The organism is Actinoplanes cyaneus (genome assembly GCF_016862095.1).
Classification (GTDB): domain Bacteria; phylum Actinomycetota; class Actinomycetes; order Mycobacteriales; family Micromonosporaceae; genus Actinoplanes; species Actinoplanes cyaneus.
The window spans coordinates 1-114383 of record NZ_BOMH01000059.1 but is presented as its reverse complement, the minus strand read 5'-3'; the positions used below and the strand labels follow the sequence as shown (position 1 = coordinate 114383).

Genomic DNA, 114383 nt, shown 5'->3' with positions numbered 1-114383 from the left:
GAGGCCGTGGCGGTCAGCACCGCGTGCTCGGCCATCACGACACCTGGTTGCCGGGGCGCCTCGAAGGAGAGAACCACCCGCGGGTCACGCTCGATGTTGCGCACCTTCAGGTAGCGGCCGAGGTGGCCGCTGACCACGTCGTCACCGTCGAGACCGATCCAGATCACCGAGACCTGGGGGCTGCCGTCCTCGTTGATCGTCGTCAGATGGGCGAGCGGACCCGACCGGATCAGGTCACGCAGCTCGGAGGAAAGCTTCACGCTCATGGCGCTCACCCTAGTCGGGCACGGCGCGACGGGGGCGCCTGCCACGAACGTACGGGAAAGGCGGTGGAAACGCTTGCCGCGGCCGTGCGCGGCGCTCCACAGTATGCAGGTGACTAGCACAATCGGTGGGCCTGGGCGGGTGCTCGACGACGCGGACGTGCGGGCGTGGGTCCGGGAGCAGGCCGCCGCGCAGGATCTGGACGGCAAGCGCGTGTGTGTGATCGTGCCGGACGCCACCCGCAGTTGCCCGCTGCCGATGCTGATGGGCGCTCTCCACGAGGCCCTGCACGGCCGGGCCGCCGCGGTGACCGTGCTGATCGCGCTCGGCACGCACGCGCCCATGACCGAGGATCAGTTGCGCCACCATCTCGGCGGACCGTATCCGGGTGTCACCGTGCGCAACCACGATCAGGATTCGCTGGTGTCGGTCGGCGTGATCCCGGCGGCGCGGGTGAAGGAGCTTTCCGACGGCCGGATGAGCCAGGACGTCGACGTGGTGCTGAATCGGGCGGTGGTGGAGCACGACGTCTGCCTGGTGGTCGGCCCGGTGTTCCCGCACGAGGTGGTCGGCTTCTCGGGCGGTAACAAGTACTTCGTCCCGGGGGTCGCCGGCGCGGAGATCATCGACTTCTCGCACTGGCTCGGGGCGCTGATCACCAGTGCCGAGATCATCGGGACGCGCGGGATCACACCGGTCCGGGCGCTGATCGACCAGGCCGCCGCGATGATCCCGTCGCGACGGCTGGCGCTGTGCCTGGTGGTCCAGTCCGGGACGGGCGCGCTGCACGCGGCGTCGTTCGGGCCGCCGGAGCAGGCGTGGGCCGCGTGTGCCGAGGTGTCCGCGCAGACGCACGTGCGGTACCTGGACGCGCCCGTACCGAAGGTGATCTCGGTGATTCCGGAGAAGTACGACGACATGTGGACCGGCGCGAAGGGTTTCTACAAGGTCGAGCCGGTGGTCGCCGACGGCGGCCGGGTGATTCTCTACGCCCCGCACATCACCAGGATCGCCGCGATGCACCCGGAGATCGAGGAGATCGGCTACCACTGCCGGGACTACTTCCTGAAGCAGTGGGATCGGTTCTCGCACCACCATTGGGGGGTGCTCGCGCACTCCACCCACCTGCGCGGCGCCGGCACGTTCGACACTGTGAACGGGGAGCGGCTGCGGGTGACGGTCACCCTGGCCACCAGCATCCCGGAGGATGTCGTGCGCCGCGCGAACCTCGACCACCTGGACCCGGCGGCGGTCGATCTCGCCGACCCGGACGCGTTCGTGGTGCCGAACGCCGGCGAGGTCCTGTTCCGGTTGCGGCAAGAGGTCGGAGTCTCCGCGGAGGGAATCCGATGACTGCTGAACGCCTGCGCGACCTGCTGACCGGAATCGATCGGCTCGGCGTGGCGTTCTCCGGTGGCGTCGACTCGTCGGTGCTGCTCGCGCCGGCCGCCCGAGTGCTCGGCCCGGGTCGTGGCGCTGCTCGGCGTCTCCCCCAGCCTTCGCCGCCGACGAGCGGGCCGGCGCCCACGCGATCGCCGGTCCGGCCGGATGTTGATCATGGAGGCCACCGGGTTCGTTGACATCCTCCTCGCCCTAAAGGACGAGGATTCCCTCCACGCTGCGCGGGGAACACGCAACGTCCGGGTGGGTTACCGCTTCTCTGCGCGCCGCCGGGACACTGCTCGGACCGTGGCAGCCCTCCCAGCGCGGGCCTTCACCCCCGGCCTGAAGGCCGGAGCACTGGCCCGCATTTCGGTAGCATGCCCGCATGATGCGGTCGCGGCGGGTGGCGCTGGCGCTGGGCTCCGGCGGGGCGCGCGGCTTCGCGCACATCGGCGCCGTCCAGGTGCTCGAGGAGCGCGGCTTCGAGATCGCGGCCATCGCCGGGTCGTCGATGGGCGCGCTCGTCGGCGGGGTCTTCGCGGCCGGGCAGTTGAAGCAGTTCGCCGACTGGGCGTCCACGCTCAAGCAGCGTGACGTGCTCCGGCTCGTCGACCCGAAGTGGTCCTCGCCCGGCGCGATGGCCGCGGATCGGCTGATCGGGCGCCTGGGCAGCTTCCTCACCGAGGTCGACATCGAGGAGCTGCCGATCCCGTACACGGCGGTCGCCACCGACATCGCGGCCCGCCGGGAGGTCTGGTTCCAGAAGGGGCCGCTGCGGGCGGCGGTGCGCGCGTCGATCGCGATCCCGGGAGTGATCACCCCGGTGGTGATCAACGGGCGGCTCCTGGCCGACGGCGGCATGCTGAACCCGGTGCCGATCGAGCCCACCGCGGCGTCCGGGGCGGACCTGACGATCGCGGTGTCCCTGCAGGCGCCGCGCCCGCTGCAGGAGTCCGCCGCGCCGGTGCGGGCCACGGCGGAGCCGCAGTGGTTCGAGGATTGGCGGGTCCGGCTGCGGCAGGTGTTCCGGCTCAGCGGGCGCGACCCGGCGGCCGATCCGGCCGAGATCCCGAACATTCCCGAGGCGCTCCCCGCCGACCTGCGGATCGCCGACGTGCTGTCGCTGTCACTGGACGCGATGCAGGATCTTATCTCCCGGTACCGGATGGCCGGGCTGCCGCCGGACGTCCAGGTCGCGATCCCGGTCAACGCCTGCCGCGTGCTCGATTTCCACCGCGCGGCCGAGATGATCGAGCTCGGCCGGGGCCTGACCGAGAAGGCGCTGGACGACGCGGGTTACTGACGCCCGGCCGGTTCTGATCCGCCTGGTAACCGGCCGGCGAGATGGTCGACGACGAAGCGGGCGTCGTCCTCGATGCCGTTGAGGAACGTGGAGCGGCGGCGGCGCAGCAGTGGCAGGCCGAGCGCGTAGAGCCCGGGACTGTCGGCGACGACGCCGCCCTCGTGGCGCAGCCGGCCCTTCTCGTCGAGCACCGGCACGCCGAGCCAGCGGTAGTCCGGCCGGAAACCGGTCGCCCAGATGATCGTGCCGATCTCGCCGCTGCTGAGGTCCAGCTTCAGCCGGGTGCGCGCGGGGACCCGGGTCGGCGCGATCTCCTCCGCCGGTGAGGTGATCCCGGCCCACTGGTTGAAACCGGTCAGCAGCCGGTTCATCTTCAGGTCGGCGAGGGCGCACACGTTGCGCAGGCCACCCGAGAAAAGAGCCGATTCTTGGCGTACGGCGGCCCACCGCCCCACCAGCTCGACCCCGAGCTCGGTGAGCGCGTTGAGGTCGAGCGTCTCGCGTTTTGGGCCGCCCACGAGCTGCGGGGACGGGAGCCGGCGCGCCCGGGTGAGGTCGTCGACCTCGTCGTAGCGCTGGTCCCACACCCCGGACGCGTCCATCCACCACAGCACGTCGCGGTCGCGGTGCAGCCGGGGCAGCCGCACGTGCTCGCCGGTCGACAGGATCACCTGCCGCCCGGATCGTTGCAGCTCGGCGGCGATCTGCACACCGGTCGCCGAGGCGCCGACGACGAGCACCCCGCCTGCCGGGACCTGGCCGGGGTTGCGGTAGGTGAATGGGGTCAGCTGCCGCACCGGCGACGGGACGGCCGCGGCGAACGCCGGGGTGACCGGCACGTTGCACGCCCCGCTCGCGAGCACGACCGACCGGGCGTGGATCTCTCCGGCGCCGGTCACGAGGTGGTAGCCGTCGTCCGTACGGGAAAGGGAGGTCAGCTCTGTTCCGGTTCTGACCGGTGCCCGGTTGACGGCGGCGAAGTGCTCGACGAGGCTGACAACCTCGCCGCTCGTCAGGTAACCGTCCGGGTCCGGGCCGGTGTAGGGCAGGCCCGGCAGCCGGTTCAGCCAGTTCGGCGTCAGCAGCCGCAGCGAGTCCCAGCGTTCGCGCCGCCACGAGTTGGCCACCTCGCCGCGCTCCAGGACGACGTGGTCGATCGACCGTCCGGTGAGGAACCGGCTCGCCGCGAGGCCGGCGTGACCGGCGCCGACGACGACAGTGGTGACGCGTTCGGCGGACAACTCAGGCGACCTCGACGGTCACGTCGGTCGGGTTGGTGAGCGCGTCGAAGACCGCCGAGCGCTTCTGGGACTGCGCGACGAGGGCCTCGATCTCCTCCTTCGACGCGTCGGCGTCGATGTGGAAGGTCACCTTGATGTCGTTGTAGCCGTTGCGGACGTCGCTGTCGGCGCCCAGGATGCCCCGGATGTCGTGGTTGCCCTCGACAGTCGCCTCGACCGAGCGCAGCTGGATGCCGCGGTTCTGCGCGACCGACGCGACGCCGGCGGTGAGGCAGCCGGCCAGGCCGACCAGCAGGTACTCGATCGGGGTGATGCCGTTGTCCTCGGCGGCGAACACGGCCGGGTGATCCGAGGCGAACTCGGTCTCGTTCTTGTGGGTCTGCTCCTGGCCGAGACCGAAGAACTTCTCGATCGTGGTGGTGCTGTGCACGCCCTTGGTCCACTTGCTGTTCGCGCGCCAGGTGAACTGCGCGGCCTCCGGGGCACCCTTGAGGACTTCCCGCGCGTCGAGCAGCGCCTGGACGTTGACGCCGTTATCAATAGTGGTCATGGCCTGGGATCCTTCCCTGTCCACCGCCTGTTCTACAAGACCCATCAAGCTACTAGACAATGATCAAGGCCTGGCATAACTTCGGATAGTTATGAGCCCCGGATCCGTCGGCACCGTCGCAACCCAGCACCTGGATCTACCGGGATCACTGCCCCTGGACTGCGGCCGTTCGCTGCGCCGGGTCCGGGTCGCCTACGAGACGTACGGGACCCTCTCCCCCGCCCGGGACAACGTGATCCTGGTCTGCCACGCCCTCAGCGGCGACGCGCACGCGGCCGGGCTCTCGCCGGACCCGCCGCCGGAAGGCACCCGGGACGGCTTCGCGGCCGCCGCGAGCCCGAAAGGGATCGGCTGGTGGGACGGCATGATCGGGCCCGGCAAGGCGTTCGACACCGACCGCTTCTTCGTCGTCTCGACGAACCTGCTCGGCGGCTGCCGCGGCACCACCGGGCCGTCCTCGACCGACCCGGACACCGGCCGCCCCTACGGCTCGGCGTTCCCGGTGATCACGGTGGCCGACATGGTGCGGTGCGAACGGGCGTTCCTGGCCGAGCTGCGGATCGACCGGCTGGCGGCGGTGGCCGGCGGCTCGCTCGGCGGGATGCAGGCCCTGGAGTGGGCGACGAGCTACCCCGATCAGGTGAACAACATCGTCGTCATCGCCTCGACGCATGCGCTGCAGCCGCAGGGTGTCGCCTGGAACGCGATCGCCCGCGAGTCGATCATGCGGGATCCGGCGTGGCAGGGCGGCGACTACTACGGGACGGGACGCGCGCCGGACGCCGGGATGGGGGTGGCCCGGATGGTCGGGCACATCACCTACCTGTCGGCGCCGTCGCTGGCGGAGAAGTTCGGCCGACGGCTGCAGAGCGGCGGCGACCTCCGCTACACCTTGCACGAGCCGGAGTTCGAGGTGGAAAGTTACCTACGGCATCAGGCGTCCTCGTTCGTGCGGCGGTTCGACGCCAACACGTACCTGCATCTGTCGCGGGCCCTGACCTACTTCCAGCTCGACCTCCCGGCCGCCGCCGAGACGATCATGGCGCGCACGCTGCTGATCGCGTTCAGCTCCGACTGGCTCTACCCGCCGTCGGCCTCGGAGGAGATCTTCGACGCGCTGCGCAAGAGCGGCAAGGAGGCCGAGTTCCACCTGATCGACGCGCCCTACGGCCACGACTGCTTCCTGCTGGAAGAAGCGCGGCAGACCCCCATCGTCCGCGATTTCCTCACCGAAGGCCGAGCATGAGCGACGACCACGAGTTCGGGTTCGAGACCCGCCAGTTGCACGCCGGGCAACGCCCCGACCCGAACACCGGCGCCCGAGCGGTGCCGATCTTCCAGACCACGAGTTACGTCTTCGAGGACCCGGAGTCCGCGGCGGCCTACTTCAACCTGCAGGAGTACGGCAACACGTACTCCCGGATCATGAACCCGACCGTGGCGGTGTTCGAGGAGCGGGTCGCGAGCCTCGAGGGCGGCGCCGGGGCGGTAGCGTTCGCCAGCGGGATCGCGGCCCAGGCGGCGGCGCTCTTCACCCTCCTGCAGCCCGGCGACCACGTGGTGTCCTCGCAGGCGCTCTACGGCGGCACCGTCAACCAGCTCAAACACCTGTTCGGCAAACTGAACGTGGACCTGACCTGGGTCGACCCGGACGACCCGGAGGCCTGGCGCAAGGCGGTCCGGCCCACGACGAAGGCCTTCTTCGCCGAGACGATCGGCAACCCCGGCGGCAACGTCCTGGACATCGCGACGGTGGCGGCGATCGCGCACGAGCACGAGCTGCCGCTGATCGTGGACAACACGTTCGCCACGCCGTACCTGTGCCGGCCGATCGAGTGGGGCGCCGACATCGTGATCCACTCCGCCACGAAGTTCCTCGGCGGGCACGGCACCAGCATCGGCGGCGTGGTCGTCGAGGCGGGCACGTTCGACTGGTCGAACGGGCGTTTCCCGGTGATCGCGGAGCCGTCGCCCGCCTATCACGGGCTGAAGTTCCACGAGACCTTCGGGACGTACGGCTACCTGATGAAGCTGCGCGCCGAGACCCTGCGCGACCTCGGCGGGGCGTTGTCGCCGTTCAACGCGTTTCTGTTCCTGCAGGGGCTGGAGACGCTGTCGCTGCGGATGGAACGGCACGTCACCAACGCGCGGCGGGTCGCGGAGTTCCTCGACCGGCACCCGCGGGCGTCGAACATCACGTACGCGGGGCTGCCCGGAAGCCGCTATCGGCAACTCGTCGGAAAGTATCTTCCGCTCGGACCGGGAGCGGTCTTCTCCTTCGACTGCGCGGGCGGGCGCGACGGCGGCCAGGATCTCATCCGCGGCGTCACGCTCTGGTCGCACCTGGCCAACGTCGGCGACGCGAAAAGCCTGATCATCCACCCCGCCAGCACCACGCACCGGCAGCTCAGCGACGACGAGCTGCGCGCGGCCGGGGTCGGGCCGGGCACGATCCGGCTGTCGGTGGGGCTCGAATCCGTCGACGACCTGATCTGGGACCTCGACCAGGCCCTGAACGGGCTCTCGGAGGGCCGGCTCTCGGAGGGGCAGCCTTCAGAGGAGCAGCTTTCAGAGGGGCAGCTTTCAGAGGGGCAGCGATGACTGATCTGGCTCGGTATCAGGACGTGACCGCGATCCAGCGGCTGCTGCACACGACGAAAACCGTCGCCATCGTCGGGCTCTCCGGCAACGAGCTACGGGCCAGCTACTTCGTCGGCTACTACCTGAAGCGCCACGGCTACCAGGTGATCCCGGTCAACCCGCGCGAGTCGGAGATCCTCGGCGAGCGCAGTTACGCGAGCCTGGCCGAGATCCCCGGTCACGTCGACATCGTGAACGTCTTCCGGGCCCCGAGCGCGCTGCCGGGCATCGCGCAGGAGGCCGTGGCGATCGGCGCGGGCGCGCTCTGGTGCCAGTTCGGGGTGATCAACGAGGAGGGCAACCGGATCGCGGCCGACGCCGGGCTGACCGTGGTGGCCGACCGCTGCCTGAAGATCGAGCACGCCCGGTACGCGGGCCGCATGCACTGGCTCGGCTTCAACACCCACCGCATCACCTCGGTCCGCACCGGCCTGCAGTAACCCTCAAGCCCTGTCCGCGGACCCGGCAGTAAACCCTGCGCCGCCGCCCGTCCCCGGGCCGGGCAGTGGCCCTGGATCGAACGCCGCGAGGCCTGTCCGCGGGTCCGGGCCCTGGCGCGACGCGCGGTTCCCGGCTGGTGCTCATGGTCGTTATGAGGCACGAATAACGACCATGAGCACCAGCCGGGAGGGTGAGCGCGTCGCTGCGGTGACCCATCGCCGATATCGCGGACTCCGGCGGGCAGGACCTCCCGGCAGACGGAAGTCGTGGACGGGGTTGGTGTTTTGAGCGGGACCACCCGCGGACGTCGCCCTTGCGGGCTGAGCGTTCTGGGCGCGCCAGCGCCCTGCTCGGCCCGGAAGGGTCCCCGCGGGAGCGACGGTCCGGACCACAGCGGAGAGGGGACATCCGGATCTTGGATTTCCTGGTCTTCGAGGGTCTCCGCCGGGCCGGGCAGCGCTGAGGCTTGCGTCGCAGTGGGCGGCGTAACGCTCAGCTACCAGCGTTGTCGGACGATTCAGTGCCCGTGCGGCGAGAGAGCGTGTGGTTCTGGTGGGTGGCGGCCGGTGTGGCCGTCATCGCGGGCTGCTATTTCCTGGACGCCGACGGTCTCGCGTTCAACCTGGTCTACAACGGGATCGGCCTGATCTCCGCGCTGAGCATCCTGGTCGGTGTCCGGTTGCACCGGCCGCGGCAGGCGGCGGCGTGGTACTGGTTCAGCGCCGGCCAGGCGACCTCGGTCGTCGGCGACCTGATCTGGGAGTACTACCGCTACGGCCTGGACCAGGAGCCCTACCCGTCCGTCGCCGACGCGTTCTACCTGGCCGCCTATCCGATGCTGGCGGCCGGGCTGTGGCTGCTGCTGCGCGCCCGGCGCGACGGTTCCGCGGTGACTCCGGCGGTGATGTCCGGGATCGGTCTCGGGCTGGTCTTCTGGATCCTGGTGCTGCACCCGATCGCCGCCGAGTCCGCCACCTCCGCGTTCACCTGGTTCATCAGCACCGCCTACCCGGCCGCGGACGCGTTGCTGCTGACCATGCTCGTCCGGCTCGGCACCATGCGCGGCGGCTCGCCGAGCACCTGGCTGCTCGGGCTGGCGACGGCGCTGCTGCTCTTCGCCGACTGCGGGTATTCGGTGGTCAGCCTGCACGGCGACACCGACGGCTGGCAGTTCAACGCCGGCTGGCTGCTCTCGTACGTGTTGTGGGCCGCCGCGGCGCTGCACCCGTCGATGGCCGTGGAGAAGCCGCGCGCCGGGTCGGCCTCCGATGATCTCAGCCGGGCGCAGCGGATCTTCCTGACCGCGTGCACGCTGCTTCCCCCGGCGATGCTGTTCATCCCGGGCGCCGGGGACGGCATGCTCGACCGGATCGTGATCGGGGTGGCCTCCGGCGCGCTGTTCCTGCTGGCCGCCATCCGGATGACCGGGCTGACCCGGCAGGTGCGGGTGAAGGCGGCGGAGCTGCGCGAAATCGCGATGCACGACGACCTGACCGGGCTGCCGAACCGGCGGCATTTCGAGGAGTCGCTGGCGCACCGGGCCCGTACCGGCGAACTGCGGGTCCTGTTCCTGGGTCTCGACGGTTTCAAGAACGTCAACGACGAGCTGGGCCGGCCGGTCGGCGACCAGGTTCTCACTGAGCTGGCCGCGCGGATCGTGGCGGCGGCGCCGGGCACGCCGGTGGCGCGGCTCGGCGGGGACGAGTTCGCGCTGCTGCTGCCCGACGCGGAGTCCGCCGGCCACATCACGGAACGGCTGGTCACGGCGCTGGCAGCGCCGGTCGAGGCGGGCGGGCACGAGCTGCTGGTCGGTGCGAGCATCGGGTTGGCGGAGGCGGGCGGGCCGGTCGAGGCGCTGCGGCGCGCGGAGGCGGCGATGCACGCCGCGAAGGAGACCGGCGAACCGTACCGGCACTGGTCGCCGGCGCTCGACGAGCGGGCCGGCGAGCACGCCCGGCTCGGCGCGGAGATGCGGGCCGCGCTGCTCGCCGGTGACTTCCGGGTCGTCTACCAGCCGATCGTCGCCATGCCGGAGGGCCGGGTCACCGCCGTCGAGGCGCTGGTCCGCTGGCAGCACCCGCAGCGCGGCCTGATCAGCCCGGCACAGTTCGTGCCGGTCGCCGAGCGTAACGGGCTGATCGTGGACCTGGGCGCGTGGATCCTGCGGACCGCGTGCGAGCAGCTCGTCGCGTGGCGGGCCGCGCTCGGCCCGGACGCGCCGGACCGGGTCAGCGTGAACGTGTCGGCGCGCCAGCTGGCCCGGCCGCAGTTCCCGGCGACGGTCGCGGACATCCTGATCAGCACCGGGCTGCCGGCGCGCTGCCTGACCGTCGAGGTCACCGAGACGGCGGTGTTCGGCGGCGGCCAGGCCGTGACCGCGCTGCACGCGTTGCGGGCGCTCGGCGTGCGGATCGCGCTGGACGACTTCGGGACCGGGCACTCCTCGCTGGGGCTGCTGCACACGGTGCCGGTCGACGTGCTGAAGGTGGACAAGTCCTTCGTCGACCGGGTCACCGAAGCCGGGCGCCACGCCGTCATCGCCCGCGCGCTGATCCAGGTCAGTGACGGTCTGGGGCTGACCGCGGTGGCCGAGGGAGTGGAGACGCGGGAGCAGGTGGAGGCGTTGTACGCGCTCGGCTATCGGCTGCTGCAGGGCTACCACTTCGGTCGGCCGGAAGCGGCACCGGACTTCCGGCCACGGGTCCACGCCGTGGAGGCGTGACGCGCAGCCAGGTCAGGACGGCTGCTCCGGCGACGACGGCGAGCACCGCGCTGACCAGGAAGATCCGATCGAGGCCCTGCGCGTACGCGTCGGCCGCCGCCCCGCCCGCAGCCGACACGTCCCGCACCCGGCCGGTGAGCAGGACGGCCAGGACCGGCAGCGCCAGCGCGTAGCCGAGCTGCCGGAACGTGTTGGCTGCCCCGTTCGCCATCCCGATCCGTGCGGCCGGCACCACGCCGAGGACCGCGGACGCCAGCACGGGGGTGCTCAGCCCCACCCCGACGCCCACCACGCACAGCCCGGGCACCAGCGCCCGCCACCCGGAGTCCGCGTCGACGAGCAGGTACAGCGCGTTGTCGGCCCCGAACAGCTCTACGACTACCTGGCGGCGGGCGTCGGCTCCCTCGACGGCATCTCGCACGCCGACACGTCGCCGGTCGTCCGTCGCGTCAAGGCCGCCGGCCCGCGCTGACCGGCCGGTCTCACCGAGGGCTCTCCTTCGGGAGCTTGGCTCGCCGGGCGTACCGGACGACGGCGGCGATGACCACCAGCAAGCCGGCGGCGAAAAGAATCTTCAGGATCAGGCCGCCCGGGCCGGTGCCGTCAGCGGCGGGCACCGCAGCGGGCCCGGCCGAGGCGGGCGGTACCGCGGCGGGCCCGGCCGAGGCGGGCGGCACGGCGGCGGGCAGCGCCGGGTCGGCGACGGTGAACGTGTACGACCCCTGCACCGTGTGCCCGTCCGTCGACACGACCCGGTAGGCGACCGTGTAGCCGCCGTTGCCCAGCGCCCGGCCGAGAGTGATCGTGCCCGCTCCCCCGTCGACGGCCGGTCGCGCGGCCGGGACCGGTTGTCGCGCGGTGTCGCTGACGACGATCGTGGTGAAGTCCGGGTTGAGCCGCTCGCTGAAGCGCAGCGTCACCGTGGCCGGTGCGCTGGTCAGCACCGCGTCCTTGGCCGGGTCGGCGCCGAGCAGCTGGGTGTGTGCCCGGGCCGGCGAGGCCGGGACGAGGACGGCCAGCAGCAGGCCGGTCAGGACAGCAACTGCTCGCCGATCCAGCCGCCGGGGGCGCAGCCGGGCGGGACGGCGAAGACGGCGGAGCCGATCGGGGTGATCCATTCGTTCAGCAGGTCCTTGTCGGCTAGGCGTTGCTGGATGGGGACGTACTGCCGGGCGATGTCCCGCTGGTAGGACGCGAAGATCAGGCCCGCGTCGGGGTTTCCGGCCGCGTCCGGTGCGGCGTCGTAGTTGTACGGCCGCCGCAGGATCTTCAGCGCGGGATCGGTGACGTGCGCCCGGGTGACGTGCGCGAAGTCCGGCATCGCCGGCAGCCCGGAGGCGTCCAGCGTGGTGAAGTCCGGTTCGTCGTGCTCGGCGGCGCCGCTCAGCGGGGCGCCGGACATCATCCGGCGGCCGACCGCGTTCTCCTTGTCGGTCACCGAGAGGATGTCCCACTTCTCGATCTCGGCACGGATCCGGCGGACGACCAGGGTGGTCGAGCCGTCCGGGTTCCACACCGCGGTGTCGATCAGGGAGCCGCGCGGGTTGGCGGTGCCGTCGAGCTGGCCCAGCACGTTGCGCTGGGTGTGGTCGCTCGCCTGGACGCCCGGGCTGCGGCGGAACCCCTGCTGGACCCAGCGGACCGCGGCGAAGGGCCGCGCGTCCTTGATCAGCATCCGCTGGGTGTGCGCGACCGTCAGCGGGTCGTCGGCGCAGATCTGGAGCAGCAGGTCACCGCCGGACCAGCGCTTCTCCAGCCGGTCGATGGTGAACGCGGGCAGGTCGGCGACCGGGCTGGGCAGGCCCGCCGCCGCGTAGAGCCCGGGCCCGAACCCGGCCGTCACCGTCAGCCGGGCGGGCAGCGCGGCCAGCGGCGCGTCGGTGTCGCCGAGCGCCGGGACCCCCTGGGTGAGCCGGGCGGCGTCGTCGGTGAGCAGGCGCAGCATCCGGGCCAGGGCGGCCCGGTCGGTGCCCGGCGCCAGGGTGAACGCGGCGAAAGCGGCGTGCGCGGGCGGGTCCTCGGCGACGCCGGCCTGGCGCGGGCCGTGGAACGCGACAGTCGCCGTGCCGACGTCGGCGGTGCCGGCACCGGGAAGCGTCGCCGGCTCGGCTCCGGCGGCGACCGCCCCGGCACCGGCGACCGCGCCGAGCCCCGCGACGGCGCCTCCGGTGAGGAGGCGCCGCCTGCTGAGAATGGTCACGACTGCCCCGCGGACGGCATCATCATGTCCGGGGCGTAGCTTTCCCCCGCTCCGACGAACGGCTTGGCGATGGCGGTGAAATCCACCGTCGTGCCGTCGGACAGTTTCAGTGCGAAGGTGACCTGGTCACCGGCCTTGATGTCCTGCGCCGGCTTCATCAGCATCAGGTGGTCGCCGCCGGGTGACAGCTCATGGGTGCCCTTCGCCGGGATCACGAAGCCGCCCTCCTTCGGCTGCATGACCATCTTGCCGTCCTTCATGGTCATCTCGTGGAGCTCCATCGGCGACGCCGGAGACTCGGCCGCGGTGACCGTGACGGCGGCGCCGGTGTCGTTGACCAGCACGCCGAACGCGGCGGTCATGGTGCCGGCGTCGGCGGCCTTCACCCAGGGGTCCTTGATCGTCAGGGTCGTCGCCGGGGCTTTGGGGGCCGGGGCCCCGGGAGCCGCCGGGGCCGCCTCGTTGGTGCCGCAACCGGTCAGGCCTAGGGCGAGCGCTGCCGCCACGATGAGGAACTTTCGCATGCTCTACAGGTCGCGATCCGCGCGCGTTCGGTTCCCGCTCAAACCAGGATTTTCAGGATTTTCCGGTACGGGCGGACGCCTCGGCCAGAAACGCGTTGTACCTGGCGAGGTCGTCCTCGTCGCCGGACGCCTCGGCCCGGTCCGCGGCACGGTCCAGCCGAGCCTGTTCCCGCTCGTCGGACCGGATCCACCGGCGCACCAGCAGCAGCATGATCACCACGGCCGGGAGCTCGCCGAACGCCCACGCCAGCCCGGCGCCGAGCCGCTGATCGGCCAGCAGCGACGACGCCCAGACCGGGTGCACCGACGTGTACCAGCCCGCGGCGATCACCGTCGTCGACTGCAGCAGCACGAACCCGAAGAACGCGTGCGCCGCCATCGCCAGGAAATGCACGACGGTCAGCATCGCCGGGTGGACCCGCCGCCGGCCCGGATCCACGCCGATCAGCACCCAGAACAGCAGGTACCCGGCGAGCACGAAGTGCACCAGCATCGCCAGGTGTCCCAGGTGGTACCGCATGAGCGTGGCCAGCAGGTCCCCCAGGTAGAGGCCGTACAGGCTGACCACGTAGATGCCGAGCGCCACGAGCGGGTGAGCAAGCAGCCGGACCACGCGGCTGTGCAGGATCAGCAGCAGCCACTCGCGGGCGCCGCGCACCTGCGGGTCCGCGGGCCGGTGCAGGGTCCGCAGGGCGAGGGTGACCGGGGCACCGCCGACGAGCAGGATCGGCACCACCATCGACAGCACCATGTGCTGGACCATGTGCACGCTGAACAGCACGTACGCGTACTTGGCGACGCCCAGCAGGGTGAATGCGCCGAGGACGAGAAGGCCGGCGATCCACGACACCGTGCGGCTCGGCGGCCAGTCGTGACCGGCGCGCCGCATCCGTCGGACCCCCGCCAGGTAGACGCCGATGCCGGCGACCACCGCGGCGACGAAGAAGAAGTCCGGAAGAAAATCACCGACCATCCGTACGGCGGTGGGGGCCGGCGGCGGGCTGAAACCGAGCAGCTCGACGAGGGGGTCCGGGGCGTCTTCCTCGCCGGCCGGGGCCGCGGTGCGCGACAGCCCGACGGCCAGACCGATCGCGGCGCCGAGCACCACGAGCTCGCCCATGGCCAGCCGCACGAAGCTTTCCGCCCACAACGCCCGGCGACGGTGAACGGCTCCGATCACGCCGACGACCACCAGGGCAAGAACCTTCAGGAGCACCAGTACGCCGTAACGTGAGTTCCCCAGAGCACCCCAGTCCCCGAGGCGGACGACGGCACTGGCAACGCCGCTGATCGCCGTGGCCATGAAACAGCCCAGCGCGAGCCGGCTGTAGCGTCCCGCCGTGTCCGCGAACCGCCGGTGCCGCCGGACCAGCAGCAGACCGGCCAGCCCGCCGACCCACAGCGCGGCGGCGAGAACATGGACGGCCAGGCTGGTGACGGCGAGCTGGTGATCACCGGCGCCGGCCGCGTGCCCGGTGAACGCGGGCGGCAGGACGGCGACCATCGCGATGACGGCGGCCACCGCGGCCAGGCCGCGCGACGTACCGGCCCGGCTCAGCACGGCGACGGTGAGCGCCAGCCCGGTCTGCAGCAGCAGCGCCTGCCCCTGCGAGATGTCGGACGCGAAACTGACCACGGCCGGCCGGCTGAGCTGCCCGATCGGGACGGCCAGGACGTCGGAGACGGTGAAGACGATCAGGGTCGCCGAGGTGAGAGCCCAGGCCAGCGCCAGCCAGGTCGTGCGCCGCAGGAGCCACCACCCCCGGGCCGCGACGCTGGCCCCGTCCCCCGGCAGCAGGAACGCGGCGGTGACGGTGAGCCCGACGGTGAGCACGCCCAGCAGGTTCGCCAGCAGGGTGACGGCGGGAAGGCCCCATGCGGTGGTCGCGCCCGGGCTGGGGATTCCGGGCAGGACACTGTCGTCGACCGCTCCGCCGAACTTCAACGCCCCGATGAGGACGGCGATGGCTGCTGCTATGGGCGCTGTCCGCACTACTCGCACGCCCGTCAGTCGGTCCGTCCCGCCGTTTGGTTCCCTGGATGATCCACATCTCGGCCGGCCGCCCCGGGATCGAGCACGGTCAGCCAGGCAGGTCGTTGACGTCGGTGGCGGCGGCGATACGGCGCGCGGCCTGGGTACACGGCGCAGGCGGAGGGTGGCGGCGGGGGTCCCTGACGTGTCGGCCGGCACGCTGGTCAGGAACGGTGGGGGTCTCCCTACGGCGCCGATCAGGAACGGTCCGGGAGCGCTGGTCGGGGACGGTCCGGGAGCGGCGCTTCTCGATCAGGGCGCAGACCGCGGCGATGATCATGCCGAGCGCCACGCCGAACGCGGCGCCGAGCAACGGGTGCCGGGTGAAGGTGGCGCCACCGACCCGGCCGAGACCTAGTGCGTAGACCGCCCATGCAACGGCGGCGATCGCACTGAACAGCCGGAACCTGCCCGCCGGGAACGTCATCGAACCCGCGGTGACAGTCGTCGCGGTCCGCCCGTACGGGATGAATCGCCCCACCAGGATGGCCGTCCCGCCGTACCGCTGAAGCGCCTTCTCGCCCTTCTCGCGTGCCTCGGCGACCCGGCGGCCGGTCAGGCGGCCCGCCCGGCGCCCGATCCGGTAGGAGATCTGATCGCCTGCGATGCCCCCGGCGGCGATCGTGGCGAGCAGCGCGACGACGTTCGGTGCGCCGGTCGCGGAGAAGGCGAACAGGCCGATCACGAGGGTCTCGGACGGCATCACCGGGAAGAATCCGTCGATCGCGACGGCCAGGAAGACGACCACGTAGAGCCACGGCGAGCTGATCAGTGGCATCAGGTGGTGCAACATCCAGGTCCTCCCTCGATCCGATGTCACCGACGCTACGGAGGAGGGAGGCACCGCTGCGATGGTGCAGACCCGCCGATCCGGGTAGGGGCAACACCACCATGGGAAGGCGACCCGCGGGTTTCGGCGGAATGCCGCGAGGTTGACGGTTCAGGGCTGTCAGGAGCCGGGGGTGTACGGCGGCGCCACTCCCCAGCCCCAGTGCGGCACCGGTGCCTCGGCGGGCGGGGTGGCTCCGGGCTGCGAGTTCGCTCGGGCCAGGCGCGTGCCCCACTCGAGGTAGCCCATGAACGCGGCCCGGAACTCCGGGTCGTCCGGCAGTCCGACCTCGTCCGCGGCGTCGGCCAGCAGATCGATCCAGCGGCGGCGCTGCGGTTCGGTGATCGCGCGTCCCAGGTGGTGGCTCAGCATGTGGGCGTAGCCGCCACGCTCGGTGCTGTAGCGGGCCGGGCCGCCGAAGACCTCGGCGAGCCACATCGCCACGTAGCGCGGATGGTCCGCGTCCATGTGCGCGAACAGCGGGCCGACGACGTCGTCGGCGAGAACTTTCTGGTAGAACCGCTCGGTCAGCCGCTCGAATGCCTCGGCGCCGCCGGCCCATTGGTACAGGGTGGGTACATCCGTCATGCGTCTACCATAGAGGATGCAACGGTGTAAGCATGTAATCAATTGGCGGCGGGCACGCCGCGGCGCGGGCCGCTGCCGTCGTTACGATCGCGGCCCGCCCGCCGTCACGTCATCCGATCGGCTCGCCGTCGGCCGCCGCGACCTCCGCTGTCGCACGGCCGCTCACCTCCTGAGTGCCGGAGACCGCCAGCGTCATCCGATCGGCTCGCCGTCGGCCGCCGCGACCTCCGCTGTCGCACGGCCGCTCACCTCCTGAGCGCCGGAGACCGCCAGCATCATCCGGCTGCGCGGCAGCGCCGGGATGCGCCGCAGGGAGATCGTCAGATCCTGCTCCGGTACGGTGAAGTCCAGGCGCGCCAGGCGCACCGCGAGCGTGGCCAGGATCGCGAGGGTGACGTCCTCGCCCGGGCACCGGTGCCCGGCCCGCGGGTCGCCGCCACCCTGCGCGATCAGCTCGTCCCGCCCCGGTTCACGGCCGAGGAACCGGTCCGGGTCGAAGCGATACGGTTCCGGCCACAGCCGCTCGTCGTGGTTCTGCCCGTAGATGTCGAGCAGCACCATCGCGCCCTTCGGGATCCGCTCGTCCTGGAAGAAACTCTCCTGCACCGCGACACCGCCCACGAACGGCGCGAACGGATAGAAGCGCCGCAGCTCGTGGGCGAACGCGACCGCGTACGCCAGGTCCCCGTCGCGCAGCCGGTCGCGCACCTCGGGCCACCGGTGCAGGGCATGCCCGGCGAACGTCACGAACCACGACACGGCAACGGTCGGCCGGATGATGTTGAGAAGTTCCACCGCGGCGCGCTTCGGCTCCAGGCGCCGCCCGTCGGTCTCGGTCAGCGAGGCCACCTGGCTCAGCACCGAGTCGTCCGGGCTCCGGCGGGCCTGCTCGATCAGGCCGGTCAGCCACCGCTCGAGACGCCCGCGCGCCTTCCGCGCCCGCCAGTGCCGCCGCCCGGCCGTCGCGAACCCGTCGACCAGCGCGGTGAGGTCCGCCGCGGTCCCGGCCACGTCGGTGACCGGGACTCCGGCCCACTCGCAGACGGCTTTCGTGATGACCCGCGCGGATTCGTCGAAGAGCACGATCGACGGCTGCCCGGCCCACTCCGGGACCGCGTCGTCCCACGCCCGGCCGACCCGCTCGGCGAGCTGCCCGACCTGACGGGCGTCCTTGAGCACCGACACGAACATCATCTTGCGGTTACGGTGATCGATGCCGTCGAGCGTGTGGATCGCCCCGTGCCCGAACAGCGTCCCCTGCACCGGTTCCGGGATCGCCCCGTGCCGCCGCACGTGGTCCTCGTCGTAGAAGAAATTCACCGCCGCCGGGCCGCGCAGTCCCACCGCGCGTTTGCCCATCAGCCGGGTGTGCAGCACATCCGGGTTCGCGGAGCGCCGCCACCTTCCGGGGAACCAGGAGTAGCCCTGCGCGGCCAGGCCCAAGCTGTCATCCAGTAGAGGCATGGGGCCGGTATGCCCCGGCTGCGCCGGAGAAAACGCCGCCGTCATCCGAGCGTGCCGCACCGCTGAGGAATCGGGCCCGCTGGGCAAGAATGGTCAGCATGAGATGGGTCGTCAGCATCGGCGTGGCGCTGCTGGCGGCGTGGGCGGCTCTGGTCCTCGCGTTGCTGCTGGTCAAACCGGACAAGGTGCGGCTGCGGGAAGCGCTGCGCCTGCTGCCCGACCTGATCCGGCTCCTGCGCCGACTGGCCGCGGACGGCACCCTGCCACGCGGCGTGCGGATCCGGCTCGGGCTGCTCCTCGCCTATCTCGCGATCCCGTTCGACCTGATCCCGGACTTCATCCCGGTCCTCGGTTACGCCGACGACGCCATCATCGTCACCGTCGTCCTGCGGTCCACGGTCCGGCGTGCCGGCCTCGACGCCGTCCGCCGGCACTGGCCCGGCACCGACGACGGTTTCGCCGCGCTGACCCGTCTCACCGGCCTCGGATGACCACAGTGCAGCCCCGTACGGCTGCATGGCTCCACGCCTCGGCATAGGCCCGTCGACGAGTGGCGGATCGCGTTACAGCACGGCGCCGCGGGGCGCGACCTCGATCGCGGCGACGCCCCGGCCGTACAGCACGACGAGCCGGTCGCCGTGCTTGCCGTGCAGCGCTCCGGCGTCCTCCGACAACGTCGCGATCACATGCTCGATCAATTCGTCCTCGCCGGAGACGTCCGGCCGCTCGTAGGTGATGTCCATCCGGTCGCCGCCGATGAGGCGGACGCGGAGCACTGTGCTGGCCATGCCGTCGAACCTATCCGGGAACGGGACCGGCCGCTCGGCCGGCGGTCACCGGGTGATGATTCTTGCGGCCAGGCCGGGTTCGGTCGTGATGGCGTAGGCGACGTCGGTCAGTTTGCGGTTCTGCTCCCGGGCGTAGCGGCGGATCGCGGTGAACGCCTCGCCGACCGTGACGCCGCAGGCCTGGGCGACAGCACCTTTGGATTGTTCGATGACGATCCGGCTGTGGAGCGCGCTCTGCAGCTGTTCGGTCAGGACCTCGCTCTGGCGGATGGTGCGTGCCTGCAGCAGGCCGATGGCGGCGACGTCGGTGAGGGCCTGCATGACCGACACGTCCGCCGCGGCGAAATCGCCGCTTCCGGTGGCGCCGAAGACGTTCATCACGCCGATCACCTGCCGGCGCACCTGGAGTGGGAAGGCATGCGCAGACCGATAGCCGGCCGAGGCGGCCCGTGGCGCGAAGCGGGGCCAGCGTCCGGCGGCGGTCCCGAGGTCGACATTGACGACGGGCCGCCCGGTGGTGAACGCGTCCAGGCCGGGGCCCTCGTCGTTCTGCAGCTGTAACAACTCCAGCAGCTTCGCGTTCTCGTCGGAGGCGGCCATGTACCGCAGCAGGCCCCGCGGGTCCGCCATGAGCAGCCCGGTGGCGGCGGCCCCGACCAGGTTCGTGGCCCGGTCGGTGAGCGTGTGCAGGAAGTCCACCAGGTCGAAGTCGTCGACGAGGGTGCCGGCGACCTCGCGGAAGATCGACGCGAGGCGCTCGGCAGAAACGGTGGTCATGGCTGGCGGTCTCCGGCATTCCCCGCGTGGTCACGGTCGATCATGGGCGGCTTCCTGGTGCGGCGACCGCGACGCGAGGACCCGCTGCCGCAGGCGCGGGTCGGTGATGATGCCGTTGGCGACCTCGGTCAGCTTGCGGTTGTTCCGGCGGGCGTAGTCGCGAATGGCCTTGAACGCGTCGTCGACACCGATCCCGTGCGCCTGCGCCACCGCCCCTTTGGCCTGCTCGATGATGACCCGGCTGTTCAAAGCGCTCTGGAGCTGTTCGGAGAGCAGGTCGCCGCGGGCGACGGCGCGCTCCTGCAGCAGACCGATCGTGGCCGCATCGGCCAGGGCCTGCAGGAGCGCGGTGTCGTCGTCGCCGAAGTCGCTGCCGGGGTTGGCGCCGAAAACGTTCAGCGCTCCGATCACCTGCCGGCGCAGCCGCATCGGGAAAGCGTGCACCGACCGATAGCCGGCCTCGGCGGCGAGCTGTGCGAATCGCGGCCAGCGGGCAGCGGCGACGCCGAGGTCGGCGTTCACGACAGGTTCGCCCGTCCGGAACGCGTCCAGGCAGGGGCCCTCCCCGTTCTGCACCACGAAGAGCTCCACCAGAGTGACGTTCTCGTCCGTGCCGGCGACGAACTCCAACCGGCCGCTCTGATCGGCCAGCAGCATGCCGACCGCCGGCGCCCCGGTGAGCCCGGCGACCCGTTCAGTGATCATGTGCATGTAGTCGAGCACGTCGAACTCGTCGACCAGCGTGTCGGCGATCTCGACGAAGATCTTCGCCAGCTGCTGCACCGATGCGGTAATCATGCCTGCCTCCCGGCCTGCCCGGCGGTCACGTGCATGGTCATGAACGATCGCGCCCGAAGTCGAGCCGGCGGGCGACCACGTCGCGGGCCACCTCGTCGAGGCGGCGGCCGTGCGCAAACGCGTACGCCCTCATCCTGACCATCGCCTCAGCGATCGGCACCCCCAGCTGCACCATGACCATGCCTTGTGCCTGGAACACCTCGGCGCGGTGCTCCCCCGCGTCGAGGAGGCCGTCGGCGGCGCCCGTCCCGGCTTCCTCGTGCTGGTCCAGCAACGCCGTCATGGTCACCTCGGCGAAAGCGAGCGCGGTGGCCAATTCCTCACCGGCCAGCGAACCGGTCCGCCGGCGGAACACGTCGAGCACGCCCAAGCGCATGGCGCCCATCTGCAGCGGGAACGAGAAAACCGCCCGGATGCCGCTGTCCCAGGCGGCCGGACGGTACATCGGCCAGCGGTCGGGCGATTCGCCGTCGAGATCGGGCACCAGCACCGGCCGCCGCAGGGTGAACGCGTCCCAGCAAGGCCCCTCACCGAGAACGAACTGCATCTCCTCCATACGCTCGGTCAGCGGATCCGACGCGGCGTACACCCCCCGCTCCCCCGACTCGGTCATCACGCTGACCCCGGCGCCCGACGCGGCCAGCGCGCCGGTGGCAGCGGCGACCACCCGGTGCAGCAGCCCGGTGCCCGGCGAGGACGGCACGGCCTGGATCGAGTCGCGGATCATCGCAAGGCGATCATCCATGGCGGTCACCCGGCGTCATGCCTCGCCGACACCGCGACCTGTTGCCGGAAAACCGCTGCTCACCAAGTAACACGGCTGCACCTCCACGCCGAAGGCTCCGCAAGGATCCGGGAAAGTAGGGACTGACAGTCCGACCTTACCGGCGGCCCGGTCGCCCGGACCCACTGCCTTCTGCATCCGCACGACGCGACGTGCCGGATCCGACGGGCGTGCTCATCGTGCACATCACCTGGTCCGGCGTCCGCGTCCGCTGAATCTGTCACTCGCCCGGACGGCTTTCCTCTTCGGTCGAGTGGTCTACCCTGCAAGGACCAGTCACGTGTCCAATGACCGTCTGTCGCTCCACACCTCGGCGACCCCGCTCTGTCGATCAATCTTGGAGCCCTGATGCCCCCCTCTCCCCGTGGACCAGTCGTGCAGCAGTCACCGCCGGCCCTTACCGACTGTGCCGAATGCCGGGCGGCATGCGTCGACGACCATCTCAGGTCGCTGATGGACCCGATCTCGCGCGGAGACCGGGACGCCTTCGTGACGCTCTTCGATCACACCCGCGCTGCGGTGCGCGCCACGATCGACGAAGAGCTCCAGGACCCGCAATGCGCGGCGGCGGTCTTCGCGGCCACATACGTCGAGGTGTGGTGGCTCGCGGGCTGCCACATCGGTTCCGGCACGGATGTCGTCGGGTGGATCAACCGCATCGCCGAGCGGCGCAGCGCGGAAGAGCAGCCGTGCCCGGCGTCGGCATCCTCCGCACCGGAGCCGGCGATCGGTGACGCCGTCGACGCCCAACATCTGCGGGCCCTGCTGGAGCTGACCTCGCTGCTGGGCCGACCGCTGGAGCCGCTGACGAAGCTCGATCTGGGACGGTGCTGACCCCCGGCCGGGTCTCCCCCGCGAGATCGCCGTCACTACGAAACACCGCCTAACGGCGCCAGGCCTCTCTGATGTTGACGAGCAGCACCAGGATCGCGGCCAGGAAGAAGATGGAAGTCACCACGTAGCGGCCGTCGAGCCAGAGCACCACCAAAATCCCGATCGCCACGCAGCACAACAGCAGCCGCAGCAGCACCGCCAGGAACTTCCCGCGCACCGCACCCTCGACGGTGAGCAGCACCAGCAGCATGACCAGGGCGGTCTCTGACCCGGCGACACCGCGCGGGTTCACCACCGCACCGAGCGCCAGCAGGATCAGCGGGGTGCTCAGTACCGCCCACCACGACCGGGCCCGGCCGAGCAGCCCGGCCTGCGGTTGCATCGGGAGCCGCCGGTGCAGCAGGTGCGCGTGCGGGTCGTGGGCGAGCGGCTCCGCCGTGGCTGCCCGTTGTTGTTCATCGGCGAGGCGGGTGCGTTCCATCCGCAGGCCGCGCAGGCGCTGCTCCTCGGCGAGCAGACCGCGGACCTCGGGCCCGGCGACGGGCAGGCCGGCCGCGGCGACCGCGAGGTCGTGGCGCAGAGTGCCGATCTCCCGGTCGAGGGCGGCCAGCCGGTCGCTGTTCTGCCGGGTGCGGATCTCGATGAGCTGCCGCTCCGCCTGCGGGTTGGGAACAACCTTGGCCAGCCCGGCCCAGCCGACCGGGTCGGCCCAGGCCTGCCGGACGGTGCCGTTGCGGCTGTAGCGGGGGCCGGCCGGTCCACGTTCGCCGCCGAGCCGGTCCCGGGTGTCCCGGCCCCAGAGCCCCCGGAAGTCGCGCACCCACGGGGTGTCGTCGCCGATCAGGACCGGGTTCCAGTTCTCGCCCTGTCCGGGACCGATCATGCGGCCGTCGCCGCGGGCATAGTCGACGTACGGGATGCCGAGGGTCTGCCGGTCCTCCGCCGACCACGGGGCCACCAGTCGGGCCGAGCCCCGGAGCGCGCCGACCAGTCCGCGAAGCTTCGGCGGCCGTACCGTGATCAGATAGTCGCCCGGAAGGTAAGCGCCGGAGTGTGAGCCGGCGCCGACGAAAACCACCGGATGGCGACCGCCGTGGACGGTCAGGTCGGGATCGTCCCACCGCCGGCGGAGATCGTCGCCGGTCTCGTCGTGGGCGGAGAAGACCACCCACCGCGCGGGCGGCAGGCCGTCCGGCCCGGTCACACCGGTGCCGTCGAGATAGACAGTGACCTGTTCCCAGTCCGCCTCGTGCTCGTTGACGCCGCCGAACGCCGAGCGCCAGTTGTTGAAGGAATAGAACATCCAGTACTGGCAGACGATCCACGGGTCGTCGCGCAGCACCCGCCCGTAGTAGGTGGGCTGCTCGGGGCGCAGGTGGTCCCGCTGGAGCAGGAAGGAGCGGGCCGCGCTGCCACCGGGCACGCTGCCGCGGAACAGCAGTGAGAACCGGTTCATCGCGTCGACCAGGCGCGCGGTCAGGCCGACCGAGGCGAGGCGGCTGGCGCGGGCCAGGTGTGGCGGGCGCTCCCGCAGTGGGATGTGCGCGAGGTGCTTCTCCGTGCCGCCGATGCCGGAGAGCGAGTAGTTCAGGCCCTGCTCGGCGCCACCGACCTTGGCCAGCGTCTCCACGGTCAAGCCGCCCGGCGGCACCACCTGGGCGGGGCTGCTGCCGGGCTCGACCCGCCACAGGCTCGCCCGGTCGACGTACCGCTGCACGGAGACCGGGTAGAACCATTCGCCTTCGGTGAACTTGGCGACCGGCTCGAACGCGCGCAGCAGTGCCAGGTCTTCCTCGATGCCCACGCCGATCCGTCCCCTTCGCGCTCGCCACCCGAGGTTATCCACCGGCCGGTCACGCCCGGCAGGCAGGAGGGCGGCACGGGGAGGTGAACGACGAACGAACGTTTCCGTATGACCTGTTCGGTATGGATGCCGGGGTGATCAGATCACTGAGACTTATATAGCTGTCTATACAACCTTGGCGAACGGAGCAGCCCCGTGCCCGTACCGAAACGCGTGTTCGCGTTCTCCTTCCCCGCCCTCCTCGGCCTCCTCGCGCTCCTGTTCACGCTCGCCTCGGCCCCCGCCGCGGCCGCCACCACGCTCACCGTCGCCCAGGCGATCAGCAGCCAGACCGGGTCGTCCGGCACCGTCGCCGGCTACGTCGTCGGCGAGCCGACGGCGACCAGCACCGTCCGGTTCAGCGACTTCACCGGCGACACCGCCCTGGCGATCGCCGACAGCAAGTCGGAAACCAGCACCACCAAGATGCTGTACGTCCAGATCACGGCCTCGTACCGGGCATCGTTCGGCCTGCTCAGCAACCCGTCGCTGATCGGCAAGCAGGTGACCGTCACCGGAACGCTGACCGCCTACTTCTCGCACGCCGGCCTCAAGTCGCCGACCGCGATGGCGCTCGGCGCCTCGCCGACCACCAGCCCGACCGCGACCGCCACCGTCACGCCGACCGCCTCCAGCGGCACCGACGCCTACTACGCAGCCGCCTCCGGCAAGTCCGGAGCCGCGCTCAAGGCCGCCCTGCACACGATCATCTCCACCGGGGTGACGAAGATTTCCTACGACGCCGTCTGGAACGCGTTGAAGGTCACCGACCAGGATCCGGCGAACTCCGCCAACGTGATCCTGATCTACTCCGGCGTCAGCCGCGCCAAGACCCTCAACGGCGGCGACTCCGGCGACTGGAACCGCGAGCACGTCTGGGCCAAGTCCCACGGCGACTTCGGCACCGCCACCGGCCCCGGCACCGACCTGCACCACCTGCGGCCCGAGGACGTGGCGGTCAACGCGCTGCGCAACAACAAGGACTTCGACACCGGCGGCAGCGCGGCCACCGGTGCTCCGGGCAACTACACCGACGCCGACTCGTGGGAGCCGCGCAACGCGGTCAAGGGCGACGTCGCCCGCATGATCTTCTACATGGCGGTGCGCTACGAGGGCGGCGACTCCTGGCCGGACCTCGAGGTCAACAACTCGGTCAGCAACGGCGCCAACCCGTACATCGGGAAGCTCTCGGTCCTCAAGCAGTGGAGCGCCCAGGACCCGCCGGACGCCTTCGAGAAGAACCGGAACCAGGTCATCTACGCGACCTACCAGCACAACCGCAACCCGTTCATCGACCACCCGGAGTGGGTCTCGTCCATCTTCTGACGGGATTCCTGGTTCCGGTCAGAACCTTTCCTCCGGTACGGCCATGGAGTTCCCGCGCGCCCGGCACCGTCGGCATGGTGCCGGGCGCGCGTACCCGCGGACGTGATTCCGGGCGCGCGTAATCGACGCCGTGGTTGCGGGCGCGGAGTCACGCCGCGGCGATTCCGGGCGCGCGTATGTCCGCCGTCCGCGCCCGCTGACCCTTGCCTCAGTTACGCCCGTCCCGGTGATTTCTTCCCCGGTGCTCGCCCCGGCTCAGCGGGGCCGGCGCCTGCCCCCTGCCCGGCGGACCGCTGGGCAGGGACGGGCAGGCCGCTGCTTGCGGATCGTGCGATCGCAAGCGAGCGACCTGCCCACGGCGAATCGGTCAGCCCAGGCGGACCTTCAGGGTGGAGAGAGCCGGTTGGATGCCGACGACGGTGCCGGCCGGGTAGCGGAGGGTGTGGTCGCGTTCGGTGGAAACAATCACCACGCCGATCCGGTGGCCGGGTGCGAAGACGTGGTCGGTGCTCTGCAAGGTCCACGTGAACGTGTACGGACGGCCGGGTACCACCGGGGTCGTCCGCGAAGGTGACGTGCGGTTACGGACGTCGAGCCAGCCACGGGTGACGATCTCGTACGGGGTCGTGGCGGTCATGTACTCACGCCGGTTGAAGCATCCCGGGTCGCCCTCGATGCCGGGACCGACGCAGTCCTGCTCGGTGAGCGTCCGCACGCCCGCGAAGCGCTCGGCCGGACCGTAGTCGACCAGGAGCGCCGTCAGGTACGGCGAAGCACCGTTGACATCCGCGCGGACGGTGATCTCCGGCGTACCGGAGATGCGGGTCTCTCTGGTGAGCGGCCGGAACTGATAGACGAGGCGGTTCGGGTCAGTCGTCTCCGGAGTCGCGGTCAGCTCCTCGGCGGTCCGCGCCGGATTGTCGACGAAGGTCTCCCGGGTGCCCGGGCCGAGGCGTAGCGACACCGGGCGGGTCGACGGGACCGGCCAGGTGGACGCCGTGCGCCACTGGTTCGGCGCCACTTCGACGTCGGCCATCGGCTCGCGCATGATGCCGGTGTCGATCCGGTACAACCAGTAGTCGAACCACTTGTTCAGCGTCGACAGCCACACGTCCCGGCGGATGTTGAACGGGTCGGTGTGCGCGGCCTGGTGCAACCAGATCTTGCGCGGGACGTGCCGCGCGGCCAGCCCGTCCCACCACTGACCTGCTTGAAGGGTACGGACGTTCTCGTCGTGCAGGCCGTGCACCAGGAACACGCTGGCGCGCACCTTGTTCACGTCACGGGTGTAGTCGCGCTCGGCCCAGAACGCGCTGTAGTCGCCGGTCTCGCGATCCTGCGCGCGTTCGATGGCGTCCATCACGCCCGCGCAGACTTCCGGATTCGCCCTGGTGAGCACGGCTCTCGCCAGTACGTCCAGATCCTCGCCCTGGAAGCCGCCCGGCGCCACCACCCCGCCGTTGGCGCGGTAGTAGTCGTACCAGCTGGAGATGCCGGCGATGGGGACGATCGTCTCCAGGCCCTCGACGCCGGTCGACGCCACGGCGTTCGGCAGCGTGCCGTTGTAGGAGACGCCGATCATCCCGGTGCGCCCGGTCGACCAGTCCGCGCGTACGCGGTTGCCGCCGGCGTCGAAGGCCTTCGCGCGCCCGTTCAGCCAGTCGACGACGGCCTTCATCCCGAGCGTCTCGTTGCGGCCGCCGGAGGTCGGGCAACCGGTCGAACCGCCGGCGCCGAGACTGTCGGCGAAAACCACCGCGTATCCACGCGGCACGAAGTAGTTGTCCAGGTAGCCGGCGAAGGTGATGCTTTCCGCCCGGTCGGCGGCGGAGCCTTTCGCGAGGCCGGCGGCGCCGCTCCGGTCGATGTCGTCATGATTGGGTACGTCGTTGAGCCCGGCGTAATACGGACTCGCCTGGAAGATGACAGGAACTTTCTTGCTCGCCGCCGGGCGGATGATCCGCACGGCGACCCGGTCGGGCTGCCCGTCGAAGTCGCTGTCCACGCCGGTCTGCACCCAGACCTGCTCGCGGATGGCCTGCGTGTAGTCGTAGGTCGGCTGGGTTCCCGGTGGTGTGGCCGCCGGCTGCGCGGACGCGGCGGCCGACGGCGTGAGTAGGACGGCAATCACAGCAATCGATGCGGCAAGTCGCATCGCGTCACCATATCGCCGTTCATCTATTCAGCGCGATACACGGAACGGCGGGCATGGATCGGGAGGACGGGCGGCCTCGCGGACGGGCGGCGTGACGGACCGGCGGCGTGACAGACCGGCGGCGTGACGGACCGGTCACCTGAGGCTGGGCGGAGGTTCTCCGGCCGTACGGGAAACGAGATCTTGATTGTCCTCTCGCCACGCCGGCGGGGGGACGGTGTCCGGTCGCAGGCAGCCGATCACCAGGAACAATCCGAGGATGTTGGCGGTGAAGACAATTACCGTCACGATCAGCGGCACCGGACTGTCCCATCCGCGTTGCAGCGGCGCCTGCGCGGCAGCGGCGAGTGCCACGACGGTCGTCACCGCGGCGCCTGTGAGGTAGGCGCGTCTCGTGCGGACCGCGCCGACCAGGACGGCGGCGGCCGGGCACACCAGGGCCAGAAGCGCCATGACGGCGAGGGTGGCGACGGCGATCCGGAACCGGAAGGACCCGGGTTGCCCGTCCATGAAGAAGGCGAACGTCGGCAGAACTGCGGCAATGGCCGTGAGCAGGGCGACAACCGCGTCGACAAGGATGATCACCGCGGCGGCGACAGCGGCTTTCGGGGCGCGAGCGTGGTCCATGGGGGAAACCTATGGCCTGCGATGTACCGCGGGGCGTCGCGTCCGCCGTTCTGCACGCAATCTTCACACCAGTCCGATCCGGTCAGGATCGGCGTCCGGGGCTGCGGGAATCCGTCTGTCAGGGGGCGATCTCGCCGGAACCACGAGGGATCAGCGAGGCAGGGATCACCACGGTCTCGGGCGGGCCGGAGTGACCGCTGATCCGGGCGAACGCCAACCGCGCCGCCTCGCGGCCGAGGGCGACCATGTCGTGGGCGACCACCGTGGTGCCGACCACGTCGGCCAGCTCGAAGTCGTCGAAACCGACCAGCGCCGGCGGCCGGGATCGGCGGGCGAGGATCCGCAGAGCTCCGGTGGTGAGCCGGTTGTTGGTGGTGAAAATTGCCGTCGGTGGCTCGTCCAGGTCGAGCAGTGCGCTTATCGTGCGCTCCGCGGTGGCCGCGTCGTGGATGTCGGTGCGCAGGTATCGGTCCCAGTCCGGGTTGCCGGCCCGGCGCATCGCGGCGGCGAAGCCGTCGATGCGAGCGCGCTGCGACGCCGTCCGGGCCAGGTCGGCGACCAGCGCGATCCGGCGGTGACCACCGGCGAGCAGGTGCTCGGCGGCCGCGCGGGCGCCGCCCTCGTTGTCGATCAGGACACTGTCCGCGGCGAGGCCCTGCGGCGGACGGTCCAGGAACACCACCGGCACACCGCCGATGTCGTCGCGGGCCAGGTATTCCTGACCGCCGCCGCTGGGCACGATCAGGAGCGCGCGGACCCGGCGTTCCAGGAAGACGTCGACCAGGTTCCGCTCCTGGCTGACGTTCTCGTCGTTGTTGGCGGTCACCAGCAGCAGCCCGTGCCGGCGCAGCTCCCGCTCGGCACCGCTCGCGACCGCGGAGTAGAAAGGATTCGCCAGGTCGCCGCTGATCAAGCCGACCATGGCGGACGTGCCGCCGCGCCGGAGCTCGCGGGCCAGGCCGTTGAGGCGGTAACCGAGCTGCTCGGCGGCGGCTCGGACCCGCTGGCCGGTCTCCTCGGCGACGTTGGGCTCACTGTTGAGCGCCCGGGAGGCGGTTTTCAGGCTGACACCGGCCAGCGCCGCGACCTGGCTCAGGGTCGGCAGCCGGACGGCCGGATCATCGGCGGGCATGTCACTCCGGGTGCGCGGTCGGCGAGGGCCCCAGTATGTCATCCCGGCCCGCCACCGCCGCATCACCGCAGCGTGCGCCGAAAAGAACCTACCTCACCACGGCATCCGGCGCCTGACGGCGGGAACGCGGCAACGTTCGCCAGACCGCGGTGAGGAGCAGAGCCCCCGCCGCCGCCCCGAGGGCCGGAGTCACGGCCAGGAGAACGACGACTCCCAGGACCAGGGCCGACCAGACGACAGCCCGCAGCACGGTGTCGAGGCCGGGCACGCCGGTCGGGCGCTCCGTGCTCCACCGGGGCAGCCAGGCGACGGCCGCGGCCACCGCCAGGGCGCCGAGGATCCCGGCCGCCGTGCGCGCCACCGGCGGCCATCCGAAGCGATCGCTTGCGGCGAAGGCGGCGGCCACCACGCACACCGCCCACACCTTGCCCAGCAGCCACCGCGCCGCGCGGCCCGTGCGTCCGTTCCCGCTCTCACCGTTCACGCGCGCGGCGTACCCCGGAATCGGCACTTTCATGCATATCAACGTGTGCTGATTCCGGGGAGCGCCGAGGATGGTGGGAACTACCGCCGGAGGGCGCGGCGAGCGAGGAAGTTACCGAGGAACTGCCCGGCCTGGACGATCACGATGATCGTGGCGACCGTGATGTAGACGACCGTCCAGTTGTAGCGCTGGGAACCATAGGTGACCGCGAAGTCGCCGAGCCCACCGCCGCCGACCAGGCCGGCCTGCGCGGACATGTCCACCACGGCCACGAAGATGAACGTGTAGCCGAGGATGACCGGGCCGAGCGCCTCCGGCAGTACCACGGTGAACAGGATGCTCAACGGGCGCGCGCCGGCCGCCCGGGCCGCCTCGATGACCCCCGGATCGACAGCGATCAGGGTCTGTTCGATGATCCGGCTGACCGCGAACGCCGCCCCGAGAGTCAAGCCGAACGTGACCGCGTCCGCGCCGATGGTCGTCCCGATCGTGGCCAGCATGACCGGTTGCAGCGCCAGGAGGAAGATGACGAACGGGATCGGCCGGACGATGTTGACCAGGATGTTCACGACGATGAACACCGGCCGGTTGGAGAGCAGGTTGCCCGGCCGGGTGGCGTAGAGCACCAGGCCCAGGAGCAGGCCGAGCAGTCCGCCGAGGACGACCGAGATGCCGACGATGTAGAACGTGGTCCCGATCGCCTCGCGGAAGATCGGCAGGTTGCTGAGGAACTCGTCCACGTCAGTCGTTCTCCTCGGTCACGTCGATGCCACCGGCGCGCAGCTCGGCGAGCGCCGCGTCGATGCCGTCGGCCGGGCCGGTCAGCTCGAAGGTGAGGCTGCCCACGGCACGTTCCTGCAGCTCACTGATGCCGCCGAAGACCAGGTCGGCGGTGACGCCGTGCGCGAAGAAGGTTTTCGCCAATCCGGTCCGTGCGCGGACCGCGACCGTGACCAGACGCCCGGGATGGGTCCGGCGCAGCCGGGCGAGAACTTCCGGCGACGGGCGGTCGCGCAGCGCGTCGCGAACGAAATCGGCCGCGACGTCGCTCGCCGGGTTGGCGAAGACGTCGTAGACCGGGCCCGCCTCGGCGATCCGCCCACTGTCCATGACCGCGACCCGGTCGGCCACGGTCCGGATCACGTCGAGCTCGTGCGTGATCAGCAGGATGGTGACGCCGAGCTCCTTGTTGACCCGCCCCAGCAGCGCCAGCACCTCGGCCGTGGTCTTCGGGTCGAGCGCGCTGGTCGCCTCGTCGGCGAGCAGCAGCGACGGCTCCGTAGCGAGGGCCCGGGCGATGCCGACGCGCTGCTTCTGGCCGCCGGAGAGCTGCTCGGGGTGGTCGTGGGCGCGGTCGAGCAGGCCGACGAAGTCGAGCAGCCGGGCCACCCGCCGGTCGCGTTCGGCCCGGTCGACGCCGGCGACCTTCAGCGGGTACGCCACGTTGCCGGCGATCGTGCGCGACCGGAACAGGTTGAACTGCTGGAAGATCATGCCGATGTCACGGCGTACCGCGCGCTGATCCTTCTCGGCCAGCGCGGTGATCTCGTGGTCGCCGACCCACACCTCGCCAGTGGTGGGCGTCTCCAGGCCGTTGATCAGCCGGATGAGGGTGCTCTTGCCGGCGCCGGAGTGACCGATGACGCCGAACACCTCGCCCTTGGCGACTTCCAGGCTGACGTCGTCCAGGGCGACCACCCGGGACCCGTCACGGCCCCGGGTGAACGTCTTGGAGACATTCTTCAGACGTACGTGCGTCACGGATCTACTTACCCGCCGCGACAGCCTGGTCCTGAACCTTCTTGAGCAGCGCCTGCAGGTCGGCGGCGGAAACCGTCCGCAGCACCGCGGTGCCGCCGTTCTCCTCCTGCACTCCCTTCTCCACGGACGGGTCGTGGTAGAGATCGGCGAGCTTCAGGTACGTCGGGTTGTCCTTGTCCGCGGCGCGGGCGGTGAAGATGTTCACGTAGGGTGCGGCACTCTCGCCGGCCGGGTCGTCCTGGAAGATCGCCGCGTCACGGGGCAGCTTCGCGCTGGTGGCGTAGTTGTTGTTGACGATGGCGCCGACCACCGAGCCGCTCTGCAGCGCGCCCGCGGTCTGCGACGCGTCGAGGGTGACCACCTCGACCTTCTTGGTCTGCACGTCGGCGGTGCTGGAGAACGCGCTGCCGCCGTCCTTCAGCGTGACCAGGCCGGCCGCCTGCAGGACGAGCAGCCCGCGCGCCTGGTTGATGGCGTCGTTGGGGATGGCGATCTTGGCGTCCGCCGGGAAGTCCGTGGCCTGCTTGTACTTCAGCGAGTAGAGCGGCAGCGGGTAGACGGCGGTGGACCCGATCGGCTGCAGGTCGTCCTTGGCGGTGACGTTGTAGTTCGCCAGGTACTGGATGTGCTGGAACTGGTTGAGCTCCAGCTGCTTCTGCTTCAGCGCCGGGTTGGGCTGGCTGTAGTCGCTGAAGTTGACCAGCTCGACGGTCACGTTCAGCTTCTGCTTCGCCAGATCGGTGTAGGTCTTCCAGTACGGCGCGGACGCGTCGGCGACGCCGATCCGCACGGTCTGCGCCTTCGTGGCGCCGTCGGCGTCGTCATCCTGGCCGGCGACGACGGCGACGACCACGCCGGCCGCCACCACGACGGCGGCCGCGGCGGCGAGCCAGGGCCAGCGGCTCCGCTTACGGGTGGGCAGAACCGGCTGGTCGGACTGGTCTGACATCTGTGACTCCGAACAATGATCGATTAACTCGGTGGAGCCACAATAACCTACCTAGCCGATAGGAAAAATGTGGGGTGCGTCTATGCGGACGGAGGAACTTTTCTGCGTCACGCCGGGGTTGCCCAGCACCGCAATTCAGGACGAAGGTTTTCTTCTACGACGCAACAGGGGCGCGCCGCACCGGATGCGGCGGAATCCGAATCCGGGCGACAGGGTGGGCACTGCGGCGGTGGGCACTGCGGCGCTCACCGAGTCACCGAGATCGGTGCCGGCCGCGCCCCGACGGGCGGCCGGTCAGTCGTCGACACGCAGGTCAGAGTGGCGGCCTACCTGCCAGTCGTCGACACGCAGGCCGGAGTGGCCGGCGACCGGTCAGTGGTCGAGGCGTCAGGTCAGGGTGGCGGGCGGCCGGTCAGTCGTCGAGGCGCAGGTCGGGGTGGCGGCCGGCGATCGTGCGCATCCGCCAGCGGTGCGGGAACACCGCCAGCAGCGCCCCGTCGCGCACCCGCGTCATCACCTCGACGTTCGACTCGGTCCGCAGGATCTCGCGGCCGGCCTCGTCGGTGCGCGCCGCCACCTCGTACGGCAAATGGTTGAGGTTGACCTTGACGCCGAACTCGGCCTCGAGGCGATGGGTGGCGACCTCGAACTGCATCGGGCCCACCGCGGCGAACACCGGCACGCCGTCGCCGCGCTGCTCCGAGCGCAGGACCTGGACCACGCCCTCGCCGTCGAGCTGCTCGATGCCGCGGCGGAACCGCTTGTACGTCGAGGTGTCGGTGGCGGTCACCGCCGCGAAGTGCTCCGGCGGGAACGACGGCAGCGGCGGGTACTGCACCGGCGCGCCGACGTAAAGGGTGTCGCCGATGCCGAGGGTCGTGGCGTTGACCAGGCCGATCACGTCGCCCGGGTACGCCTCGTCGATCGTCTCGCGGCCCTGGCCGAAGATCTGCTGCGCGTACTTGGTGGCGAACGGCTTGCCGGTGCCGGCGTGCGTCACGATCATGCCGCGCTCGAACTTGCCGGAGTTGATCCGGACAAAGGCGAGCTGGTCACGGTGGGTGCGGTTCATGTTCGCCTGGATCTTGAACACGAACCCGGAGAAGGCGCCGTCGACCGGGTGGTCGTCGCCGGCAACGGTCGGCCGGGCCGAGGCCGGGGGCGCCAGCTCGACAAGAATGTTCAGGAGCTGACGCACGCCGAGGTTCGCCACCGCCGCGCCGAAAAGCACCGGTGTGCTCTTCGCGGCAAGAAACTCCTTGTCGTCGAAGTCGGCGCCGGTCATCTCCAGCAGCTCGAGCTCCTCGTTCGCGGTTGTCCAGTCCGCGCCGAACCGCTCGGCGGCCTCCTCGGCGCTCATCTCCTCCTCGATGGCGAGGTCGGCGCCGCCGGGCGAGCGTTCCATCCGGATGAACTGGCCGGTGCGCCTGTCGATGACACCGCGGAAGTGCCCGGCGATGCCGACCGGCCAGGTCAGCGGGGTGGGCTTGAGCCCGATCCGCTGCTCGATCTCGTCCATCAGCGCGAGCGCGTCGAGGCCCGGCCGGTCCCACTTGTTGATGAACGTCATGACCGGGATGTTGCGCTGCCGGCACACCTCGAACAGTTTGAGCGTCTGCGGCTCCAGGCCCTTCGCGGCGTCGAGCAGCATCACCGCGCTGTCGACCGCGGTCAGCACCCGGTACGTGTCCTCGGAGAAGTCCGCGTGACCGGGCGTGTCCAGCAGGTTGATCACGGTGTCGTGGTACGAGAACTGCAGCGCGGCCGAGGTGACCGAGATGCCGCGCTCCTGCTCCATCGCCATCCAGTCGGAGACCACACCCTTGCGGTCGCCCTTGCCGTGGACCGCGCCGGCCTGCCCGATCACCCGCGCGTGCAGCGCCAGGGCCTCGGTCATCGTCGACTTACCGGCGTCCGGGTGCGAAATCACCGCGAAAGTCCGCCTCCGGCCCGCTTCCACGGCGACATTTTCCGCCGACGCCGGCACGTTCTGACTCACGATCCGCTCCCCCAACTGCCACATCCTCGACCTGAAACCGTATCCCGTCGACCGTGATCACCGGCGGTAAGGGGTGGTGATGGCTCTCACCCGACGCGGCGGCCACCTGGTGCGCGGTCGGCCCGTGACCGAGGGTGAGGCTCCACAGTGGCCTGGACCACAGTTTAGTTCAATCAGTTGCTTTAAAAGTTGCTCTTGGGTTGGCTCTCCGTACCGGACGAACCTTGCGAAAGGCCCCACCATGCCGCCCACGCCCCACCGCTACCGGCCCGACGAACTCGAGGCCCTGCGCGCCCGGTACCGAGCGGAGCGTGACCGTCGCATCCGCCCGGAGGGCACCGCCCAGTACCGGCGCGCCGCCGGCGAGTTCGGCTACTACGCCAAGGACCCCTACACCGCGTGGATCGAGCGCGAGCCGGTGCACGACCGCGTCGAGGTGGTGGTGGTCGGCGCCGGGTTCGGCGGGCTGCTGACCGGCGCGCGGCTGCGGCAGGCCGGGGTCGAGAGCATCCGGATGATCGACGAGGCGGGCGACGTCGGCGGCACGTGGTACTGGAACCGGTACCCCGGCATCCACTGCGACATCGAGGCAACGGTCTACATGCCGCTCCTCGAGGAGGTCGGGTACGTCCCGAAGTGGCGGTACGCGCCCGGCGAAGAGATCCGCCAGCACTGCGTCGCCATCGCGAAGCAATTCGACCTGTACGCCGACACCATGTTCCAGACGCGCGTCACCGAGCTGCGCTGGGACGAGGACGCGGCCGAGTGGCACGTGCAGACCGACCGCGGCGACAGTTTCCGCGCCCGGTACGTCGTCGTCGGCTCCGGCACCCTCACCCAGCCGAAACTCCCCGGTATCCCGGGCATCGAGACGTTCCGCGGCCACACGTTCCACACCAGCCGGTGGGATCACGGTTACGACCTGTCCGGCAAGCGCGTCGCCGTGATCGGCACCGGCGCCACCGGCGTGCAGGTGATCCCGTCGATCGCGCCCGAGGCCGGGCACCTCTACGTCTTCCAGCGCACCCCGTCGTCGGTGGACGTGCGCGGCAACCGGCCGACCGACCCGGAGTGGGCGGCGTCGCTGGAGCCGGGCTGGCAGCGCGAGCGGATGGAGAACTTTCTTGCCGTGGTGACCGGCGGTCACGTCGAGCAGGACCTGATCGACGACGGGTGGACCAGCACCGCCCGTCTGCAGCGGCAGATGCTGACCGGCACCGTCGACACGTCCATCTCCGCCGAGGAACGCGAGTACCTCGACGAGCTCGCCGACTTCCGCAAGATGGACGAGATCCGCGCCCGGGTCGACGAGATCGTCACGGACCCGGCCACCGCCGAGGCGCTCAAGCCCTGGTACCGGTACATGTGCAAGCGGCCCACGTTCAGCGATTTCTACCTGCAGACGTTCAACCGGCCGAACGTCACGCTCGTCGACACCGCCGGCCACGGCGGGATCACCGCGATGACGGAGACGTCGCTCGTCGTCGGTGACGACGAATACGAGGTCGACTGCGTCATCTTCGCGACCGGCTTCGAGGTCGGCATCTCCGGCGTCATCTCGGGGACCCTTCCCGTGTACGGCCGTGGTGGGCTCCCGCTGCTCGGGCACTGGCGCAACGGGCCCCGCACGCTGCACGGCTTCTACAGCCACGGCTTCCCGAACCTGTTCCACCTGGGTTCGTTGCAGAACGCCGCGGCGGTGAACTTCGTCCACGTCCTGCAGGAGCAGGCCACCCACATCGCGGCCGTGATCGGCGAGGCCGCGCGACGCGACGTGAAGTGGGTGGAGCCGAGCACCGAGGCCGAGGACCGGTGGATCGCCACGATCCGGGAGACCGCGCCGGACAACTACAAGTTCCTGGCCGAGTGCACGCCGGGCTACTACAACGGCGAGGGCAAGCCGCGGCCGGTCAACAACTCGTTCGGCCCAGGCCCGGTCGTCTTCCACGACCTGCTGCGCCACTGGCGGTCCTCCGGAGGCCTGAACGAGGTCCTTCACGAGGGTTGATTCACGTCTCGCCACGGCGGAGGTTTTCTGCGCCGCCCGGTCGACCCACGCCGCCGCAAGAAATGTGCTGCCGGCGGGCCTCAGCAACCGCGCCGCAGGATCTCCTCTACGCGGACCGACCGGCTTCGCGCCGCCTCGGAAGCTGCCATGGACAGGCCTCGGAAGCTGCCGTGGTCGGAAGGAACGACTTCGCGCCGCTGCGGGAGGTGCGGTGCGAAGGGTGACCGGCTTTGGGTCGCTACGCGGGTCCAACGGGGTCGCGTTCGGGCCGGACGGCCGTCGGAACGGCGCGCCGCCACGGTGATTTCCTGCGAAGGTGGATCGATGAACTCCGAGTTCGTCCCCGCGACGCGACCGATTCTGCCCGGCTTCCATCCCGATCCGAGCGTGTGCCGTGTCGGCGACACGTACTGGATGGTGTGCTCGAGTTTCGAATACGCGCCCGGCGTCCCGCTGTTCCGCTCGGACGACCTGATCACTTGGGAGCAGGCCGGGAACGTGCTCGCCCGGCCGTCCCAGCTCGACGTCAAGGGCTCGGCCCCGTCGGGCGGGATCTACGCGCCGACCCTGCGGCACCACGACGGGCGCTTCTGGATGATCACCACGAACTGGTCGGACCGGCAGGGGCAGATTCTGACCTGGACCGATGATCCGGCCGGGGAATGGGCCGACCCCGTACGGCTGCCGGAGGTGAAGGGAATCGACCCCGATCTGGCCTGGGATGCGGACGGGACCTGCTATCTCACCTTCTCCGGGTGGGTCGAGGGCGGAACGTCCCGCATCGTGCAGCAGGTGATCGATCCGTCGACCGGTGCGATCCTTTCCGGTCAGACCGAACTCTGGAGCGGAACCGGCGGGAAGTGGCCCGAAGCTCCGCACCTGTACCGGATCGGCGACTTCTGGTACCTGCTGATCGCGGAGGGCGGCACCGAGCGCGGCCACGCCGTGACGATCGCGCGCGGCCCGTCGCCGAGCGGGCCGTTCACACCGTGCCCGGACAATCCGCTGCTCACGGCACGCGGGACGGACCGCGCCGCGCAGAGCACCGGCCACGCCGACCTCGTCCGGCGCCCGGACGGCAGCTGGGCGATCGTCTACCACGGGACACGGCCGCGCGGCGCGACGCCCGAGTGGCACGTGCTCGGCCGGGAGACGTTCGCGAGCAACGTCGCGTGGGCCGGTGGATGGCCGGAACTGACCACCCCGATCGAACCGACCGGCGCCGCGGCGGTGACGATCGACGAGCTCGGGGACACGCTGCCGCCGTCCTGGGCGGGCGCGAGCCGCTTCGCCGGGGAGGTGCTCCGCCGTACCGCGCAGGGGTGGTGCCTGGCCGGTCCCGCCTTCACCGGCCGGCGCCATCAGCACCACGACGTGCGCGTCACCGCGACCATCGACGCCCGGCACGGCACCGGCGGTCTCGAGATCCGCATCGACCCGCGGCACCGGCTGACGATCGAGGTCAACGGCTCGGGGGTACGGGCCGTCGCGCAGATCGGCGACCTGGTCAGCACTCTGGGCCGGGCCGATGTGGCCGATCCCGGCAGCGTGCACGTCGAGTTGCGCGCGACGACGGAAAGCACCTTCACCGGCCCGGACCAGCTCGTCGCCGTCGTCGTCGGCGGGGTGGAGCTGGGCCGCATGGACGGCCGTTACCTGTCGACCGAGGTCGCGGGCGGCTTCACCGGTCGCATGATCGGCGTCCGGGCGGACAGCGGCGAGCTGGGCGTCACCGCGTTCACGTACCACGGATCCACATCCAGCGATGGACCGTTGTAGAGTCCGGGCACATGGGCTGGGAGTTCATCGTTCCGTAACGTCCGCGACATGACTCCCCGCCGACTCTGGCCGGCCCGCTCAGCCGCGATACTCCTTGTCGCGTTGCTCGCCGCCGCCCTCGCCGTCACCACGTTCACCCCCGCGAACGCCGCCGCCACGCTCACCCCGGTCGGCTCCTTCGGCAGCAACCCCGGCGCGCTGAAGATGTACGCCTACGTCCCGGACGGCCTGCCCGCCGGCCGTCCGCTGGTCGTGGCGCTGCACGGCTGCACGCAGAGCGCCTCCGACTACTACTCGCACTCCGGCTGGCCCAAGTACGCCGACCTCTATAGGGCGGCAGTTGTCTTCCCCGAGCAGACCAGCGGCAACAACGCCCTCTCCTGCTTCAACTGGTTCACGGCCGGGGACATCGCCCGCGGCCAGGGTGAGGCGCTGTCGATCAAGCAGATGGTGGACAAAGCCGTCTCCGCGTACGGATCGGATCCCGCCCGCGTCTACGTGACGGGACTTTCCGCCGGTGGCGCGATGACGGCGGTGATGCTTTCCGCCTATCCCGATGTCTTCGCCGGTGGCGCCGTCGTCGCCGGGCTGCCCTACAACTGCGGCACCGTCTGCCAGTACCAGGCGCAGAGCAAGACCCCCGCGCAGTGGGGAACCCTGGTCCGCAACGCGAATCCCGGTTACGCCGGGCCGTGGCCGAAGGTCGGCATCTGGTACGGCACCGCGGACACCACCGTCGTCCCGGCGAACGCCACCGAGCTGCGTGACCAGTGGACGAACGTGCACGGCGTCGCGCAGACCCCGACCTCGACGGAGGCGCTGCCCGGCTCGACGACCGTGGAGCACTACGGCAGCGCGGTGACGCTCTACAAGGTCCAGGGCATCGCCCACGGGACACCGGTCGCGCCCGGCAGCGCGGAGAACCAGTGCGGGACGACCGGCACGTACTACCTCAACTCGATCTGCTCGTCGTACTACATCGCGCGGTCCTGGGGTCTGACCGGTGGAGGCGGGACGACGCCGCCGAGCACCAGCCCCACGCCGTCGGTCTCACCCACCGCGCAGCCCTGCTTCACGGCCAGCAACTACGCGCACACCACCGCCGGACGCGCCCACCAGTCGGGCGGCAACACCTACGCCAACGGCTCCGACCAGGCGATGGGGCTGTGGAACACGTTCACCACCCACACCCTGCGGCAGACCGGACCGAACCATTACGTGGTCGCCGACGGCCAGTGTTAACCCACGGCGGGCGGCCGCTTCCCTTCACGGCCGCCCGCCGTTGCCGTACGCAAGAAAGATTCATTCCTCGTGGAACGAAGGAATCTCCTCCGCGCGGCGGTAGCCGCCCCCGCTGTCCCGCTCGCCGCGACCGTCCTGGGCGCCGAGCCGGCCACGGCCTCGTCAGCGAAGTTCGACACGCACGACCCGCGGTTCGCGCTCGCCGTCCTGCCCGACACGCAGTACCTGTTCGACGCGGACAGCGCCGACCCGGCGCCGCTGCGGGCAACCTTCAAGTACCTGCTGGAGCAGCGCGCCGAGGACAACGTCGCCTTCCTCACCCACCTGGGCGACGTCACCGAGCACGGCACCGAGCAGGAGATCAGCCTGGCCGGGACGACGTTCAAGGCCATCGACGGGCGTCTTCCGTACAGCGTGCTCGCCGGCAATCACGACGTCAGCTCCGGCACCGACGACCAGCGCGGCGACACGCCGTACCGCAAAGTCTTCGGTCCTGATCGTTTCCGGCGCTCGGCGACCTTCCTCGGATCGTCGGCGGACGGCTACAACAGCGCCCACCGGATCGCGGCGGCCGGCCGGGAGTGGCTGATCCTGGCGCTCGACTGGCGCATTTCGGACGCGGGAATCGCGTGGGCCCGGACGGTCCTGAAGCAGAACCCGACGCTGCCGGCGATCGTGACGACCCACGACCTGGCGTACGCCGATGACGCCGGTCAGGCGTACCTGTCCGGAAACGGTCAGCGGATGTGGGACAAGCTGATCAAGGACAACGACCAGATCTTCCTGACCCTCAACGGTCACTACTGGCCGCCCGGGCGGACCGTGCTGAAGAACGCCGCCGGTCACGACGTGCACGTCCACATCACCAACTACCAGGACCGGTACTACGGCGGCGCCGGGATGATCCGGCTCTACCACTTCGACCTGGTGCGCGGGCGCATCGACGTGGAGACGTTCGCGCCGTGGTTCCTCAACCGCGACGCCGGGAAGCGGACCCCGCTGGAGGCCGAGACGATCGAGCTGACCAGCGACGTCGACCGGTTCAGCCTGGCCATCGACTTCACGTCGCGCTTCGCCGGCTTCGCGCCGCCGGTGCTGCCCGCGCCGCGCCCGGCCGCCCAGGTCGTCGACCGGCACACGGCCGCCTACTGGCGCTTCGAGGGCGACGTCGAGAAGGTGAAGGACCTTTCCGGCAGGGGCAACGACCTGACGGTACGGCGTCTGACCGCGAACGATCGCCTCACCGTCTCCACCGAGCACCATGCCGGCGCGCCTGCTCACTCCAGTGTCCGCTTCGACGGCGGTTCCGGCCGCGGCGCGCTGCTGCAGACCGCCGCGAACGCCCCGCTGAACAGCATGACCTTCCTCGACGGCTACACGTTCGAGACGTTCATCAAGCTGCCCGAGCCGTTCGAGGGCAAGCACGACTGGATGGGCATCTTCAGCTGGGAGGGGCGCAGCGGCGACGCCGGCAAGCACAGCGGCTGGTCCGACCTGGAGCCGACATGCAGCCTGAACCTGTCGCCGGAAAGGTTCCTCCAGTACGTGCTCTACACCGCCGACGGTGACCACAACCCGACGTCGTGGAGCCACGCGCTTCCGGTCGGGGTCTGGCACCACGTGGCGGTCGTCAACGACGGCAAGCGCAGCGTCGTGTGGGTCAACGGCTCGAAGATCGCCCGGAATCCCACCCAGCCGTCACACGGAGTCGCCACGACCGGCCGGCCGTTCACGCTCGGCGGCACGTCGTTCGACCTGCGGTACGACCAGAGTTTCTACGGCTGGATCGGTGACACCCGGATCACTGCGCGCGCGCTGCGCCCCGAGCAGTTCCTCCCGGCCGGCCACTTCCGCTAGGCCGGCCACCGGGGCGGCCCGCCGGCGCACGGCGCGGCCGCCCCCGGCCCTCACTCCCCCTCGGCCCACTGTTCGCTGTGGCGATGACGATTCAGGCCCGCCGCGGCATACTCGTCGATCGCGTCGCCGCGGCGCACGCCCAGCCATCGCAGCAGCGCGTTCGCGGCCATGCCGTCGCGGTGGTCCACGACCACGTAGTGCTTGTCGCCCTCGCCCGGCATGTTCGCGGTGAACCGCGGGCCCCACGCGACCTCGCCGTCCCGCCAGGCGATCGCCGCGTGGAAACCGCCACCGCCGAAGAACTCCGAGTGCAGGTAGGCCACCGTCCCGCGCCGGGACAACTCGCGCGCCCGTTCCGCGATCCCGGTGGTCAGGTCGTAGAAGCCCGCCACCCGTTCGTCATCTCCGAGTTCGCCGGTCAACGGGAGCAGGGCCAGGCCACTCCCCGCTGCCAGGGGCACCGCTCCGGGGATCTCCTGCTCGGTGGATCTGAACAACAGCACGCGCAAGGTTCCGGCCACGCCGACAGTTGTACAACCCATCGGCGACCGGGCTGGAGCGTCGCGCACCTCGTCATCCTGCGCGGCGTCCAGCCGGCGGGCTTGCCTCTCACGTGCGGGGCAGGGGTTAGCGTCGGCGCCCCGCAGACAGCGAACGCCGGAGGAACCTTTCATGCGCGAGATCCGGGTGGCATCCCCGACCGAACTGATCGTCGCCGAGACGCCGATGCCGGTGCCCGGGCCGGGCGAGGTGCTCGTCCGCAACCGGTACTTCACCGTGGTCGCGGCGCTGCGAACCCTGCTCGCCGGTGGCGTGCCGGGCGCGCCGATGCCGGCGCTGCGGACCGGCGACGTCCCGTCCGGCCCGGCGATCGGCGAGATCGTGGACGGCCCGGGCACCGGGAGACTGGTCCGGCACCTGCGCGGCTGGCGGGAGTACGCGACCGTCCCGCTGGCCGAGACCGATCCGGTCGACGAGACGTTGCCCGACCCGGTCGCCCACTTCGCGAACGGCGCCGCCGCCTACGGCGCGCTGACCCGCGCGGTGACGATCGCCCCGGGTGACACCGTGCTCGTCACCGGCGGCGCCGGCTCGGTCGGCACGATGGCCGGCCAGATCGCCCGGCTCCTCGGCGCCGGGCGGGTGGTCGGCAGCACCGGCTCCGCGGGCAAGGCCGACCGGATGCTCGCGCTCGGCTACGACGCGGTCGTCACCCGCCCGATCGGCGACCAGCTGGCGAAGGCCGCCCCGGACGGCGTCGACGTCATCTTCGACACCGTAGGCGGCGACGACCTGCGGGCCGCGCTCGGCGCCGCGAACCGACGGGCCCGGGTGGCGCTGATCGGCTCGCTCGCCGGCCAGCTCGGCGCGCACGGCACCGGCACCACCGGCCCGGTCGAGATCGACACGTACCAGCTGATCCTGAAACAGATCACGATGACCGGCCACGTCGGCGGGAACCCGGAGATCAGCGCCGAATGGGACGCGCGCTACGCGGCCTGGCTGCGCGCTGGCAGAATCGAGTTCCCGCATGTCCTCGTCGACGGCATCGAGCAGGCGCCGCAGGCGTTGCGGGACGTGTGGCGGGGACGCCACCTGGGCACGGTGGTCGTCAGGCTCGCATAGGGGGCGCGCATGCGGATCGGGGATGCGGCGGCAGCGGCCGGCGCCACGCCACGGGCACTGCGCTTCTATGAGGAGAACGGCCTGCTCCCACCGCCCCGGCGCACCGCCACGGGCCAGCGCGTCTACGGTCCCCGCGAGGTGGAGCGCGTGCGGTTGATCCGTCAACTGCTCAGTTTGGGCCTGACGATCGCCGACGTCCGGGCCTGCGCCGACCGTCTCGACGTCCTCAGACAGGACCAGCTTCCGCCGTACGGCGGTGCCGGCGCCTGCACCCGGCCACCGGACGTGGTCACCGACCGGATCGCCGCCATGGATGCGGAGATCGCCCGATTGAGCGCGCTGCGCGATCAACTGGCGTCCACCATCCGGCCCTCGTAACGCATTTGTCCTGGCCGATATGGTCCTTGCGTGACCAAGGCACTGTCGGTGTTGCTGTTCATCCCGTTCCTGGTCGTCACGGTGCTGGCGTTCGCCGCGGTGATCCGGCGCCTGCTCGGGGTGCGGGTCGGCCCGGGGCGCACGCTGCTCGCCGCGATCCTGGCGACCGTGGTCACCTCGCCGGTGCTGGCCGCGCTGGCGCCGCCCGACCCGGCGAGCGTGAGCGCCGCCGAGGGCATGCTGCTGATCCTCGCCGCGGCCAGCGTCTCCGCGCTGATCGCGATGGTGGTCGTGGTCGTCCTGGAGGTGCTGCTCCCGGCCGGGACGCTGCCCGGGCCGGTGGAGGCGTGGCGCGGCACGCGGCGGCGCGTCGACCGGGCCCGGCGGTACTCGGCGATCGTCCGGATTGCGCTGCGCCACGGCCTCGGCCGTTTCCTGCGCGGTCAGGGCCGGGGGCCGACGTCCGCGGCGGCCCGGCGGCGGCTGGCCCGGTCCCTGCGGGACGCGCTCGACGAGGGCGGGGTCACGTTCGTCAAGGTCGGGCAGCTGCTGTCGACCCGCCGTGACCTGCTGCCGGCCGAATTCGTCGAGGAGCTGACCGCCTTGCAGGACCGGGCCGCGCCGGTGCCCTGGTCCGAGCTCACCCTCGACACGTCGGCCTTCGCCGAGGTCGACCGCGAGCCCCTCGCGGCAGCGTCGGTGGCCCAGGTCCACGCCGCACGCCTGACCGACGGCACGCCTGTCGTGGTCAAGGTGCGCCGGCCCGGCATCGCGACGGTCGTCGAGCGGGACCTGGACATCCTGCTGCGGCTTGCGGACGTCCTGGAGGCGCGCACGTCGTGGGGGCGCTCGTTCGGGGTGCGTGCGCTCGCCCTCGGCTTCGCCGACGCGCTGCGCGAGGAACTCGACTTCACCGTGGAACGCGACAACCTGCAGACGATGGCGGCGGCCCTGGCGAGCTCGCCGCGGCGCGGGGTCGAGGTCCCCTACGCGTACGCGGAACTCAGCACCGACCGGGTCCTGGTGATGCGGCGGTTGGCCGGCACCCCGCTCGGTGCGGCGTCACCGGTCCTGGACGGCCTCGGTGACGCGCGGCGCCAGGAGATCGCGGCCGGACTGCTCGACAGCCTGCTCGACCAGGTCCTGGTGCACGGCATCTTCCACGCCGACCTGCACCCGGGAAACCTGCTGGTCGCGACGGACGGCTCGCTCGGCATGCTCGACCTCGGCTCGGTCGGGCGCCTCGACGCGGTGACCCGGTCCGCGGTCGGGCGCCTGCTCGCCGCGGTCGGCCAGGGTGACGCGGTCGGCGCCTGTGACGCGCTGCTCGACCTGTCCGACCGCAGCGGCGAGGTCGACGAGCGGGACCTGCAGCGGGCGCTGGGCATGCTGCTGGTCCGATACGCCGCGCCGGGCAGCAGCGCCGGGGTGGCCGCCGTCTCCGCACTGCTGCGGACCTTCACCTCGTACGGGCTGGGGCTGCCCGCCCCGGTCGCCGCCGTCTTCCGGGCCTTCGCCACCCTCGAGGGCACGCTCGGCCTGCTGCGCCCCGGCTTCGACCTGCTGGCCGCCGCCCGCGACTCCGGCCATCGGCGGCTCACCGAGACGTTCGCGCCGCGCGTGCTGGAGCAGGAACTGCTCGCGCTGCTCCCGATGATGCGCGGGCTGCCCCGCCGCCTGGACCGCCTCGGCGACGCGGCCGAGAACGGGCGGCTGCGCCTCAACGTCCGCCTGTTCTCCGACGACCAGGACCGGCGCCTGGTCACCGGCCTGGTCCACCAGGCGCTGCTCACGGTCATCGGCGCGGCCGCCGGGGTGATGGCGGCCATGCTGCTGGGCAGTGGCGACGGGCCGCGGGTGACGACGACCATCGGCCTGTTCCCGATCCTCGGTTACGGCCTGCTGATCATCTCGGTCGTCCTGATCCTGCGCGTCCTGGTCATCGTCCTGCGCCGCGACTAGGCATAAGCCATCAACCGAGGGGGTGCGGCTTGCCCAGCCGCGGTCACCCGCCATGATCCCCGCCGACCCCGCTCCGGTGCCGGGCTGGTCACGGCGCGCAGGCGATCGCGAACGGTAGCCCTGACATCCTGATGGGATGCGCAGGCTCAGTGACGAGGAGTTCAAGGCCACCCACGTCCCGGAGCCGGAGCCTGTCGATCTGGACATGGCGCCGCCGTTCGACTTCTGGGAGTACTTCGAGGCCATTCCTCCGGAACACTTCGGCGGGCATGACTTCTCGGAGGGACGGGTGCCCCACGCCTGGAACATGCCCGGGACGGCGCTCCAGCACGTGCTCGTGGAATGCGAGACACCCAACGTGTTCCTCGTGCTGGTCCTCGACGTGCCGGGCGGTTCAGTGGCCGGGCATCATCTCCTCGACCTGAATCGGCTTTATGGCCTTACGTGAGACGGGCATCAGTAAGTTGTTCCGCTGAGCGCCCGATCGACCCCTGATAGCCCCGGTCCGTCAGCCGCGGGGTTGCACCATGCCAAGCCGCGGTCGCCGTGATACCCGTGGTGGCCCGCCAAGCCTCCGCCAGCTCCGCTCCGGCGCCGGCCAGGGCGCGGCTCACGCCTGCCGGCTGGCTCACCGTGGCTACCGACGGAGCAACACCAGGGTGACGACCAGTCTGCGGCTCACGGCTGGTTTCCACGGTGGTCATCGCGGCGGATCACCACGGTCGGAACCAGCGCGCTTCCGGCTGGCGTTCACCGTGGTCGTGTGGCCGCCGCGGCAACCACGGTGACGACCAGCCAGAACCCTCGCGCCGCCGTAACGTCGGGTGAGGAGCGGAGGTTGAACGACAGACTGAGAGCGCGTGCCGTTGGTTCCACCGCGTGGAAGGCCGGGGTCAGTCCATCCGGGCCGGGTCCGGCGGCTGCCAGAACGGGTCGTTGCTGTCGCCGGTCATCCTGGCCCGGGCCGCCAGCGCACGCCGGTGTGCCAGGCGGCGGCTGAGCGCCCCCGCCGGGCCGGGCAGCAGGAACGCCAGCACGACCAGCGCGGCCAGTACGGCTCCGGCCCAGATCAGCACCGTGCTCAGCGTTCTGAGCCCGCTGGACGGCGTCGTCCAGGTCGCATTCGCGGGTGTCCCGGAGGTCACCGCCGCAGCCGGGTTGACGACACCGTCGACGGCCGTGGCCCGCACCTGCCGGGCGGCGTCGGCGGCGTGCAGTCCGGGGTGGGCGGAGCGGACCAGTGCGACGGTGCCCGCCACGAACGCCGCGGCGTAGTCGGTTCCGATGCCCGCGCCGTCTCCGGCGGGGTCGGCCGCGCCGGGCGCCGCCACCTCGGGCGGCGTGCCGGTGTCCGCGCCGGCGAGGAGCAGGCCGTCCACCGGTTCCAGCGGCACGGTCGCGGGCACGACGACGACCACGTCGTGGGCGATCGCGTCGCGGATCGCGGTCACCACCGCCGTGTCGTCGGCGTCCACCTGACCACCGATGAGCAGCACCTGGGCGCCCGACTCGGCGGCGACGCCGATGGCTCTCACCGCCGTACCGGAAACGATGTTGTCGCCGCCGGTCTTGAGCGGCAGGATCCGGGCCTGCGGCGCGATGCCGGAGTGCTCGCGGTCGCCGGCGACGATCCCGGCCAGGGTGGTGGCCGTGCCCTCGCAGCTCAGGTCGCCACGGCCGGTGCCCGCGGCCATGTCGGCGCCCGGGGTGACCCGGCCGGCCAGCCCGTGAGCCGCGCCGTCCACCCCGGAGCCGAGGATCGCGACCGTGATGCCCGTGCCGTCCGCCCGGGACCAGGCCTCGCTCAGCGGCGGCCGGAGTTGTGTCCGGTCCGCCGGGGCGGCAGCGCCCGCCTGCTTGGCACAGGTCGAGTCGGCGGTCTCCTCCGGGATCTTGCCGTACCGCAGTTCGGCGCCGGCGGCGTCCCACGGCAGGCGCAGGATCCAGCCCTCGTGCAGCCGGCTCGCGTCGGTGAGCCGCTCGTCGTCCCACTGGATGCGGCCGGCGTTGAGGCGCAGGATCTCGCCGGCCCGGTTGCCGTCGCCGAGGAAGCGTTCCGCGATCTCGCGGAGGTTCTCGGGTTTGTCCTGGTAGGCGCCGGTGACCGTGTAGGACACCTCGGTGCTGGTCGCGGCCGCGGCGGGCACCGCGCTCACGCCGGTCACCGCTGCCACCAGGACGGCGACCGTTGCCGTGCGGACCGTCGTCCGGTTCGTCATCGGGAGGACTCCGGGTTCTTGGTGAGGGCCCATTCGTGGTCGTCGCCGGCCATGCACGGGACGAGCGCCAGCCGTACGCCGGCACCGCCGTTTCCCGCGCCGGGAACGTCGATGCACATGTCGGTGGCCGTGTTGTGCAGCCAGTAGTACTGCCGGCCGTCGTCGACGAGCCGCTTCTCCAGCCGGAACAGCTGGTTGTCGTCCTCGGCGCAGCCGGTCTCGCTCAGCACGCTGCTCGACGGGTAGGTCCCGGCGCCGGGCGGGTCGACGCAGAGCTTGTCCGAGACGTTCCGGATCCAGTAGAGCTCGTCGTCGGTCCTCTTGTCGGTCCCGCGCGGCTCGAACGTCCACTGCTCGGTGGAGCCGGCAGCCGCGGAGCAGGCGGACTGGTTCACGCTGCCGCCGTCGACCATGGCGTCGTGCCGGGACCGGTCGATGCAGTCGCGGGTGGTGAGGTTCTGCAGGAAGTACGGGCCGTAAGGGCCGCCCGAGCCACCGTCCGCGCCCTTGAGGGGCGGCTGGTCGTCGTCGACCGCCTGGGCCGGCGCTGCTTGAGCCGGCGCCGTCCGGGCCGGTGCCGCCGAGGTGGGGGTGACCGGCCGCAGCGTCTCGACCGGACCGGTGGTCTTGCCGGCAAGGCGGGTGTCCGCCGTGTACTCGCTCTGCGCCCGGGTCACGGCGGCGAGCAGCGTGGCGGTCGTGGCGCCGGTGCCGTACGTGAACGCGGCGAGCGCGGCGTCGTACTTCCCGCCACCCTGTTTCACCAGCTTGCACATGGTGGCGCCGAGCGCCGGGATGGCCACGGCCGGGTCCCACGGCGACTTCTGCGCGGCGCCGCTCACGGTCGCCGTCCACACCTGGGGCAGGAACCCGGCGACGCCCTGCTCGCCGGCCGGGCCGAGCCGGTCGGCGTCGAATCCGGACGTCGCCATGATCTGCGCCGCGATCCGGGCCGGCGGCATCTCCGGGCAGATGCTGCCCGCGGCGACGACCGCGGCCACGTCCTGGTCCGGGACGGCGACGATCTCGCCCGTCGCGGGGGTGGACGGTGCCGCGCCGCCGGTGGCCAGCGCGGGTTGTGCCGCATACCAGGCGGCGTAGCCCTCGACGGTCCGCACGTAGTCGCCGGCGGCGTCCGGGATGCGGCCCGCGGCGGCGACCTGGTCCATGCCGACCTGATAGGCGGCGAGCGCCAGGTGCCACGGGTCGTCGCCGGAGCGGACCGCGCGGGCCTGGCCGATCTGCCGGCACATCAGGTGGGCGAGCGCGGTGATCGCGGCCTCACGGTCGGTGGGAGAGGCTTCCGGGCTGGGCTGGTTGCGCTGCCACTGGTCGGCGGTCAGCGCCGCCACCCCGGTACGGCCGCCGGTGCGCATCTCCGGGACCGGCTGGTCACCGAAGTACGACGCGGCCATGACCTGCCCGGCGAGCCGGGCGGGGGTCAGCGCGGGGCAGGACGACGCCGCGTTCACGACGATCCGCACGTCCGGTGCGGAGAGCCGCGCGCCGGCCCGGGGTTGCGCGGCGCCGGCTGCCTGCCGGGCCACGAATCCTCCGCCGGCGAGCACGGCGGCGAGCGCCAGCAGGGCGCCCAGCGTCACCGGGCGGCTCAGCCTCGGCGTACGGGACACGGGGTTTCCTTTCATCGGGCGAGCAACTCGTCCTCGGTCGGGACGTCGACCCGGTCGGACCAGCGCAGGGTGCTGACGACCATGTCGAAGAGCAGGACGATCGCCTGCACCGGTTCGGCGTCGGCGTCACCGTCGGTGAGGACGGTGAACGTCAGCAGGCCCCACACGCCGGGTGCGCCGGGCGCTGCGATGTAGTAGCTCACGCGTACGGCGGGAGAAGTGCGCTTGATCTTGTCGGCGTCGACGAGCCGGCTGATCCGGACTGCCGGGCAGCCGCCGATGTCCAGGGCCGACCCGTCGGCGCCGGCGTCGGCGAGGAGCCCGTCGAGCACCTGCCGCGGGTCCGGGATGTCGCCGTCGTCCTCGATGATCGACAGCACCAGCGTGCCGGGCAGGCGCATGCCGTGCATCTCGGTGGTCGGCATGACCACGGCCCGGGCGCCCTGCCGTTCGGCCTCGTCGGTGGCCTGGGTGAGCTCGGCGTGCAGCATCCGCCGCCACGGGCCGGCCTTGTCGCGCGGCAACGTGTCGGGCAGCGCCTGGCGCACGATCCCGTCGATGGTCCGCTTCCGCAGCCGGGCCAGGCCGGGCGTGGTGGGCAGGTACACCCAGCCACTGGGCAGGATCAAATCGACATCGATCACGGTACGTCCGTCCCGGCGGTGATCAGGCGCAGCTCCGGCGACTGGTCGGCGATCATGGTCAGCAGCGCGTCCATCCCGTCGCCGATCACCGCGAGCCGGCCGAGGTCGTCGGCGCGGGTGGTCAGCAGGACGTCGAGGTCACCGGCAGGCCGTTCCAGGCGCAGGGCGGCGTCGACCCGGCCGTGGACGCTGCCGTCCCCGGACCGGGTCAGGGCCAGCACCCGGATCGCGTCACCGTGCGCCGTGCTCAGGTATTCGACGTCCGGTTCGCGGACGTCGTCCTCGAAGCCCTCCGCGCCGACGGCGCCCATCAGGTACGCGGAGTCGCCGGGCATCGGCTGCCGGAATTCGACGATCGCGACCAGGGGCAGCCAGCGGACCCATTCACCGAGGAAGCCCGCGCCCCACATCAGGCGGCGGTTCGGGGCCAGGCCGGCGGCGTGCGCCAGCAGGTCACCGGCCATCGCCGCGCCCACGGTGGCGCCGGTCCAGCCGTCGACCAGGGCGGCCACGGACTCGGGCCACCCGGTGGCGTCGCTGTCGGCGGCCGGCACCCAGTCCCAGAACCAGGACACGGACGGGATCTGCCCGGTCATCGGTTGGTGACCACGGGGTTCTGCTGCACCTGGATGGTGCCGAGGATCAGGCCGACGCCGGTGCTGAACATGCCGTTCAGGATGTCGACCGCTCCGGCGCCCGCCCCGAAGATCTTCGGCACGGGTGGTTGGCGAATACCGGACGGGGCGCCGGTGGGAACGGTTTCGCCGGGCCGCCCGGGGCGCGGCCGCAGCCCGGACGACCACGACGATCCGGAGGGATCGCCGACGCCGATCGGCCGGCCTCCCTTGGGCGGCGGTTTGATCCCGACCGGCGGCACCTTCTTGGAGAGCAGCTTCTTGTAGTCGTCGAGCGCCTTGGTGCCCTTGGTGAGCCGCGCCGCCAGGCCGCCGATGCCGAGGCCGACCGCGTCGAGCGCGACACTGAGCGCGCTGCCCTCGCCACCGATCAGCAGTGCGGTGTCGGAGATCAGCAGGACGGCGCCGACGACGAACGCGGCCATCGCGATCCCGTTCAGGCCGGGTATCAGGAACGCGAGCGCGGTCAGGACCAGGGCGATGACGGCGAAGATGTCACTGATCTTCTTCAGTACGGCCATGATCTTGTCTTTGAGCGAGTCGGTCAGCCCGTCGTCGTAGTTCTTGCAGTTCACCGCGTCGCCGAAGCGCTTGCCGGCGACGTCGAGGGCGTCGAGCGCTGCCTCCAGGCGGTTCTTGGCCGCGGTGACCCGGCTCTGGGCCTCCTCCTGGGCGCGCGTCTTGTCGGCGGCCTTCTGCTGTTCCTCCGGCGCGACGGTGCCGTCCGGTCCCTTCTGCGGATCGGGCATCGCGGCCGCGCTTTTCACCGCCGCCGTGCCGTCGTCCTGCTCGTTCTCGGCGGCCGTCACCTCGTCGATCGCGTGCTGCAGCTCCGGTTCGTACCGGTCGATCTCGGTGGCGACGTCGTGGTAGCGCACGGCGGCCTTGCTCAGGCTGTCGTGGATGGAGGTCGCGTCCTTCCGGAGCGGTTCCACCCACTGCCCCACCAGCGTGTCGCTGCCGGTGTCGATGATCTTCTGCAGCTTCGCCACCGCGTCGTCGATGGTCTCCGAGATGTGCTGGTAGCGCTTCTGCACCGTGTCGATCTCGGCGGGGTCAGCGCGCTTGAGCGTCTTGATCCGGCCGTCGCTCACTTCTGCTCCATGCTGTCGGTCAACTGCTTCTCCGCCTCGGTCCAGGCCTCGTCGAGCTCCTTGACCTTGTCGCGGAACTTCTTCATCGCGTCGACCATCTTGTTGCGGTGCACGGTCCAGTTGTCCGCGAAGTCACCCATGGACAGGTTCGCGTTGTTCTGGCCCCACTGCCCCTTCTCGTCGTTCTGCAGGTCGAGCGCGTCCTCGAACTGGCTGATCAGCTCGTTCAGGTCGCTGACCAGCCCGTCCAGGTCCTTGACCACGAGGTCGGCCATCACATCACCGCTTTCGCTGTCGGTTCCAGCAGAGGGATCTGGACGGTGCGCAGCGTGCCGTCCCCCAGGTGCACCCGGGCCACGCCGGGCACGACCCGTTCGGTGAGGTTCGCCCGCGACAACCGGACGCCGATCAGGTCGCCGGCGCTCATCGCCGGCGGGGAGAGCAGCGCGCCACGCCGGTTCTTCTTCACCTCGACCTGCCACCCGGAGAAGCCGGCGGCCACCGCGGACACCTCCCCGGCGATGATCACGGCCCGGTTCGTCCCGGACGCCTGCCGGATCAGCTGGCGCAGCCAGTCGCGGGCGGCGCAGTCGCGCCAGCCCTCGGCGTCGTCGATCAGCAGGGCCACCGGTCCGGCGCCGGGATCCACCAGCGCGGCGAGCGTGTCGGCGGACGGGTTGTCGTCGGTCACGATTCCCCGTACGCCGGGGCGACCGGCCAGCTCCCGCAACGGTGAGCGCAGCGGGGCGCCGACGACCAGCTCCGTCCCGCCGCGCAGCAGCGACTCGGCCATCACGGCGAGCGCGGTGCTGCGCCCCGAGCGGGACGGCCCGGCGATCAGGAACGTCGGCTGGTCGGCGATCAGGTCCGTGCCGACCGGCTCCAGCTCGTCGCCGCCGACCCCGATCAGCGCCCAGCCGGGGCGCGCCTCGGTGACGGCTTCCCACGCCTGGTCGTACGTCAGTTGCGTGGGCATCGCCGCGATCTTGCCGGGCCGCAGCGCTCTGGCGACGTGCGCCTCCCGGTCGGTGAGCCGGGCCGCGACGGCGTGCATGGCGGCGACCTGCGCCGGGCCGGACGGGTCCGCGGCCACGAGGGCGACCTGCGCCTCGATGGCGCTGACGGCGCGATACCCGCGGCCCGGCGGCAGGTTCTCCGGGATCTTGCGCGGGTTCAGCCCGGCCATCGTGGCGTCGGTCCGGTCGGCGAGGCGCAGCACGAACTTCTCCTCGCACAGGGAGCTGATGCGGCCGCTGAGCAGCGCGTGGTCACCGGCGATGAGGACGTGAACCCCGGCGCTCGCGCCCTCCCGGAGCAGGGTGTGGACGATCTCGGTGAGCGCGCCGCCGTCGTGCTCGCCGAGCGTTCCCACGAACCCTTCCCAGCGGTCGAGCAGCAGCAGGATGTGCGGCAGCCGCTCGCCGGCCGGGGCGGCGGCGCGCTGTTCGCTCAGGTCGGCGAACCCGCCCTCGCCGAGCAGCCGCTGGCGGCGCTGCACCTCCTGGTGCAGCCGGGTGAGCAGGCGCGTGGCCCGTTCGGTGTCCGAGCGCTGCACGACCGCGCCGCAGTGCGGGAACCGGCTGATCGGCAGCAGCGCGCCGTTGCCGCAGTCGAGCCCGAACAGGTGCAGGTCGGCCACGCTCGCCGCGGCCGCCGCCGCGGTGGCGATCGTGCGCAGCGCCTGCGACCGGCCGGAGCGTGGCGCGCCGGCGATGTGCAGGTGGCCGAACGTGGCCAGGTCGATCGTCAGCGGCTCCTGCCGCTGGCTGCGCGGCAGGTCCTGCACGGCCCAGGCGAACGACGGCTCGCCGGCGCCCGGCTCGGTCGCGAGGTCGACGACCGTCGCCGACGGCAGCGCCGGCAGCCACGGGCGGCGCTGCGCCGCGATGCCGAGCCCGTCGTTGGCCTTGCGGATCGCCGCGACCAGCACCGACAGGTCGGTGGCCTCGTCGGTCCCGGCGGCCGCCCGCGGTGGCTGCGGCACCGGGCGGCCCCAGTCACCCCAGTTCACCGAGTTCAGGAACGGGGCGGCCGGCGCACGGCCGGCGGCGGTGTCCGGCCGGCGGCCGCCGACCCGGCCGGTCTGGAACGGGATCAGCGAGCTGTGGCCGAGCCTCGCGTAGGCGCGACCCGGATGCGCGGCGGAGATGCTGGCCGCCTCCCGGGCGTCGATGACGTCGGTGCTCTCCCCCGCGTCGGTCACCCGCAGCGCCACCCGCAGGTTCGTGTTCGCCCGGATCTCGGCCGACACCACCCCGGACGGACGCTGGGTCGCCAGGATCAGGTGGATGCCCAGCGAGCGGCCCCGCTGCGCGATGTTGACCAGGCCGGTGACGAAGTCGGGCAGCTCGCGGGCCATCGACGCGAACTCGTCGATGACGATGAGCAGGCGCGGGATCGGCTCGGGCACCGGGCGCCGGGTGGCGTAGTCGAGGTAGTCCTCCAGGTCCTTGGCGCCGACCGCGGCGAGCAGGTGCTCGCGGTGGGTCAGCTCTGCCCCCAGCGAGGTCAGCGCGCGTTCCACCAGATGGGTGTCCAGGTCGGTGACCATGCCGACGGTGTGCGGCAGGTCGACGCAGTCCTTGAACGCCGCGCCGCCCTTGTAGTCGACCAGCACGAAGTTCATGGCGTCCGGGCGGTTGGCGACGGCCAGGGACGCGACCACGGTCTGCAGGAACTCGGACTTGCCGGAGCCGGTGGTGCCGGCGACCAGGCCGTGCGGTCCGTGCTGGACGAGGTCCAGGGCGAACGGGCCGTCCATCGTGTAGCCGACGATCGCCCGGGTGCCGCGCGGCGAACCGTTCCACCGGCCGGCGATCAGGGCCGGTGCGGGGTCCTCCAGGTTCAGCACCTCGAGCAGGCGCGCGGACGCCGGGAGCGCGGCCTCACCGTGGCTGTCGCTCACGTCGCGGACCGGGGCGAGCCGCCGGCCGGTGACCGCGAACCAGTCGTCGATCACCTGGTCGACGCGGACGTCGTCGATCTGCTCCGCCCGTTGCCGGCGCACCGTGGTGGGCAGTCCCGCGCCGCCGGTCACCACGGTCGTGCACTCCTCCGGCAGGGTGCGCTCGTCGGTGTCGACGCAGATGAAGTAGACGCCGACGGCGGGGCCGGCCAGCAGGACGGAGACCACGCCGGGCAGCGCGCGCAGCCGGCGGGCGCCGTCGAGCACGACCACCACGTCCGGGTCGGTGAAGACCGTCCGCGAGCCGGCGGCGGCCCGGGCCTGCTGGCGCACGGTGACCAGTTCGATCAGCTCGGCGATGCGGTGGGCGGTCGTCTCGGCGTCCGTGCCGAGCAGGCTCAGCGACTGCTGCCCGAGCGACGGCCGGGTGTGCGGCAGCCAGCCGGCCCAGGCCCACAGCGGCTCGGCGGACGAGTCGGTCAGCACGTACAGCTGCACGTCGCGGGGGCTCTGCACGACCGCGAGCTGCCCCAGCATCCACCGGGCCACGTGCCGCGGCCAGTCGTCACGCCCGGCCACGCCCACGACACCCGCCTCCGGCAGGGAGATCGCCACCGGGACGTCGTGCAGCCGGCGTGGCTCGGCGCGGCGCTCGACCACCCCGGCCTCCTCGACGGTGATCTTGCTGGGCAGGTCCGCGGTGCCGACCCGGACGACCAGGTGGTCGGGGTCGGCGCGGCGGCGTTCCCACAGCCGGGCCCGCGGGCCGGTCGCGACCACCAGCAGCTCGGCCGGGTCGGGCGCGTCGACCCGGCGGTCGAGCCGTTCCAGCACGAGGGCCTCGGCGATCTCGGCCTCCACCGCCTCGACCCGCCGCCGGTAGCCGGCCAGCTGGTCGCGATGGCTACGGCTGCCCTGGCGGCGGCTGGTGAACCAGTTGGCGACCACCATCAGCGGCGTCATCGCCGCGAACATCAGATAGAGCGGGTTGTGCAGCACGAACGCCAGCACGCCGCCGAACGCCGCCGGCATGGCCGCGGCCAGCCACGGCAGCGCGGTGGCGGACGGCGCTTTCGGCTCGTCGGGCATCCGGAACTTGCCGGGACGCACGGGCGGCAGCAGCCGGGGCGGACGGTTGTAGTCGAGGTACTCGCGTTCCGGCGACGGTTCGACGACCGCGTCGGGGAGCAGCACCGGGTGCGCCTCGAGGACCGTCCCGCCCGCGCCGAGCTGGGCGCCGGCCCGCCAGACCCGTTCGTCACCGGTCAGGTTCTCCTGGTCCAGCCGCAGGTCACCGTCGAGACCGCGGACGTGGACGGTGGCGTCGAACGCGACCCGGACGACCGCCGCCACCGGCGCGAGGTCGCCGGTCAGCCGCACCCGGCACCCGGGCGCCGACCCGATGCGGTGCTCGCCCGGCCCGAGTGACCAGATCCGCCCCGCGCCGGCCCCGGTGACGGCTCGCACCGTCACCAGGCCGCGGATGGTGGAGTAGGGCGCCGGGCCCGGACCCCCGACCCACAGCGTCGAGCCGTCCCGCAGGCCGCTGTCGGCGAGCGACAGGTCCGGGTCGAGCGGGCGGTCGTCGTGGTGCACCCCGCCGCTGTCGAGGGTGTTCCCGTGCGCGAGCGGCGGATCGAGATCGTGGAGAAGGTTCTTGACGACGTCCCGCAGGGGTGTGGCAGGGTCGGCGTCCACGATCACGTCGGCCGACCACGCCTGCGGCGACGCCAGGGTGATCAGCATGCGCACGGAAGTTCCCTTCGTTACTTGCTCAGCGAGCCGGCGAGCTCGGTGTCCATGTCACGCATCGCCTCGACGGCCTTGTTGAGCCACTCGGAGAGCTGGGTGAGCGTCTCCATGACCTGGCTCGCGGAGGTGTTGAACTCCGAGTGGACCTCGTCGAACCTGCCGGACGCCTGGTCGGTGACGAAGCCGGACGTGGTCAGGTTGTCCACGATCGTCTTGCACTCGGTGAGCCGGCTGTCGATCTCCTCCTTGTTGGAGCTCATGCGCTTCGCGCTGTCCTCCATGTCGGAGTACGTGATGCTGAGGTTCGCCATCGGGTCGTCCCTTCGTGTGCTCCGGGCCGTACTGCGCTCAGCCCGAAGATGATCAACCGGCGACCACGCTAGGAACGGCGCCCGCCGGGGTCCAGAGCGGCGGGCGCGGACGTGGGCCCCTGGGCCCAGGGCCCGCGTTGACAGGCCAGGTCCGGGCCACTGACGATTTCTGTCGCCCTGTTCGCGGGCGCTGTCGTCAAGGGGTGAGCAATGAACGTGGTGCCCGCAGCCGCACCGGATGCCCGGCGGTCCGGCGCCTGGATCGTGGACCACGCGATCCGGGCGCTCGCCACCGGACGCGCCGCACAGGGCGAACCGTTCCCGCAGGTCGGAGCCGTTGTCCTGGGTTCCGGCGCGGTGTCACTGCGGCTGACCACCCCCGCAGCCGCACCACCACCGGGCTGGGACGCCGAGCACGACGGCCGCACCTGGCGGGCGCCGCTGCACCGGCTGGAGACCGCGGCGGTCGACACCCGGCTGCCGGCACCCCTGCCACTGCTGGTCTCGCTCGGTGACACCGGCGAGGGGCGGGTGCTGCTCAACCTGGCCGCGGCGGACGGCATCATCGGCCTGGAGGGCGACAGCGTCCTGGCGCCGCGACTGGCCGAGCAGTGGTCACGGCAGCTGACCCGCGGCCCGTGGGCGGGCCAGGCCACGGTGATCAGGGTCGGTTTCGGGCCCGGCCCCGGCTTCACCGGCGTGGACGTCGACCAGCTGGCACAGGCGGCACCCCTGCTGAGCCGCGAGGCCGGGACGGTGCTGTTCGCCGGGCGGCCCGATCCGTACGACCTGCGCGAGGCCGTCCAGCTGGTCACCGGGCCGGAGCGGCGCTGGGCCGTGGTGGCGGTCGGCGTCGACGACGCCACGTGGCGCCTGCGGGTGGACATCTCCGGCACCGTCGACACCGGACTTCTCGACGGTCCGGTACGTCCGGCCTGGTGACGAGCCGTGTGAAGCGGATCTGAAGGGTCCGGGCCCGGGCGGCGCCGACACTGGCCGTCATGACCGTTCCTGCCGAACCTGGCGGCCGGGTGCGTATCGCTATCGCCAGCCCGGAGATCCTCGCCCACATCCGTCAGCAGTTCACCGACAAGGGCTGGGACGTACGGATCGACGGCCTGCCGACGGTCGAGGTGCTGGTCACTCCGGGATCCGGGCCGGCCCCGGGGGCGAACGCGCTCGCCGGCGCCCTCAACGGGCTGGCCGGTCCACAAGCCCGGCACCGGCATCCGGCCACCGCCCGATACCGGCTCGCGCTGGTGCCACGCGGCCCCGCGTCCGGGCGGCGCGCCGAGGAGAACGGGCCGCCCCGCGCGGGTGGCGGGTCGCTGTCACCGCGGGAGGCCGAGGTGATGGACGCGATCAGCCGCGGCCTGCCCAACGCGGACATCGCCGCCCTGCTGGAGGTCCGGCACAAGACGGTGAAGAACCACGTCAACCGCATCTTCGCCAAGCTCGGAGCTCGCAGCCGGGTGGAGGCCGTACTGATCTGGCAGCGCACCCGCGGCTCGGAAGGCCGGCAACAACCCTGATTTCACGCCAAGGCTGTCTTCAGGCTTTCGAGAGGCCGCACGCCGCAGCTCAGGAGTCACTTGGTAGCTGGCGCCGACCGGTTGAGGGTTAGGCGGGTCGCGGTCGCCGGTGCATCAATGCGTCTTGTACGGCGTTTCGCAGTTCCGAGGGCTGGAACGGTTTGCGCACGATGCGGTCGCCGTCCTGGAGCGTTTCGGCGGCTTGTTCGGGCGTGACGGAGCCGGTGGCCATGACGACGGGAATGTGTGCCGTATCAGGCGTCGTGAGTAGCTCGGCGCGTGCTTGCAGGCCGGTCATCCCTGGCATTTCGTTGTCGGTCACGACGGCGTCCGGATGCTGGGCCCGAACTTCAGCGACCAGCTCGCGGCCGTCGCTGCACAAGTCGACCGTATGGCCGGCCCGCGTCAGGACTCTTTCCACCACGCTGCGGGCGCTGGGGTCATCGTCTGCCGCCACAACATGACTCATGGTGTGCCTGCCTTCTGCGTTGTTCTGTTGCGGGTGCCGTGAGGTAACGCTGGGTGCTTGTCATGAGCTGTCGCATGGCCGGATCGCGGGAGCCTTACAGGAAACGCCGGTCATAGCCGAACGTGGGACGGGCTTCTTTCGCGCGTCGCTGCGAGCTTGTGGAGCAGGTCGGCGGCGGTGAAGGGTTTCTCGAGGAATGCGATGTCCTCGTCGAGGATGTGGGTGGTGCCGAGTAGGCCGTTGCTGTAGCCGGACATGTACAGCACTGGAAGTCCTGGCTGGCGTTCGTGCAGCAGCTCGGCCAGACGACGTCCGGAGATCCCCGGCATGATCACGTCGGTGAGCAAGGTGTCGCAGCCGTGTTGTTCGTACAGGTCGAGCGCTTCGGAGGCGTCGGCCGCGGTGAGCACGTGGTAGCCGGCGTTGGTCAGAATGCGGGTGACTACGCGGGCGAGCGCTGGTTCGTCCTCGACGACCAGCACGGTGCTGCCGTCTCCGCGCGGCGGCGTCGTACGGGGTGCCGGCGGTGAGGTAGCTGTGTCGGCCGTAGTGGTCGCCAGCGGAAGGTAGATCCGGAAGGTCGTGCCGATGCCCCGCTCCGAGTACACGTTGATACTGCCTGCGGCTTCGGTCACGATGCCGTAGACGGTGGCCAGCCCGAGTCCGGTGCCGCGGCCCTGGGGCTTGGTGGTGTAGAACGGCTCGAAGATCCGTGCTGCGGTTTCCGGTGACATGCCCTCGCCGGTGTCGCTGACCAGCAGGCGGGCGTAGGTGCCGGCGGGCAGGGGTGGTTGCATGTTGACCTCGTCGCCGTCCAGCGCGGCGGTGTTGGCCTCCATGACCAGGGTGCCGCCCTCGGGCATCGCGTCGCGGGCGTTGATGGCCAGGTTCAGCAGTACTTGCTGGAGTTGGCCTGGGTCGGCGTGCACGGTCAGCGGTTGCGGGGAGGGCACGGCTATCAGATTGATGTGCTCGCCGATGGTGCGCTCCAACATCATCTGTACTTCGGTGACTGCCGCGTTGAGGTCCACGTCTTGCGGCTGGGTGGCCTCTGCGCGGGTGAAGGTCAGCAGCTGCCGGGTCAGGTTGGTCGCCCGCTCCACTGCCGTACGTACCTGGGCCAGGTCGGCTTGCACGTCCGGTTGGTCAGCGGTCTCCTCTGCCACGAACTCGGTGTAGTTGGCGATGATCGCCAGGATGTTGTTGAAGTCGTGCGCGACACCGCCGGCCAGTTTGCCGAGACTTTCCAGGCGCTGCGCCTGGTTGCTGCGTTCCTCGATGGCACGCCGACGCTCGGCGGCTTCCTTGGCCGCGGTGATGTCACGGGCGACGGCCGAGGCGCCGATGACGGTGCCGGTCTGGTCCGTGATCGGTGTGATCGTCAGTGAGACGTCGACGACTGTTCCGTCCTTACGCAGCCGGCGCGTCTCGTAGGCCATGCCACGCTCGCCCTGCCTGATGCGGGCGAGCACGTCCGCCTGCTCGTCCGAGCCTGTGTCGTCGGCCAGCATGGTGGCGGGCTGTCCGAGAACTTCCTCGGCGGTGTACGCGAACAGGCGTTCCGCGCCGCCGTTCCACGCTGTGATGATCCCTTCCGGGGTGACTCCGATAACGGCGTCGTCGGTGTGTTCGACCACGGTCGCCAGGGTTGCCCGCTGCGCCTCGGCGACATCGCGGGCGGCGCGTTCGCGAGCATCCGCTTCGTCCAGTCGGTGCTGGCCCCACGGGTCCACGTAGATGGCGCCTTTGCCGAGCAGAACGCCATAGTTGCGGCGTAGCGTCCAGTAGTAGAGGCCCACAGCGGCGGTGAGCAGGTCCCACATAGCCGAGGTCCACGGCCACCCGGAAGCGTCCATGTGCAGCTGGCGGCCTGCTGGGACCTGTATGACGGTGCGGTAGGCCATCACCGCGTGCAGGCCGTGACCGACCGCGCAACTGAAGAAGATCATCGCGGTGGCGGTGGCGAGCCGGTTGGTGCGTAGCTGTCCGGCGCGGGCGACCGGTACCACGATCGCCACCATGATCGCCGCATAGGCAACCATGATCACCAGGTTGCCCATCAAGAAGATCTGGTCCGGCATGCCCCTCCGTTCGGACAACCGTCCTGCAACCTGAGCGAGGCCCAGGTCACACGGGCGCCTGGTCTTCCGGCCACGGGGCAGGAGCGGTCGCGGGCCGGGCAGCGGGACCTGGGGCCATGAACGCGACCGGGGTGAGATCAGTCAGGCGTGTGAACAGCAGCGCTTAGCGTAGGCAGTACGCCTGTCATGGCCAGGACACGGTGAACCTGACGGGTGGCGTTGGCGACGGTGAATGAGGCCGACAACAACTCCACCCCGAGTTCACTGCCGGGATCCACCGGTGGTGGCTCAGCACCCGGCTCGCTGGTCATGGCGCGCACGGTACACCCATACCCGAACAGGCTCCCGCGATCACAACCGGGACGCATGCCTCCCTGCCTCCAACAGATGGGCAGATGGACGAGAGCCAGGGGCATTAACGGCGCTAAGCGTTCGGCGGTTCATGCCGAAAAGAACCGAGGAATGCCCTGACGCCGGACCTTCGAGCCTGCTCGCAGCGCCCCGGCGCCCGCAGTGAAGGAAGCCCGATGACAACCACATCATCCTCAGGCGCAGCCCCTGCCGCGCCACGGCGGGGTTTCGCCGACCTCAGCGTCAAGGTCAAGATCCTCGCGGCGGTCGGTCTTGCGGTCGCCGCAACGATCGTTGTCGGGATGATCGGGTTGAGCGCGCTCAGCAGCACCAGTGCCTCCGCGCAATTGATCTACAAGAGCAACGTGGCCAGCATCAAGGGTGTCGGAGAGCTGGAGACGGTGATTCGTCAGGCCCGGCTGGATCTGGCCAGCCATGCGATCTCTCAGGATTCGGCCACGATGGCGAAATATCTCGAGGCCTTTGAAGCCGACAAGGAGGCGTTCGACGCCGGAATGGCTGCCTACCGCGGCAGCATGCCGGCCGGTGACCCGGCGGTGATCGACGCGTTGCAGACGAACTGGGAAGCCTACGTCCAGCTCGCCCGGGACAAGCTGATCAAGCTGGGTGCCGCCAACGACATAGCCGGGTGGCAGAAGGTCAGAGACGCCGAAGCAATACCGATCCTGACCGAGATCAAGAAAGCCACCGACACCCTCGATGAGACCGAGGTAGCCGACGCGGCTAAGAACGCCGCCTCCGCCGAGTCCGTCTACGACACCGGCCGGCACACCTCCCTGATCGCGATGGGCGCCGGCAGCCTGCTCGCACTGGCGCTGGGCTTCTGGGTAGCACGGATGATCGTCCGGGCACTGACCAAGGTCAAAGACGTCTGTGTCGGTCTGGCCGACGGTGATCTGACCCGCACCACCGGACTGCACACCCGCGACGAACCCGGCCAGATGGGCCAGGCCCTGGACAAAGCCATGAACCAGCTTCGGCACACCGTGGCCACGATCAACGACTCGGCGACGTCGCTGGCCGCTGCTTCCGAAGAACTGTCCGCCACCGCCGGCCAGATCGCCGCTTCCGCCGAAGCGACGTCCGTGCAGGCGCAAGCCGTGTCGACCGCTACCGAGGAAATCTCCCGCAGCGTCGACAGCGTCTCGGCCGGCAGCGAAGAGATGGGTGCCGCGATCCGGGAGATCTCCGTCAACGCCAGCGAGGCCGCCCAGGTCGCCAGTCAAGCCGTCATGGTCACCGCCGCCACCTCCGAGACGATGGCGAAACTCGGCCAGTCCTCCGTCGAGATCGGCAACGTCGTCAAAGCCATCACCGCGATCGCCGAGCAGACGAACCTGCTCGCTCTCAATGCCACCATCGAAGCCGCCCGGGCCGGGGAACTAGGCAAGGGCTTCGCGGTCGTCGCCTCCGAGGTCAAGGATCTGGCCCAGGAGACAGCCCGGGCCACCGAGGACATCTCTCGCCGGGTCGAGGTCATCCAGACCGACACCACCGGCGCGGTCGCCGCGATCGAGGAGATCACTCAGGTGATCGCCCGGATCAGCGACTTCCAGACCACCATCGCCTCAGCCGTGGAGGAGCAGACCGCGACCACCGGCGAGATGAACCGCAGCGTCGCCGAAGCAGCGAGCGGAACCGGCGAGATCGCGCAGAACATCACCGGAGTCGCTGAAGCGGCCCGCCTCACCAGCGCGGGCGTTACGCAGGCGCAACACGCCACCAGCGAACTCGCGCGCATGTCCACCGAGCTCAACGCCCTGGTCACACAATTCCGTTACTGACCGCCGCAGCCAGTCTGGTTGCCGTTCCAAGGATCGATCCGGCCCGCCATGCCATCAACACCCGCGCCCACCGGTCACTACGACGGTCAAGACCTCATCAACGAGCTGCTCGCCGCCGCCCTGCACACCCGTGCCACCATCGCCGGCGTGCTGCACGCGGCGGCCGTCAGCCGCGCTGTCCAGCCTCAAGCAGCAGCCGCCCTCACCGACGCCGCGGCAGCCCTCACCCATATCCACGACAATCTGATCCGCGCCGCCGGCCCCGGCGAAAACGACCGGTCCGGACAAACACGAAACCCTGATTGAAAACCAGGCAGGAAATTGAACAGCGGTCCGGATAGCAGTGACCCTCCCCGGCTAGGAAACAGTCAGCGGCATTCCGATACGATCCGCGCCCAGCACCGAAATGAGACCCGTCAGAGTCACTCGACCTCGCCGAAGTCTCCTCAAACCTTAGGCAGCAACGCCACTGCCAATAACGCTCATCGTCACTACAGCTGCATACCCCACCCATTTGCATCGTTGGAATATCCGCACGGCCGGATTAGCAGGTCAGAATTCCAGCAGGGCTCACGGTGAGCCGCAAGTACCGCCGACGCACTGATCTGCCGCCGCGCGGGCGTTGTCGGCACTGGCTTCCGCCGGGTTACCCCTCGATCGGTTAAGGAACCCGAGTCAGATCGAGCACGCGCACCCCTGCAGCCGGTAATGAGCCGCCGGCCCCAGCGGCGGTGCCGCCGCATGGTTCGGCGCGGGACTCTCGCGGAGGCCGCCTTGGTGTACCGATCGCTGCAGCGGGCTTCTCTGCCGAGTCCGAGCCGCGCTGGTCGGCTGACCGTTCAGTGGGAGCCCGGGATGGCCGATAGGTCGGTTGAACCGGCTGACAGGGGAACCTTCCATGATGCGGACCGCCGAACTGACCATCACCGACGTGCTGGCCCACCGGCTGGTGCACCCGGTCTACCAGCCAATTGTCGACCTGACCGGCGGTGGCGTGGTGGGGCTGGAGGCACTCGCGCGGGGACCGGCCGGAACCGCGCTGGAGTTCCCGGACCGGCTCTTCGCCGCGGCCCGGGACGCCGCCCGGCTCGGCGACCTCGACCTGCTCTGCTGCGAGCGGGCCATCGAGGGCGCGGTCGCGGCGGCGGCCACCCCGCCGTTGCTGTTCGTGAACGCCGAGCCGGGCGTGCTCGACCAGCCGCTCTCCCCGCGCCTGCTCGAGTTGCTGGCGGCGGGGCCGCCGTTCCGCATGGTGCTGGAGTTCACCGAACGGGCGTTGCCCGCCGTACCGGGAAGCCTGTTGCGGATCGCCGGAATGGTGCAGGAGTGGGGCAACGCCCTGGCGCTCGACGACGTCGGTGTCGACCCGATGTCACTGGCGTTCCTGCCGGTCATCGAACCCGAGGTGATCAAGCTGGACATGAGCCTGGTCCGCAACCCGGACACGGCGCACACCCGCTCGGTGGCCGCGCTGGTGCGATCCGAAGCGCGGCGCACCGGGGCGACGATCATCGCCGAGGGCATCGAGACCGAGGCCGAGCTGCGCGCAGCCCGGGAGCTCGGCGCGCACTGGGTCAGGGTTGGCTGTTCGGCCGTCCGACCGGCATCGACCAGGCGATCCACGACTACCGCCCGGAGGCCGCGGCGGTCCTGCGCCGCCCTCGGCCCGGCTTCCACCTGCCGTTCGAGATCGCGGCAGCCCACCCATCGGCGACCGGCCCGGACGCGCCGGCCGACCTGGTCGCGGCCGACGGCGCCCTGGTCGTCGTCGCTGGCGACACCGGCGACCTGCGCGAGCTGACCGATCGGTCGCGCAGCGTCATCACCGTCGACCCGGTGCCGGGTGAGGCCACCGTGGTCGTCATGGCCGACGGCCGCAGCGCCGTGACCAGAGCCCGGGGCGGGCACCGGGTGACCTCCGACCATCTGCCGACAGCCGCCGCCTGCGCCCGGGTCCTGCTCCACCGCTCCCGCTGACGTCCTTCACCACGCTCACGGGCGAAGTCAGGCCGCGGCCGGGCTCCGGCGCACGGGCTCGATCCCCGGGCCGGCCAGGAAGGCGCGCACCTCGGCCGCCCCACCGGGGTCGAGCTCGGCGAGGCGGGCCAGGGCCTGACGCGCCGGCCCGGTCCCCGGCTCCCTGCATCGGGCCAGGCCGAACAGGGCGCGGCCCTCGTGGAGGTGGTCACCGGCGTCCCGGCTGATCCGCCGGGCCGCGGCGAACGCCTCGCGGGCTGCCGCGCGCTGCGCGAGGCCGAGCCGGACCCGCCCGACGGTGACGAGCAGCGCCGCTTCCAGGGTGCGACGGCGTGCCGCGCGGGCGTGCGCCAGGCCGGTCAGCGCGTTCCGGACCGCCTCGGGCCGGCGCCCGCGGGCCAGGTCGAGTTCGGCCCGGTTCCGCAGCGCGGCCGCCAGGTGCTCATCGGTTCCGGCGGCGCCCGCGAGCGTCAGCGCCTCCGCGGCCGGACCGCGGGCGGCGTCGTGGGCCCGCATCTCCCGCAGCGCTGTGGTCAGGCTGCAGAGCAATCCGATCCGGTACGACGGGTGATCCGTCCCCGCGAGCAGTTCGAGGCCTCTGGTCAGCTGGCGCACCGCGACGTCGTGACGGCCGAGCCGGGTGTACGCGATGCCGCTGTGGTGCAGCAGGACCGCCCGGGCCGCCCGGTCACCGGTCGCCTCCGCGGAGCGCATCGCCACCCGCAGCAGGTCCAGCCATTCCAGGGGCCGGCCCGTCGCGCGGAAGTGGTCGCCCAGCCCCGCGGTCAGCTCCGCGGCGGCGGTGTGCTGCCCGGCCTGCCCGGCCGCGTGGATCAGCGCGACGAGGTCCGCCCGGTGCTCGGCGCACCATCGCAGCCGGTCGCGGTCACCGGTGACAGCCAGTGTGGCGCGGTACCAGGAGAGGATCCGGGACAGTGCGGCCTGCCGTTGCGGCGTCCCGAGGTCGCGGGACAGCTCGGCGGCGTACGCCCGGCTCAGTTCGGGCATGGTGAACCGGTCACCGTCCTGCTCCAGCAGGCTGCTGGCGCTCAGCGTGTCGAGCAGTGATCCGGCCTGCTCGGTGGTGGTGCCGAACAGCGCCGCGGCGGTGTGCCGGGTGACGCTCGTGCCGGGCAGGACGCCGAGCAGCCGGAACGCGCGGGCCGGGCCGGTGCCGAGCGCCGTGACGGACCAGGAGAGCACGTCGCGTACCGAGGAGCGGGGGTCGTCGTCGAGGCGCAGCGTGTCGAGCCGGCACCGGGGATCCTCGAGCCGGGCGACGAGCGCGTCGAGGCAGGGGCCGGTGGCCGGCGCGATCCGTTCGGCGGCGATCCGGATCGCGAGCGGCGAGTGGTCGCACAGCGCCGTGAGCCGGCGGGCGGCCTCGGGTTCGGCGGCGACCCGGCCGGCCCCGGCGGCCGTGCCGAGCAGGTGCAGTGACTCGTCCGGGTGCAGCGCGCCGAGCGGGACCCGGGTCGCGTCGTGCCGGACGGCCAGCCGGGACAGGCGGTCGCGGCTGGTGACGATCACCAGTCCGCCGCCGGGCAGCAGGTCCTCGACCTGGTCGGCGGAGCGGGCGTTGTCGAGAATGATGAGCATCCGCTTGCCGGCCGTCAGGTCGCGCCACAGCGCCGCGCGCCGGTCCTGCCCGGCGGGGATGTGCCGCGCGCCGGCCGACACCAGCAGCTCGTGCAGCGCGGCGTCCGGGGTCAGGGCGGTCCGCGACGGATCGTATCCGCGCAGGTCGAGGTGGATCTGCCCGTCGGGGCAGCTGTCGCGCAGCAGGTGCCCGGCGCGTACGGCCAGCGCCGTCTTGCCGATGCCGGGGGCGCCGGCGATCAGGACGATGCGCCGCCGGCCGGCTGCCCCGGCGCCGGGGCGCACGATGCTCAGCAGCTCGGCCGAGCGGCCCACGAAGCTCTCCCGGTCCGGCGGCAGCTGCGCGGGCCGCACGGGCACGGCGTCCGCCGGCTGCCGCGCCGCGTCGCCGTCCTCGGCCAGGATGGCCGCGTACGCGGCCTGCGTGCCGGGTGACGGACTGATCCCGAGGCCGGTCGCCAGCCGGTGGCGCAGATCCTCGAACTGAGTGAGAGCCTCGGCGGTGCGGCCGGCGCGGTGCAGCGCGATCATCGTGGCGGTGCGCAGCCGCTCGTCGAGCGGGTGGGCGGGGATCTCGGCGAGCAGCCGGGCGGTCAGGGCGGGGTCGGGCGCGGCGACGCCGGCGAGTTCCACGAGCAGTTGCACGCGCAGGGTGCCGAGTCGCTGCCGCGCCTGGGCGGCGAACGGGCCGGGCACGCCGGCGAGGATCGTTCCGCCCGTCCAGGTGCGCAGCGCCCGCTCGTAGGCGCCGGCGTCCCGGGTCGCTCGCGCGTGTTCCGCCTCGTCCTCGGCGCGGGTCACGTCGACGTGCTCCCGGCCGAGCCGCAGGGTGTACCCGGCCCGGTCGCTGACCAGCAGTTCCTGCACCGGTCCGAGCGCGCGGCGCAGCCCGGAGACGTAGGTGTGCAGGCTCCCGGCCGCCGTCGCCGGCACCGTCTCGCCCCACACCCGGTCGATCAGCTCGGCCCGCGACACCGTCGTGCCGGCGCTCAGGGCCAGCGCGGCGAACGTCGCACGCTGTTTCGGCGGCCCGAGCTCGATCTCCTCGTCGCCGACGAACGCGCGCAGCGGCCCCAGCCCCCGCACCCGCAGCGGAGCCGGACCGTTCGTCAGCACGGGGCCCGCCGCGCCGGCGCCGACGTTCCGGCACCCGCGGGACCAATGCCAACATCCAAGTCAAAGGATTTGCGCGTATGGCGATGAGCCGCCCGCAACTCCGGCGACGGGTGCGTGACGGCCTCGCCGGGGTGCCGGCGCCGGGTCTGCTGTCGCTGCATGCCGTTCCTTCTCCTGCGGGTGCGGAAGGTGGCTACGTAATCAAGGCGCGGGCGCCGCTCGTCGGGCGACGCGTTGCCACCGGTCGGGTGTCGTGCGCCACACGACGGCTGCCGGTCATCGGGCCGCGCGGCGGCGCGGCGGCCAGGCGACGAGGGTGGCCGCCAGGCCCAGCACCCCGAGGACGGCGCCCGCGGTCAGCACGACGGCGGGGCTCCACCGGCCGCCGAGTTCCTGGACCAGGACGGGGAAGGAGAACCCGAGGTAGGTCAGGGCGTAGAAGACCGCGACGAGGGTGGCGATGTCGTCGCGGCGGGCCAGGGCCTCCATCAGTTGCAGACCGCTGACCAGCAGGAATCCGTAGGCCGAACCGAGCAGCACGGTGCTGACCAGCAGGAGGGCCGGTGCGGCGGTGGCGGCGGTCGCCGCGGCGGCGAGCATGCCGGCGATCACCGCCGTGACACCCACCCGGAACGGCGCGGCGGTGGAGCGACGCGTGAGGCGACGTGCCCACGGCTGCACCGCGATGCCGGTCCCCAGGGTGATCGCCGCGGCCACGCCGCTGCCGATCGGGCCGTAGTGACCCAGCGGCACCAGCACCGGGAGGGCGGCCAGGGCAACGGTCGCCGCCCCGAAGACCCAGGGTGCGGTCGGCACCACTGCTGTCAGGAAGATCCGGCTGGTCAGGACCTGCCGGACGGAACCGCGGGCCGGCTCGGCGGGATCGCCGGCGCCGCGCGTGGTCTCCGGTTCGGGGGCCTTGGCGACGAACGGCAGCACCGCGGCCACCAGGACCAGGTGGATCAGGTAGGAGGTGATCTGCGGCGACGGCAGCCACTGCACGACGGCGCCGGAGAGCAGCGGCCCGGCGGCGAAACCGGCGGTCAGCGCGACCGCCGCTCGCCGTGGCCCCTCACCGGCCGGCCCGGTGGCGTCGGACAGCTCCTTGATCCACGCGGTGGCGGGCCCGAACGCCGCGCCGGCGCTGATCCCGACGATGATGCGCCCGGCCAGGATCACCGCGAACGCGCCGTGCGCGAGGAGGATCGTCGCGGAGCCGAGCGCGGCGAGCAGCAGGGCGGTCAGCAGCACCCGCCGGCGCCCGAGCCGGTCGGACAACCGGGCCATGATCAGCAGTGCCGGGATGAGGCCCACCGCGTACGCCCCGAACAGGCCGAGCACCTGCACCTCGCTGAGGTCCGCGCGGTAGGTCTGCAACAGCGCGGCGAACATGTTGGCGCCCCAGGCGACCACGAAGGCTCCCGCGGCCGGTCGCTGCCAGGAGCGGCGGGTGAGCGCCGGGAGATCCCGGGGCGAGTCGGCACCGCGTACGGCGAAGGCGTTCTGCGTCATGATCGCAACCCTAGTTGTGCAGTAGACCGGTCGTCTAGTGACGTCGCCGGGTGGCCGCTGTGCCCCAGGACACCCGACGTGCGGCAGCCACGCGACCGACGAGCGACATCTCGGCGGTGGTTCAGTCGTTGCGGCCCGGTATCCCGGGACCGAAACTGAGCAGGATAGAGACCAAGATGTCGGCTGGAAGAAAGACCGTCCTCACCGCCGCCGCCACGGCTGTCGTCGCGGCCGGCGCCCTCAGCGTCTTCGCCGTCACGGCGGCCGACGCGCATCCGGGCGGGCACCCGGCGAAGAAGCCGACGATCGTGCTCGTGCACGGCGCGTTCGCCGACAGCAGCGGCTTCAACGCGGTCACGCAGCGCCTGGTCGCCGACGGCTACCCGGTGGTGGCCGCCGCGAACCCGCTGCGCGGAGTGGCCTCCGACGCGGCCCAGGTCCGGGCGCTGCTGGACAGCATCGACGGGCCGATCGTGCTGGTCGGTCACTCGTACGGCGGCAACGTCATCTCCGAGGCGGCCACCGGTGACAGCGACGTCACCGCGCTGGTCTACCTCGCCGGGTACGTCCCGGAGACCGGGGAGACCGCTGCCGCGCTGACCGACAAGTTCCCCGGCAGCACGGTGGGCCAGTCGCTCAAGGCGGTGCCGCTGCCCGGCGGGCAGACCGATCTGTCCATCGACCCGGCCGTGTTCCACGAGCGGTTCGCCGGCGACGTGCCGGCCAAGGACGCCGCGCTCTACGCCGTCGCCCAGCGACCGGTCACTCAGGCGGCGCTCAACGAGCCGGCCGCCGCGAACCCGGCCTGGCACACCATTCCCTCCTACGACCTGATCAGCGGCGCCGACAAGATCATCCCGCCGGCGGCCCAGCGGTTCATGGCCGAGCGTGCGCACGCCAAGACCGAGGTGGTCAAGGGCGCCTCGCACCTGGTGTTCGTCTCTCACCCCGGCACCACGGCCGCCTTCATCGAGAAGGCGGCACGCGAGACCGCTCGCTGACCCCGGGGCACCGCACCACGACGAGGGCTGCCTTCTCCACGAAGGCAGCCCTCGTCGCCGCATCGGCCGCACGGGGCGCCCGAGCCGGGTCATCCCCAGACGCGCCGGGCGGTCTCCACCACCAGGTCCAGCTTGCGGCGCTGGTCGTCCCAGCTCAGCGGGTTGCCGTGGACCTCGGAGGCGAAACCGCACTGCGGGCTGAGCGCCAGGTCGTCCAGCGCGTGATATCGGCTCGCCTCGTCGATGCGGCGCGCCAGGTCGCCGGCGTCCTCCAGCTGCCCGGTCTTGGTGGTGACCAGGCCGAGCACGACGGTCGTACCGTCCGGAACGTGCCGGATCGGGGCCAGGCCACCGGCGCGGTCGGTGTCGTACTCCAGCAGCCAGTGATCGACCGGGATCTGCCCGAAGACGTCCTCGGCGATCCCGTCGTACGTGCCCTCGTTGAACCACTGCCCCCGGTAGTTGCCGCGGCAGATGTGCATGCCGACGGTGACGCCGCGCTCGCGCAGCCCGGCGACGATACCGGCGTCGGCCTCGATGCAGCGCCGCAGCAGCTCGCGGTGGTCGAGCCCCTCGGCCTCGAAGACGGGGATCAGCTTCTCGTTGACGAAGCTGGTGTAGCAGGGCGCGTCGATCTGGATGTGCCGCACCCCGTCGCGGACCAGCGCGTCGGCCTCGGTTCGCACGACCTCGGCGAGGTCCTCGATGAGGTCCGCCCGGGTGGGGTAGGTGCCGTCGCTCACGCCGGCCTGCCAGTTGGCGACGACGAAGTTCGTCACCTCCGGGAGGGTGATCTTGAACGGGCCGGGTGCGTGCCGGGTGAGGAAGCCGGCCTCCCGGTCGGTGAACCGTTCCCGGTGCAGCAGTTTGCCGCCGATCAGGTTGAGAATCGCGTCGTCGGACTGCTGCTCCTGCCCGGAGTTCCAGTCCAGCACTGGCGCCTGCCCGACGAAGCCGGCGGTGTGGTCGGTCAGCTGGCTCATGAAGTCGTTGCGGCGGTACTCCCCGTCGGTGAAGGGCCCGATGCCGCTGTCCCGCTGCACGCCCAGCACCGTCTCGATCGCGGTGTCCTCGGCCGCGTGCAGCTCGTCGGCGCCGATCCGGCCGGCCGCGTGCTCGGCGCGTGCCCGCAGCAGCGCGGGAGGACGCAGAAGGCTGCCGACGTGTGTCGCCCGTGGTACGGACATGACTCTCTCCCTGGTTCGGTGTTCCGGTGTGCTCGGCCCGGCCACCGTGCGCAGCAGGGCGCGACGGTGTCGCCGGGCGTGCGTTCGCGTCCTTCGAGCCGGGTTCGTGGCCCGGCCCGGTCACTCGGTGATGCCGAAGAAGTGCCGCCGGTACCTGGGGTTCATCCGCTCCACTGACAGCAGGACGTAGAAGGTGGCGACCCCGGACTCGACGTCGTACGCCGGTTCGCCGCAGATCCACGATCCGAGCCGCAGATAGCCGCGCAGCAGCGGCGGGACGGTGGCCGGTGGGGTCTGCTCGTGGCCCGGCCGCAGAGCGGGATGCCGTGGCTCGACCCGGAATCCGGCCGGCGAGAGGTGTTTGTCGCGGACCGCGGCCCAGATGCCGGCGGCGCTGTCCGGCGCGACCCAGGCGCATCCGCCGAGCCACTGGTATCCGGTCAGCCGCAGGTACTGCGCGATGCCGGCCCACATCAACCCGACGACAGCCCCGTTGCGGTGCTCGGCGTGGACCGCGGCGCGGCCGGTCTCCACCAGGCCGGCGTCGAGCCCGCGCAGTTCGCTCAGGTCGAAGGTGCGCTCGCCGTACCGCCCGCCCACCTGGGCCGCGCAGTCCGCGGTCATCATCCGGTAGGTGCCGACGACGGTGTCACTGGCATCGTGACGGACGACGAGGTGGTCGCTGCAGGCGTCGTACGCGTCCGCGTCCAGGCCGTTCGCGAACGTCGGCAGCCCGGTGCCGTACTCCGCGGCGAACGCGTCGTGGCGCAGCCGCTGGGCCTGCTCGACCAGGCGCCCGTCGGCGACGGACACGCTGTAACCGCCCGCTTCGATGTGCAGGCCGGCCAGCGGCGCGGCCCTCCCGGCGTCCTGGAACGGCGCGTGATGTCGTTGCGTCACTGGGTTTCCCTGCCCCGGCGCCTGGGCGCCGGCGGTGATCGGCTGCTGTGGACCCGGGTGACTCAACCAGGCCGGCGCGATCGTTCGTCGGGCGAACGGCTGGCATCCGTCGGGCGACGATTCTGGCCGGTACGGCGACGACGGAGCCGCGAGGTGTTTCTCGCAGCTCCGTCGTCGCCGGGTGGGGTCAGCTGTTGAGGAACTCGATCAGGGCCTGGTTGAACTCGGCCGGGTGGCTGGCGTTGATGCCGTGCGGCCCGTCCTTGATCACGACCAGCTTCGCGCCGGGGATCGACTCGGCCGTCCGCGCGCCGCTGACCTCGATCGGCACGATCGCGTCGCTGTCACCGTGGATGACCAGCACCGGCACGTCGATCTTGGCCAGGTCCGGGCGGAAGTCTGTGTAGCTGAACGCCCCGATGCAGTCCAGGGTGCCCTTGGCCGACGCCACGTGCGCGAGTTCCTGCGCGTAGCGGACCTGGGCGTCGCTGACCTTCGACGTACCGCCGGCGGTGAAGAAGTTGGCGGCGAACCCGTCGACGAACGCGATCCGGTCGGCGATCACACCGTCCTGGAAGCTCTTGATCGTGGCGTCGTCGAGACCGCCGCCGGGGTTGTCCTCGGTCTTGTACAGGTACGGCGGCACCGCACCGGCGAAGACCGCCCGCGCCACCCGGGCACTGCCGTAGGCGCCGAGGTAGCGGGCCACCTCACCGCCGCCCATCGAGAAGCCGACCAGCGTCACGTTCGTCAGCTCGAGCGCGGTCAGCAGCGCGTCCAGGTCGGCGGCGAACGTGTCGTAGTCGTAGCCGTCCCACGGCTGGCTGCTCTGGCCGAACCCGCGCCGGTCGTACGTGATGACGCGTTTACCGGCCTCGACCAGCGGCGCGATCTGCGCCTCCCAGCTACGCCCGGACAGCGGCCAGCCGTGGATCAGGACGACCGGGTCACCGGACCCGAAGTCCTCGTAGTGCAGCTCGACGCCGGCGGCGGCGGTGATGAAAGGCATGGCTGTTCCTCTTCCCTGGCGGTGTGACGTGGCCTCGCCTGTCGCTCGGCCACGACCAGAACACTAGACGACCGGTCTACTAAAGATCAAGTTCCGGTAACGTGACTCGCGTCGCTCACGGTAGCCACGTCGTCGTCCCCCAGACCGAAACACCCCGGCATCTCGTCTGGTCGGGCGGATGGTTGACGCCCGTCGGGTGGCGGGCGTCACCACCGCTCGGTCACGCCGGCAGGAAAGCCCGATAGAAGTCGGCGGGATCACCGGCGAGCGAGGCCTTGACGCCCGCGCTCCACTTGTCGAACACGACCTCGAAGCTGCCCTGCTCGATCCCGTCGAGAGCGGCCCGGACGACATCTGCCGGGTCCGCCTTCTCCACGTCGAAGCCCGCCATCATGTCGGTGTCCGCGGCACCGAGATGCACCGCTGTCACCAGGGTCTTCTGGGAGGCCAGCTCGAGACGTACGCCGTTGGTCAGGTTCCATTCGGCGGCCTTCGCGACGCCGTACGCGCCGGCGCCGTCGGCGTTGAACCAGGACAGCGCCGAGAGCACGTTGAGGATCGCTCCCCCGCCCAGCCGCGGCGCGAACGCGCGGATCATGCCGAGCGTGCCCCAGAAGTGGGTGTCCAGCTCCAGCCGGATCTTGTCGAGATCCCCGGTGACCAGCTTCGCGTACGTCGACACCCCGGCATTGTTGACCAGCAGGGTGACGTCCGTGGCGATCTCGGCGGCCGCGGCGATCGAGGACGGGTCGGTGATGTCCAGGCGCAACGTCTCCACGCCCGGGATGTCGATCAGCTCGGGGCGCCGGGCGGTGGCGTACACCTTGGCCGCGCCGCGCTCGAGCAACTGCTGGGTGAACTGACGGCCGAGACCGCGATTCGCCCCGGTGACCAGGGCGACTGCTCCGTTGATCTGCATGCGCCCACGCTAGATCTTGACGTTGACGTGAGATTCAAGTTCCGTGATCGGGATCACGCGACGCCCATGGTGGCGACCGAGTCACCTCATCTCAGGCCTTTGTTAGCGTGCGCGCATGACGGCAGGTGCGATCGGCAAGCGCGCCGGTGGACTCGCGTTCGCGGCGGTCGTGGGGGCTCTGGCCGGTGCCGCGATCGCCGGGCGGCGGGGCACCCGCGCGGCGGTGGCCGGCGGACTGGCCGGCGCGGCCACGCTTGCCGTGACCGAGGCCGTGGCGCGGGCCCGGCAGCGGCCCGGCGAAATCCCGGCCTGGTGGTCACGCGTGGTGATGAGCGGCGCGCTCGCGGCCCCGATCGGCTGGCTCGGTGGCCGGCTCACCGGTGCCGGGCCGGTGCCGGTCGGCCTGGCGGCGGGCTCGTTCGCCGGCGCACTCGGGCTGCGCCCGCGGAAGGTGATGCTCGGCCCCGCGGCCGGCGCCGTCGTGGGAGCGCTGTGGCGCTCGGCGGCCGGCCGTGATGCCCCGGCGGCGGCCGTGGCGGTGAGCGCCGTGATCGGCTACCGGGCGCTGGCCGCCGCCTTGTTCCGTGACCCGCAGGTGAGCCTGCTCGCCGAGCGGGTGCGGGCCGAGGACCTGCCCTTCGTGGTTCCCCTCGAGGCGACCACCGGGTATGTCGGCACCGGCTATGTGCGCCGGCTGGCTGAGATGCTCGGCGGGACGTACCGGGCCGACGCCGACGACGTGGGGATCGTCGCCTCGCTCGACGACCTCGCCGGGCCGCAGTTCGACCCCGCCGGAGTCGACCCGCTGGTGCGCGAGTTCTACGAGCACACCACCCGTTTCCGGCTCGACATCGTGCCCGAGTGGCGGCTCTGGGTACGCCCGGGTTACCTGCTCTACCGCACGCTCGTGGCCCGGCCGCTGGGCCAGGCCAACGTGCCGATGAACCAGCGCGAAACCGTCCGCGGCGTCCGCAGCCGCATCGACACCATCACCCCCGACGGCACCGACCTCATCGGCGTACGTGGCTGGATCCGCTCGTTCGCCGACACCGACGAGCCGATCTACGTAGGCATCTACACGACATACCGGCATGACGGCCGCGGCTACGTCAGCGTCGGGTTCCCGGTGCCGCAGGCCAACTTCACGGCCACCCTGCTGCCACTGCCCCGTACGGACGGCGGACTCGTCCTCACCAGCCGCAGCGAACTCGCCCACCCCGGCCACTACCTGACCTACATCGACACCGGAACGCGCGAACTCACCACCCTGGCCGTCCCCGGCTTCGCCGAGCAGCTGGACGTCTTCACCGAGCACGGCGAGCCGCGGGCGGAGCACGCCTTCACCCTGTACGGCCTGCCGTTCCTGGTGCTGCACTACAAGATCCACCGCAAGCTCCACTGAGCCACGGGTTGCCGGTTCGACGTCGCCTGCCTGAGCCGCCTGACGGCATCGAAACGTCGACCTACGCATGACGAGTGCGCAGGTCAGGAAAGGCCCGGGCGGCGGCCGGCCAGCAGGAACATCGTCGCCACGTGCGGGCCGGTGTCATAATTCGGCGCGTGGCAGCGGGCGTTACCTTCGGCGTTCTGGGCCCGGTCGAGGCCTGGGCCGACGGGCACCGGCTGCCGCTCGGCACTCCGCAACAGCGCACGATCCTCGCCGTGATCCTGCTCAACGAGGGTTCGGTGACGTCGACCGGCGAACTGGCCGCGGCCCTGTGGGCGGAGGATCCTCCGGCCGGCGCGGTGAAGACGATCCGCACGTACGTGTCCCGCCTGCGAGCCGTGCTGGAGCCCGGCGGCGAGACCATCGAGTCGGTGGCGCGGGGCTACCTCCTGAGGCCGGGCGCGGACCGCTTCGACCTGGCGAGACTTCGCTCACTGACCGCCGGGCTGGACTCCCGCGTCCCGGCCCCGGACAGGGCGGACCGCGCGCGGGAGGCACTCGCGATCTTCCGGGGCGAACCGCTCGCCGGGCTCAACGGGTCGTGGGCCGACATCCATCGGGCGCGGCTCTCCGACCTTCGCGCGGCGACCTACGAGACGCTGTTCGCTGCCGAGCTGGAGATCGGCCTGCACGCCGGGGTCATCGCCGAGATCCCCGCCGTCATCAGCCAGTTCCCCTTCCGGGAGAAGCTCCGCGAACTGCAGATCCTCGCGCTGCACCGGGCCGGCCTGCGCGCCGCCGCCCTGTCCGCGTACCGCGAGGTGCACCAGTTGCTCGATCAGGAGCTCGGCGTCGAGCCCATGGCCGCCCTGCAGGACCTGCACCAGCGCATCCTGCGCAACGACCCCGAGCTTCTCCCCCAGCCCGAGACCGCTCCGGAACCCGTACAACCGGATGTCCCGGAGTCCTCCAGGCCGGCCACGCCTGCCCCTCGCGAAAGAACCGCCCCGCGGTCCCGGCCCGCACAGCTCCCGGCGGCGCCCACCCTGTTCACCGGCCGCGACGACGAGTTGCGGCGTGCCGATCAGGTGCTCGAAGCCGCCGGGCAGCGGCTCGCCGTCGTCGTCTTCACCGGCATGGGCGGCGTGGGGAAGACCTCGACCGCGCTGTACTGGGCGCATCGGCTGGCCGACCGGTACGGCGACGGCCAGCTCTACACGGATCTGCGCGGCTACGGCCCCGGCGGTGATCCGCTCTCCCCCGACGCTGTCCTCGGCAGCTTCCTGCAGTCGCTCGGCGTGCCGCCCGCTGACGTGCCGGAGGGTGTCGAGGCCCGGGCCGCGACGTTCCGCAGCCTGGTCGCCGACCGCAGCATGCTGCTCCTGCTGGACAACGCCGCCACCGCCGATCAGGTGCTGGACCTGCTGCCCGGCTCGGGACGCTCGCTGGTCATCGTGACCAGCCGGGGAACGCTGCCCGCGCTGGTCGTCCGGACCGCCGCGCCGTTGATCCCGCTGCAACCGCCGGACCAGGACGAGGCGCTCGCCCTGTTCGCCGCACGCGTCGGCGCCGACCGGGTGCGCGCGGAGCCCACCGCTGCCCACGACATCGTCGAGCTCTGCGGTCGTCTGCCGCTCGCCCTGGCCGTTGTCGCCGCGCGCGCGGCCGCCGCCGCTCATCTGCCGCTCGCCGCGGTCGCTGATGAGCTGCGCAGCACGCACGGCACCCTGTCGGCCTTCCACCTGCCGGACGAGGTGTTCGACCCCCGGGCGGTGTTCTCGTGGTCGTACCAGGCGATCGGGGAGGAACCCGCTGAGGCGTTCCGCCGCCTGTGCCTGCACCCGGGCCCGGATCTGAACGTCGAGGTCGCCGCCAGCATGCTGGCCCGGCCGCCGGCCGAGACGCGCCGGCTGCTCGCCGACCTGGTGACAGCGGCCCTCGTGACCGAACATGTCCCGGGCCGATGGAAGATCCACGACCTGCTGCGGGCGTACGGCGATGAGCTCGCCCGCGACCTCGATCACCCGCAGCAGCGACGGGCGACGCTGCAGCGCCTCCTCGACTACTACCTGCATGCCGGGCGGATCTCGGATTCGCGGCTGTTCAAACGGCAGGAATCGGACGGCGGCGAGGAGCCGCTGCCCGGGGTGGTGCTCACCGACGCCGAACCGACTGCCTGGTTCGCCGACGAACACCTCGCTCTGCTGTCGGCGCTGGACCTCGCCGCCAGGGAGGGTTTCGACCGGCAAGCCTGGCAGCTGTCCTGGGTGGTGCGGGACTACCTCAACCGCCAGGGACTGTGGCATCACGTGCAGATGTCCCAAAGCGCCGGGCTGGCCGCGGCGATCCGGGGCGGCCAGCCGGCGGCCGAGGCGCGGGCACGGTGGGGGGTGGCCTTCGCGGCCTCGAACATGGGCTCGTACGAGGAGGCGCACGTCCAGCTGCGACATGCCCTGGCGCTCTACGAGCAGCTCGGTGATCGGGACGGTGTCGAACGCACCCGTCTGTTCACCGCGGGCGTGCTCGACCTCCAAGGCCGATGGCAGGAGGCGCTGGAGCAGTTCCGGGCGCTTCTGGCCCTCCACCCGCCGGGCAGCGATCCCACCGCGCGAGCCCGGATCCTCATCGGCGTGAGCTGGTCGAACACGGAACTGGGCCGATTCGCCGAGGCGATCACCGACGCCCGCGAGGTGATCGGCATGGGCGCCGAGCTGCACCCGTTCCGGGTGGCGGACACCTGGGACACGATCGGCCGCGCCCAGGCCGGTCTCGGCGACCTCGACGAGGCCACCGACAGCTATCGCCGTGCGGTCGACCTGTACCTGGAGCACAAGGCGCCGGTCTGGGCCGCCCAGTCCCTGCGCCACCTGGGCGACGCGCTCGGAGCAGCCGATCGTGTTCCGGAGGCGGAGAAGGCGTACCGGGAAGCATTGACCCTTGTCGACAACACTGCCGGACCGCAAGCGGCTCAGCTCGGCGCCGAGCTCGAGCTTCTGCTCTCGGGCCTGACCGGGCGAGGCTGACAGGCATCTGCCGGGAGCGCGCCGATGCCGCCATTCTCACAGCCCGGCAAAGGATGAGGCAGGCCCGTTCGGGTACGGCCCGGGGCATGAGAGTGATGCGATGGGCGGCCGGTGGTCTGGCGGTAGCGGCGGGGGTGCGCCTCGCGCGGTCACGGCGGCGGCGCTCGCTGCACCCGGCCGGCCGGTCGATGCTCGGTGACCTGGAGATCTGGGGTTGTGTCGAGCCGACCGGCTCGGCGTTGCTGGACCAGCCGGGCCGCTACGACGTCACGGTGCGGCTCTCGAAGGGATGGGGCACCCGGGGGGAACGGGCGGACGTGCGCGGTGTCGCGGTCCGGGTCGGAGACACGGATCTGCTGCTTTCCACGGTCGGGCCGGGCCGCTGGGGTCGCCGGCTGCCGATGCCGCGCCGCACGTTCGACGCCCGTTACGGGTCGGTCGCGCCCTATCGCACCGGCTCCGGCGGCAAGGTCTACCTCGCCGCCGGCCCGGATCCGGCAGGCCGGCCGCTGGGCCGGTCGCTCGACGCGGTGGGCGAGGCCGGGACCTTCCTGCTGTACGCGATCAGGGGCGCCGTCGTGCAGCCCTTCGGCCGGGTGACGCTGGGACGCGTGCTGCCGCCGCCCGTCGACGCCGCCCTGGCGTTCGACCCCATTCGTCACGCCACCGGCGATCTGCACCCGACCGGCCTGCTCCACGGCATCCGCGGTGTCGCCTATCACGCGAGTCAGCGCTGGCGGGGGGCCTCTCCTGCCAATCAGGATCACCGGCCGAGCTAAGTTGTTGTCTGAGCAACGTTCGGTCGAAGGAGCAAGTATGTCGAAGCCGGTCCTGCAGATCATCACCGCCAGCACCCGCGAGGGACGCAAGGGTCACGCGGTCGCCCAGTGGGCGCGGCAGGTCGCCGAGGCGCACGGCGGTTTCGACGTCGAGCTGATCGACCTGGCCGAGGTCGGGCTGCCGATGCTGGACGAGCCGAACCACCCGCGGCTCGGCCAGTACAAGCACCAGCACACCCGGGACTGGAGCGCGACCGTCAGCCGTGCCGACGCGTACGTGTTCGTGACGCCGGAGTACAACTACTCGTTCCCGGCGTCGCTGAAGAACGCGCTCGACCACCTCTACGCGGAGTGGAACCACAAGCCGGCCGGCCTGGTCTCCTACGGCGGCGTCTCGGCCGGGCTGCGGGCCGCGACCGCGCTCAAGCCGGTGATGTCCGCGCTGAAGATCGTCCCGGTCACCGAGGCGGTGTCGGTGCCGATGTTCGCCCAGTTCCTGACCGAGGACGGTGAGTTCGTTCCGTCCGCGCAGGTGGAGGCATCTGCGAAGGCCATGCTCGACGAGCTGCTGAAACTCTCCGGCGCCCTGCGCACGCTGCGCGCGGAGTAGACCGCGCTCCGGAAGCCGGCCGCGGAGGCCGGCTTCCCGCCGCGAGGGCTTCGGTGGCCACCGGACGTTCCCGGTCGCCGCCCGTGCCGCCAAGTTCGTCGTGCGATGTGGACGGCCCGCTCCCGCACCCACGCCCCTGCCCTGCGGCACGCAGATCAGACGACGACCTCCGATCCCGTACGAAGTATTAGGGAGGGGGAGTAAACGGGCGGCGCGGCGCTGCGATAGCGTCGACCGAAGCGATGATGATCAGCGGTAGACTGATGCTCATCGATCGGATGGGAGTTTGTTCGTGCCGGAGCGGGCAGGAGTGAAGCTACGCGCGGTCCCGCTGCGTCAGCCGGCCTTCCGCACCTTCCTGGCCGGGCACTTCGTCTCCCTCCTCGGTGACCAGCTCTACTTCCTGGCCCTGCCGTGGACCGCGCTGCGACTGGGCGCCTCGCCCGGCGAGGTCGGCGCGCTGCTCGCGGCGGCCGCCGTGCCCCGGGCGGTCCTGATGCTCGGCGGCGGGGTGCTCGCCGACCGCTTCGGCGGGCGGCGCGTGATGCTCGGCAGCGACCTGCTGCGGGCAGTCGTGATGACCGTCGCCGCGGTGACCGCGTTCGGCGGGGTGCTCGGGCTGCCCGGCCTGTTCGCGCTCGTGCTCGTCTTCGGCGCCGTGGAAGCGGTGTTCCAGCCCGCCCTGACCACGATGCTGCCGAACCTGCTGCCGCCCGAGTCGCTGCCCGCCGGCAACGGATTGCGCACCCTGGCGTTGCGCTTCGCCCAGTTCGTCGGGCCGCCCGCCAGCGGGGCGCTGATCGGCTTCGGGGTCGGCTGGGTGTTCGCGGTCAACGCGGCGACCTTCCTGGTCTCGGTGCTGGCGCTGCGCGTGGTGCCGGTCGCGCCCCCCGCCCCCGCGAAGGAGCGGCCGCGGTTCACGGCGGAGCTCACCGCCGGCCTGCGGTACGCGCGCGACAACCGTACGCTCGCCCGCCTTCTTCTCTTCACGGTCCTGGTGAACCTCGGTTCCGCCGGGCCGATCAACGTCGGCCTGCCGCTGCTGGCACATGCCACCGGGTGGGAGGTCGGCGGCCTGGCCCTGATGATGGGTGCGCTCGGCGCCGGGGCGACGGTCGGGGCGGCCCTGCTCGGGTTCGGCCTGCTGCCCGGCGCGGGCACCGGGTTCCTGCTGATCGTCATGTCCGCCGGGCAGGCGGCGCTCAGCGTGGTCGTCGGCCTGACCCTGCCGCTGCCGGTGGTGGTGGCGACCCTGGCCGGGCTGGGTTTCTTCCTCACCGTGGCCGGCAGTTCCGCGATGAGCCTGGTCCAGGCAATCACCGAGCGGCCGATGCTGGGCCGGGTCGGCAGCCTGATGTCGTTCGCCGTCGTGGGCCTCCTGCCGGTGACCTACGCGGTGTGCGGATCGGCCGCGGGCTGGATCGGGGTGCGGCCGGTACTGCTGGCCGGCGGCGCGATCCAGGTCGTCACCGTGGTGTGGGGGCTGTTCTCCGCGCCGCTGCGGCAGGTCTCGGTCACCAGCGGCACGGCTCCCAGCGGAGACAAGACCCGCTGACCGGCCGGGTCACGCGGCATCGGCCCGGCATCGCGCGTGCGCACCGTCCCGACATTCGCGCGTGCGCACCGTCCCGGCATCGCGCGTGGGCATCGGCCTGACATCGAAAGAAATAAACCTTCCGCCGTACGGGTCGGGAATGGACCTGCCCGGAGACCGCACCTCATGATGGGGTATGGCCTTCCCCGGCTCCGCGGAAGTGGTCGTCATCGGTGGCGGCGCGATCGGCGTCAGCATCGCGTTCCACCTGGCCGAAGCCGGCGTCCGGGACGTAGTGCTACTGGAGAGGGGCGAGCTCGGCGGCGGTTCCACCTGCAAGGCGGCAGGCGGAGTACGCGCCCAGTTCTCCGACCGGATCAACATCGAACTCGGCGCGCGCAGCCTGCGGGCGTTCGCCGACTTCGGGAAGCGCCCCGGACAGGAGATCGACCTGCATCGGGTCGGGTACCTGTTCCTGCTCTCCACCCCCGAGGACGTGACATCGTTCGAGCGCGACGTGCGCTTGCAGAACTCCCTCGGCGTGACCAGCAGGATGATCGACGTCGCGGAGGCGAAACGGCTCTCCCCGCTGATCGAGACCGGCGGCCTGCTCGCCGCGGCCTGGTCGCCCGACGACGGGCACTGCACCCCGGAGTCGGTGGTGCTGGGATACGCCAGAGGCGCGCGACGGCACGGTGCCACGCTGCTCACCGGTGTCACCGTGACCGATCTCGACCTCGCGAGCGGGGTTGTCCGGACCGACCGGGGCGACCTGGCGCGTGGGGCTGCCCCAACCGGCCGCGGCGACATCCGAGCCGGCCGGGTCAGCCGGGGTGGCGTTCGAAGGGGCGGCGTCGTCCGGACGGACCGGGGCGACATCCACGCCGGAGCGGTCGTGTGCGCGGCCGGGGCGTGGTCCGCGGCGATCGGGGATGCGGCGGGTGTGCCGCTGCCGGTCACGCCGCTGCGGCGGCAGATCGTCCTCACCGAGCCGATGCCCTCGCTGAGCGGGGTGGTGCCGTTCACCATCGACTTCGCGAGCACGTTCTACTTCCACCGGGAGGGGCCGGGCCTGCTGATGGGAATGTCCGACCCGGCGCAGGAGCCTGGCTTCCACTCGAACTACTCCGAGGAGTGGCTGCCCCGGCTCGCCGCGGCCGTCGGCGTTCGTGCCCCGCGACTGACCGACGTCGGCCTGCGGAAGGGGTGGGCCGGGCTGTACGAGGTGACCCCGGACCACAACGCGCTGATCGGCGGTCACGACAACTTCCTGTACGCAACCGGGTTCTCCGGACACGGATTCCTGCAGGCGCCGGCGGTCGGCGAGGTGATCCGCGATCTGTATCTGGGCCGGGCACCCGTCGTGGACGTCGGGCCGTTGACCGCTTCCCGGTTCCTCGCGGGCGCCGGAGCACGTCCCGAGTCGCACATCGTCTGACCACATCTCCTGGCCACATCCCCGACCACGTCGTCCGACCGCACCGCCGCCCCACCGCACCGCACCGCACCACCGCGCCGCACCACCGCGCCGCACCACCGCGCCGCACCACCGCGCCGCACCACCGCGCCGCACCACCGCACCGCACCACCGCACCGCACCGCGCCGCACCACCGCACCACCGCACCCAACGCACCCAACGCACCCAACGCATCGTCCGAGCTGGAGGTTCGGCATGATTCCGCACTGGCGTCTGCGCGCCGGATTCGCGCAGGAACTTTCCACCATGTACGGCCGCGAGGTGCCCGCCTACACCACCCTGGTGGAAATCTCCGAGCAGGTGAACCGGGACGTCATCCGCCGGGACGGAGCGGAGGCGCAACGGCTGGGCTCGATCGGCCGGATCACCGCCGAACGGCACGGCGCGATCCGGGTCGGTACGCCGGCCGAACTCGGACAGGTCGCCCGGATCTTCGGTGCGCTCGGCATGCACCCGGTCGGCTTCTACGACCTGCGCGATGCCGCGAGCAGCGCGGTGCCGGTGATTTCCACCGCGTTCCGGCCGATCGACGCCACGGAGCTCGCCCTCAACCCGTTCCGGGTCTTCACCTCCATGCTGACCCCGGACGATCGACGTTTCTTCACGCCCGAGCTGAGCGCCAGGTTGAAGAGTTTCTTCGCAGCACGGCAGCTCTTCGGCCCGGAGTTGCTGGAGCTCGCCGACCGGTCCGAGCAGCAGGGCGGTCTCGACGAGCACGATGCAGACGATTTTCTTCGCCTGGCGGTGCAGGCGTTCGAGCTGTCCACCGAGCCCGTCGACCGCGCCTGGTACGCCGAGTTGGAGAAGATCTCCGCCGTAGCCGCGGACATCGGCGGAGTCCGCAGCACGCACATCAACCACCTCACCCCGCGTGTGCTGGACATCGACGATCTCTACCGCCGGATGACCGCCCGTGGCATCACGATGATCGACGAGATCCAGGGGCCACCGCGCTGGCGAGGACCGGACGTGCTGCTCCGGCAGACCTCGTTCCGGGCGCTGGCCGAGGCGCGGACGATGCGGGAGCCGGACGGCACGGTCACCACCGGTTCGCTGCGGGTCCGCTTCGGCGAGGTCGAGGCGCGCGGTATCGCGCTGACCCCGGCCGGTCGCGCCCGTTACGACACGCTGCTCACCGAGATCGATCGCCTGCTGGCCGCGTCCCCGGGCGTACGCGCGGAGATCGCCGTCCAGGTCTGGGAGAAAGGATTCCCGGACACCGAAGCCGGCCTGCGGGAGGCCGGACTCGCGTACTTCTCCTACGCGGTCGACCAGGCGCCACCCGGTGGCCCTCCCCCGCGCACCCTCGCCGAGCTGATCGGTCGAGGCTGGGTCACCGCGACGCCGATCGTGTACGAAGACTTCCTTCCACGATCCGCCGCAGGAATCTTCCAGTCGAACCTCAGCGGGGAAAACACCCGCGACACCGGCCGGGAGGGAGCTCGCGACACCGGTCCAGAGGGTGCCGTCTACGACCAGGACCGGCTCGCCGCGGCGGTGGGCCGGGAGATCCACGATCCGTTCGCGCTGTACGCCGCGGAACAGGCGGCCTCGATCACGGCGGTCACCACGAAACTCGGCATTCCGGAGGTCACCCCATGAACACCGACCAGCTGCGCGATCAGGCGCGGAACAGCCTCACCCGGATCGGCGCGACCGTCCCGGACGGGACCGATCTGTACGCCCGCTCGCCGATCACCGGCGAGAACCTGTTCGGCCTGCGCGCTGTCACCGCCGACGAGGCGACCCGGGCGATCGGCGACGCCACGCAGGCGTTCCGCTCCTGGCGGACGACCCCGGCGCCGGCCCGCGGCGAGCTGGTCCGCGTTCTCGGCGAGCTGCTGCGCGTACACAAGTCTGATCTTGCCGATCTGATCACCATCGAAGTGGGGAAGATTCGTTCGGAAGCGCTCGGCGAAGTGCAGGAAATGATCGACATCTGCGAGTTCGCGGTCGGGCTCTCCCGACAGCTCTACGGCAGGACGATCGCCTCCGAGCGGCCCGGTCACCGGCTGGCCGAGACGTGGCATCCGCTCGGCGTCGTCGGCGTCATCTCCGCGTTCAACTTCCCGGCGGCGGTCTGGTCGTGGAACACCGCGCTCGCACTGGTCTGCGGCGACGCGGTGGTGTGGAAGCCCAGCGAGCTCACTCCCCTGGTGTCGCTGGCCACCAGCCACCTGCTCGACCGGGCGATCGCGCAGACCGGCGCGCCCGCCCACCTGCACCGGCTGCTGCTCGGCGACCACACCACCGGCTCCGTCGTCGTCGAGAGCCCGCAGGTCAGCCTGGTCAGCGCCACCGGCTCGACCCGCATGGGACGTGCGGTCGGACCGCGTGTCGCCGCCCGTTTCGGCCGCGTCCTGCTGGAACTCGGCGGTAACAACGCGGCTGTCGTGGCGCCCTCCGCGGACCTCGAACTGGCCCTGCGGGGCATCGTGTTCGCGGCCGCCGGAACCGCCGGTCAGCGCTGCACCACCCTGCGTCGGCTGATCGTCCACAACGACATTGCCGACCAGCTCGCCGAGAAGCTGGCAGCGGTCTACTCCCGCCTGCCGATCGGTGACCCGTTCGACGAGAAAACCCTGGTGGGGCCGCTGATCACCGACGCCGCGGCGACGTCGATGCTGGCGGCGCTCGATCGGGCCCAGGCCGACGGCGGCAAGGTCATCGCCGGTGGCCGGAGGGTCGAGAGGACCGGCGGCGCGTACGTCGAACCGGCGATCGTGCGGATGCCCCGGCAGACCGCGGTCGTCCGGGAGGAGACTTTCGCCCCGATCCTGTACCTGCTCACCTACGACACCCTGGACGAGGCGGTGGCGCTGCACAACGACGTACCCCAGGGATTGTCGTCCTCGATCTTCACCAGTGATCTGCGGGAGGCGGAGCGCTTCCTGGGCCCCGACGGCTCCGACTGCGGCATCGCCAACGTCAACATCGGCACGTCCGGCGCCGAGATCGGCGGCGCGTTCGGCGGCGAGAAGGAGACCGGCGGCGGCCGCGAGTCAGGTTCGGACGCGTGGCGCGCCTACATGCGGCGGGCCACCAACACGATCAACTACTCCAGCACGCTGTCCCTCGCCCAGAACGTCAGCTTTTTCTGACACGTCACCTCTCCGCGGCGTCGCGCACCGTTCCCACGCCTCACCGCGCTGCCACGCCTCACTGCCGTCCAACGCCCCGCCGCCGTCCCACGCCCCGCCGCCTTCTGGCAGCCCGGCGGACGGCCGATCTCCGGCTGGTCCTCACGGTGGTCATGAGACTCGGATACCCACCGGGAGAACCAGCCGGATTCGGCGACCAGCGAGGGTCAGCGACTGTTGAGGCGGGCGGCTTGGCGGGTCAGATGGTCACGCTCCGGCGCATTCGTCGCCTTGCGCGCCGCCTCCGCGTAGAGGCGGGCGGCCGTGTCCAGGTCACCGGCCCGCTCGTGCAGGTACGCCGCGACCGCCGTGTGCCGCGGCAGCGACTCGTCGAGCGCGGCCAGCGCCGCCAGACCCGCGTGGGGCCCATCGGCCTCACCGAGCGCGACGGCACGGTTGAGCCGGACCACCGGGCTGCCGGTCAGGCGCACGAGTTCGTCGTACCACTCGAGGATCTGGACCCAATCGGTCTCGGCGGCGGTCTGCGCGTCGGCGTGCAGTGCCGCGATCGCGGCCTGCGCCTGGAACTCGCCCAGCCGGTCACGGGCCAGCGCCGCCTGCAGAATGGCGATGCCCTCGGCGATCAGCGACGTATCCCACCTGCTCCGGTCCTGTTCGGCAAGCGGGATCAGGCTGCCGTCCGGCCCGGTCCGGGAGGCGCGGCGGGCGTGGTGCAGCAGCATCAGGGCGAGCAGCCCGGCCACCTCCGGGTGATCGATAACGGTCACCAGCTGCCGGGTGAGCCGGATCGCCTCGGCCGCCAGGTCGACGTCGCCGGAGTATCCCTCGTTGAAGACCAGGTACAGCACGCGCAGCACCGTCGCGACGTCGCCGGGCTGGTCGAACCGCACGCCCGAGACGGTCCGCTTGGCCCGGCTGATGCGCTGCGCCATGGTCGCCTCGGGCACCAGGTACGCGCCGGCGATCTGCCGTGTGGTCAGCCCGCCGACGGCACGCAGCGTGAGCGCGACCGCCGACGACGGCGTCAGCGACGGGTGCGCGCACAGGAAGTACAGCCGCAGCGTGTCGTCCGAGGTGGCGGCCGGTCCGGGCGGCGGCTCCCGGTCGGCGAGGTCCTCGCGACGGCGGCGCGCGGTGTCGGCGCGCGCCGCATCGAGGAACTTGCGCCAGGCCACCGTGACCAGCCACCCCTTCGGGTCCCGCGGCTCGCCGGCGCCGGGCCGGACCGCCTCGACCAGCGCGTCCTGGACGGCGTCCTCGGCCGCCGCGAAGTCAGCTCCGCGGCGGACGAGGACCCCGATCACGCTGGGCGTGAGACTCCGGAGGAGTTCCGCGTTCATTCCGTGATCGTCGGTGCCGCGTGCAGGAACGGGCGCAGCTCGAGCCATTCGTGGATCGGCTTGCCGCCGGCGCCGGGCGCCGCGGAGAGTTCCCCGGCCAGCTCGACGGCCCGCTCGTAGCTGTCCACGTCGATGATCATCCAGCCGGCGATCAGGTCCTTCGTCTCGGCAAACGGGCCGTCGGTGGCCGGCGGGCGCCCCGGGCCGTCGTAGGACACCCAGGTGCCCTCCGGTGCGAGCGCCTGACCGTCGACGTACTCGCCGGTCTCCTCCAGCCGCGCGGCGAAGTCGTTCATGTACTGGATGTGGGCGGTGACCTCCTCCGGCGTCCACTTGTCCATCGGCACGTCGTTGACCGGGGCCGGGGCGCCGCGGTAGTGCTTGAGCAGCAGGTACTTCGCCATGATGTGCTCCATTCTCGTTGTCCTTCGCCCCCGGGACGGAGCGGCCCGCCGATTCTCGACACCCCTGCGCAGAATCTTTTCTTGACCCATCCCCGGGGGTACGGGTTTAGCGTCGCCCCATGATCCGTGAGTACCTCCGCGCGCTGCCGGTCTTCGCCGGTGACCTGCCCACCTTCGCCCCGGCGGACGTGCCCGGCCGGCCCGACGAGCTGTTCGTGTCGTGGCTGGTCGCGGCCGTGGAGGCGGGAGTTCGTGAACCGCATGCGACAACACTGTCGACGATCGGTCCGGACGGCGTACCGTCCGCAAGGATCGTGATCCTGAAGAACGTGGACGCGGCGGGCTGGCAGTTCGCGGCGCACGCGGCCAGCCCGAAAGGCCGTGACCTGGCACGTCACCCGGCCGCGGCACTGACCTTCTACTGGCCGGCGCTGGCGCGGCAGGTCCGGGTGCGTGGCACGGTGCGGCCCGCGACGGCGGAGGAGAGCGCCGCCGACTTCCTGGCCCGGTCCGCGGAGTCCCGCGCCGAGGCGGCACGGGGCCGGCAGAGCCGGCCTCTCGACGACCGGCCGACGCCCGAGATCTCCCTCGATCCGGGGTACGTTCTTCCGGAGTGGACCCTGTACACGGTGGAACCTTGCGACGTCGAGTTCTGGCAGGGCGACAAGCACCGCCAACACACCCGTCTGCGGTACTCCCGGGCCACGCCCGGCTGGGATCGGCAACTGCTCTGGCCCTGATCGAGGTAACAGTGGGCGAGGTGCCGGACAGGAACCGGGTGTGAGGACATCGATACCGGACCGGGAGCAGCGCTTCCGGTCGTTGTTCGCCGACACCTATGCGGAGGTGTTGCGGTTCGCGCAGCGCCGCGTGCATCCCAGTCACGCCGAGGATGTGGCGGCCGACGCCTTCCTGGTGGCCTGGCGTCGCCTGGAGGAGGCGCCGGGCCGGGCCGACGACCTGCGGGCCTGGTTGTTCGGGATCGCCCGGAACTGCCTGCTCAACACGCGGCGCGGGCTCGGGCGGCAGGACGCCCTGGCGGTGCGGATAGCCGTGACCACCCCGTCGTACGACGTGGCGGTGGCCGAGGAGGAGTCGACCGCACAGCGGCTGGACCTGGCCGCCGCGTGGGGCAGGCTGACTCCGGGTGAGCAGGAGACGCTGGCGCTGACCGTTTTCGAGCAGCTCACCTCTCCGCAGGCGGCCATGGTGCTGGGGATCAGCGCCGCAACGTACCGGTTGCGGTTGCTGCGCGCACGGCGCGCGCTGCGACGCCACTTCGACCTCGACACGCTGGCCGTCACCCGTCTGGAGACTCTGGAGAACCCGTCGTGAGCACCTTTGACCTCGAAGAAAATCTCCGTCTCATGGACGCCGCCGAGCCGATCACCGACGAGCAGCGGCGGAACGCCACCCGGGTGCTGGACGGCGTCCTCGCCGCCGCTCCGGACGTGCCCCCGCCGGCCGGCTCTCTCCGGAGGACCCGGCGTCGGACGCTGCTCGCCGCCGCGGTCGCCGCTGTTGTGGCGGCGGTCGGCGGGGCGCTGTTCGTTCTGCCCGGAGGCATCGGCGGCGGCGCCGCCTACGGCTCGTGGACCTCGGTCCCCAGCCCGCTCAGCGCCGACGAGATCACCCGGATCGGTGCGGATTGTCTGAAGGAGATCTCCGCCACCGGCCGGTTCGACCGGAATCGGGCCGAGGTGGCTCTGGCCGAGCGGCGCGGCGAGTACGCGATCCTGCTGTTCCACAGCACGAAGCCGGACATGTCGGGCTCCTGCCTGGCCCACAACATTCCCGGCAGCGCGGACGTGGACGACATCAAGTGGGGTGCCGGCAGCGGGTTCAGCTCCTCCCCGAGCGCACCGGCTCGCGGATTCGTCGACGGATCCCTCTCCGATTTCCGCGGCGCCTCGGTCACCGAAGGGCTGGCCGGCGCCGAGGTCGTCGGGGTGACCGTCCACGCCGGCAAGCTGACTGCCCAGGCAACGGTCACCGGCGGGCGTTACGTCGTCTGGTGGCCCGGGCCGGCCTTCGAGATGCGGGACGGGCAGCCCGTCGACTTCCTCAGGTACGACCTGACCCTGCGGGACGGCACCGTTCTTCACGACGTGAAGCCGACCCACGGCTGAAGCACGACGCCCTCCGGAGGAGCCAGGCGTCCTACCGGGTGCCATGACGCGGCTCTGTGGAAGAGCTCCGCGTCAGGGGCGGTGCGGGTCCTCCGGGGAGAGCCACGCGTCCGGGTCGTCGAGGCAGTGCCGGTCCACCGACCGGGTCAGCGCCTCGGCGACCGCCCGCACCACCGGCCGCGGCTCGTCGCCGCGTGACACCAGGGACCAGGTCCAATACGGAGCCGGGTGGCGGATCGGGCGCGCGGTCAGGTCAGGCGGAACCGGGTCGGTCTGGCTCTTCGGGTTGTTGACGACCGGGCGGCCGAGGCGGCGCACGTGGTCGTGGAACGCGTGACCGGTGGAGCCGCCCTCCGACACGTGCTCCACCTTCGCCCCGGTCTCTCGGGCCATCGCCAGCGCCCAGCGGTTCCACGACGACCAGCTCGTCTCGTCCGCGTCGATCAGGACAGTCGTGTCCCGGGCGCGGACCGGCCCGGCCTCGCCGCCGGTGCTGATCGCGAACAGCCGGTCGGCGCCGAGCAATCGCGCCTCCAGTTTCTCCGCGGCGACGATCGCCGACGGCACCCAGCAGATAGCCAGGTCGAGGCCACCGTCGACGACCCGCGCGGCCTGCGCGTGCGACGGCAGGACCCAGGCGTCCACGATGAGTTGCGCGGTGCCGGCGGTTTTCTCCTCCAGGTCGGCGGGGCGCCAGTTCACATAGCCGAGGCGCACCGGGCCCGAGGCGGAGAGGCCTGTCGCCGTACGCCGCAAATCGTCCGCCTGGTCGAGAAGGACCTTGACGCGCGGCAGCAGCAGCGTCCCCGCCGCGGTCAGCGCGACGGTCCGGCGGTCACGGTCGAACAAGCGGGTGCCGAGATCCCGCTCCAGCGCCTTGATCTGCTGCGACAGCGAGGGACCGGCGATCCGCAGCCGCTCGGCGGCGCGCGCGTAGCTCAGTTCCTCGGCGACCGCGACGAAGTACCGCAGCTGACGTAGCTCCATCGCCCCAGCCTAAGCGCGGTGTCCCGGTGGCCGCCGGGGCGTGCCGTGGGCATCCCCGACGCAGCTCGGAGGCGTGGCCCGCTCACCGGCCGCCCGGTCTCGTGCCCTGATAGGCGCAGCCTCTCAGCCAGGAGAAAGTCAGTCGTGCCGATCACCGCCGTTCCGAGAGACGGTCGTGCCAGAGAGATTCTTCCAGCTCACCGAGGAGCAAGAAATGTCGAAGGTCGTCATCGTCACCGGGGCTTCGCAGGGCATCGGCGCCGCCACCGTCGCCGCCTACCGCAAGCTGGGCTGGAACGTGGTCGCCAACTCGCGCACCATCCAGCCGTCCGGCGACCCCGGCGTGATCACGGTGCCGGGTGACATCGCCGATCCGGCGGTCGGCGCGCGGCTCGTGGAGGTCGCACTGACCGAGTTCGGCCGCGTCGACACCGTCGTCAACAACGCCGGCGTCTTCGTCGCGAAGCCGTTCACCGACTACACGGCGGAGGATTTCGACGCGGTGACCGGCATCAACCTGCGCGGTTTCGTCAGCGTCACCCAGCCCGCGGTCGCCGCGATGCTGGAGCAGGGTGGCGGCCACGTCGTGACCATCACGACCAGCCTCACCGACCACGCGGTCAGCAGCGTCCCGGCCGCGTTCGCGAACCTCACCAAGGGCGGCCTGAACTCGGCGACCAAGGCGCTCGCCGTCGAGTACGGCTCGCGCAACGTGCGCTTCAACGCGGTGTCGCCCGGCATCGTCAACACGCCGATGCACCCCGAGGAGACCCACGAGTTCCTCGCGGCGCTGCACCCGGCGGGCCGGCTCGGCGAGGTCGGCGAGGTGACCGACGCGATCCTCTTCCTGGAGAACGCCGCGTTCGTCACCGGCGAGATCCTGCACGTCGACGGCGGCCAGAGCGCCGGTCACTGAGGCGTCGGGGCCGCGGCGCGACCGCCGCGGCCCCACCGGCCGTCCGGTGGTTACCTTCAACCTCGTTTGGAGCTTCTGATGACGAATACTTCCTTCGAGCCGGTTCTGCGCGACGTGCTCGACGCCTGGCAGCAGGCGATCGCCGAGCACGATCACGACCGGGTCGCCGCACTGTTCACCGAGGACGCCGTCTTCCAGGGCCTGCACCCGTACAGCGTGGGCCGTCCCGGGGTCGCCGCCTACTACGCCGCCCAGCCGCCGGGCATGACCGTCGACTACCGGATCCTGAGAAGCCGGCCGCTCGCCGACGACGTGGTGCTCGGCTGGATCGCCGCGGAGTTCCGCTTCGCCGACGAATCCCGGCCGCCGCTCCCGGTCAGCCTGACCGTCGTCGTCCGTGGCGGGAAGATCGCCCACTACCACGTCTCGCACCGCATCGACGACTGACGACCTCACCTCCCGGCCGGCCCGACAACGCCCAGGGCGGGGTCAGGGCCGCTGTCCAGCCCGAGGTCGGGCCGCAGGGCGACGGCTCCCCGCAGATAGATGTGCCGGATCTGGTCACGCCGCAGGTCGGTCTCGACGTGCGCGAGCATGCGGACGACCCGCGGCAGCGCGCCCGGTACATCGATCTCGGTGGCGCACAGCAGCGGCACGTCGCCGAACCCGATCTTGCGCGCCGCCGCCGCGGGGAACGCGGCAGTGAGATCCGGGGTGCTCGTGAAGATGACGCTGACCACGTCGTCGGGCATCAGCCCGTTCCTGGCGACCACCTCGTTGACGAGTTCGATCGTGGCTTCCAGGACGAGGTCCCGATCGTCGGCCTCCAGCTGCGTCGCGCCGCGGATAGCCCGCAACATCGATCATCCCTCCTCGCCCGCGTCCCCCTGCCGTCACAGCGGCAACAGCCGCGATGGCCGCGTCACCCCGGCCGTCACCACGACGACGGCCGCGATGGCGGTGTCACCCTGCCGTCTCGGCGGCGATGAAGGCCGCGAGCCGCGCGACCCCCTCGACGATCTCCTCCGGGGTCAGATAGCTGATCGAGAGGCGCAGTGCCCGGTCACCTCCGCCGGCCGGATGGAAGTACCGCATCGGCGTCCACAGCACGCCGAAGTCCCTGGCGGAACGCGTGAGCGCCGCCTCGTCGGCACGGAACCCGACCTGCAGGGTCAGGAAGAAACCACCGACCGGGGTATTCCACCGCACCCCGAGCCTGTCCCGGCGTTGCCGTGGCAGCTGCCGGTCGAGTTCGTGGAGGGTGGCCTGCATGGCTTCCCCGTAGTAGCTCGCCGGCTTGGCGTTCAGCTCGGAGACCCGCCCGCCGGCCGACAGCAGGGCGCCGGCCACCACCGCCTGACTGAGCGAGGAGGTGTTGACAGTGACCATGCTCTTGATCTTCGAGAGCTCCTCGGCGAGCAGGCCGCCGCCGTCGACGCGCTGATCCGCGACGACGTAGCCGACCCGCGCGCCGGGGAAGATCGTCTTCGAGTACGACCCGAGGTGCACCACCACCCCGGCGTCGTCCAGCGACTTCAGGGTCGGTTCCGGAGCGACCGGGCTGACCAGCCGGTACGGGCTGTCCTCCAGGATCAGTACGCCGTGCCGCCCGGCAACCGCGAGCAGTTCGGCGCGTGCCTGGGTGCCGACGCTCGTGCCGGACGGATTCGAGTGGTCCGGCACGATGTAGAAGACCCGCGGCCGGCGGCCCCGAGCCTGCTCGGCGAGGATCGCCTCCTCCAGGACGGTGCCGGTGAAACCGCCCGGCGGTTCCTCGACCGCGCTCATCTCGATGTCGAGCAGTCGCGCGACCCCGGTCACCCCGACATAGCAGGGGCTGGCCACCAGCGCGACGTCCTCCGGCCCGCGGATCAGGGCGCGGAGCACCAGCAGCATCCCCTCCTGGGCGCCCACCGTGACGACGACGGAGGCGGCGGGGACGTCGATGTTCTCGTCGATGCGCAACGATTCGGCGATCAGTTCGCGGATCTGCCCGGCGGTGGTGCCGTATTGGTACATCGCGGTGCGGATCTGCTCCGGGGACCGGCCCGCCTCGGCCAGGTGGTCGAGATAGCGCCGGATGTGCGCGAAGATCTCCTCGGTGTCGAAGAAACCGTCGTAAGGCCGCCCCGGCGCGAAGGAGACGGCATCCGGATAACGCATCGTGATTTCGTTGAGGAACGTCATCGTGTCCAGCACGGGATCGGCGAGACTGGCGTGCAGATCGGTTTTCCGGAGCATCGGGCACCCCTATTCAGAATCGTCACGCCCAGCGGCATTTCAGCGTATTCATGATGGCACGGTCACCGACCCGGGCCAATGTGTCCAACTGCTCGCCACCGGCGGCCGGAATCGCAGAGAGCACGCCGGCCGGGCCCGCTCGGGGGAACGGCCCGGCCGGCGCACGCCGGACATCCGCGAGCGTCAGGCGGATGGCAGCTCGGCGTCCGGCACGGGGCGCCGCACTCTCCGCGGAGAGCGGGGCCCAAGTCGTCGGCAGTCGATCAACAGCCGGACCACCTCGGCGTACGTTTCTCCGCGAAAGCCCGCGGTCCCTCCACCGCGTCGCGGCTGTGGCGGCGCTGCTGTTCCCAGTGGTAGGTCGCGGTGAACGCCTCGCGCAGCGGCATGTCGACCGAGCGGAGCGCCGCCTCCTTGATCGCCCGGACCGAGAGCGGCGCGCTCGCCACCAGGTCGGCGACCCAGCCGTCGACCCGGTCGTCCAGCAGGTCGACCGAGACCAACTCGTTGATCAGCCCGTGCATGTGCAGGGTGGTCGCGCTGATCCGCCGGCCGGTCAGCAGCGCTCCCATCGCGATCTTCTGCGGGAGCTGCCGGATCAGGCGAAACACCCCACCCGCGCCGGGTACCAGGCCCAACTGCGCCTCGGGGAGCCCGAACACCGACCGGTACGAGGCGATCACCACGTCGCAGGCGAGCACCAGCTCGAGGCCCCCGCCGAGCGCGTACCCGTCGACCCGGGCCACCACCGGCTTGCTCAGGTCGAATCGCTCGGTCAGCCGGGGCCACCCGGGCTGGTCCCGGCTACCGAACGTGGACGGCGGCGTCCCCGCGGCGTCGAGCCCGGCCCGTTCCTTGAGATCCTGGCCGACCGAGAAGGCACGGTCACCGGCCCCGGTCAGCACCGCGACCCGGACGTCGTCGTCGCGTTCCACGTCGTCCCAGATCTCCGCGAGTTCCTGGTGCGTACGCAGGTCGAGCGCGTTGAGGACGGCGGGCCGGTTGATGGTGACCCGGGCGACGTGGTCCTTCTTCTGGTAGAGAACCCGCGGCTGGTCACTCATGCCCGCCGCCCCGCGAACCGGCCCACTTTGTCGATCACGTCGCCGTCGTGGATGCGAAGCGCTTGCTCCAGGGCAAACTCGGCGAGATAGGCCCGCAGTTCGTCCGGCGACTCCTCAGCCATGTTGATCATGCGGCGGTTGGCGGCCACCGCGTCACCCGCCAGCCGGGCGACGCCGCCTTCGGCAGCGGCGTCCAGCTGGTCCGGCTCCACCACCTCGTCGACGAGCAGTGCCGCCGCCGGCTCGTCCGCCTGGATTCGCCGGCCGCCGAGGATGATCTGGCGTGCCAGCCGGGCTCCGGCCATCCGGGTCAGGCGCAGGTTGGCGGCGCCCGGGATGATGCCCTCCTGGGCGGCGGGCAGGCTCAGGTACGCGTCCGAGGCGGCCAGCACATGGTCGAAGACGAGGAGCATCTGGCAGCCGCCGCCGATCGCGAACGTGTCGACCACCGCCATCCACGGCTTGTCCACCAGCCGCGAATGCCACCGGCCCGGCTGCTCGTGCCATACGCCGCGGCGGAGCTTGTGCAGGTATCCGAGTTCGCGGCGGAGCAGGAACCCGACCAGGGTGATCTCGCCGGCGCTGATCGCCTTGAGGTTGATGCCGGCGCTGAACACCCGGCGGCCCTGGTACCGCGGATGGCTCATCAGGCCGCCGCGGACCAGGCCCACTCGTACGGCGGGGTCGAGCAGAGCCAGATCGACAGCGGTCTCCATGTCCTCGACCTGGCGCTCGTCCTCGGCGTTGAGGCAGTCGCTGCGGCACATGATCAGCCTGGCCGTGCCGTCGCGCCGTTCCATCCGGACCGACTCGGTCTCCAGCACGCCGGTGCGTTCGAACTCGGGCAGCAGGCGCAGCGCACGCGGGGTCGGCTGCAGCATCGACTCCAGCAGGTGCCGGCCGGCCGGCTCGGAGCGCAGAATCCCGCGCAGGAAGATGCCGTGGTCGATCTCGCGGCCCTCTTTGCCGGACTGCGGCAGGGCTCGCTCGGCAGCCAGTTGCCCGGTGGTGGGCACCAGGCCGGGAAACCTCTCCGCCGCGACCGTGACCAGCGCGTCCACCCGCAGCCGCTGACGCCGGCCCGCGGTCAACTCGGCGTAGACCGCCTCGGCGTGCTCGGCCAGGAACCCGGCGCGCAGCGCGCGGACCGAGGCATGCGCGGCGGCGGCCGCGTCGCGTTGCACGTCATCACGGGCGGCCGGTGCCGGCAGCTCCGCGATCAGGCGCTCCACCTCGGACGCGGCCCCGGCCAACCGTTCCCGCTCGGCGGCCAGGCCGGTCGCCGAGCGGGACACGGTCGCCGAGCTCACGATGCCACGCCCCGGCGAAGGGCACGGTCGCAGGCGGCGAGATGCGAGCCGAGGGCATCCTCGAAGCTGGTGCGGGCGGCGTCCATCAGCAGCTGCCGCCGGATCGCCAACTCCCGGCCCGCCACGCCGGCCGCGGCCTCGGCCAGCAGCGCCAGCTCCAGGCCGGGATCGGCGACCACCGAGTCGAGCAGGCCCAGCGCCACCGCGTCGGCCGCCTCGATCGGCTCGCCGAGCAGCGCGTGGCGCCGGACGCGACCGGCGCCTTGCCGGGCGAGCCGGTACAGGGCCATGCCCGGCCAGGTCGCGCCGTCGTCGAGCGGGATGACGAGTCGGGTGCCGGTGGCGGCGATCCGCACGTCCGTGGCGAGCAGCACGTCGAGCGCCGGGCCACCACAGTCTCCCGAAGCCACCGCCACGGTGGTCAGTCCCAGCCGTTCCAGCCGGCGCACCGCGCGTTCCCACTTGGTCAGCAGGCCGACCGTCAGGTCCGCCGCCCGGCCGCCGGCCGGTGCGCCCCACACGTGGACCGTCACCAGCCCGGCGGTGGCCTGGTCCTCGGCCCGGTCGCAGACCCGCAGCACCGCCTCGGTGGCCGCGACCGAGATCGGCTGCGCGCCGTCGATGTGCAGCACCAGGCCCTCGTCCCGCACCGCGGTCACCACTGGACCAGCGCCGTCTCGATCGTGGAGCCGGGGCCCATGGTCATCAGGACGCCGTACTCCCCCGGACGGGCGACGGCCTCCTCGACCAGCCGCTCGTAGGAGAACAGGAACGAACCGCTGGAGACGTTGCCGTAGTCGCGCAGCACACCGATGGTGTGGCGGACGTCGTGCCGGCTGAGTCCCAGGTTCACCACCACCGCGTCGATCACCTTCTTGCCTCCGGAGTGCACCAGCCAGTGCCCGATGTCGCTACGACGCAGCCCGGTGCCGGCCAGCAGGCGGTCCACCACGATCTCGGCGTGCGCGCCCACCACGTACGGAATCTGCGGGTCGAGGAAGAAGCTGAACCGGCCCTGCTCGCGGTCCCAGTCGTAGCGCATCGCCTCGAGCGCGTCGGTGATCAGCAGACTCGCGGTCTTGAGCAGCCGGGGGCCGGGCGGCGTGGGGGCATCGGCGCCGGGACCGTCGGCCACCAGCGCCAGCGCGGCCGCACCGTCACCGAACAGGCTGTTGACCACGGCGGTACGCATGGAGCCGTCGATCGCGTACGCCGCCGAGCACGCCTCGGCGCACAGGACGACCGCGAGCTCTCCCGGGTGCGTGGCGCTCCAGCCGGCGACCACGTTGAGCGCGTTGAGCCCGGCGTTGCAGCCCATGCCGACGACGTCCGAGCGGCTGCAGTGCGGGTCGAGGCCGAGCTCCCGGATCATCAGCGCGCTCAGGCCCGGCGTCAGGAAACCGGTCGAGGTGACGCAGCAGAGGTGTCGTACCTCGGCCAGGGACGCCCCGATCCGCTTCAGGCAGGTCTGCAGCGCGGCGCTGCCCATCTCCACCGTGATCCGCTTGTGCTTGTCGAGCAGGTCGCCTTGCGGCTCGGGCTGCCGGATGCCGGCCGCATCCGGCTCGGGCAGCGTGAGGTGGCGCTGGTCGATGGCACTGTTCAGGAAGACGGACCGGGTGCGCGGATCGTCGATCCGCATGAGATCGAGCAATTCCGTTTGCGAGACCGGAGCGCCGGAAACGGCGGTGCCCACGCCGACCAGCCGGGTGATCGCAGGCATCGGGGCGATGTTGGACGGCGCGGCGGAGCGCTCGGCGAGGACCGTCATCGGTACATCCACCCCCACATGTGCGGCTGACTCCGGTGCAACTTCAGGACCGACTTCTGACCCATTTCGCTCACCTTTTCGTACGGCGTAGGTACCGGTTACGAGGAAGCTAAGCGCGACATCAGGGCACGTCAATGCAGAGTCCATCTGAAGAATTCGTCCGTTGGACACCGCCGACTGCGGACCTGAACATCCTCGGCGGATTCACGCAATCCGTTGGACGGTCCGGATCGTCTCCGCTCTTTTCATCTGGATAAGTTAGCCAGACAAAGCGGCCGCGATCTACAGTCCGACCTATTCCGCCATTATCCTGCGGGGAGCGAACATGCATGACTCTCAGATCGCGACGGACCCGGCGAATCTCGAGGTCGATTACCTCGAGATCTACGTCGACAATCTGGAACGCGCGGCCTTCACCTGGGTGGACAAGTACGCGTTCACCGTGGCCGGCACGGGTGGCGCCGCCGGCCACCGGAGCCTGGCCCTGCGCCATGGGTCGGTCATCCTGGTGCTCACCCAGGCGACCTCCGACCAGCATCCCGCCTCGGACTTCGTGCTCAGCCACGGCGACGGCGTCGCGGACATCGCGCTGCGCACCGCCGACGTCGAGGCGACCTTCCGGGCCGCGGTCGCGGCCGGCGCCGAGGTGATCCACCGCCCGACCCGGCACGCCGGCACCGGCCCTGCGATGACCGCCACCATCGGCGGCTTCCGCGACGTCGTGCACACCCTGGTGGAGCGGGATCCGGAGGCGGGCCCCGGGCTGCCGGTGGGTTTCGTCCCGGCGCTGCGGCCCGCCGAGGACGGCTCCGGCGAGGTCGGCCTGCTGGGCCTCGACCACCTCGCGGTGTGCGTGGCCCCCGGCGAGCTCGGCCCGGCCGTCGAGCACTACCGCCGGATTCTCGGTTTCCGGCACGTCTTCGCCGAACGCATCGTGGTCGGCGACCAGGCGATGGAGTCGACAGTGGTGCAGAGCAGGCCGGGCGGCGTCACGCTGGTCCTGATCGAGCCGGACACCACCGCCGAGCCGGGCCAGACCGATGAGTTCCTCAAGAGTCACCAGGGTGCCGGGGTGCAACACCTGGCGTTCGCGTCAGACGACGTGGTGCGTTCCGTGCAGGCGCTGAGGCGTCGCGGCGTCACCTTCGTGAACACCACGCCCGCCTACTACGACCTGCTCGCCGAGCGGGTCCCGCTGCCGCCGGCCAAGCTCGCGGCGCTGCGGGCCGCCGGCGTGGTGGCCGACGAGGATCACGGCGGGCAGCTCTATCAGATCTTCACGGCCTCCGAGCATCCCCGGCACACCCTCTACTTCGAGATCATCGAACGGCAGGGTGCGGCCACCTTCGGCAGTGCCAACATCAAGGCCCTGTACGAGGCGGTCGAGCTCGAGCGGGCCGGACAGCGTGGTCCCCGCCGCTGATCCGGAGGACGTCCCGTTCGGCAGCGTGGGCGACGCCGAGCGCGCGGCCGAGGCGGTGCTGCCCGCGGATGTCTGGGATTTCGTGGCCGGCGGCAGCGGGCGGGAGACGACACTCGCTGCCAACCGGGCCGCGCTGGACCGCGTGTTCCTGATCCCCCGGGTGCTGCGAGACGTCTCCGCCTGCGACACCGCGACGACCCTGCTCGGCCGTCCGGTGTCGCAGCCGCTGGCGGTCGCGCCGGTCGCCTACCAGCGGCTGGTCCACCCGGACGGCGAGGAGGCGACCGCGCGGGCGGCCGCGGCGGCCGGTGTCCCGTTCGTGGCGAGCACGCTGAGCAGCGCACCGATCGAGCGGATCGCCGCGGCCGGTGGCACGATCTGGTTCCAGGTCTACTGGCTGCGCAACACCGGCACCGTGCTCGACCTGGTGCGGCGGGCCGAGGACGCGGGCTGCCGGGCGATCGTGCTGACCGTCGACGTGCCGTGGATGGCCCGGCGGCTACGCGACATCCGCAACGGCTTCGCACTGCCCGAGCACGTACGGGCCGGCAACCTCACCACCACCGCGACCGCCCACCAGCGCACCGCCGGGTCGGCGCTGGCCGCGCACACCAGCCAGGAGTTCTCGCCGGCGATCACCTGGTCGGCCGTCGACCTGCTGCGCCGGCACACCCGCCTGCCGGTCGTGCTCAAGGGCGTGCTGGCCGCCGAGGACGCTCGCCGGGCGGTCGAGCTCGGAGTGGACGCCCTGGTGGTCAGCAACCACGGCGGCCGCCAGCTCGACGGCGCGATCCCGAGCATCGACGCGCTGGCGGAGGTGGTCGAGGCGGCCGGCCGCAGTACCGAGGTCCTGCTGGACAGCGGCATCCGCGGCGGCACCGACGTGCTGCGGGCGCTCGCGCTGGGCGCCGCCGGGGTGCTCGTCGGCCGCCCGGCGGTCTGGGGCCTGGCGGCCGGCGGCGAGCGGGGCGTGCACCGGGTCCTGGAGCTGTTCGGCGCGGAGCTGCGCGACGCGATGGGACTGGCCGGATGCGACACGGTCATGGCGGCACGCCGGCTGCGTACGGTGAGTGACCGGGACGAGCGGATCGTCGTGCCGATCGCCGGTTGACCTGATGAGACGACGGAGGCCGGGCCCCACCGGGGTCCGGCCTCCGTGCTGTTCCGGGCTAGGCGCCGGGGACCGCGGCCGGCTCGCTGACCCGCTCGCGCTCCACCGCCTCGTACAGGGCCTTGATGTTGTTGCTGCCGAAGGTGCGGGCGCCGCGTCGCTCGATCAGCTCGTAGAACAGGGTGCGCCGCGGGTGCGTGGACGCCGTGAAGATCTGCAGCATCACCCCGGCGTAGTCGCGGTCGGCCAGGATGCTGAAGGCCCGCAGCAACTGCACCGGCACCCCGACCTCGCCGAGACGCGCCGGCAGCGCGTCGTAGTACGAGGCGGGCGTGGTGAGGAACGGAACCCCCCGCTGAGCGCTGAAGCCGACCCCGGCCACGATGTCGTCGGTACGGAACGCCACATGCTGTACGCCCACCCCGTCGTGGTCGCGGATGAACGTGTCGATCTGCCCGGGCGCCCGCTCGGTGTCGGGTTCGATGATCGTGAAGGTGACCCCGCCGGACCGGCTCTGCACCACCTTGGACTCCATCGCCTGGGTGCCGACGACGATCCGCTCCTCGAACGTCTGGTCCAGCTCGAAGATCCGGCCGAGGCGGGACGTCAGGGGATCGAGGTCGCCGGCGGGCACGCACACGGCCAGGTGGTCGACGTCGCGGAGCAGCCCGGTCGCCGTGTCCACGCCGGGATACTCGGCGATGATGCCGGGCGCGAACAGGCCGGCCGGGTCCCGGCGGGAGACGAACCGGTGCTCCACGTCGCCGAAGCCGTCGACCGAGGCGAACGTGACGCCGTCGAGCACCTGCGGAGGTGCGAGCGGGGTGGCACCCCGCCCGACCGCCTCGGCGAAAGCGGCGGACGCGTCACCGACGGCGAGGCCGACCACGGAGACGCCCTCGCCGTGCTGCAGCAGGTAGTCGTGCGCCCGGTGCGCGGCGCTCAGCGGTGAGGTCACCACCAGCGTGATCTCGTGTTGGCGGAGCAGCACCGACGTGCAGTCCGGCAGGCCGGTCGCCGGGCCTCCGCGGCCCAGAACGGTGAAGCCGTACCCGGCGCAGAACCGGGCGGCCGCCTCCTCGGCGTCCTGGGCGTAGATCTCGAGGTGATCGATCGTTCGGATATCCATTGTCGAGCCTCCTTGGCGGCGGGCTGAACGGCCGCGATCACGGCGGACGTCCAACCGCGTGATTCCAGTACTTGGACAGCGACGGCGGGTACGGCTCAGCCGGTGGCCGCGGGGTTCTGCTCGGCCCGTGTCGCGAGATCGGACCAGAGCACGGCGAACTGCCGGGCCAGGTCCGCCATGACGCCCCGGCAGTGCGGCGGAACGCTGTTGACGATCGTTTCCCAGTCCTCGGTCCAGTGGGTGTGCAGGGACAGCAGGCGCAGCAGGTTGCGGCCCGTCTCGGTGTAGCGCAGCGCGGGGTCGGTCATGAGCCGGTTGACGATGGCGGCCCGGTCGGACCGGGGCTCGGCGGATCGGGAGCCGGCGGATCGCGGGTCGGCGACGACGATGCTCATCGAGCGCATCGGCTTGCCGGTCTCCCCACCGGCCTGTGTGGTGCCGGCCCGGGTGGTGCCGGTCCGTGTGGTGCCGGTCCGTGTGGTGCCGTCCGAGCGCCCCCGCGTCCGCCCGGCGGGCACCAGATCCTCGCCACTGTGCAGCCGGTTGCGTACGTCACGGGCGGTCTCCGGCGAGATCTCCGCGGCTCGCGCCACCTGGCGCAGCGACATCTGCGGGTTCTGCTGCATCAGCCAGCCGGCCAGCCGGCGCCCGGCGCTGCCGTCGAGCGGCCGGACCCGGCCGTCCTGGCCGATCCGGACGGTGGCCGGCTCGGCACCGCCGGTCCGTTTGCGGATGTCGGCGACCGTCGCCGGCGAGATGCCGGTCACCGAGGCGACCCGGCGGTCCGACCACTGCGGGTGGGACGTGACGATCCGGGCGGCCGCCCGCTTGCGGTCGGCCAGGGCGAGCGGCAGTCCGTGTGCGATGTTCAACCAGACCGACAGCACGAAGGCGTCGTCTTCGGAACCGTCGAAGAACCGGGCCGCGATCGACTCCTCACCACGGCGTCGGGCAGCCCGGACGCGATGTGCTCCATCGATCACCCGCATCGACGAGCGGTGTACGACGATCGGGGGCAGCACCCCGTCGGCAGCCGATATCGCCTCGACGTGCTCCGCGTTCTCGCCGGCGAGCCGCGGCGAGTCACCCAGCTTCAGCGAGTCGACGCGCACCTGGACGACGGGCTGACGATTGATCTCTTCTTCCTCCGGTGCCAATGCAGCTCCTCAAAGCTCGTGGCACGCGTGGCCGGATCCGCCTTGATGACCGGCAACGTGCCAGGCAGAGTGCCCTCCAGTCCCGCTGCGCTCGGCCGCTGGCCGCGGAGGTCCGGCCGGCGGGTCACGCCGCAGGCTCCGCCGGTACCGATCACGGTCGTCGACTCGGGCGGGCGCAGGCGCCACCGGTCGGAGGCAGATCGGTCCGGTTCGCTCTCGGCACCGGGATGTGCCGGTACAGCCGATGAACGAAACAGGCAAGCTCCGCCGGCCGTGGCCGGCGGCGAAACGTCGAGGAGTGGCCGCCGGGCATTCGGTCTCGGCCGGCCGGAAGGGTGCGGACTGGGACGGGGCTTGCGTAGGGAATGGACGGGCGGCGCGCTCATCTCCGGCGATGCGGATCGAGGCGCGGGAAAACGAATCGGGCACGAGCCGCCAATGGAAATCAGGACCTCACGGCCGGCCACTTGACGAACACTGAAGGATTGCCCGGAAGACTCATCCGCGGCAATGTGAAACTAACATCGCCGGATTGGATCCGACACCCCGTCCAACCTGCCGCACGGGGAATGTAACGACCGTCTCGAAATTGTTACGGACCGGACGATTCGCCGTGATTGAATCACGCTCGCCAATTGATAAGGGTTGACCGAGAAGGAACAGGACCGCTCCGGGTCAGGGGTGGGCGGCAACCGTCTCGGACCGGTCCGGCGACATTGCCAGCGTTCGCCCCATCACCGGCGGCAGCACCGAGGCCACCTCGGCCAACTGCCGGATGTCCGCGTCGACGAGCGCCTGGTCACCGTCGCACCGCGCGGCCGTCGGTTCTGGATGGACGTCGATGATCAGACCGTCCGCGCCGACCGCGATCGCCGCACGGGTCAACGGCAGCACCAGATCACGACGGCCACCGGAATGCGACGGATCGACAATGACCGGCAAATGGGACAGTCGCTGAGCAACCGGCACCGCGCTGATGTCGAGGGTGTTACGTGTCGCGTTTTCGAACGTACGAATGCCGCGCTCGCAGAGGACGATGTCGAGGTTTCCGCGCTGCGCGATGTATTCCGCGGCACTGAGCCATTCTTCGACGGTGGCGCTGAACCCGCGCTTGAGCAGCACCGGCCGGCCGGCCGAACCGACCGCCTGCAGAAGCGCGAAGTTCTGCATGTTCCGGGCGCCCACCTGGAGCATGTCGGCGTAGGAGGCCACCAGGTCGACGTGGCCGGGGTCGATCACCTCGGTGACGACCGGCATGCCCGTCTCGGCCCGGACCCCAGCCAGGATGCGCAACCCCTCCTCACCCAGTCCCTGATAGGAGTACGGCGAGGTGCGCGGCTTGAACGCACCGCCGCGCAGCAGCGCGGCGCCGGCCGCCTTGGCCATCCACGCGGCCCGCAGGGTCTGCTCGGCCGACTCCACCGCGCACGGCCCGGCGATGATCGTCAGCGTGTCGGGCCCGATCGGCACGCCGCCGACCCGGATCACCGACCGGTCCGGATGATGCTCGCGACTGACCAGCTTGTACGGCGCCGACACCCGGATCACCCGCAGCACACCGGCCAGGCCACCCAGGTTGAGAGCGTCGAAGTCGGCGACGTCGCCGACCAGGCCCACCACCGTCCGCGACACCCCGCGACTGACGAACGCCGTACCCCCGGCCGAGCGCACCAGGTCGACGACCGCTTGCACGTCGGCGTTGGTGGCCTCGGGCGCCATCACGACAACCATGATCATTTCTCCTCTCGCCGGACGACGGCCGGACTTCGCCTGGCCGCCGTCGCAGCACTGATGTATCGCGAAAGCCATTGCTGGGCCCGCGTCGGGCGGAGGGCTTCGATGTCCTCACCCGCTCAGCACGGCCGACGATCCTGATCCAGCACGGCCGACGATTCTGATCCAGCACGGTCCAAGAACCCGGCCCAGCACGGCCGACGACCCCGGCCCAGCACAACTGATAGTCCCGGCGCAGCACAGCCGACGATCCCGGCCCAGCACCGCCGACGACCGGGGCACCGGTCGCCGGCGGGCCACCTCAGGCGGTACGCGGCATGGACCGGCCGGCCGGCATCGTCCCGGCCCTGGCGGCCGGCATCGTCCCGGCGCCGGCGGCTGGCATCGCCCCGGCGCCGGCCTGCCCGGCGAGGTCCGCCCACCGGGTGGCCAGCTGGCGCGCCAGGTCGGCCACGACCTCGTTGCAGTGCAGCGGGACATTCGCCACGATGCCGTCCCAATCGCTGGTGACGGTGTTGTGCAGCATGAGCATCCGCAGCACCTGCCGGCCGACCTCGCTCGTGCGCAGAGCCGGATCAGAGGTGAGCGAGCGAACGATCACCTCGCTGTTCGGCGGCGCCGTCAGGCTCGCGGACACACTGTCCCGCTGGGTCAGATCGCCGCCCGGTGACATTCTCGGGTCCGCTTCCCGGCGCAGCCGATTGCGCACGTCGCGGACGGTTTCCGGCGAGATCGTCGCCAGTCTGGCAACCTGCCGCAGCGAGAGTGTCGGGTCCTGGAGCAGCAATTCCCGGGCACGTTTCCGTCCGGTGCTGGCGTCGATCGGCCGGACCCGGCCGTCCTGCCCGATCCGGCTGTCCGCGGCGCCCGCGTGGCCGGCCGCCGCGTGCCGGATCACCGCCACGGTGCCCGGCGAGATGCCCGACAACGATGCCACCCGGCGGTCCGACCACTGTGGGTGAGAGAGCACGATGCGCTCGGCGGCCCGCTTGCGGTCCGCGAGGCTCAGTGGCAGGCCGTGCAACACGTTGAGCTGGACGGCCAGGATGAAGGCCTCGGTGTCGTCGCCCTCGAAGAAGCGTGCGGTGATGGTTGTCGCGCCGCGCAGCCGCGCAGCCCTGATGCGGTGATTCCCGTCGATGGGCCGCATCGAGGCCCGGTGCACGATGATCGGCGGAAGGTCGTCGGGCACAGCTGCCAGCACCTCGATGTGCTCCGGGCTCTCCCCGTCGCGCCTGATCGACTCCGCCATGACCAGGTCGTCGAGGTGAACCTCGACCACCGGCCACTCGTTCATTTCCCCCCGCGTACCGGTGCTCATCCCGCAACGACTCCCCGGATATGAGCGCCCATCCCATTACGGATCACTGAACCGAATCTCCTATCGTCGTTGAACCGGGAGCACATTTGCCACCGGCCAGATGGAAATCCATTGCTGATCTCGCGCGTTGCCGGACCGAGAGTACCGACCTGGACAGCACGGGGTAACCCCCGCCGAACGGCCACCGGCACCGCGCCGATCAATTGATCAACTGACGCCACAGGCCATTCACAGGGATCACAGTGATGTTGTGGAAGCGCTTGCATGCAGGTCAACGCCATGAACACCGGCGAAGGCACCGGAAAGAGCCGGATTTCCGATTCCACCACGTAGGATGAAACCTTAGTGAAACCCGTCGGGGTGCATGATGGAGAAGGGGCCCTTAACCAACGGCCGACGGCCTTTGGACCGGCACCGGAAACAGTCGGAATAATGACATGGATCACGTCGCCCGGGCGGCTCGCCCGGTGATCCGCGTGCGTTCGCGACCGGTGACGCGCAACCAGAATCGTTCCCAAACGCATCGCCCGGCTCACGACATTCGTCGCGGGCCGGGCGATGCGTGTTTCCGGCTGCCGGGATCGGCGGGGCACGCCTCAGCGCCGCCGGCCCGTCCGTGTGACGGCGCTCAGCGCGGTGCCGAACGCTCCCAGAACAGACCGTCCTCGGAAGCGACCAGGCCGCCGTCGAACAGCGGCGACTCGTCACCGGCGTCCTCACCGAGCTGCGCACGGGTCTGCACCTGGGCGCCCTCCTGCATGGCCTGGCGAACCACCGCGGACCTGAACAGGGGGGACATGTTCGATTCGTTCTGGGCGGTCATGGTGTCGATCGCGTCGGCGAACTCCGTCGAGTTCTCCTTGAAACGCAGGGCGGCGGCCTCGGCTCCGCCGAGCTCGAACCCGGTGGTGGACATGCCGGCGACCAGCTCGACGAAGGACTCCAGCTCGGTGTGGCTGCTGCTGGTGACCTTCTTCGCGGACCAGAAGTACGAGGACTCGTCGACGTGCATGTCGTAGAACGACATGAGGAACTCGTAGAACACGCTGTACTCGCGCCGGTAGCGTGCCTCGCACTCGTCGAACGCGGACTTCTCGTCGATCCGGCCGGCCAGGACGCTGTTGATCGAACGGGCGGCGAGCAGCCCGCTGTAGGTCGCCAGGTGCACCCCGGACGAGAAGACCGGGTCGACGAAACAGGCGGCATCGCCGATCAGGACCATGCCCGGCCGCCAGAAGGACGTGTTGCGGTACGAGTAGTCCTTGCGCACCCGGATCTCGCCGTACTGCCCGGTGGTGACCCGGGAGGCGTCGGCCAGGTAGTTCTTGACGGTGCCCGTCTCGGCGATCAGGTTGTTCAGCGCGGTCTCCGGGTCGCCCTGGATCTTCGCGGCGTCCTCCCTGCGGACCACCGCCCCGACACTGGTCAGCGTGTCACTGAGCGGGATGTACCAGAACCAGCCGCTCGGGAACGCCTCGCAGAAGATGTTGCCGCTGAAGGGTTCGGCCATCCGGGCGCCGTTCTCGAAGTATCCGAAGAGGGCGAGGCTGCGGAAGAACTCCGAGTACTCGCGCGTCCCGCCCACCCGCTTGTACAGGCTGCTGGTGTTGCCGGAGCCGTCCACCACGTACTTCGCGCGTACCCGGTGCTCACCGGCGTCCGCGTCCCGGTAGACCACGCCCGCGACCCGCTCGCCGTCCTCGAGGACGTCGAGGACGGTGCTGTTCTGCCGCACCTCGGCGCCCTTGCGCGCCGCGTTGTCCAGCAGGATCTTGTCGAACTTGCTCCGTTCCACCTGGTAGGCGAACGAGGTGGGGCCGGAGATCTTCGGTGACACCGAGAAGGAGAAGTTCCACGGGGTGGACCCGGACCCCCAGCGGAAGGTGCCGCCCTTCTTGCGCGGGAAGCCGGCCTTCGCGATCTCCTCACTGACCCCGAGCAGGTGACAGATCCCGTGGATCGTGGACGGCAGCAGCGACTCGCCGATCTGATAGCGAGGGAACGTCTCCTTCTCCAGGATCAGCACACGATGCCCCTGCATCGCCACCAGCGTGCCGAGCGTCGAGCCCGCCGGGCCGCCGCCCACCACCACTACGTCGAATTCTTCTTCCTTGACCGCGCTCATAGCCCACCTTTCGGATCGCGCACAGGAGACGGCACCATTGGTGGCGCCCCTGCAGCCTCGTTTATCGGACGGCAGCGCACTCGGTCTCACGATTTCGTGGATGAACCGACAATGGGATTCCCGCCCGGCCCAGGATCACATGACGACGAGGATCCGACAACGTTTGTCCAACTGACCGTTCGGCACCGTTCCAACGGGTCTGGTTGGACTGCACCCGGGGCAGTCCAACCAGACCCGCCCTGGCCGGCCCGGGGGAGATCAGCCGGCACAGGGGTGAAGGGCGAGAAACGGGGACCGCGCCTCGCCCTTTGTCCTAGATGAATCCCTCGCAGGCCTCATAGGCCGCCTGGTACTCGAACGAGAATGGATCCAGGCCGCCGCCAGAATCGAAGTGATATCCACCGTCGGAGCCCTTGTCCGGAAACTCCGGCACTCCGTTCCCCCGCATGCAGGCGGAAAAGGTCATCTTGGCGGCGGAAGCTGATGCCGACGGCGTCACCGAGTGAACCCGGCTGGCGGGATCCCCGCCACAACCGCTCATCAGAATGGCGACACCCACGCCCAGGAGGACGACATGGATCGCTTTGAACACGGCTTTCCTCCGCACAGTGATAAGAGAATTGTCAGGATCACCGGCGGCGGCCTACGCCGTCCGCAGAGCCTCGGTCGGCGCCATCCGGGCCGCGCGCAGGGCCGGCAGCAGACCCGCTACCGCGCCGATGGCGATCGATGCGCCCAGTCCACCGGCCCAGGCCAGTGGGGGTACCACCGTGGCCCAGTCCCGGGCCTGGGCGTAGGCCACCGTGGCCAGGACGCCGGCACCCACCCCCACGACCCCGCCGATCGCCGCGAGCAGGACCGCCTCGGCCAGGAACTGGGTCCGGATGTCGCCCCGGGTCGCGCCGAGCGCGCGCCGCAGCCCGATCTCGGATCGCCGTTCCAGCACGGAGATGACCATCGTGTTGGCCACCCCGATTCCGCCCACCAGCAGGGCGACCGCGCCGAGGCCGAGGAACAGGCCGTTGAACGCGGACTGCGCGGCCGCGCGGGCGATCAGCGCCGACGAGGGCCGGCTGACGGTGATCTCGTCCGGATCCGCGGGATTGGCGGTCGCGGCGAGCACGTTGTAGACGGACGTGACCTGCTCCTGCTGTGCCAGCACGTATACCTTGGTCGAGTACCCGTCGAAGCCCAGGTACTTGCTCGCCGAGTCGTATCCGACGAGCACCGCGGTGTCGACCTCCGGGGTCAGCTTCGCCGGGTTGAGGATGCCCGAGACGTAGAACCACTGGTCGCCGACCCAGATCCGCTCGTCGGGGATCAGGTGGAAGATGCCCAGCCGCTCAGCCGCGGTCGCGCCCAGCACGGCGACCGGCTGGGTGGCCGAGGCCGCGTCGAGATATCTGCCCTGGGCCACCGAGGTGCTGACCGCCGCCGGCAGGCCCAGGCTCGCCGCGTTCACCGACAGCCCGTTGGTGTTGACCTCCGGCACGTACGGGGTGCGGTACGCCTTGGCGGAGATCTCGCCGGTGCTCTGCACGTTCTCGACCGGACCGACCCGTCCGATCATGCCCGTCGCCGTCTTGGGCAGCTTCGCCGTCTCCCCCGCCATCGTCTTGCCGGGCTCGACAGTGAGCAGGTTGGTGCCCAGCTTGTCGATCTCCGACAGCAGACCCGCCTGGGACGAGGCCGAGAGGCCCAGCACCGCGACCATCGCGGCCACCCCGATCGCGATGCCCAGAGCCGACAACGCGGCCCGGACCCGTCGGGTACGCAATCCCACGCTCGCCACCCGGGCCAGGTCGACGGGGTGCAGCCGCACCGCAGTCGTCGCCGCCATGTCAGTCACCCTCCCCGGGCGCACTGTCGTGGTACTGAGCGACATCGGCGACGACGTGCCCGTCCAGCACCTCGATACGGCGCGGCAGACGGGCCGCCAGATCCCGATCGTGAGTGATCACCACGATGGTCGTCCCCTCGTCGTTGAGCTGTCGCAACAACTCGTAGACAGCCCCGCCGGAGACACTGTCCAGGTTGCCGGTCGGCTCATCGGCCAGCACGATGGCCGGGTTGCCGACCAGCGCCCGGGCGATCGCGACCCGCTGCCGCTCACCACCGGACAGCTCGGCCGGGCGGTGGTGCACCCGATGGCCCAGGCCGACCCGGTCGAGCGCGGTGGAGGCGGCCTGGATCCGGTCGCGGTGCCGGGTGCCGGAGTAGAACAGGCCGTCAGCCACGTTCTCCAGCGCCGTAGCGTGTTCGGCCAGGAAGAACTGCTGGAAGACGAACCCGATCTGGGTCGCGCGCAGCCAGGCCAGATCGCGGTCCGTCATCCGGGCCACGTCGTCACCGACCACCCGCACCGTCCCCGAGGTGGGCCGGTCCAGTGTGCCCATCACCTGGAGCAGGGTGGACTTCCCGGAGCCCGAGGGGCCGACGATCGCCACCAGCTCCCCCCGGCAGATCGTGAACGTGGCGCCGTCCAGCGCCACCACCGGCGACAGGCCGGGGTAAACCTTCCCGACGTTCTCCAACTGGAGAACCGGCGTACCGCTGCGGGCCGGCTCATCGACCGCTTCGCCCGCGGCTTCCCTCTCCACCGTGACCGTCTGCTTTCCGATCATGACGCCGGCACCACGACTTTCTGGCCTTCCGCCAGCCCCGTGCCGGAGACCTCGACCCGGCCCTCGCCGTCGTCGATCAGACCGGTCTCGACGCGGACCAGCTGGTGTCCACCGGCGGCGTCCACCACCTCGACCGCGTATCCCCCACCGGCGAGCGCCAGCAACGCGTTCACCGGGACCGACAGGACACCCTTCGAGGTGTCCGACACGATGGCGATCTGCACCGGGGTCTGGTCGAGGGCACCGGTCTCCGCCGGCTTGGACAGCTTGACGTAGACGTCGACGGTCGTCTTCTCGCCGACGGTGGTCGCGACCTTGCCGACCGCCGACACCTCGCCGGGCGTCTTCCGGCCGGTGGGCAGCGTGATCGTCACCTTGTCACCGGCCTTGACCTCCGCCTGCTGACTGGCATTGAGCTGCAGCGTGGCCTGACGTTCGGTGGACGAGGCCTCTATGACGGTCTGCCCCGGCGTGACACCGGCGCCGACGGTCCCGCTGACCTTGGTGATGCGGACCTCGTTCACCGGCAGGAAGACCGCCTGCCCCAGCGGCAGCGTCCCGGTCTTCTTCAACCCCATTGCCGCCTGGAACCGCCGCATCGCCCAGTAGGTCTGCGCGCCGAAGTACTCGGAGTCAGGATCGATCTGGTCGTCGGTGGCGTACTTCAGCGACACCAGCGCGGCGTTCAGCTGCCGCACGTCGACGCCCTTCAAGCCCCACTCGAGCGCCCGATAGACCGGCAGATAGGCACCCTGCAGCAAGATCACCGGCGTGCCGTTCACCCGGTACAGCGGCTTCCCCGTTTTGATCACCTGGCCGGCCGACGGCGCCTGGGTGAGTTTGCCGTCGGCGTTGTTGACCACGTTGTAGACGCCCTTGTAGCCGAGCTTGCCGCTCTGCAGGGAGGTCGCGGAGATGTCGCCCTTCTCGACCGTCGCCAGCCCGTAGGCCGTCTTGTTCTGATACGAGGGTTCCTCGCTCGCGGTTTCCCAGGGTCGAAGAATCACAGCGGCGGCAACACCGGCACAAACGAGGATGGCCACGACCACCATCGGCCATCGGCGCCGACGTCGACGCGGGCGGTGACCATTCGCGGTGATCGCGCCGGTCTCCTTCTCCGTGGCGACCTCGGCGGTGCTCACTTACCGGCCCCGCCCTGCGGCGCTTCCTCGGGGACGCTCCCCTTGAACTTCTTGCAAGCCTCTTCGGCCGCCTTGTACTGCTCCGACTCCGGGTCCGGGCCCGCACCCTTGCGGTTGGAGAAGTCGCCGTTGGCGTCCGGGTCGGAGAAGCCTGTCGCGCCGTTCTCGCGCATGCACTTCGCATACTTGATCTTGTCGTCCTGCGACCAGGTGTCCTGGGCGCCCTTGTCGCCCTTCTGCGGCTGCCCCGCCGGCTTGACCGTCGCGCACTTCGCCTCGGCGTCCTTGAACTCCTTCGAGTTCGGGTTGACGCCGTCCGGAAGAGCCAGAGAACCGTTCTCCGGGTCGGGGAAGTCCGGCATGCCATTCTGTCGCATGCAATTGACATACGCGGCGAGATCGCCCGTTCCGCCACTTGGAGCGGCCGGGGCCACGGTTGCGGCAGTGGTCGGATCCGGCGCCGAAGCCACCGTGTTCCCGTCGCCGGATTTGTCGGCGCAGCCCGCTCCGACCGCAGTGGTCACGAGTAGAACAGCTACGACACCGGCATTGCGGAACCATCCGGCTCCAGATGCACGAGCACCCGTTACCTCAATCATTATGTCCTCCTGTAGCAGCCGAAGCTTCGTGTCTCGACGACATTCCTACGGGAGGACCGGTTTCACCGACGTTTCAGCCAGAACCATCTACCTCACCGCTGCTTCGCGGAGATCTTCCGAAACAGCTTTTGAACAGCGAACACCCGGTCCGCCGACGAAGTGCCGGCGGACCGGGTCAGAGGTGAGGCGGGTTACTTGGGAGCTCCGGGCGTGCCGGGCGGCAGGTGCTTCGCACAGGCGGCCTGCGCCTTCTGAAGCCCGGGCCAGTTCGGATCGACATTGCTGAAGTTGCCGAGCGCGTCGGCGTCCGGGAATTGCGTCACTCCCTTGTCCCGAATGCATTTCACGTACGCGGTCAGGTCCGGCGGGCGCTGCGCCGGGGGCGCGGATTGTGCACCGGGATCGGCCGGCGGCTGACCCTCCTGCGAAACCCCGGAAGGAAGGAACTGCTTACAGGCCGCCTCGGCGTCCTGATACGGCTTCGAAGTGATGCTGACGCCACTGTCGTTGGTAAGAAGCAATTCGCCGTTCGGCTGCGCGTCCGGGTAATTCGGCACTCCTTTCCCACGCATGCAGGTGACGAATTTCATGGCTTCCGCGAACCGCGGGTCGGACGACGGCGAGACGGCATTCGTAACCGTGCTGTCGTCGGCGTCCGAGGACCGCGCGAAGAAGATTCCGGCGCCGAAGCCGCCCAGCAGCACCAGGACGACGACGATCACGATGCCGGGGATCAGATAGCGAGAGCGGGGCCGCCGCGGTGGGCCGGCCGGGTCCGTGGCGACCTCGGCACTCTCCAGTTCGTCATGTGGGGTCGGCGTTGTCTCCATCGCTGTCGCACCTCTCTGCAAGAACACGAATCAAGTCATCCAGCGCTGCGCCGCTCAACATGGCGTGATGCGGCGCGTCGAGGCGGTGCGCCTCGACCTCTCCATCGATGTAGGGCCGCCAGATCTCCGGATCTCCGACGGCGGGCTCGATCAGCGCGGCCCGACCGGCGACCGGCTCGTCGACCATCACCGGCGCATCCACGACAAGCGCGTCCGTGGCAGACGCATCCACAACAGGCGCATCCACGACAGGCGCGCCGAGCCGGCCCGGCCCGGCCGAGCCGTCGTCGCCACGAGCCGGAGGACGTCCCTCCGCGATGAAGAGCAACAGGTCACCGCGGTACACCGCGGGCTCGAACCGGCTCATCAACTCATGGCTGTGCGCGTTGACCCGAGCGATCTCGGTCAGCACCCCGCCCTCCATGGACGGCTCCGTGGCTGCTCCGGGCTCGGCTCGCCCGGACGGTTCCGGGCGAGTTCCCTGGCCGGCCGGGTAACCGTCGAGGATCGCCAGCAGTTCGACGGTCTCCCCCAAGGCCTGCAGGCGGGTCGCGACCGCGTGTGCCACGACACCCCCGTACGACCAGCCCAGCAGCCGGTACGGCCCCACCGGCCGCACCGCCCGCATCCGCGCGACGTACTCGGATGCGACCAGTTCGATGGTGTCCGGCAACGTCTCCCCGGCACCGAAACCGCGAGCCTGGAGTCCGTAGACCGCACTGCCCGCCGGCAGCTTCCGCGCAAGTTCCGCGTAGCACCAGCTCAGCCCGGAGCTCGGCGGGAAGCAGAACAACGGCGTGCCGTCGCCCGTGGCCCGCAGGGGCAGGAGGTCACCGAGATCCGAGGTTCCCGCCTGGCCGGTCAGCAGTGCCGCGACCGCCTCGACGGTCGGCGTGATGAACAACGCCCGCACGTTGACCTCGGTCTCCAGCATGGTCCGGATCCGGCCGACGAGCCGCATCGCCGACAGCGAGTCGCCGCCGAGGTCGAAGAACGACACGTCCGCCGGCACCGACTCCACCCCGAGCACCTCGGCGAACAGGCCGCACAGGACCTCCTCGGTCGCGGTCGCCGGAGCACGCCCGCCACCACCTCCCAACTCCGGGTCCGGCAACGCGGCCCGGTCGAGCTTCCCGTTCGCGGTCAGCGGCAGCGCATCCAGTGCGATCAGGGTC

Annotated in this window: 101 protein-coding genes (1 of these 101 running past the window's edge); 40 read left to right on the top strand and 61 right to left on the bottom strand. The window is 71.1% G+C overall.

What is annotated here, in order from left to right:
• Positions 1-266 carry the 5' portion of a PPOX class F420-dependent oxidoreductase gene (locus Acy02nite_RS35735; protein WP_203751536.1) on the bottom strand. Its footprint begins 154 nt before the window's first position, so the window shows 266 of its 420 coding nt (coding positions 1-266); it begins with the start codon at positions 264-266; its stop codon lies beyond the left edge, outside the window.
• A 109-nt stretch (positions 267-375) separates the two neighbouring features.
• On the opposite strand from Acy02nite_RS35735, the gene Acy02nite_RS35730 reads away from it, so the two are divergent.
• The 3 genes from Acy02nite_RS35730 (at position 376) to Acy02nite_RS35720 (ending at position 2950) form a co-directional block, all read left to right on the top strand.
• Positions 376-1617 (top strand): lactate racemase domain-containing protein, encoded by a 1242-nt coding sequence (locus Acy02nite_RS35730; protein WP_203751533.1) that lies wholly within the window; start codon positions 376-378, stop codon positions 1615-1617.
• Positions 1614-1844, top strand: a complete 231-nt coding sequence (locus tag Acy02nite_RS35725) for a hypothetical protein (RefSeq protein ID WP_203751530.1) — start codon at positions 1614-1616, stop codon at positions 1842-1844. The genes Acy02nite_RS35730 and Acy02nite_RS35725 overlap by 4 nt, the downstream gene beginning before the upstream one ends.
• Before the next feature lie 188 nt (positions 1845-2032).
• The gene (locus Acy02nite_RS35720; protein ID WP_239175489.1) at positions 2033-2950 is read left to right on the top strand and encodes a patatin-like phospholipase family protein; all 918 of its coding nucleotides are present in this window, start codon (positions 2033-2035) and stop codon (positions 2948-2950) included.
• On the opposite strand, the gene Acy02nite_RS35715 is transcribed toward Acy02nite_RS35720, so the two are convergent.
• Together Acy02nite_RS35715 and Acy02nite_RS35710 are read right to left on the bottom strand one after the other, a co-directional pair.
• Complete coding sequence (locus tag Acy02nite_RS35715; protein WP_203751527.1) at positions 2944-4191, bottom strand: NAD(P)-binding domain-containing protein; 1248 nt, start codon at positions 4189-4191, stop codon at positions 2944-2946. The genes Acy02nite_RS35720 and Acy02nite_RS35715 overlap by 7 nt on opposite strands.
• Before the next feature lies 1 nt (position 4192).
• Complete coding sequence (locus tag Acy02nite_RS35710; RefSeq protein ID WP_203751524.1) at positions 4193-4741, bottom strand: OsmC family protein; 549 nt, start codon at positions 4739-4741, stop codon at positions 4193-4195.
• 91 nt (positions 4742-4832) lie between these two features.
• Between Acy02nite_RS35710 and metX the strand changes: the two genes are divergently transcribed.
• The 4 genes from metX to Acy02nite_RS35690 all read left to right on the top strand — a co-directional run bounded on the left by metX (position 4833) and on the right by Acy02nite_RS35690 (position 10544).
• On the top strand, positions 4833-5987 hold the full coding sequence (gene metX / locus Acy02nite_RS35705; RefSeq protein ID WP_203751521.1) for a homoserine O-acetyltransferase MetX: 1155 nt from the start codon (positions 4833-4835) through the stop codon (positions 5985-5987).
• Positions 5984-7342 (top strand): O-acetylhomoserine aminocarboxypropyltransferase/cysteine synthase family protein, encoded by a 1359-nt coding sequence (locus tag Acy02nite_RS35700; protein ID WP_239175488.1) that lies wholly within the window; start codon positions 5984-5986, stop codon positions 7340-7342. The genes metX and Acy02nite_RS35700 overlap by 4 nt, the downstream gene beginning before the upstream one ends.
• Positions 7339-7821 (top strand): CoA-binding protein, encoded by a 483-nt coding sequence (locus Acy02nite_RS35695; protein ID WP_203751518.1) that lies wholly within the window; start codon positions 7339-7341, stop codon positions 7819-7821. The genes Acy02nite_RS35700 and Acy02nite_RS35695 overlap by 4 nt, the downstream gene beginning before the upstream one ends.
• A 527-nt stretch (positions 7822-8348) precedes the next feature.
• Positions 8349-10544, top strand: a complete 2196-nt coding sequence (locus Acy02nite_RS35690) for a putative bifunctional diguanylate cyclase/phosphodiesterase (protein WP_203751515.1) — start codon at positions 8349-8351, stop codon at positions 10542-10544.
• Between the two features lie 482 nt (positions 10545-11026).
• Here Acy02nite_RS35690 and Acy02nite_RS35685 read toward each other — a convergent pair whose 3' ends face one another.
• The 7 genes from Acy02nite_RS35685 to Acy02nite_RS35655 form a co-directional block, all read right to left on the bottom strand.
• On the bottom strand, positions 11027-11662 hold the full coding sequence (locus Acy02nite_RS35685) for a copper resistance CopC family protein (protein ID WP_203751512.1): 636 nt from the start codon (positions 11660-11662) through the stop codon (positions 11027-11029).
• Positions 11575-12738, bottom strand: coding sequence for a Dyp-type peroxidase (locus Acy02nite_RS35680; RefSeq protein WP_203751616.1), 1164 nt, complete (start codon positions 12736-12738; stop codon positions 11575-11577). Before Acy02nite_RS35680 ends, Acy02nite_RS35685 begins: the two co-directional genes overlap by 88 nt.
• A gap of 2 nt (positions 12739-12740) precedes the next feature.
• Positions 12741-13268 (bottom strand): copper chaperone PCu(A)C, encoded by a 528-nt coding sequence (locus tag Acy02nite_RS35675; RefSeq protein ID WP_203751509.1) that lies wholly within the window; start codon positions 13266-13268, stop codon positions 12741-12743.
• A 52-nt stretch (positions 13269-13320) separates the two neighbouring features.
• A complete protein-coding gene (locus Acy02nite_RS35670; protein ID WP_239175487.1) occupies positions 13321-15213 on the bottom strand; it encodes a bifunctional copper resistance protein CopD/cytochrome c oxidase assembly protein in 1893 nt (630 codons plus the stop codon).
• A 136-nt stretch (positions 15214-15349) separates the two neighbouring features.
• On the bottom strand, positions 15350-16093 hold the full coding sequence (locus Acy02nite_RS35665) for a DedA family protein (protein ID WP_203751503.1): 744 nt from the start codon (positions 16091-16093) through the stop codon (positions 15350-15352).
• 156 nt (positions 16094-16249) lie between these two features.
• A complete protein-coding gene (locus tag Acy02nite_RS35660) occupies positions 16250-16717 on the bottom strand; it encodes a group II truncated hemoglobin (RefSeq protein WP_203751500.1) in 468 nt (155 codons plus the stop codon).
• Between the two features lie 192 nt (positions 16718-16909).
• A complete protein-coding gene (locus Acy02nite_RS35655) occupies positions 16910-18181 on the bottom strand; it encodes a cytochrome P450 (RefSeq protein WP_203751497.1) in 1272 nt (423 codons plus the stop codon).
• 98 nt (positions 18182-18279) lie between these two features.
• Between Acy02nite_RS35655 and Acy02nite_RS35650 the strand changes: the two genes are divergently transcribed.
• On the top strand, positions 18280-18672 hold the full coding sequence (locus tag Acy02nite_RS35650) for a YkvA family protein (protein ID WP_203751495.1): 393 nt from the start codon (positions 18280-18282) through the stop codon (positions 18670-18672).
• Positions 18673-18744: 72 nt separating this feature from the next.
• On the opposite strand, the gene Acy02nite_RS35645 is transcribed toward Acy02nite_RS35650, so the two are convergent.
• The 4 genes from Acy02nite_RS35645 to Acy02nite_RS35630 are packed head-to-tail and all read right to left on the bottom strand — an operon-like array spanning position 18745 to position 21289.
• Positions 18745-18969, bottom strand: a complete 225-nt coding sequence (locus Acy02nite_RS35645) for a hypothetical protein (RefSeq protein WP_203751493.1) — start codon at positions 18967-18969, stop codon at positions 18745-18747.
• Between the two features lie 45 nt (positions 18970-19014).
• Positions 19015-19746: a GAF and ANTAR domain-containing protein gene (locus Acy02nite_RS35640; protein WP_203751492.1), complete on the bottom strand. Its 732-nt coding sequence runs from the start codon at positions 19744-19746 to the stop codon at positions 19015-19017.
• Between the two features lie 30 nt (positions 19747-19776).
• Positions 19777-20544 (bottom strand): GAF and ANTAR domain-containing protein, encoded by a 768-nt coding sequence (locus Acy02nite_RS35635; RefSeq protein WP_203751490.1) that lies wholly within the window; start codon positions 20542-20544, stop codon positions 19777-19779.
• A 37-nt stretch (positions 20545-20581) separates the two neighbouring features.
• Positions 20582-21289 (bottom strand): GAF and ANTAR domain-containing protein, encoded by a 708-nt coding sequence (locus Acy02nite_RS35630; RefSeq protein WP_203751488.1) that lies wholly within the window; start codon positions 21287-21289, stop codon positions 20582-20584.
• 414 nt (positions 21290-21703) lie between these two features.
• Between Acy02nite_RS35630 and Acy02nite_RS35625 the strand changes: the two genes are divergently transcribed.
• Positions 21704-22162: a sigma-70 family RNA polymerase sigma factor gene (locus Acy02nite_RS35625; protein ID WP_203751486.1), complete on the top strand. Its 459-nt coding sequence runs from the start codon at positions 21704-21706 to the stop codon at positions 22160-22162.
• A gap of 49 nt (positions 22163-22211) precedes the next feature.
• On the opposite strand, the gene Acy02nite_RS35620 is transcribed toward Acy02nite_RS35625, so the two are convergent.
• Complete coding sequence (locus tag Acy02nite_RS35620) at positions 22212-23966, bottom strand: hypothetical protein (RefSeq protein WP_203751483.1); 1755 nt, start codon at positions 23964-23966, stop codon at positions 22212-22214.
• A gap of 195 nt (positions 23967-24161) precedes the next feature.
• Between Acy02nite_RS35620 and Acy02nite_RS35615 the strand changes: the two genes are divergently transcribed.
• Positions 24162-25331, top strand: a complete 1170-nt coding sequence (locus tag Acy02nite_RS35615; RefSeq protein ID WP_203751480.1) for an endonuclease — start codon at positions 24162-24164, stop codon at positions 25329-25331.
• 367 nt (positions 25332-25698) lie between these two features.
• On the opposite strand, the gene Acy02nite_RS35610 is transcribed toward Acy02nite_RS35615, so the two are convergent.
• The 8 genes from Acy02nite_RS35610 to Acy02nite_RS35575 form a co-directional block, all read right to left on the bottom strand.
• Complete coding sequence (locus Acy02nite_RS35610; RefSeq protein WP_203751468.1) at positions 25699-27486, bottom strand: Xaa-Pro dipeptidyl-peptidase; 1788 nt, start codon at positions 27484-27486, stop codon at positions 25699-25701.
• Between the two features lie 135 nt (positions 27487-27621).
• Positions 27622-28113, bottom strand: a complete 492-nt coding sequence (locus Acy02nite_RS35605) for a hypothetical protein (RefSeq protein ID WP_203751465.1) — start codon at positions 28111-28113, stop codon at positions 27622-27624.
• A gap of 118 nt (positions 28114-28231) precedes the next feature.
• On the bottom strand, positions 28232-29245 hold the full coding sequence (locus Acy02nite_RS35600; protein ID WP_203751462.1) for a LacI family DNA-binding transcriptional regulator: 1014 nt from the start codon (positions 29243-29245) through the stop codon (positions 28232-28234).
• 88 nt (positions 29246-29333) lie between these two features.
• Positions 29334-29762, bottom strand: coding sequence for a hypothetical protein (locus Acy02nite_RS35595; protein WP_203751460.1), 429 nt, complete (start codon positions 29760-29762; stop codon positions 29334-29336).
• Positions 29763-29809: 47 nt separating this feature from the next.
• A complete protein-coding gene (locus Acy02nite_RS35590) occupies positions 29810-30469 on the bottom strand; it encodes a methionine ABC transporter permease (protein ID WP_203751457.1) in 660 nt (219 codons plus the stop codon).
• A 1-nt stretch (position 30470) separates the two neighbouring features.
• Positions 30471-31490, bottom strand: a complete 1020-nt coding sequence (locus Acy02nite_RS35585) for a methionine ABC transporter ATP-binding protein (protein ID WP_203751454.1) — start codon at positions 31488-31490, stop codon at positions 30471-30473.
• A gap of 4 nt (positions 31491-31494) precedes the next feature.
• Positions 31495-32439, bottom strand: coding sequence for a MetQ/NlpA family ABC transporter substrate-binding protein (locus tag Acy02nite_RS35580; RefSeq protein WP_203751451.1), 945 nt, complete (start codon positions 32437-32439; stop codon positions 31495-31497).
• Positions 32440-32851: 412 nt separating this feature from the next.
• On the bottom strand, positions 32852-34462 hold the full coding sequence (locus tag Acy02nite_RS35575; protein ID WP_267548549.1) for a peptide chain release factor 3: 1611 nt from the start codon (positions 34460-34462) through the stop codon (positions 32852-32854).
• 217 nt (positions 34463-34679) lie between these two features.
• Between Acy02nite_RS35575 and Acy02nite_RS35570 the strand changes: the two genes are divergently transcribed.
• From Acy02nite_RS35570 to Acy02nite_RS35555, 4 genes are all read left to right on the top strand, one after another.
• Positions 34680-36446: a flavin-containing monooxygenase gene (locus Acy02nite_RS35570; protein ID WP_203751445.1), complete on the top strand. Its 1767-nt coding sequence runs from the start codon at positions 34680-34682 to the stop codon at positions 36444-36446.
• A gap of 324 nt (positions 36447-36770) precedes the next feature.
• Positions 36771-38225 (top strand): glycoside hydrolase family 43 protein, encoded by a 1455-nt coding sequence (locus tag Acy02nite_RS35565; protein ID WP_203751442.1) that lies wholly within the window; start codon positions 36771-36773, stop codon positions 38223-38225.
• A gap of 48 nt (positions 38226-38273) precedes the next feature.
• A complete protein-coding gene (locus tag Acy02nite_RS35560) occupies positions 38274-39467 on the top strand; it encodes an extracellular catalytic domain type 1 short-chain-length polyhydroxyalkanoate depolymerase (RefSeq protein WP_203751439.1) in 1194 nt (397 codons plus the stop codon).
• Between the two features lie 69 nt (positions 39468-39536).
• The gene (locus tag Acy02nite_RS35555; protein WP_203751436.1) at positions 39537-41324 is read left to right on the top strand and encodes a LamG-like jellyroll fold domain-containing protein; all 1788 of its coding nucleotides are present in this window, start codon (positions 39537-39539) and stop codon (positions 41322-41324) included.
• 50 nt (positions 41325-41374) lie between these two features.
• On the opposite strand, the gene Acy02nite_RS35550 is transcribed toward Acy02nite_RS35555, so the two are convergent.
• Positions 41375-41845, bottom strand: coding sequence for a hypothetical protein (locus Acy02nite_RS35550; protein WP_203751433.1), 471 nt, complete (start codon positions 41843-41845; stop codon positions 41375-41377).
• Between the two features lie 151 nt (positions 41846-41996).
• On the opposite strand from Acy02nite_RS35550, the gene Acy02nite_RS35545 reads away from it, so the two are divergent.
• The 4 genes from Acy02nite_RS35545 (at position 41997) to Acy02nite_RS35530 (ending at position 45738) form a co-directional block, all read left to right on the top strand.
• Entirely contained in the window at positions 41997-42950 is a 954-nt protein-coding gene (locus tag Acy02nite_RS35545) for an MDR family NADP-dependent oxidoreductase (RefSeq protein ID WP_203751430.1), read from the top strand.
• Positions 42951-42959: 9 nt separating this feature from the next.
• Complete coding sequence (locus Acy02nite_RS35540) at positions 42960-43328, top strand: MerR family transcriptional regulator (RefSeq protein ID WP_203751427.1); 369 nt, start codon at positions 42960-42962, stop codon at positions 43326-43328.
• Between the two features lie 30 nt (positions 43329-43358).
• On the top strand, positions 43359-45290 hold the full coding sequence (locus Acy02nite_RS35535; RefSeq protein ID WP_239175485.1) for an ABC1 kinase family protein: 1932 nt from the start codon (positions 43359-43361) through the stop codon (positions 45288-45290).
• 136 nt (positions 45291-45426) lie between these two features.
• Positions 45427-45738 carry a hypothetical protein gene (locus Acy02nite_RS35530; protein WP_203751424.1) on the top strand — a complete coding sequence of 104 codons (312 nt, stop codon included), beginning with the start codon at positions 45427-45429 and terminating at the stop codon, positions 45736-45738.
• 445 nt (positions 45739-46183) lie between these two features.
• On the opposite strand, the gene Acy02nite_RS35525 is transcribed toward Acy02nite_RS35530, so the two are convergent.
• From Acy02nite_RS35525 to Acy02nite_RS35490, 8 genes are read right to left on the bottom strand one after another with little or no spacing between them, the layout of a single operon-like run.
• Positions 46184-47509, bottom strand: coding sequence for a type VII secretion-associated serine protease mycosin (locus Acy02nite_RS35525; protein ID WP_203751421.1), 1326 nt, complete (start codon positions 47507-47509; stop codon positions 46184-46186).
• The gene (locus tag Acy02nite_RS35520) at positions 47506-49140 is read right to left on the bottom strand and encodes an RICIN domain-containing protein (protein ID WP_203751418.1); all 1635 of its coding nucleotides are present in this window, start codon (positions 49138-49140) and stop codon (positions 47506-47508) included. Before Acy02nite_RS35520 ends, Acy02nite_RS35525 begins: the two co-directional genes overlap by 4 nt.
• A gap of 11 nt (positions 49141-49151) precedes the next feature.
• Entirely contained in the window at positions 49152-49784 is a 633-nt protein-coding gene (locus Acy02nite_RS35515) for a hypothetical protein (protein ID WP_203751407.1), read from the bottom strand.
• Positions 49781-50380: a hypothetical protein gene (locus Acy02nite_RS35510; protein WP_203751405.1), complete on the bottom strand. Its 600-nt coding sequence runs from the start codon at positions 50378-50380 to the stop codon at positions 49781-49783. The genes Acy02nite_RS35515 and Acy02nite_RS35510 overlap by 4 nt, the downstream gene beginning before the upstream one ends.
• Positions 50377-51513, bottom strand: coding sequence for an AAA family ATPase (locus tag Acy02nite_RS35505; RefSeq protein WP_203751402.1), 1137 nt, complete (start codon positions 51511-51513; stop codon positions 50377-50379). Before Acy02nite_RS35505 ends, Acy02nite_RS35510 begins: the two co-directional genes overlap by 4 nt.
• Complete coding sequence (locus tag Acy02nite_RS35500) at positions 51510-51788, bottom strand: hypothetical protein (RefSeq protein WP_203751399.1); 279 nt, start codon at positions 51786-51788, stop codon at positions 51510-51512. The genes Acy02nite_RS35505 and Acy02nite_RS35500 overlap by 4 nt, the downstream gene beginning before the upstream one ends.
• A complete protein-coding gene (locus Acy02nite_RS35495; protein WP_239175492.1) occupies positions 51788-56164 on the bottom strand; it encodes an FtsK/SpoIIIE domain-containing protein in 4377 nt (1458 codons plus the stop codon). The genes Acy02nite_RS35500 and Acy02nite_RS35495 overlap by 1 nt, the downstream gene beginning before the upstream one ends.
• Before the next feature lie 20 nt (positions 56165-56184).
• Positions 56185-56481, bottom strand: a complete 297-nt coding sequence (locus Acy02nite_RS35490) for a WXG100 family type VII secretion target (RefSeq protein WP_203751392.1) — start codon at positions 56479-56481, stop codon at positions 56185-56187.
• A 210-nt stretch (positions 56482-56691) separates the two neighbouring features.
• Between Acy02nite_RS35490 and Acy02nite_RS35485 the strand changes: the two genes are divergently transcribed.
• Both Acy02nite_RS35485 and Acy02nite_RS35480 read left to right on the top strand, forming a co-directional pair.
• On the top strand, positions 56692-57423 hold the full coding sequence (locus tag Acy02nite_RS35485; protein ID WP_203751390.1) for a hypothetical protein: 732 nt from the start codon (positions 56692-56694) through the stop codon (positions 57421-57423).
• 59 nt (positions 57424-57482) lie between these two features.
• The gene (locus tag Acy02nite_RS35480) at positions 57483-58013 is read left to right on the top strand and encodes a helix-turn-helix transcriptional regulator (RefSeq protein ID WP_203751387.1); all 531 of its coding nucleotides are present in this window, start codon (positions 57483-57485) and stop codon (positions 58011-58013) included.
• An 88-nt stretch (positions 58014-58101) separates the two neighbouring features.
• On the opposite strand, the gene Acy02nite_RS35475 is transcribed toward Acy02nite_RS35480, so the two are convergent.
• Positions 58102-58482: a response regulator gene (locus tag Acy02nite_RS35475; protein WP_203751384.1), complete on the bottom strand. Its 381-nt coding sequence runs from the start codon at positions 58480-58482 to the stop codon at positions 58102-58104.
• 110 nt (positions 58483-58592) lie between these two features.
• Positions 58593-60563: a PAS domain S-box protein gene (locus tag Acy02nite_RS35470; protein WP_203751382.1), complete on the bottom strand. Its 1971-nt coding sequence runs from the start codon at positions 60561-60563 to the stop codon at positions 58593-58595.
• A 527-nt stretch (positions 60564-61090) separates the two neighbouring features.
• On the opposite strand from Acy02nite_RS35470, the gene Acy02nite_RS35465 reads away from it, so the two are divergent.
• The 4 genes from Acy02nite_RS35465 to Acy02nite_RS35450 all read left to right on the top strand — a co-directional run bounded on the left by Acy02nite_RS35465 (position 61091) and on the right by Acy02nite_RS35450 (position 64696).
• Positions 61091-62719, top strand: coding sequence for a methyl-accepting chemotaxis protein (locus Acy02nite_RS35465; RefSeq protein WP_203751380.1), 1629 nt, complete (start codon positions 61091-61093; stop codon positions 62717-62719).
• Positions 62720-62767: 48 nt separating this feature from the next.
• Complete coding sequence (locus Acy02nite_RS35460; protein ID WP_203751378.1) at positions 62768-63025, top strand: hypothetical protein; 258 nt, start codon at positions 62768-62770, stop codon at positions 63023-63025.
• 592 nt (positions 63026-63617) lie between these two features.
• A complete protein-coding gene (locus tag Acy02nite_RS35455; RefSeq protein ID WP_203751366.1) occupies positions 63618-64520 on the top strand; it encodes an EAL domain-containing protein in 903 nt (300 codons plus the stop codon).
• Between the two features lie 35 nt (positions 64521-64555).
• Positions 64556-64696, top strand: coding sequence for a hypothetical protein (locus Acy02nite_RS35450; RefSeq protein ID WP_203751363.1), 141 nt, complete (start codon positions 64556-64558; stop codon positions 64694-64696).
• Positions 64697-64723: 27 nt separating this feature from the next.
• Here the strand turns inward: Acy02nite_RS35450 and Acy02nite_RS35445 are convergent, their stop codons facing one another.
• Both Acy02nite_RS35445 and Acy02nite_RS35440 read right to left on the bottom strand, forming a co-directional pair.
• Positions 64724-67411, bottom strand: coding sequence for an AfsR/SARP family transcriptional regulator (locus Acy02nite_RS35445; RefSeq protein WP_203751360.1), 2688 nt, complete (start codon positions 67409-67411; stop codon positions 64724-64726).
• 276 nt (positions 67412-67687) lie between these two features.
• On the bottom strand, positions 67688-68923 hold the full coding sequence (locus Acy02nite_RS35440) for an MFS transporter (protein WP_203751357.1): 1236 nt from the start codon (positions 68921-68923) through the stop codon (positions 67688-67690).
• Between the two features lie 176 nt (positions 68924-69099).
• Here Acy02nite_RS35440 and Acy02nite_RS35435 point away from each other — a divergent pair, with 176 nt between their 5' ends.
• Positions 69100-69924 carry an alpha/beta fold hydrolase gene (locus Acy02nite_RS35435; RefSeq protein WP_203751354.1) on the top strand — a complete coding sequence of 275 codons (825 nt, stop codon included), beginning with the start codon at positions 69100-69102 and terminating at the stop codon, positions 69922-69924.
• Positions 69925-70013: 89 nt separating this feature from the next.
• On the opposite strand, the gene Acy02nite_RS35430 is transcribed toward Acy02nite_RS35435, so the two are convergent.
• The 4 genes from Acy02nite_RS35430 to Acy02nite_RS35415 form a co-directional block, all read right to left on the bottom strand.
• A complete protein-coding gene (locus tag Acy02nite_RS35430) occupies positions 70014-71111 on the bottom strand; it encodes a cobalamin-independent methionine synthase II family protein (RefSeq protein ID WP_203751351.1) in 1098 nt (365 codons plus the stop codon).
• 120 nt (positions 71112-71231) lie between these two features.
• The gene (locus Acy02nite_RS35425; RefSeq protein WP_203751609.1) at positions 71232-71960 is read right to left on the bottom strand and encodes a GNAT family N-acetyltransferase; all 729 of its coding nucleotides are present in this window, start codon (positions 71958-71960) and stop codon (positions 71232-71234) included.
• Positions 71961-72198: 238 nt separating this feature from the next.
• A complete protein-coding gene (locus Acy02nite_RS35420; RefSeq protein ID WP_203751348.1) occupies positions 72199-73020 on the bottom strand; it encodes an alpha/beta fold hydrolase in 822 nt (273 codons plus the stop codon).
• A gap of 220 nt (positions 73021-73240) precedes the next feature.
• Positions 73241-73939 carry an SDR family oxidoreductase gene (locus Acy02nite_RS35415; protein WP_203751345.1) on the bottom strand — a complete coding sequence of 233 codons (699 nt, stop codon included), beginning with the start codon at positions 73937-73939 and terminating at the stop codon, positions 73241-73243.
• Between the two features lie 115 nt (positions 73940-74054).
• Here Acy02nite_RS35415 and Acy02nite_RS35410 point away from each other — a divergent pair, with 115 nt between their 5' ends.
• The 8 genes from Acy02nite_RS35410 (at position 74055) to amaB (ending at position 85851) form a co-directional block, all read left to right on the top strand.
• On the top strand, positions 74055-75341 hold the full coding sequence (locus tag Acy02nite_RS35410) for a hypothetical protein (protein WP_203751342.1): 1287 nt from the start codon (positions 74055-74057) through the stop codon (positions 75339-75341).
• Between the two features lie 158 nt (positions 75342-75499).
• Positions 75500-78349, top strand: a complete 2850-nt coding sequence (locus Acy02nite_RS35405) for an AfsR/SARP family transcriptional regulator (protein WP_203751339.1) — start codon at positions 75500-75502, stop codon at positions 78347-78349.
• A gap of 86 nt (positions 78350-78435) precedes the next feature.
• Positions 78436-79128, top strand: coding sequence for a hypothetical protein (locus Acy02nite_RS35400; RefSeq protein ID WP_203751337.1), 693 nt, complete (start codon positions 78436-78438; stop codon positions 79126-79128).
• 37 nt (positions 79129-79165) lie between these two features.
• A complete protein-coding gene (locus tag Acy02nite_RS35395) occupies positions 79166-79738 on the top strand; it encodes an NADPH-dependent FMN reductase (RefSeq protein ID WP_203751334.1) in 573 nt (190 codons plus the stop codon).
• Positions 79739-80030: 292 nt separating this feature from the next.
• Positions 80031-81293 carry an MFS transporter gene (locus tag Acy02nite_RS35390; RefSeq protein ID WP_203751331.1) on the top strand — a complete coding sequence of 421 codons (1263 nt, stop codon included), beginning with the start codon at positions 80031-80033 and terminating at the stop codon, positions 81291-81293.
• A gap of 175 nt (positions 81294-81468) precedes the next feature.
• Positions 81469-82710, top strand: coding sequence for an NAD(P)/FAD-dependent oxidoreductase (locus tag Acy02nite_RS35385; RefSeq protein ID WP_203751328.1), 1242 nt, complete (start codon positions 81469-81471; stop codon positions 82708-82710).
• Positions 82711-82945: 235 nt separating this feature from the next.
• Positions 82946-84352, top strand: a complete 1407-nt coding sequence (hglS, locus tag Acy02nite_RS35380; RefSeq protein WP_203751325.1) for a 2-oxoadipate dioxygenase/decarboxylase — start codon at positions 82946-82948, stop codon at positions 84350-84352.
• Positions 84349-85851 carry an L-piperidine-6-carboxylate dehydrogenase gene (gene amaB / locus Acy02nite_RS35375; protein ID WP_203751322.1) on the top strand — a complete coding sequence of 501 codons (1503 nt, stop codon included), beginning with the start codon at positions 84349-84351 and terminating at the stop codon, positions 85849-85851. The genes hglS and amaB overlap by 4 nt, the downstream gene beginning before the upstream one ends.
• 206 nt (positions 85852-86057) lie before the next feature.
• Here the strand turns inward: amaB and Acy02nite_RS35370 are convergent, their stop codons facing one another.
• Positions 86058-87191 carry an RNA polymerase sigma factor gene (locus Acy02nite_RS35370; RefSeq protein WP_203751320.1) on the bottom strand — a complete coding sequence of 378 codons (1134 nt, stop codon included), beginning with the start codon at positions 87189-87191 and terminating at the stop codon, positions 86058-86060.
• On the bottom strand, positions 87188-87595 hold the full coding sequence (locus Acy02nite_RS35365) for a YciI family protein (RefSeq protein WP_203751606.1): 408 nt from the start codon (positions 87593-87595) through the stop codon (positions 87188-87190). Before Acy02nite_RS35365 ends, Acy02nite_RS35370 begins: the two co-directional genes overlap by 4 nt.
• Before the next feature lie 119 nt (positions 87596-87714).
• On the opposite strand from Acy02nite_RS35365, the gene Acy02nite_RS35360 reads away from it, so the two are divergent.
• From Acy02nite_RS35360 to Acy02nite_RS35350, 3 genes are read left to right on the top strand one after another with little or no spacing between them, the layout of a single operon-like run.
• Positions 87715-88335 (top strand): pyridoxine/pyridoxamine 5'-phosphate oxidase, encoded by a 621-nt coding sequence (locus Acy02nite_RS35360; protein WP_203751318.1) that lies wholly within the window; start codon positions 87715-87717, stop codon positions 88333-88335.
• A gap of 40 nt (positions 88336-88375) precedes the next feature.
• On the top strand, positions 88376-88930 hold the full coding sequence (locus Acy02nite_RS35355) for an RNA polymerase sigma factor (protein WP_203751316.1): 555 nt from the start codon (positions 88376-88378) through the stop codon (positions 88928-88930).
• A complete protein-coding gene (locus Acy02nite_RS35350) occupies positions 88927-89724 on the top strand; it encodes a hypothetical protein (protein WP_203751314.1) in 798 nt (265 codons plus the stop codon). Before Acy02nite_RS35355 ends, Acy02nite_RS35350 begins: the two co-directional genes overlap by 4 nt.
• A 72-nt stretch (positions 89725-89796) precedes the next feature.
• Here the strand turns inward: Acy02nite_RS35350 and Acy02nite_RS47305 are convergent, their stop codons facing one another.
• On the bottom strand, positions 89797-90711 hold the full coding sequence (locus tag Acy02nite_RS47305; protein WP_203751312.1) for a LysR family transcriptional regulator: 915 nt from the start codon (positions 90709-90711) through the stop codon (positions 89797-89799).
• 214 nt (positions 90712-90925) lie between these two features.
• On the opposite strand from Acy02nite_RS47305, the gene Acy02nite_RS35340 reads away from it, so the two are divergent.
• Together Acy02nite_RS35340 and Acy02nite_RS35335 are read left to right on the top strand one after the other, a co-directional pair.
• Positions 90926-91627 (top strand): SDR family NAD(P)-dependent oxidoreductase, encoded by a 702-nt coding sequence (locus Acy02nite_RS35340; RefSeq protein ID WP_203751310.1) that lies wholly within the window; start codon positions 90926-90928, stop codon positions 91625-91627.
• A 78-nt stretch (positions 91628-91705) separates the two neighbouring features.
• On the top strand, positions 91706-92074 hold the full coding sequence (locus Acy02nite_RS35335) for a YybH family protein (protein WP_203751307.1): 369 nt from the start codon (positions 91706-91708) through the stop codon (positions 92072-92074).
• 5 nt (positions 92075-92079) lie between these two features.
• On the opposite strand, the gene aroH is transcribed toward Acy02nite_RS35335, so the two are convergent.
• The 6 genes from aroH to dpgA all read right to left on the bottom strand — a co-directional run bounded on the left by aroH (position 92080) and on the right by dpgA (position 98013).
• Entirely contained in the window at positions 92080-92487 is a 408-nt protein-coding gene (gene aroH / locus Acy02nite_RS35330; protein WP_203751304.1) for a chorismate mutase, read from the bottom strand.
• Between the two features lie 103 nt (positions 92488-92590).
• On the bottom strand, positions 92591-93868 hold the full coding sequence (locus tag Acy02nite_RS35325; RefSeq protein WP_203751301.1) for an aminotransferase-like domain-containing protein: 1278 nt from the start codon (positions 93866-93868) through the stop codon (positions 92591-92593).
• Positions 93869-94131: 263 nt separating this feature from the next.
• Positions 94132-94932: an enoyl-CoA-hydratase DpgD gene (gene dpgD, locus Acy02nite_RS35320; protein ID WP_203751298.1), complete on the bottom strand. Its 801-nt coding sequence runs from the start codon at positions 94930-94932 to the stop codon at positions 94132-94134.
• The gene (gene dpgC / locus Acy02nite_RS35315) at positions 94929-96242 is read right to left on the bottom strand and encodes a (3,5-dihydroxyphenyl)acetyl-CoA 1,2-dioxygenase DpgC (protein WP_203751295.1); all 1314 of its coding nucleotides are present in this window, start codon (positions 96240-96242) and stop codon (positions 94929-94931) included. The genes dpgD and dpgC overlap by 4 nt, the downstream gene beginning before the upstream one ends.
• On the bottom strand, positions 96239-96901 hold the full coding sequence (gene dpgB / locus Acy02nite_RS35310) for an enoyl-CoA-hydratase DpgB (protein ID WP_203751292.1): 663 nt from the start codon (positions 96899-96901) through the stop codon (positions 96239-96241). Before dpgB ends, dpgC begins: the two co-directional genes overlap by 4 nt.
• A complete protein-coding gene (gene dpgA, locus Acy02nite_RS35305) occupies positions 96898-98013 on the bottom strand; it encodes a 3,5-dihydroxyphenylacetyl-CoA synthase DpgA (RefSeq protein ID WP_203751289.1) in 1116 nt (371 codons plus the stop codon). Before dpgA ends, dpgB begins: the two co-directional genes overlap by 4 nt.
• Before the next feature lie 325 nt (positions 98014-98338).
• On the opposite strand from dpgA, the gene hppD (Acy02nite_RS35300) reads away from it, so the two are divergent.
• Positions 98339-99436: a 4-hydroxyphenylpyruvate dioxygenase gene (hppD, locus tag Acy02nite_RS35300; protein ID WP_203751286.1), complete on the top strand. Its 1098-nt coding sequence runs from the start codon at positions 98339-98341 to the stop codon at positions 99434-99436.
• Entirely contained in the window at positions 99420-100547 is a 1128-nt protein-coding gene (locus Acy02nite_RS35295) for an alpha-hydroxy acid oxidase (protein ID WP_203751283.1), read from the top strand. Before hppD (Acy02nite_RS35300) ends, Acy02nite_RS35295 begins: the two co-directional genes overlap by 17 nt.
• A gap of 58 nt (positions 100548-100605) precedes the next feature.
• Here Acy02nite_RS35295 and hppD (Acy02nite_RS35290) read toward each other — a convergent pair whose 3' ends face one another.
• From hppD (Acy02nite_RS35290) to Acy02nite_RS35235, 12 genes are all read right to left on the bottom strand, one after another.
• Positions 100606-101676 (bottom strand): 4-hydroxyphenylpyruvate dioxygenase, encoded by a 1071-nt coding sequence (gene hppD / locus Acy02nite_RS35290; protein WP_203751280.1) that lies wholly within the window; start codon positions 101674-101676, stop codon positions 100606-100608.
• 95 nt (positions 101677-101771) lie between these two features.
• Entirely contained in the window at positions 101772-102833 is a 1062-nt protein-coding gene (locus Acy02nite_RS35285; RefSeq protein WP_203751277.1) for a ParB N-terminal domain-containing protein, read from the bottom strand.
• Between the two features lie 675 nt (positions 102834-103508).
• Positions 103509-104564 carry a 3-deoxy-7-phosphoheptulonate synthase gene (gene aroF / locus Acy02nite_RS35280; RefSeq protein WP_203751267.1) on the bottom strand — a complete coding sequence of 352 codons (1056 nt, stop codon included), beginning with the start codon at positions 104562-104564 and terminating at the stop codon, positions 103509-103511.
• Positions 104565-104868: 304 nt separating this feature from the next.
• Complete coding sequence (locus tag Acy02nite_RS35275; RefSeq protein ID WP_203751264.1) at positions 104869-105864, bottom strand: ParB/RepB/Spo0J family partition protein; 996 nt, start codon at positions 105862-105864, stop codon at positions 104869-104871.
• Positions 105865-106516: 652 nt separating this feature from the next.
• Complete coding sequence (locus tag Acy02nite_RS35270) at positions 106517-108013, bottom strand: tryptophan 7-halogenase (RefSeq protein ID WP_203751261.1); 1497 nt, start codon at positions 108011-108013, stop codon at positions 106517-106519.
• Between the two features lie 313 nt (positions 108014-108326).
• A complete protein-coding gene (locus Acy02nite_RS35265) occupies positions 108327-108605 on the bottom strand; it encodes a hypothetical protein (RefSeq protein WP_203751257.1) in 279 nt (92 codons plus the stop codon).
• Positions 108606-108656: 51 nt separating this feature from the next.
• Entirely contained in the window at positions 108657-109853 is a 1197-nt protein-coding gene (locus Acy02nite_RS35260) for an ABC transporter permease (protein WP_203751255.1), read from the bottom strand.
• Between the two features lies 1 nt (position 109854).
• Positions 109855-110637, bottom strand: coding sequence for an ABC transporter ATP-binding protein (locus Acy02nite_RS35255; protein WP_203751253.1), 783 nt, complete (start codon positions 110635-110637; stop codon positions 109855-109857).
• Entirely contained in the window at positions 110634-111644 is a 1011-nt protein-coding gene (locus Acy02nite_RS35250) for a peptidoglycan-binding protein (RefSeq protein WP_203751251.1), read from the bottom strand. Before Acy02nite_RS35250 ends, Acy02nite_RS35255 begins: the two co-directional genes overlap by 4 nt.
• A 131-nt stretch (positions 111645-111775) precedes the next feature.
• Positions 111776-112156 carry a hypothetical protein gene (locus Acy02nite_RS35245; RefSeq protein ID WP_203751238.1) on the bottom strand — a complete coding sequence of 127 codons (381 nt, stop codon included), beginning with the start codon at positions 112154-112156 and terminating at the stop codon, positions 111776-111778.
• A gap of 413 nt (positions 112157-112569) precedes the next feature.
• Positions 112570-113208, bottom strand: a complete 639-nt coding sequence (locus Acy02nite_RS35240) for a hypothetical protein (protein ID WP_203751235.1) — start codon at positions 113206-113208, stop codon at positions 112570-112572.
• Positions 113183-114383 (bottom strand): thioesterase domain-containing protein (locus Acy02nite_RS35235; protein ID WP_239175484.1); only part of this gene is annotated, 1201 nt, incomplete at its 5' end. The genes Acy02nite_RS35235 and Acy02nite_RS35240, both read right to left, overlap by 26 nt.

What these genes read in the sequence shown, in the direction of transcription:
- Acy02nite_RS35725 (WP_203751530.1), top strand. Translation starts at nt 1,614, where the DNA reads ATGACTGCTGAACGCCTGCGCGACCTGCTGACCGGAATCGATCGGCTC.
- Acy02nite_RS35720 (WP_239175489.1), top strand. Translation starts at nt 2,033, where the DNA reads ATGATGCGGTCGCGGCGGGTGGCGCTGGCGCTGGGCTCCGGCGGGGCG.
- Acy02nite_RS35710 (WP_203751524.1), bottom strand. Translation starts at nt 4,741, where the DNA reads ATGACCACTATTGATAACGGCGTCAACGTCCAGGCGCTGCTCGACGCG.
- metX (WP_203751521.1), top strand. Translation starts at nt 4,833, where the DNA reads ATGAGCCCCGGATCCGTCGGCACCGTCGCAACCCAGCACCTGGATCTA.
- Acy02nite_RS35700 (WP_239175488.1), top strand. Translation starts at nt 5,984, where the DNA reads ATGAGCGACGACCACGAGTTCGGGTTCGAGACCCGCCAGTTGCACGCC.
- Acy02nite_RS35695 (WP_203751518.1), top strand. Translation starts at nt 7,339, where the DNA reads ATGACTGATCTGGCTCGGTATCAGGACGTGACCGCGATCCAGCGGCTG.
- Acy02nite_RS35685 (WP_203751512.1), bottom strand. Translation starts at nt 11,662, where the DNA reads ATGGATCACCCCGATCGGCTCCGCCGTCTTCGCCGTCCCGCCCGGCTG.
- Acy02nite_RS35675 (WP_203751509.1), bottom strand. Translation starts at nt 13,268, where the DNA reads ATGCGAAAGTTCCTCATCGTGGCGGCAGCGCTCGCCCTAGGCCTGACC.
- Acy02nite_RS35665 (WP_203751503.1), bottom strand. Translation starts at nt 16,093, where the DNA reads ATGTTGCACCACCTGATGCCACTGATCAGCTCGCCGTGGCTCTACGTG.
- Acy02nite_RS35660 (WP_203751500.1), bottom strand. Translation starts at nt 16,717, where the DNA reads ATGACGGATGTACCCACCCTGTACCAATGGGCCGGCGGCGCCGAGGCA.
- Acy02nite_RS35655 (WP_203751497.1), bottom strand. Translation starts at nt 18,181, where the DNA reads ATGCCTCTACTGGATGACAGCTTGGGCCTGGCCGCGCAGGGCTACTCC.
- Acy02nite_RS35650 (WP_203751495.1), top strand. Translation starts at nt 18,280, where the DNA reads ATGAGATGGGTCGTCAGCATCGGCGTGGCGCTGCTGGCGGCGTGGGCG.
- Acy02nite_RS35645 (WP_203751493.1), bottom strand. Translation starts at nt 18,969, where the DNA reads ATGGCCAGCACAGTGCTCCGCGTCCGCCTCATCGGCGGCGACCGGATG.
- Acy02nite_RS35640 (WP_203751492.1), bottom strand. Translation starts at nt 19,746, where the DNA reads ATGACCACCGTTTCTGCCGAGCGCCTCGCGTCGATCTTCCGCGAGGTC.
- Acy02nite_RS35635 (WP_203751490.1), bottom strand. Translation starts at nt 20,544, where the DNA reads ATGATTACCGCATCGGTGCAGCAGCTGGCGAAGATCTTCGTCGAGATC.
- Acy02nite_RS35630 (WP_203751488.1), bottom strand. Translation starts at nt 21,289, where the DNA reads ATGGATGATCGCCTTGCGATGATCCGCGACTCGATCCAGGCCGTGCCG.
- Acy02nite_RS35610 (WP_203751468.1), bottom strand. Translation starts at nt 27,486, where the DNA reads ATGCGACTTGCCGCATCGATTGCTGTGATTGCCGTCCTACTCACGCCG.
- Acy02nite_RS35605 (WP_203751465.1), bottom strand. Translation starts at nt 28,113, where the DNA reads ATGGACCACGCTCGCGCCCCGAAAGCCGCTGTCGCCGCCGCGGTGATC.
- Acy02nite_RS35600 (WP_203751462.1), bottom strand. Translation starts at nt 29,245, where the DNA reads ATGCCCGCCGATGATCCGGCCGTCCGGCTGCCGACCCTGAGCCAGGTC.
- Acy02nite_RS35595 (WP_203751460.1), bottom strand. Translation starts at nt 29,762, where the DNA reads ATGAAAGTGCCGATTCCGGGGTACGCCGCGCGCGTGAACGGTGAGAGC.
- Acy02nite_RS35580 (WP_203751451.1), bottom strand. Translation starts at nt 32,439, where the DNA reads ATGTCAGACCAGTCCGACCAGCCGGTTCTGCCCACCCGTAAGCGGAGC.
- Acy02nite_RS35575 (WP_267548549.1), bottom strand. Translation starts at nt 34,462, where the DNA reads ATGTGGCAGTTGGGGGAGCGGATCGTGAGTCAGAACGTGCCGGCGTCG.
- Acy02nite_RS35570 (WP_203751445.1), top strand. Translation starts at nt 34,680, where the DNA reads ATGCCGCCCACGCCCCACCGCTACCGGCCCGACGAACTCGAGGCCCTG.
- Acy02nite_RS35565 (WP_203751442.1), top strand. Translation starts at nt 36,771, where the DNA reads ATGAACTCCGAGTTCGTCCCCGCGACGCGACCGATTCTGCCCGGCTTC.
- Acy02nite_RS35560 (WP_203751439.1), top strand. Translation starts at nt 38,274, where the DNA reads ATGACTCCCCGCCGACTCTGGCCGGCCCGCTCAGCCGCGATACTCCTT.
- Acy02nite_RS35545 (WP_203751430.1), top strand. Translation starts at nt 41,997, where the DNA reads ATGCGCGAGATCCGGGTGGCATCCCCGACCGAACTGATCGTCGCCGAG.
- Acy02nite_RS35540 (WP_203751427.1), top strand. Translation starts at nt 42,960, where the DNA reads ATGCGGATCGGGGATGCGGCGGCAGCGGCCGGCGCCACGCCACGGGCA.
- Acy02nite_RS35530 (WP_203751424.1), top strand. Translation starts at nt 45,427, where the DNA reads ATGCGCAGGCTCAGTGACGAGGAGTTCAAGGCCACCCACGTCCCGGAG.
- Acy02nite_RS35525 (WP_203751421.1), bottom strand. Translation starts at nt 47,509, where the DNA reads ATGACGAACCGGACGACGGTCCGCACGGCAACGGTCGCCGTCCTGGTG.
- Acy02nite_RS35510 (WP_203751405.1), bottom strand. Translation starts at nt 50,380, where the DNA reads ATGACCGGGCAGATCCCGTCCGTGTCCTGGTTCTGGGACTGGGTGCCG.
- Acy02nite_RS35500 (WP_203751399.1), bottom strand. Translation starts at nt 51,788, where the DNA reads ATGGCCGACCTCGTGGTCAAGGACCTGGACGGGCTGGTCAGCGACCTG.
- Acy02nite_RS35495 (WP_239175492.1), bottom strand. Translation starts at nt 56,164, where the DNA reads ATGCTGATCACCCTGGCGTCGCCGCAGGCGTGGTCGGCCGACGTGATC.
- Acy02nite_RS35490 (WP_203751392.1), bottom strand. Translation starts at nt 56,481, where the DNA reads ATGGCGAACCTCAGCATCACGTACTCCGACATGGAGGACAGCGCGAAG.
- Acy02nite_RS35485 (WP_203751390.1), top strand. Translation starts at nt 56,692, where the DNA reads ATGAACGTGGTGCCCGCAGCCGCACCGGATGCCCGGCGGTCCGGCGCC.
- Acy02nite_RS35480 (WP_203751387.1), top strand. Translation starts at nt 57,483, where the DNA reads ATGACCGTTCCTGCCGAACCTGGCGGCCGGGTGCGTATCGCTATCGCC.
- Acy02nite_RS35475 (WP_203751384.1), bottom strand. Translation starts at nt 58,482, where the DNA reads ATGAGTCATGTTGTGGCGGCAGACGATGACCCCAGCGCCCGCAGCGTG.
- Acy02nite_RS35470 (WP_203751382.1), bottom strand. Translation starts at nt 60,563, where the DNA reads ATGCCGGACCAGATCTTCTTGATGGGCAACCTGGTGATCATGGTTGCC.
- Acy02nite_RS35465 (WP_203751380.1), top strand. Translation starts at nt 61,091, where the DNA reads ATGACAACCACATCATCCTCAGGCGCAGCCCCTGCCGCGCCACGGCGG.
- Acy02nite_RS35460 (WP_203751378.1), top strand. Translation starts at nt 62,768, where the DNA reads ATGCCATCAACACCCGCGCCCACCGGTCACTACGACGGTCAAGACCTC.
- Acy02nite_RS35455 (WP_203751366.1), top strand. Translation starts at nt 63,618, where the DNA reads ATGATGCGGACCGCCGAACTGACCATCACCGACGTGCTGGCCCACCGG.
- Acy02nite_RS35440 (WP_203751357.1), bottom strand. Translation starts at nt 68,923, where the DNA reads ATGACGCAGAACGCCTTCGCCGTACGCGGTGCCGACTCGCCCCGGGAT.
- Acy02nite_RS35435 (WP_203751354.1), top strand. Translation starts at nt 69,100, where the DNA reads ATGTCGGCTGGAAGAAAGACCGTCCTCACCGCCGCCGCCACGGCTGTC.
- Acy02nite_RS35430 (WP_203751351.1), bottom strand. Translation starts at nt 71,111, where the DNA reads ATGTCCGTACCACGGGCGACACACGTCGGCAGCCTTCTGCGTCCTCCC.
- Acy02nite_RS35420 (WP_203751348.1), bottom strand. Translation starts at nt 73,020, where the DNA reads ATGCCTTTCATCACCGCCGCCGCCGGCGTCGAGCTGCACTACGAGGAC.
- Acy02nite_RS35415 (WP_203751345.1), bottom strand. Translation starts at nt 73,939, where the DNA reads ATGCAGATCAACGGAGCAGTCGCCCTGGTCACCGGGGCGAATCGCGGT.
- Acy02nite_RS35410 (WP_203751342.1), top strand. Translation starts at nt 74,055, where the DNA reads ATGACGGCAGGTGCGATCGGCAAGCGCGCCGGTGGACTCGCGTTCGCG.
- Acy02nite_RS35400 (WP_203751337.1), top strand. Translation starts at nt 78,436, where the DNA reads ATGAGAGTGATGCGATGGGCGGCCGGTGGTCTGGCGGTAGCGGCGGGG.
- Acy02nite_RS35395 (WP_203751334.1), top strand. Translation starts at nt 79,166, where the DNA reads ATGTCGAAGCCGGTCCTGCAGATCATCACCGCCAGCACCCGCGAGGGA.
- Acy02nite_RS35385 (WP_203751328.1), top strand. Translation starts at nt 81,469, where the DNA reads ATGGCCTTCCCCGGCTCCGCGGAAGTGGTCGTCATCGGTGGCGGCGCG.
- hglS (WP_203751325.1), top strand. Translation starts at nt 82,946, where the DNA reads ATGATTCCGCACTGGCGTCTGCGCGCCGGATTCGCGCAGGAACTTTCC.
- amaB (WP_203751322.1), top strand. Translation starts at nt 84,349, where the DNA reads ATGAACACCGACCAGCTGCGCGATCAGGCGCGGAACAGCCTCACCCGG.
- Acy02nite_RS35370 (WP_203751320.1), bottom strand. Translation starts at nt 87,191, where the DNA reads ATGAACGCGGAACTCCTCCGGAGTCTCACGCCCAGCGTGATCGGGGTC.
- Acy02nite_RS35365 (WP_203751606.1), bottom strand. Translation starts at nt 87,595, where the DNA reads ATGGCGAAGTACCTGCTGCTCAAGCACTACCGCGGCGCCCCGGCCCCG.
- Acy02nite_RS35360 (WP_203751318.1), top strand. Translation starts at nt 87,715, where the DNA reads ATGATCCGTGAGTACCTCCGCGCGCTGCCGGTCTTCGCCGGTGACCTG.
- Acy02nite_RS47305 (WP_203751312.1), bottom strand. Translation starts at nt 90,711, where the DNA reads ATGGAGCTACGTCAGCTGCGGTACTTCGTCGCGGTCGCCGAGGAACTG.
- Acy02nite_RS35340 (WP_203751310.1), top strand. Translation starts at nt 90,926, where the DNA reads ATGTCGAAGGTCGTCATCGTCACCGGGGCTTCGCAGGGCATCGGCGCC.
- Acy02nite_RS35335 (WP_203751307.1), top strand. Translation starts at nt 91,706, where the DNA reads ATGACGAATACTTCCTTCGAGCCGGTTCTGCGCGACGTGCTCGACGCC.
- aroH (WP_203751304.1), bottom strand. Translation starts at nt 92,487, where the DNA reads ATGTTGCGGGCTATCCGCGGCGCGACGCAGCTGGAGGCCGACGATCGG.
- Acy02nite_RS35325 (WP_203751301.1), bottom strand. Translation starts at nt 93,868, where the DNA reads ATGCTCCGGAAAACCGATCTGCACGCCAGTCTCGCCGATCCCGTGCTG.
- dpgD (WP_203751298.1), bottom strand. Translation starts at nt 94,932, where the DNA reads ATGAGTGACCAGCCGCGGGTTCTCTACCAGAAGAAGGACCACGTCGCC.
- dpgA (WP_203751289.1), bottom strand. Translation starts at nt 98,013, where the DNA reads ATGACGGTCCTCGCCGAGCGCTCCGCCGCGCCGTCCAACATCGCCCCG.
- hppD (WP_203751286.1), top strand. Translation starts at nt 98,339, where the DNA reads ATGCATGACTCTCAGATCGCGACGGACCCGGCGAATCTCGAGGTCGAT.
- hppD (WP_203751280.1), bottom strand. Translation starts at nt 101,676, where the DNA reads ATGGATATCCGAACGATCGATCACCTCGAGATCTACGCCCAGGACGCC.
- aroF (WP_203751267.1), bottom strand. Translation starts at nt 104,564, where the DNA reads ATGGTTGTCGTGATGGCGCCCGAGGCCACCAACGCCGACGTGCAAGCG.
- Acy02nite_RS35275 (WP_203751264.1), bottom strand. Translation starts at nt 105,864, where the DNA reads ATGAACGAGTGGCCGGTGGTCGAGGTTCACCTCGACGACCTGGTCATG.
- Acy02nite_RS35270 (WP_203751261.1), bottom strand. Translation starts at nt 108,013, where the DNA reads ATGAGCGCGGTCAAGGAAGAAGAATTCGACGTAGTGGTGGTGGGCGGC.
- Acy02nite_RS35260 (WP_203751255.1), bottom strand. Translation starts at nt 109,853, where the DNA reads ATGGCGGCGACGACTGCGGTGCGGCTGCACCCCGTCGACCTGGCCCGG.
- Acy02nite_RS35255 (WP_203751253.1), bottom strand. Translation starts at nt 110,637, where the DNA reads ATGATCGGAAAGCAGACGGTCACGGTGGAGAGGGAAGCCGCGGGCGAA.
- Acy02nite_RS35245 (WP_203751238.1), bottom strand. Translation starts at nt 112,156, where the DNA reads ATGCGACAGAATGGCATGCCGGACTTCCCCGACCCGGAGAACGGTTCT.
- Acy02nite_RS35240 (WP_203751235.1), bottom strand. Translation starts at nt 113,208, where the DNA reads ATGGAGACAACGCCGACCCCACATGACGAACTGGAGAGTGCCGAGGTC.